Origin of the sequence: Arthrobacter sp. JSM 101049 (assembly GCF_041679245.1) — a bacterium.
Lineage (GTDB): Bacteria > Actinomycetota > Actinomycetes > Actinomycetales > Micrococcaceae > Arthrobacter_H.
Genome location: NZ_JBGFFC010000008.1, coordinates 1 through 101284, shown reverse-complemented (window position 1 = coordinate 101284; position 101284 = coordinate 1). Strand labels below are relative to the sequence as shown.

Sequence of the window (101284 nt, the reverse complement as noted above, 5' to 3'; positions counted from 1 at the left end):
CCAGCTGCTGGCCTCCGGCGTCTCCGTACCCTGGGCCCTGGAAGCCCAGCAGATCCTCGCCGACGAATGGGGCGTCTCCGCCGACGTCTGGTCCGTCACCAGCTGGAACGAACTGCGCCGCGACGGCCTGAAGGCCGAGGAAGAGGCGTTCATGCACCCCGGTGCCGAGCCGCGTGTGCCGTACGTGACCCAGAAGCTGGCCGGGGCCACCGGTCCGGTCGTGGCGGTCACGGACTTCATGAAGGCCGTACCGGACCAGATCCGGCAGTTCGTCCCGAACGACTTCGCGACCCTGGGCGCCGACGGCTTCGGCTTCTCCGACACCCGCGCCGCAGCCCGCCGGTTCTTCAAGATCGACGCCCACTGCGTGGTAGTGCAGGCACTGGAGATGCTCGGCCGCCGTGGCGAGGTCGACCGTTCGGCCGCGTCGAAGGCGTTCGAGAAGTACCGGATCGACGACGTCAATGCCGGCACGTCCGGCAACGCGGGCGGCGATTCCTAGCCAGCTCCGCCCCGGCACCGAGTGCCCCCGGCAGCCTGTCCGCAGGCCACCGGGGGCACTCGTCTTTTGTAGTCTTCCTCCAAAATGGAGCCGTGGGCCACCAGTGCGTAGGCTGGGTCCATGACAGACGAGCGTCCGGGCACCGGATCCACCCGCATCCGCCCCGTGCGCCAGCCCAAGGCCAGCCCCGAAACGCTGAAGCGGCTCAAGTCCCATCTGGGGATCCTCTCCACGGTCGCCCTGAAGCACCTGGACCAGTCCCTGCCCTGGTACCGCGGGCTGCGCCCCCAGGAACGAGCCGCGCTGGGCCTGGTGGCCCAGAAGGGCATCGCCTCCTTCGTGTCCTGGTACGAACGGCCCACGTCCCCGCAGTGGGTGCTCACCGACGTCTTCGGCACCGCTCCCACCGAGTTGACCCGCTCGATCTCCCTGCAGAAGGCCTTGCAGCTGATCCGCACCATCGTCGAGGTCGTGGAGAACCAGGTCCCCGAACTGGCCCCGGACGCCGAGCAGATGCAGTTGCGCGAGGCCGTGCTGCGCTACTCGCGCGAAGTCGCCTTCGCCGCCGCCGACGTGTATGCGCGCGCCGCGGAGTCGCGCGGTGCCTGGGACAGCCGGCTCGAGGCACTGGTCGTGGATGCCGTACTGCGCGGGGAAAGCCCTGACGCGCTGCGTTCGCGCATCGCCGCCGTGGGCTGGACCTCGCAATCCGGCATCCACGTCATCGTCGGCAGTGCCCCCGAGGACGCCGGGGCCACCTTCGTCGGGGACCTGCGCCGGGTGGGCCAGCGCGTGGCCAAGGACTGCCTCGTCGGCATCCAGGGCGACCGCCTGATCCTCATGCTTGGCGGAGTGCGCGAACGCGAGGCAACCTTCGCCCGGCTCGCCGAGTACTTCGGCCCCGGCCCCATCGTCTACGGCCCCGAGGCGCCGAGCCTGCGCGACGCCGCAGCCAGCGCCCATGCCGCCTTCGAGGGCATCGCCGCGGCCCGCGCCTGGCCGCTGGTCCCCCGCCCGGTTGCCGCCGACGACCTCTGGCCCGAACGCGTCATGAACGGGGACGCCGCGGCCCGCACGGCCCTGGTCAACGGGATCCACAAGCCGCTCGAGCGCGCCGGGAACGGCCTCATCGAGACGCTGTCCAGCTACCTGGCCCTGGGCCATTCCCTGGAGGGCACCGCCCGGGAATTGTTCGTCCACGCCAACACGGTCAGGTACCGGCTTAAACGCGTCTGCGACGTCACCGGGTGGGATCCACTGGTCCCCCGCGAGGCGTTCGTCCTGCAGACGGCACTGGTCGTCGGGCGGTTGGACACCGGCGAGTCGTTGTAGGATTCCTCTAAAGCGACCCGTGCAGCTTCGTGCCGCAAGACACCCGCCCATTTCCCGATCTTTGGAAAGCTGGAATAGTGCTAGCTATCGTGTGCCCCGGACAGGGCTCCCAGACCCCCGGATTCCTCGCCCCCTGGTTGGAGGTCCCCGGCGTCGCCGACCACCTCCAGCAGCTCTCCGACCTCACCGGGCGCGACCTGGTGGCCCACGGCACTGTCTCCGATGAGGAGACCATCAAGGACACCGCCGTCGCCCAGCCCCTGATCGTCGCGGCCGGCTTGATTGCCGCACGCGCCCTGTTCGGCGGGGCCGACGGGCAGCTGGACCTGCCGGCTTCCGCCGTACTTGCCGGACATTCGGTGGGCGAGATCACCGCCACCGCGTTGGCTGGCGCCCTGCCCGAAGCCGACGCCATGGCCTTCGTGCGCGAACGCGCCAACGCCATGGCCGACGCCGCAGCAGCGACCCCGACCGGCATGGCCGCAGTGCTCGGCGGCGATCCGGACGAGGTGGCAGCCGCCCTGGCTGCGGCCGGCCTGACCGCCGCCAACGCGAACGGCGGCGGCCAGACCGTAGCGGCTGGGACGCTGGAGCAGATCGAGGCACTGGTGGCCGCACCGCCGGCCAAGGCGCGCGTCATCCCGCTCAAGGTCGCCGGCGCCTTCCATACCGAGCACATGGCCCCGGCCGTGGGAGTGCTCGAGGCCCTCGTGCCGCACCTGCACCCCCACTCCCCTTCCGTGCCGCTGCTGAGCAATTACGACGGCGGGGCCGTCGCCAGTGGCGAAGCGAACGTCTCCAGCCTGGTCGCCCAGGTCTCGCGACCGGTCCGGTGGGACCAGTGCATGGAGACCATGGCCGCCATGGGCGTGACGGGCATCCTCGAACTCCCGCCGGCCGGCACGCTGGTCGGCCTGGCCCGCCGTGGCCTGAAGGGCGTGCCCACCCTGGCGCTGAAGTCCCCCGAGGACCTGGACGCCGCCCGAGACTTCATCAACGAACACGGCCGCCAGGCCACCGGAGAGGACAAGGACTAACGTGAGCGCAGTACTGACCCAGAACACCGCCCGGGAATTCACCCGGATCATGGGCGTCGGCGCGGCACGCGGCGACGTCGTGGTGACCAACGAGGACGTCTGCCAGTGGATCGACTCCTCCGACGAGTGGATCCAGAAGCGCACGGGCATCGTGACCCGGCGCCGCGCCGACGCGGAGACCTCGCTGCTGGACCTGGCTGAGACCGCTGCCCGCGGGGCCCTGGCCAACGCCGGGATCGACGGATCACAGCTCGGTGCCGTCATCATCTCCACCGTGACCTCCCCCTACGCCACGCCCTCTGCGGCCGCGGCCCTCGCCGACCGCCTCGGCGCCACCCCCGCCCCGGCCTTCGACATCTCCGCCGCCTGCGCCGGCTACTGCTACGGCGTGGCCCAGGCAGATGCACTGGTCAAGTCCGGTGCCGCCGACTACGTGCTGGTCGTCGGGGCCGAGAAGCTTTCAGACATCATCGACAACCACGAGCGCACCATCTCGTTCCTCCTCGGTGACGGTGCCGGCGCCGTGGTCATCGGCCCGTCGGAAACCGCGGGCATCGGCCCCTCGGTCTGGGGTTCGGATGGCAGCAAGTGGGACGCGATCGGCATGACCCATTCGATGCTGGACCTGCGCGACGTCGCTGTCCAGGCAGAAGAGGACCCGGAGGGCAACGCCCTCGTCGCCGAGACCGAAGCGAAGCTATGGCCGACCCTGCGCCAAGACGGCCAGACCGTCTTCCGCTGGGCCGTCTGGGGCATGGCCAAGGAAGCCCAGAGGGCCCTGGACGCCGCCGGCATCACGGCCGATGACCTGTCCGTGTTCCTGCCCCACCAGGCGAACATGCGCATCATCGACGAGATGGCCAAGCAGCTCAAGCTGCCCGAGTCGGTGGCCATTGCGCGCGACATCGCCGACACCGGCAACACCTCGGCCGCCTCCATCCCGCTGGCCATGCACCGCATGCTGGAGGAGCGCCCGGAGCTCTCGGGCACCCTGGCCCTGCAAATCGGTTTCGGCGCGGGCCTCGTCTTCGGCGCGCAGGTCATCGTCCTGCCCTAGGCTGTTGACCGGACAACACTAGAGTTCACCGTCCTGCGGGGCGGGAAATAAACGTCGGGAGAGTCCCGGCACAAAAGAAAGGGAGCCTCATGGCTAGCAACGAAGAAATCCTGGCCGGCCTTGCCGAGATCGTCAACGAAGAGACCGGCCTGGCCACCGACGCGGTTCAGCTGGACAAGTCCTTCACGGACGACCTCGACATCGACTCCATCTCCATGATGACCATCGTCGTCAACGCCGAAGAGAAGTTCGATGTGAAGATCCCGGACGAGGAAGTCAAGAACCTCAAGACCGTCGGCGACGCCGTGGACTTCATCGCCAACGCCCAGGCCTGATTCCAGCCTGACCTTTCCCCAGGTGGCTGCGGCTACCGAAACGGGAAGCCATGGTCTTCGGGGTGGCCCGCCGGCATCGGCGGGCCACCCCACCACAACCTCCGGCGGAACGGCTTGTTCCCGCCACCTGTAATCCAAGACAGAGAGTATGTTGATGGCTCGCAAAGTAGTAATCACCGGCCTCGGCGCGACAACGCCGATCGGTGGGGACGTCCCCACCCTCTGGGCCAACGCCCTGAAGGGTGTTTCCGGCGCCCACACCATGACCGATGAATGGGTTGAGCAGTACTCGCTGCCCGTGCACTTTGCCGCCAAGGCCTCGTCACCGGCTGCCGACGTCCTCTCCCGCGTCGAACTCAAGCGCATGGACCCCTCCACCCAGTTCGCCGTCGTGGCGGCACGGGAGGCCTGGAAGGATTCGGGCATCGAGGAGATCGACCACGACCGCCTGGCCGTCGCCTTCGCAACGGGCATCGGAGGCGTCTGGACGCTCCTCAACGCCTGGGACACGCTGAAGGAAAAGGGCCCGCGCCGCGTCCTGCCGATGACCGTGCCCATGCTGATGCCCAACGGACCGGCCGCCGCAGTCAGCCTCGACCTGGGCGCCCGTGCCGGCGCCCACACGCCGGTCTCGGCCTGCGCGTCGGGTACCGAGGCGATGCACCTGGGCCTGGACCTCATTCGCGCCGGGAAGGCCGATGTCGTCATGTGCGGCGGCGCCGAAGCGGCCATCCACCCCATGCCGCTGGCCTCGTTTGCCGCCATGCAGGCGCTGTCCCGGCGCAACGACGATCCGGAACATGCCTCCCGCCCCTACGACGTCGACCGCGATGGCTTTGTCATGGGTGAGGGAGCCGGCGCACTGGTGCTCGAGGCCGAGGAACACGCGCTGGCCCGTGGCGCGCACATCTACGCCGAGCTGGCCGGTACCTCGGTCACGGCGGATGCCTACCACATCACCGCTCCCGATCCCGAGGGCCTGGGCGCCACCCGTGCGCTGAAGGCGGCGATGTTCGACGGGCTGATCCAGCCCGAGGACGTCGTGCACGTCAACGCCCACGCCACCTCCACCCCGGTCGGCGACAAGCCGGAATACACGGCCCTGAAGGCAGCACTCGGCAACCAGCTGGAGAACGTGTCGGTCTCCGCCACCAAGTCCCAGATGGGCCACCTGCTAGGTGCATCCGGTGCCGTCGAATCCGTCCTGACGGTGCTCGCGGTGCAGGAACGCAAGGCGCCGGTAACCATCAACCTGGAGAACCAGGACCCTGAGATCCCGCTCGACGTCGTGACCGGCAGCCCGCGCGAATTGCCGTCGGGGAACATCGTTGCCCTGAACAACTCGTTCGGCTTCGGTGGGCACAACGCCGTGGTGGCGATCCGCAGCGTCTAACGCAGCCCCACTTACAACTGAGGCCCGCACCGGAAACGGTGCGGGCCTCAGTTGTTGGCTGCCATCGAGCTGGTGGCGATTAGTCGACTGGAGGACAACTCATCGGGTGCTAGCTCGACTGTCGGGAGAGGATCGGTGATGGGGCGGTCCGTGATTGACGGTGTGGAGGTCAGCCGACCTGGTGCAACCAGCGCACCGGAGCTCCTTCGCTGGCGTGGCGGAACGGCTCGAGTTCCTCGTCCCACGCCTCGCCCAGCGCGAGCGAGAGCTCGTGGTAGACCGCTGCCGGGTTGCCCGCACCTTGTTCGTAGGCGAAACGGATCCGGTCCTCGCCGACCATGATGTTGCCGGCGGTGTCGGTGGTGGCATGGAAGATGCCCAGCTCCGGGGTGTGCGACCAGCGGCTGCCATCGACTCCCATGCTCGGTTCCTCGGTGACCTCATAGCGCAGGTGCGCCCAGCCGCGCAGCGCGGAGGCAAGTTGGGCACCGGTCCCCTGGGGGCCGGCCCAATGGACCTCGGCGCGGTACATTCCGGGCGCGGCGGATTGCGGCGCCCAGTTCAGATCCGTGCGGTCTTCGACCACGGATCCGATGGCCCACTCGATGTGCGGGCACAACGCCGTCGGGGCTGAGTGTACGAACAGTACGCCCCGGGTCATGGGTACAGGCATGCCATCCTCCAGTTCCTGTTGGTACGTCTTCCCCAACGACCACAGTCACTTCCGAAGGCTTTCACATGCTGCCTGACATCATTGTGCATGATTCCGCGGTGAATCGCCACCTTGACCTGCGGTGTTCCGCCCGTGTCCGGTGTGATCCGACGGTGTCAGGCCCGCGGATGGGCTTGCTGGTAGCTCGTACGCAGCCGATCCACGGAGACATGCGTATAGAGCTGCGTGGTGGCCAGCGAGCTGTGGCCCAGCAGTTCCTGGACCGTCCTCAGGTCGGCGCCGCCATCGAGCAGGTGTGTCGCCGCCGTATGACGCAGCGCGTGGGGGCCCCGGGCGGCCGTGTCCCCCAGGCCGGCCAGGGCACGTTCGACCATGGCCCGCACTTGGCGCTGGCCCAGGCGTGCTCCACGTTCCCCCAGGAACAACGCAGGGCCCGAACGATCGAGAACCAGTTGCGGCCGTCCGCGGGAGAGCCAGTTGCTCAACGCCTGGTGGGCTGGTTGGCCGAAGGGAACTGTACGCTCCTTGTTGCCCTTGCCCAGGACCCGTAGGGTCAACCGATCATGGTCGATGTCATCGATGTCCAGTCCGGTGAGCTCACCCACCCGGATCCCGGTGGCGTAGAGCAGCTCCAGGATGGCGTGGTCCCGCTCGGCGACCGCCCGCTGTCGGGCGGTTGGTTGCGGCGGGTCCGTGGTGGTTGCCGCACCGGGTTCCGGTGCCACAGGCTTCCTGGCGCCGTCCGATTCCGACGGAGCGGGCACCGCCAGCTGGTGGCTGCCTCGCTCCGGGTGGTCCATGTCGAGCAGGCGACCCACCTGTGCGGTCTGCAGGACGTGCGGTAGCCGTTTCGCGTTTTTCGGCGACCGTAGTCGCAGTGACGGATCCGTGGCGATCAGTTCCTCGCGCACGGCCCATCCCATGAACGTCCGGACTGCCGCCGCATGCCGCGCCAGCGTCGATGGTGCCTTCCCCGTGGCCTGCTGTTCACCCAGCCAGAGCCTGAGCGTTGCCAGGTCGATGTCCTCCAGAACGCGGACATCGTGGCGTCCAGCGGCGAACTCGAGCAGGGCGGAAATGTCCCCGACATAGGCCCTGACGGTGTGCTGGCTGCGGGAGCGCTCCAGCGACAGGTACCGCTCGAAGCCGTCCACTGCCGCGTCGAATCCTGCGGGCCATGGTGTCCGGCCGTGGGGTTCGGGCGCCAGTTGGCGTGGGCGCGGCGAAGTGGTCATGGCACCAGCTTCCCGCGTTGGCACCCGGAGGCGAAGCAGCCACGCCGGGGCCCGGCTCCTCAGGTGGGTCGTCGCCGCCGCCAACCGTTCGGCGATTGTTCTGCCAGTCCCCGGGCCTCGAGTCGGCTGAGGCCTCCGAGGACAGCGCCGATGCCCAATCCGGAGACCATGGCCAGCTTGTCGGGGGCCGCCGCCTGGCGTAGTGGCAGTGCATCCATCAACAGCAGGTCCTGGATGTCGAGCCCGTCGTGGGCCCGCGCGTCTGCGTCGCCGCCGTGGGGGCTCCACGTCATGGCAGGATCCGCGTCGCCGGTGATGCCGAGCAGTTCGAGTGCCTCGGCGGCATCGGTCACCGCGACCGCTGATCCTTCGCGGAGCAGCCTGTGGCATCCGGCCGAGTTGGAGGACAGCACCGATCCGGGGACGGCACCGACGTCACGGCCGATTTCGCTGGCGCGGCGTGCCGTGGTCAGCGCCCCTGAGCGCCAGCGTGCCTCGACCACGAGCGTGGCGCCGCACAGGGCGGCGAGGAGCCTGTTGCGCTGGAGGAATCGCCACCTGGTCGGGGCGGTCCCCGGGGGTACTTCGGCCAGGAGCAGGCCGGTGGACTCGACGCGGCGGAGCAGTTCGTCGTTGCCGGCCGGGTAGAAGCGGTCCAGGCCCCCGGCCATGACCGCGATGGTGGCCGGTCGATCCGCTGGGTGCCCTGCCCGGTTGGCCTGCAGTGCTGCTTCGTGGGCACGGGCGTCGATGCCGTAGGCACCGCCGGAGACGATGGTGATCCCGCGTGGGACCAGATCGGCGACGAGTTCATAGGTGACGTGCCGGCCATAGTCGGTGGCATCACGGCTGCCCACCACGGCGAGCAATGCTTCAGGGCCGGGGAGGTGGCCCGGCCCGGCCGTTCCACGCCACCACAGGCAGAGGGGCGCACTGAGGCCGAGGTCGTTCAATTGCAGCGGCCAGGCGTCGTCTTCCGGGACGAGCAGGTCCCCGCCGAAGCGCCGGATGGTGGCCAGGTCCCGCTGCGGCCCGGCTGGGTCCATGCGTGGCCTCCACCGTTCGAGACCGGCGTCGAGGCGATGGGCGCCGCGCTTGCCCGCATCACCACCGAGCAGGTCGGCCACCGCCTGCTGTTCGGTGGCCGGCGCCGTGCCGGTGCTGGCGGTGATCAACCGGTAGGCCTCGACCGGTCCCGCGACGGCCACCAGCGCGGTGCCGGTCAGGTCGTTGGGCTCCATCAGGCGCGCCAGGCCGGCACGGGCCAGCAATATCCCGGGATCGGTGCTCATGCGATGCCTCCTTGCGCATGCTGACGCAGCTGCAGGGCCACGTCGAGGTCTGCGGGGCGAGGGGAATCCTGTCCGGAGAGATCACTGATCGTCCAAGCCAGGCGCAGGACCCGGTGGAGTCCCCGCACGGTCAGGTGGCCTTGCTCGAGTTGCCGGTCCGCGCTGGCGGTGGTGGATTTCGGCAGGGCCAATTCACGGCGCAGGACGGTTCCGGGAAGGTCGGCGTTGCGGGTGAATCCCAGCGGCTGCAGGCGCCGGCGTTGGGCCACCCGTGCAGCGGCCACCCGTCGTCTGACCATCAGGGTCGTCTCTTCTCCCCGACCCGCGCGGAGGTGGGTGGCATTGACGCGCGGCACCTCGATCTGCAGGTCAATGCGGTCCAGGAAGGGACCGGAAAGCCGGTCGAAGTAGCGGCGGCGCTGCATGGGGCTGCAACGACATTCAATGGCCTTGCCACTGGACAGCCCGCAGGGACAGGGATTGGCGGCGAGGATGAGCTGGAAGCGTGCGGGATAGGTCGCCGTCCCGGCGGCGCGGTGCAAGGTGATTTCGCCGGATTCCAGGGGCTGCCGGAGTCCGTCCAGGGCCTTGGCATTGAACTCTGGGGCCTCGTCGAGGAAGAGCACACCCCGGTGGGCCCGCGAAGCGGCACCGGGACGTGGCAGGCCCGCTCCCCCGCCGATGAGCGCCACCATGCTCGCGCTGTGGTGCGGGCTCTCGAACGGTGGTCGACGCAGCAGGCGATCCAAGCGCAGGCTGCCCCGCTGCAGCGAGTGGATCGCCGTGGCTTCCATGGCCTCGGCGTCCTCGAGGTCCGGCAACAAGCCCGGCAGGCGTTCGGCCAGCATGGTCTTGCCGGCGCCCGGAGGTCCAACCATCAGCAAATGGTGACCACCGGCTGCAGCCACTTCCAGAGCGAACCGGGCCAAGGGCTGGCCGATGACCTCGCCCAGGTCCGGAGTCTCGGTCGTGCGGCCCGGGGATGTGGTTCCATCCCCGGCCCCCTCGTCTGACCGGGTCACCGGGACCGTGGACTCGGGTGGCGGCACCACGGCCTCATGGGCGCCGTAGGCGGTCATGACCTCGGCCAGATGGCGGTACGCGGTAATGCGGGCGCCGGGGACCAAACGGGCTTCGGCTTCGTTGCCGGCAGCGACGACGATGTCCGGGCGTCCGGCCCGGACTGCCGCCATCACCGCCGGCAGGACGCCGGGGACCGGGCGCAGGGAGCCGTCCAGCCCCAGCTCGGCGATGTAGACGACGCCCTCGGGATTCTGGATGGTCCCGGCGGCGGCGACGGCTGCAATGACGATGGCCAGGTCGAACGAGGAACCGCGCTTGGGCAGGGACGCGGGGATGAGGTTCACGGTGATGCGGCGCGGGCTCAGCGCCACCCCGGAGTTGCGCGCGGCCGAACGGATCCGGTCCCGCGCCTCGATCAAGGAAGCGTCGGGGAGTCCGAGGAGCAGGAACGAGGGCAGTCCCCCGCCGATGTCGGCCTCGACCTCGATGATGTGTCCGTTCAGCCCCACGAGCGAGACCCCGGAGGCACGTCCCAGGCTCACAGGGTCACCTCCGGGTAGTAGGCGAATTCCGGGTCTTTCCCCGGTGCGGTGAGGACGCTGACGACGTCGACGCGCCGGCGCTGGCGGACGCAGCCGTTCTCCCGGCACCAGGCGCTGGCAAGGCGGTGCAGGCGCAACAGTTTGCGCGCATCGACCGCCTCCGCCGGATGGCCGAAGCCCAGTCCCGAGCGGGTCTTGACCTCCACGGCGACAATGATGCCGCCGTCGACCGCGACGATGTCGAGTTCACCGGTCCGGCATCGCCAATTGCGGGCGAGCACCCGCATGCCACGGTCGGCGAGGAATTGTGCGGCGAGCAGTTCGCCGGTATTGCCCAGCTGCTGGTTGTGGTTCATCTGGCACCTCCACGTCCACTCTCGGTGGTCGTGGCGGGGTCCGGAGGGGGCAGGTGGATGGCTGTGGACAGCCGGGTGCCGGAGGCGCTTGTGGAGGAGCCGAGGAGCCCGGGAGACAGCTGCGGAAGAAGACCAGACTGCGCTCAGCCGGCGGCCAGCCGCCAGAGGGAGGTGGTTTCGGCCGAGCGCGCAGCATGAAATGGATCGCCGGCGTCGTGGGCGCGGCGGTGGCTCGGGCGGGTGTCCAGCCGGTCGATGACGCGCAGGCCTGCGGCGGCGATCCAGCCCAGCAGCTCGTCGCGGCTGCGCAGGCCCAGGTGTTCGGCCAGGTCGGAAATGACCAGCCAGCCTTCGCCGTCGTGCTCGAGGTGTTCTGGCAGTCCGGTGAGGAAGGCGCGGAGCATGCGGGATTTGGGGTCGTAGACGGCCTGGTCGAGCAGGGTGGTGGCGCTGCCGGGCAACCAGGGCGGGTTGCACACGATGAGTCCGGCGCGTCCGGCCGGGAACATTTCGGCGACCTCGAGGCCCACGCGGTCGGCCAGGCCGAGCCGGGCCAGGTTCTCGTGCGCGCAGGCGATGGCCCGGGCGGAGAGGTCGGTGGCGGTCACGTGCCCGAGGCCGCGGCGGGCGAGGATGGCGGCGATGACCCCGGTGCCGGTGCCGATGTCGAACGCGGTGTTGGTGGGCGGCAGGGGGGCCCGGGCGACGAGGTCCAGGTATTCCCCGCGTACGGGGGCGAAGGTGCCGTAGTGCGGGTGGATGGTGGCGTCGAGGGCGGGGACGAAGACGCCGCGTTCGCGCCATTGCTGGGCGCCGAGCACGCCGAGCAGGTCCTGCAGCGGGACCACTGAGGGTTCGTTCACCGGTCCGTGGGCGTTGGCCCAGGCGGTGGAGATGTCGGGGGCACGGCGCAGCGGCACCGTGGGAACTGCCGGGCCCGCGGGGCCGGGGCCGAGCGGGACCAGCAGCGTGGCCAGGAGGCGGGAGCGGTGGGCGCGGGCCTGGCGCAGCCGGTAGAACCGGGCCGCGGTGTCGGCCGGGTCCGTCGGGTCCGTGGGATCACCGCTTTCCGCGGCACGAGGAGCCCGTGGTGCGGGGATGCGGCGGCCGAGCGCGCCGAGCAGCTGGCGGGCGTTGTGGTAGTCGCCGGCCCAGAGCATCGCGGTTCCGCCGGTGGCCAGCCGGTACGCCTCCTGGGCGGTCAGCGAGTCGTCCACCACGATGCAGCGGGCCGGGAGCGTTCCGGAGCCGAGCCAGCAGGCGCTGCGGGCGGCATCGCCGTCGTGCCAAGCCAGGCGAGCGGCCGCGGGGGCGCTGTCGCCCGCGACGCTGGTCCCGGGCGCGCTGTCGGCCGTCATGTCAGGTGCCCAGTCCGGCGTCCTTGGGGAGCGTGAGCTCGTCGGACTTGGCCAGTTCCTCGACGTTGACGTCCTTGAAGGTGATGATGCGGACGTTCTTCACGAACCGGGCCGACCGGTAGACGTCCCACACCCAGGCGTCCTTGAGAGTGACGTCGAAGTAGACCTCGCCGTCGGCCGAGCGAACCTGCAGGTCGACGTCATTGGCCAGGTAGAAGCGCCGCTCGGTCTCCACGACATAGCTGAAGAGGTTCACCACGTCGCGGTACTCGCGGTAGAGCTGCAGCTCCATGTCGGTCTCGTAGTTCTCGAGGTCGTCGGCACTCATCGTTTTTGCCTTATCTCACTGGTCAGGGGGTCTGCCCCCAGCCTAATGGCTCTGCGGGGTCCGCTGGCGTCGTCTGGGGGACGGGGGCCATGTGCGAGTGGTGCGCGCGGTGCGGCGCCCGGCGCCTGCCCGGAACCGCAGATGCCCGACTTCCTGTCGCTTTCGGGCCGGCAAACCCGCTACAACCCGTGCAGCTACCCGGTCTTCCCACCGGTCGGCGCCGGCCGCATCAGCTGGCGCCGGCGGCGTACACCACCGGGTCGACCCCGTCAGCGGTCCCCAGCGGGCCCGGTCAGCCGCCAGCTGCGGCGGTGGTAGCTGCTCGCCCCGCTCTCGACGATGGCCTGGCGGTGGGCCGCGGTGCCGTAGCCCTTGTTCACCGCCCAGCCGTACCCGGGCTCCAGCTCGTCGTAGGTGGCCATGAGTGCATCGCGTTCGACCTTGGCCAGCACGGAGGCCGCGGCGACCGAGAGGCACGTCAGGTCCCCCTTGATCCGGGTGGTCACCCGCGCCCCGGAGGCATCGAAGGGGCAGGACGGGAGGGAGCCGGTGGCGAACAGGTCCTCCTGTTCGGGGGCGGAGAGCCAGTCGAGGTTCCCGTCCAGCAGCACCGCGTGCGGCCGGGCGGTGGCTGCCGCCGCTTCCCACGCCCGGTTGCCGGCCAAGCGCAGGGCGGTGACCAGGCCGTGCTCGTCGATCTCCGCGGCAGAGGCGTGCCCGACGCCCCAGGCGGCGGCCCACTCGCGGATCACAGGGACCAGCTCTTGGCGCACGGCGGCGGAGAGCAGCTTGGAGTCGCGCACGCCCTCGAGCAGCGCGGCGGCGGCCGGGTCGATGACCACCATGCCCACGCTGACCGGGCCGGCCAGGGCGCCGCGGCCGACCTCGTCGCAGCCGGCGACCAGCCAGGGGTCACCGGTGCCGGTGCCCAGCGCGGCGGCCAGGGCCAGCTCGGCCTCGAGCGTTGGCGCGGCGGCGGCCGGACTGGCGGCCCTCGGGCGCGCAGCGCCAGCGGTACGGGCCGGGCGCTTGGCGGTGCGGGTGGTGGCCACGGCTACTGCCCTGCCCCGTCTGTACCCTCTGGGCCGTCGGTCCCGTGGACTCCGTCGGCCCCGTCCGTTCCACCTGTACCGTCGGTACTGCCGTTGCCGGGCGGGACGTCGGCGAAGACCTCGTGGTGGCCGTCGATGGTGCCGAAGCGGTCCAGCGGCCAGGCGCGCAGCACGGCCTTGCCCTCGACGGAGTCGATGTCGATGAATCCGCCCTGTACGTCCCTGTGGAAGCGCGAGTCGGCGGAGGCGTTGCGGTGGTCGCCCATCACCCACAGCTTGCCCTCGGGCACGGTGACCGAGAACGGCTCGTCGGAGGGGGCGGCGCCCGGGTAGAGGTACGGTTCGGTGATCGGGACGCCGTTGACCAGCAGGTGCCCGTCGGCGTCGCAGCACTCCACGGTGTCCCCCGGCAGGCCGATCAGCCGCTTGACCAGGTGCTGGTCGGCCGTATCGGGCACCAGGCCGATGAACACCAGCGCCTCGGTGAGCGGATTGGTGGACGCAGGAGGGGCCGCGCCGAGCCAGCCGAGCTCATCGGAAAAGACCACCACGTCGCCGCGGTGCAGGTCGAAGGGGCCGGGGACCAGCAGGTTCACGAAGATCCGGTCGTTGATCTCCAGGGTCTGCTCCATGGAGCCCGACGGGATGTAGAAGGCGCGGAAGAAGAACGTCTTGATCACGAACGAGAGCACCAGCGCGATGCCGACGACGATGAGGAACTCGCGGATCCAGCCCCAGAGCGGGTTGCGGGGCGCACGGGCCGTGGTTCCGCCGTCGTGCCCTGGGGTGCCAACCGGCTCCTGCTCGCTCACTGCGCTGCCTTTCCCACGATGTCCCGGGCCGCGTCCGCGGGCCAGATGATGCGTTCGACCCGGCCGATGACGCGGTCCACGGGGATCATCCCGCCGCCGGGCGCCCCGAGCAGGGAGCGGGAGTCGGCCGAGACCGACCGGTGGTCGCCCATGACCCAGATCCTGCCCTCGGGTACGACGGCGGTGAACTGCTGTTCGCTGGGGGCATCCCCGTCGTACAGGTAGGGTTCGTCGACCGGTGTGCCGTTGACCAGCAACCGCCCGTCCGCCGCACAACAGCTTATGGTGTCCCCGCCCACGCCCACGGCACGCTTGACGAAGACCGTGTCGTCCCCGGCCAGGCGCAGGGCCCGCAGCAGGTCGTCGAGGACGCTGTCGGACTCGTAGGGCAGCAGGGAGCCGCGGCCATCGAAGACGACGACGTCACCGCGTTCGATCGGATGGCCGCGGTAGGCGGTGCGGTCCACCAGCAGGCCCTCGCCGGGGTTCAGTGTCGGTTCCATCGACCCGGAGCCGATGTAGTAGAAGTCCAGCAGGGTGGCCCGGACGATGATCGCCGCGATGGCAGCCAGCGCCAGGGCGACCACGACAAGGCGCCAGCCCCGAAAACGGGACCGGCGCCTTCCCGGGCCGCTCGGCGGGGCCTGCGGGCCTGGATAACTCGTCACGATCGTGGACGGGGCCGTGTGGCCCCGACGCCCATCGGCTCTACTTGGAGCCGAAGTCGCGCTTTTCCTTGATGCGTGCTGCCTTGCCGTGGCGGTCGCGCATGTAGTACAGCTTCGCGCGGCGGACGTCACCGCGGGAGACGACCTCGATCTTTTCGATGATCGGCGAGTGCACCGGGAAGGTACGCTCCACGCCGACACCGAAGGTCACCTTGCGCACGGTGAACGTCTCGGCAACGCCGTGGCCCTGGCGGCCCATGACGTAGCCCTGGAAGACCTGGACACGGGTGTTCTTGCCTTCGACGATGTTCACGTGCACCTTGAGGGTGTCACCGGTGCGGAACTCGGGGACGTCGCTGCGCAGCGATGCCGCGTTGACGGAATCGAGAATGTGCATTGGATGCTTCTCCTTGGGCGGATGCCACAGGTCACCTGCCTTCGACACGTTCGCGCGGCCGCGGCACGATGGCCGCGGAAACCGCTCGAACGGAGTGTGGTGAACCGGTCGGACGCTGGTGCGCCGGCCGGCTGCCTGACTGTTGGCGCGCTCCCCCTGTGGCAGGGGCGCACCCAGTAGACGCAATCACCCATTTTGCCACATGGACCAGTGACCGGCGTAATTGCGGAAAAGGTAGAATCTGGATTCGGCGCGAGTCAACCGATGCCCCGGGGCGGTAACCACCGCTAGACTCGCCCACAATCACACTCGCATCATTCCACGGAGGCCCACCCATGCCGGAACGCCGTTCGCTTAGACCTCGGATCACTGCCCTTGCCCTGGCCGCTTCCCTAGCCATCCCCTTGGCCGGTGCCGGGGCGGCCGGCGCAACACCGGTCGAGGACGACGCGTCGACGACCGCCAGCCCGGCAGCGCGCGGCACGGTTCCCGAAACCTCTCCAGAGGCAGCGGCCAAGGCCTTGCTGAACTCGGCGTTGGAACCCGCAACGCCAGAAACCTCCCGGCAGAAGAGCGCCAAGCCGAAGGCCGAACCGAAAGTCGATCCGCAAGCAGCCAGCAAGGCGGCCCAGGCGATCGAATCCGAACTGAAGTCCGACCAGGACGTCCACGCCGACGAGCGCGTGGAGCTGTCGGAAAAGGCCTTGGACGCGGTGGGCATTGAGGCCCTGGACGCGCAGCTCGGGCAGGGCCTGCGGAGGATCGAGGAGTCCGGCGACCCGCAAGCGCCCACCGTGGAGGAACTGGAGATGCTCGGCGAGGCTACGGCCGAGCTGGCCGAGACCTCCCCCGAAGCACCCGCTGCGTCCGATGAACCGGCGGCCGCGCCCGCCGGGGCCTTCGCCGCCGATACTGCCATTTACTCCGCCAGCACCCAGGGTGCCTTTTCGGCTACCCCGACTGCCCTCGCCGTCCCTGCGTCGTGGGAGGACCTTCGGACGTGGCGGCCACCGGGCGTGCTCGGCGTCGACGTTTCCCACCACCAGGGGGACGTGAACTGGTCCTACACGCGGAGCCAAGGTGTTCGGTTCGCCTACATGAAGGCCACCCAGTCGTGGCCGTCCGGTGTGTACAAGGACCCGAGGTTCTCCCAGAACTACTCGGACTCCTACAACCGGGGGATGATCCGCGGCGCCTACCACTTCGCCATGCCCGCCCACTCGTCCGGGGCCACGCAGGCCAAGGAGTTCATGGCCAATGGCGGCGGCTGGTCGGCCGACGGCAAGACCCTGCCACCGCTGCTGGACATCGAGTGGAACCCCTATTCGTCCTCCACCTACCCGGCAGGGAAGGGCGATGACTGCTACGGGATGACGCCGCGCCAGATGGTCAGCTGGATCAAGGATTTCGGCGCCACCATCAAGGCCTCCACCGGCCGCTTGCCCATGATCTACACGGCGCGGGCCTGGTGGGACGAATGCACGGGTGATTCGACCGCCTTCAAGTCCTGGCCCCTGCACGTGGCGATGTACCCCAAGTCCGACGTCCCCGAGAACCCCCGGGAACTACCCGAGGGTTGGACCACTTTCAACATGTGGCAATACACCTCCAACGCCAACCTGATCGGATCCGGCCAGAACACCGACGCGAATGTCTGGAACGGCGACCTGACCTCGCTACGCGATTTCGCCCGGAACCGGCGCTCCACCCCATACCGGCTCACTACCGACTACCTCGGCAATGGGGACGTCTGGCCCACGCGGATGGCACCAGTGCGGATCTACGGCTCCACACGCTTCGATACACCGGTGAAAATCTCGCGCCGAACGTTCCCCTCGGGCGCATCGACCGTGGTCATCGCCTCCGGGGAAAACTTCCCGGACGCATTGGCCGGTTCGCCGTTGGCCACCCTGAAGAACGCACCGTTGCTGCTGACCCGGAAGAACTCGCTACCGTCCTCGGTGGCTAGCGAACTGAAGCGGCTGGACCCGGATCGCATCATCGTCTTGGGAGGGCCCATAGCCGTAAGCAACGCGACCGTCTCCGCTCTGAGGGCCTACGGCCCGGTCCAACGAGTCGCCGGCAATAACCTCTACGACACCAGCTCGAAGATCGCCGGCAATTGGAACTCCGCGTCGACGGTCTTCGTGGCAACCGGTGAGCGTTTCGAGGACGCCATGTCATTGGCCGCCGTGGCGGCCGATCGGAAAGCCCCGATGTTGCTGACGCGCAAGTCCGCCGTGCCCTCGACCACACTGAACCAGCTGAAGCGGCTGAAACCGTCCCGCGTCTACCTCGCCGGCGGCACGCTGACCATCTCGGATGCCGCCGTAGCCCAGATACGCCGGGCGCTGCCCAATGCCCGCGTCGTCCGCTACGGTGGTCGAACCCTCTATGACACCAGCGCCCTGATTGCCAAGGCCTTCTGGTCGCGTGGCTCGCAGCGGCAGTTCATCGCAACGGGATCAGACTTTCCCGATGGCCTCACCGGTGCGGTGATGGCCGGATACAACGGGGCGCCGCTCCTGCTCACCCGGAAAACGTGCATGCCGTCCTCGGTCTCCAAGGCGCTGGTATCCATGGAGGGCTGGACCAACGTGCTCCTCGGCGGACCGCTCGTCCTCGATTCGGACGTCGCCTACAAAGACGGCGGCGAACCGAACGTCTGCTGATCCCCGCAGCGCCTCCGCACAGGACTGCTCCCCCAGTATCTGGAACCACGGTGAACCCATCGATTCCAGATACTGGGGGAGCTTTTCTGTTGTGCGCCGCCCGTCGTCGGCCTGCCCAGAGCGCAATCAGCGTGGCCGCTCGGAGCTACTCTCCCGGCTTGTCCACGATGCGGCCATCCTCGATCATGAAGCCTGCATGCCACAGGGTGTCGCGGTCGTGGCGGTTCAACGTTGATGGATCCAGCACACGGATCAGATCCGGACGGCGGGCGGCGGTGCGTTCGAGCTGCCAGGCCCGGCGGGTGCGGGCGATCTTGCCGTGGTTGCCGTTCAGCAGCACCTCGGGGACTTCACGGCCCTCCCAGACGGCGGGTTTGGTGTACACGGGATACTCGAGCAGGCCCTCGGAGTGCGACTCCTCGATCAGGGACTCCGGGTTGCCCACGACACCGGGGACCAGCCGGCCGATGGCCTCGATCATGGCCAGCACGGCGACCTCTCCCCCGTTCAGGACGTAGTCGCCCAAGCTCACGGGACGGACCTCGTAGTGTTCGGCGGCGTATTCATAGACGCGCTCGTCGATGCCCTCGTAGCGGCCGCAAGCGAAGACCAGGTGATCGCGCGTCGACAGCTCCTGGGCCATGGCCTGGGTGAAGACCTCGCCCGCTGGTGAGGGCACCAGCAGCAGTGGGCGCGAGTCGCCATCATCCGCTGCCGGGATTTCCGGGGCCACGCCGGCGATGGCGGATAGGGCCTCGGCCCACGGCTCGGGTTTCATGACCATGCCGGCGCCGCCACCATAGGGGGTGTCGTCCACCGTCCGGTGCCGGTCGTAGGTGTGCTCGCGCAGGTCGTGGATGCGCACGTCCAGCAGACCGTCGCGCCGGGCCTTGCCGATAAGCGAGATGTCCAGCGCCTGGAGGTACTCGGGAAAGATGGAGACGACGTCAATGCGCATGCGTTTAGGCCTTGCCGTCTCCGCCGTTGCCCGCGTCGTCGCGGTTGAGCGTGAAGAGCCCCTCCGGAGGCGTGAGGCGGACATGGCCGGCCTCGGTATCGACTTCCGGGACGATGGCCTCCACGAACGGGACGAGGACCTCTTCCCCCTTGGTGTCCTCGATGATCAGCAGGTCCTGGGCCGCGTTGGTCCGCAGGCCAGTGACCTTGCCGACGACCGCGTCGCCGATCCGGACGGTGAGCCCGACCAGTTCGTGTTCGTACCAGGTATCCTCATCGTCCTCGTCGAGGTCCTCGGTCTCGATGAACAGCCGCGCACCGCGCACGGTTTCCGCGGCGTTGCGGTCGGCGACCTCTTCGAACGCGACCAATAGGATCTCCTTGTTCCATCGTGCGCCCTCGACGGTCAGGGCCTTCACCGGGCCGGCCTCGACGTCGAACACAGTGCCGGGTTCGAAGCGGGCGCCGGGGGCGTCGGTCATGAGCTGGACGGTGACCTCCCCGCGGATGCCGTGGGGCTTGCCGACGCGTGCGACCTGGAGGCGCATGGATACTCCTTGGGACAGGGGGACGTTCTCTAACGATCCTACGATGGGCTTAAAGCGTCCGGCCCCGCACCGGTGACGGTGCGGGGCCGGGGCTGCCGTGCCGGTCGGCGCGGCGGGGACTCTGCGACCTGGCCTAGCGGCGGCGGTCGGTGTCGACGACGTCGACGCGGACCGGTTCGCCGTCCGAGAGGGCGGCGACCACGGTGCGCAGTGCGCGGGCGGTGCGGCCCTGCCGGCCGATGACGCGTCCGAGGTCGTCGGGGTGGACCCGAACCTCGAGCGTGTCGCCTCGGCGATTGGCCTTCAGGGCGACGGCAACGTCCTCCGGGGAGTCGACGATGCCGCGGACCAGGTGGTCGAGAGCCTCAGCGAGCATGGTTACTCGGCCTCGGTGGCTTCTGCCTTCTCGGCGTCGGCTTCCTCGGCGGGGGCCCCTTCGGCCTTGTCGGCCTTCTTGGTGATGGCCTCGGGCAGGATGACCGAACCGCGGTCGGGGGCCACGTAGGCCTCCTTGTCGGCCTTGGTCTTCAAGGTGCCTTCCTGGCCCTCGATGCCCTTGTACTTCTGCCAGTCGCCCGTGATCTTGAGCAGGGCTGCGACCTGCTCGGTCGGCTGGGCACCAACGGACAGCCAGTACTGCGCACGCTCGGACTTGACCTCGATGAACGAGGGCTCCTCGGTGGGGTGGTACTTGCCGATCTCCTCGATGGCACGGCCGTCGCGCTTGGCGCGGGAGTCCATGATGACGATGCGATAGTACGGGGCGCGCGTCTTGCCGAAGCGCTTGAGTCGAATCTTAACGGCCACTGTAGTGGTCACTCCTGTATCTGATACTGGGCGAATCCGCGGTTCTGCACCCGTGGGGCGGGCCATAATGCGCGGCTTCTGAGGACACGATGCACACGCGGAGAGAGGGGCCACGTCGATCGAGTACCGTCTCATTATGCCAGATGGGATCGACGGGCGCGACCTGCGCCGCGCGTGCCGGAGCTAGCCGATCGCGATGCGCAGCCGGTTGCGCCAGGGATCCTCGAAGCGCAGCTCGGATCCATCATGGTGGTTCTCGATGCCGGCGAACCGCAGTCGGTCGGCCACGGCAGCGACGTCGTCCGCACCGGGAACGCGAATGAGCACCTCGCCCAGCCCCAGGGTGTCCTTGCGCGGTCCGGCGCCGCGGCTGTTCCAGACGTTCATGGCCATGTGGTGGTGGTACCCGCCGGCGGAAACGAACAACGCCTGGCCGTGCCATCCGGCGGTCTCGGCGAACCCGAGGGTGTCGACGTAGAAGTCGCGGGCGACGGTCGTGTCGCCGACCTGCAGGTGGACGTGGCCGATCTCGGCGGCTGCCGCAGCGAGGCCGCCGGCGGCCTGCTCGGTCAGGTGGCTGCGGAGATAGTCGTTGGGGCTCAAGGCCAACGAGTCCATCTGCACGGTCGAACCGGTCCAGCTCCACTGCTCCCGCGGGCGGTCCCAGTACAGTTCGATGCCGTTGCCCTCGGGATCGGTGAAGTAGAACGCCTCGGAGACCAGATGGTCGGCGCTGCCCGCAAAGCGGCTCTCCGGGTGCTGCGCCGCTGAGGCGACGACCGCCGCCAGGGACGAACGGTCCCTGAAGAGCAGGGCGGCATGGAACAGGCCGGCCTCGCCGCGCCCGGGCAGGATCAGTCCGTGGCGGTCCTCAAGCCGGAGCAGCGGCTCGTTGATCCGCCCTAGCACGACGCCGGCAGCATCATCGGCAAGGACCGTCAGGCCCAGCGCAGTGCGGTAGTACTCGGTCATCTTGGCGAGGTCGCCGACCTTCAGGGTCAGCGTGCCCATCCCGAGGCCGTCGGGCAGCAAGTCGGCGGTGCGGGGTTCCGGTGCGGCGGAGGTCATGGGGTGCTCCTTCAGGAGGATTGGCAGGTCTTCTTCTGCTTCCATGATCTCATCATTTACTTTAAACTTCAATAAAGGTAGGCAGGCAAGGCTACCGCTTGGCGGCCGTCTGAAGCTGCGGTTTGGCTCGTTCGTCCGGGAGCTGGATGAGGATTGACCGTGATGGGTCGTTGACGATGAACCCGTCGACGCCAAGGGAGAGCAGCTGAGGGTCCTTGAAAACAACGTCGTCTCCCCAGGCCCAGACGACTGTGTCCTGCTCGTGGGCGCGTTCGCATAGTTCATTGGTGATCGCATCCGAAGCGACGCCGAGCGCATACACACCGGGGATGATTTTCGGAGTGCCCTTTCCGGTCAACTGAACGACCTTGAATCCGGCCGCTGTCATGCTCTCTGCCTTACTCCGCTCGAAATCCTGCAGGATCACCTGTGAGCGGAATGGCCGGAGTACGTCCATGAAGGTCCTGAGATCCGTGGCCCCCTTGCGTTCGATCATCAAGACACGTTCCGTGCCTCCGAACCGTTGCAGCACTTCGTCTAGGAATACCGGCGGCTGAGCCGGACCTCCTTGCGGATCGGCGATACGCAGTGCCCGCCACTGCTGCGAGTCCAGATCCGACACCCGGGCCTTGGAGTTTGTGGCCACGCGGCCCACGGACGAGTCGTGGAAGACCACTAGCCGGCCGTCCCGCAATGTCCTCACGTCCATCTCGAGCACGGCATGCGGATAATTCCTCACAATGGATTCAAAGGCCACCATGGTTGATTCGGGGTACAAGGCGAGCCCACCCCGGTGCGCTGCCATGGCGGGGTATTCGATCGACGCCACCGCATTTCCAGGCGCCGCTGCTCCGGCCCCCTTGCCGGCGCATCCCGCGGCGGATGCAACCACCAAGCCTCCAGCCGAGACGATCAGCGATCTGCGCGACAAAGACATGTGCAGTCCCTTCATTGGCTGCTACTGGCCCTGAGAACGACGAATGCGAAGGCCGCTCCCGTCGTGCCGAATGTTTATTGGGCCGGCGCCGAATCGCGATTCTTGAGCCCCGGGACGGGAGCCGTCTGGGGAAGGTCAGGCATAAGGTTCCGCGGCGGCTGCCGGTTGCCGGGCACATGACGCGGGGTCACGTCGCGGCCGGTCTCGAGTTCAGTCACACCCCCGAGTTCCAGGGCCCGCACGGCGGCAGCCGCGCGTTCGGCATCACCCGGTGGCAGCAGGACCGGCAGCTGTTCCAACGGGCAGAACCTGACCTGGAGCAGACCCCCATCGGCGGTGAACCGCTCGACGTCGGTCACCCAGGTGCCGCCGTCGTACACCAGGAATTCGGTGCCGGTATCGCCGTCACCGGCAGCCTGGGTACCAGCGACGGGACGGAAGTCGTGGACCAGGACGCGGCCCATCGTCGGCTCGAGCGCCAACCGGGAGAGCACCGAGGCAGCGGCGCCCCGTGGCCCCATGCCGGATCGCACGGCAGCAGCGGGCAGCACCCAGTCGGGCTCCGAGTCGTCCCCGTAGCTGGCCTCGTTGATCCCGGCCGAGTCCTTGACGGTCAGCACCGCGCCGTCGGAACGCCGGACCAGGATCGAGGCGTAGGCACGGTGCTTCCACCGGGCACTGAGGAACCCATCCAGTCCCTGCACAACAGACATCAGCCGCTCCCGCCGCCGCGCCTATTTGCCCAGGAACTTCTCGAAGCCCTTGGGCAGGTTCAGGTTCGACGGGTCGAAGTCCTGGTTCGCCTGCTGGCCGAAGGCGGCGCCGCTCCGCGCGGAGGGGGTGGCCGACGTGCGGTTCTTGGCCTCCAGTTCGGCCTGGGCGGCCTTGGCCGGGTTGCCGTACTTCTGCTTCTTCTTGCCGCCGCCCTTGCCCTTCTTGGCACCGCCACGGCCGCCGGGCATGCCGGGCATCCCCCCGCCGGCTGCCATCCGCTTCATCATCTTCTGCGCCTCGCCGAAGCGTTCGAGCATCTGGTTCACCTCGGAGACCGAGGTGCCCGAGCCCTTGGCGATGCGGGCGCGGCGGGATCCGTTGATGATCTTGGGGGCGACGCGTTCGTGCATGGTCATCGAGCGCACGATGGCCTCGATGCGGTCGATCTGCCGCTCGTCGAACTGCTCGAGTTGCTGCTTGGAGATCGCTGCCCCGGGCATCATGGAGAGCATCTTCTTCATGGAGCCCATTTTCTTGATCTGCTGCATCTGGGACAGGAAGTCCTCGAGCGTGAAGTCCTCGCGGTCGGCGAACTTCTTCGCCATGCGCTCGGCTTCGCCCTTGTCCCAGTTCTGCTCGGCCTGCTCGATGAGCGTCATGATGTCGCCCATGTCCAGGATGCGGCTGGCCATGCGGTCCGGGTGGAAGACCTCGAAGTCGCCCAGGTTCTCGCCAGTCGAGGCGAACATGATCGGCTTGCCCGTCACCGAGGCGACCGACAGGGCGGCACCGCCGCGGGCATCGCCGTCGAGCTTGGACAGCACGACGCCGGTGACGCCGACGCCGTCGTTGAACGCCTGGGCGGTGTTCACCGCATCCTGGCCGATCATCGCGTCGATGACGAACAGGACCTCGTGCGGGTTGACGGCGGCGCGGATGTCCGCGGCCTGCTGCATCATCTCCGCGTCGACGCCGAGGCGGCCGGCGGTGTCGATGATGACGATGTCGTGCTGCTTCTGCCGGCCTTCGGAGACGCCGTTGCGCGCGACGACCACGGGATCGCCGGTGGCTTCCTCGAACTCGGAGGAGACACCGGGGTGCGGGGCGTAGACGGGCACCCCGGCACGTTCACCGTTGACCTGCAGCTGCTTGACGGCGTTCGGGCGCTGGAGGTCGCACGCCACCAGGAGCGGGGTGTGGCCCTGGGCCTTGAGGTACTTCGCGAGCTTGCCGGCCAGGGTGGTCTTGCCCGCGCCCTGCAGGCCCGCGAGCATGATGACCGTCGGCGGGACCTTGGCCAGGTTCAGCCGGCGGGTCTCCCCGCCGAGGATCCCCACGAGTTCCTCGTTGACGATCTTGACGATCTGCTGCCCCGGGTTCAGTGCGGCACTGACCTCGGCGCCCAGCGCACGCTCCTTGACCTGGGCGGCGAAGGCACGCACCACGGGCACGGCGACATCGGCGTCCAGCAGGGCCCGTCGGATCTCGCGGACGGTGCCATCGACGTCGGCCTCCGTGAGCCTGCCCTTGCCGCGCAGGTTCTTGAACGTCGCTGTCAGCCGGTCGGAGAGTGAATTGAACACGGGAGCTGGACTACTTTCGTGTGGATGGCTACGGGGAAACCCCGCGGGACTCGACTTCCAAGGTTACCAAGCCCCGGCCAGCCCGGCGGCACCGAATCACTCCGGGCAGACAGGGCGCCGCCGGGGATGGCAAGCTAGGGACCGTGAGTGAAGCGAAGAAAGCCCATGTCAAGACACTGCTCATCCTGGGTGCCTCCGGCGACCTGACCGGCCGGCTCCTCTTGCCCGGCCTGGCGCAGCTGATCGCCACCGGCCGCGAGGCTGACTTGGTGCTCGTCGGTGCCGGCTCGACGGACTTCAGCGCGCAGGACTGGAAGGACCGCGTCTCCAGCGTGTTCGCCGAGGCCAAGAAGAAGGCCACCGGAGACGGTGCCTCCTACCTGGACCGCATCGCCGAGGCGACCCGCTATGAAGGGTTGGACGTCACCGCGCCCGGCGAACTGGGCAAGTTGCTCGCCACGCTGGACGGTCCAGTCGCACTCTACTTCGCCTTGCCGCCCACGGTCAGCCAGAAGGCCTGCGAGGTCCTCACGCCCGAGGAGGTCCCCGAAGGCACCACCCTGGTGATGGAGAAGCCCTTCGGCTCGAGCGCCGAGTCGGCCCACGCACTGACCAGGACGCTGACCCGCCTGGTCCCGGAGGAATCGATCCAGCGGGTGGACCACTTCCGGGGCAAGGCCACGGTGTTCAACATCCTGGGCCTGCGCTTCGCGAACCGCTTCCTGGAACCGCTGTTCAGCGCCGACCACGTGGCCAAGATGGAGATCTTCTACGACGAGGACCTGGCCCTGGAATCGCGGGCCGGCTACTACGACCATGCCGGCGCGCTGCGGGACATGATCCAGTCCCACCTGCTCCAGATCCTGGCGCTGCTGACCCTGAATGCCCCCGCCACCCTCGGCGAGCGGGACCTGCGCGACCACATCGGTTCGGTCCTGCGGGCCACGAAGGTCCCCGCCGACTACGCGAAGAGCACCCGCCGGGCCCGGTACACGGCCGGCACCAGCCGCGGCCACGAGGTGCCGGACTACGTCGACGAGGACGGCGTGGACGCGGCCAACAATACGGAGACGCTGGCGGAAATCGAACTGCGGATCAACAACGCCCGGTGGGCCGGGGTGCCGTTCCTGCTGCGCTCCGGCAAGGCCCTGGGGTGTCCCCGCAAGGAAGCGGTCATCACCTTCAAACCCGTCTCCCACCTGCCCGAGGGCTTCACCGGAAACGACTCCCCCACCCGGCTGCGGATCGGGTTCGGTCCCGACACGCTCGAGCTGGAACTGGACGTCAACGGACCCGGCGACATGTACCAGCTGGACCGGATCGGCCTGGCCGCGCAGCTCAACAGCCCGGACCTGCTCCCCTATGGCGAAGTCCTCGCCGGGGTGCTGGCCGGGGACCCCACCCTGTCCGTGCGCGATGACACCGCCGAGCAGTGCTGGCGGATCGTCGAACCGGTCCTTGCCGCCTGGGAGAACAACGAGGTTCCGCTGGAGGAGTATCCCGCCGGGTCCAACGGGCCGGAGAACTGGCTGACCACGCAGGAGGTCCGGCTCGAACGGGCCCCGAAGGCCGGGGAGTACCCGGGGACCGCGTTGGACGAGCAGGCCCCCCCGACCGCCGAAGGCTAGACGGCGGCGTCCCCGCGTTCACCGGTCCGCACGCGGACCGCTTCCCGCACCTCGGTGACCCAGACCTTGCCGTCGCCGGCCCGCCCGGTGTTGGCCGAGGCCACCAGCACGTCCACGACGTCGTCGGCCCGGTCGTCGCCCACCAGGATCTCCACCCGGACCTTGGGCAGCAGGTCGATCGTGTATTCGGCGCCGCGATACACCTCCGTGTGGCCGCGTTGCCGCCCATACCCGCTGGCCTGGCTGACGGTGAGGCCCTGGACGCCGTAGCTTTCCAGTGCGTCGCGGATGATGCCCATCTTCTCCGGGCGGATGATCGCGGTGATCAGTTGCATGGCTAGGCCCTTTCCGTGGTGTTCTGCAGGTGGCTGGAGGTGGCGGGGTGCGGGACGAAGGACCCGGTGGTGCCGAGGCCGCCGAACTCGTAGCCCGTCTCGGCGTGCTCCGCGAGGTCGATGCCGGTCTCCTCGGCCTCGGCGGTGATCCGTAGGCCCACGGTCTTGTGGAGGGCCAGCCCGATGACCGCCGTCATGGCGCCGGTGTAGGCCATGCACACGACGACGGCAACCAGCTGGCTGCCCAGCTGCGCGGGCCCGCCGCCGTAGAACAGGCCCCCTGCGGTGTCCTCGCCGGGCAGGGCCAGGAAACCGAGCGCCAGCGTTCCCACCAGGCCGGCGACCAGGTGCACGCCCACGACGTCCAGGGAGTCGTCGTAGCCCCAGCGGTACTTCAGCCCCACGGCCAGGGCCGCCGCCACCCCGGCCACGAAGCCCAGGGCGATGGCCCCCACCGGGGACACGTTGGCACAGGCTGGGGTGATCGCCACCAGGCCGGCCACGACGCCGGAGGCCGCCCCGAGGGATGTCGGGTGCCCGTCGCGGATCCTCTCGATGGCGATCCAGGCGAGCATCGCGGCGGCCGGGGCCGCCAGCGTGTTCACCCAGATCAGGCCCGCTTCCTCGGCCGTCCCGGCGGCGCCGCCGTTGAAGCCGAACCAGCCGAACCAGAGAAGGGCTGCGCCGATCATGACCAGCGGGATGTTGTGCGGGCGCTGGCTCGGGTCCTTCCCGAAGCCCCGGCGCTTGCCCAGGATCAGCGCAAGCACCAGCCCCGCGACGCCGGCGTTGATGTGCACCACCGTGCCCCCGGCGAAGTCGATGGCCTCGCCGGCCCACGAGCCGATGGCCCCGTCCGGACCGAGCAGGCCCCCGCCCCAGACCCAATAGGCGATGGGCACGTAGACGACCGTCGTCCAGATCGGGGCGAACGCCAGCCAGGCACCGAACTTGGCCCGGTCGGCGACCGCCCCGGAAATCAGGGCGACCGTGATGATGGCGAACGTTGCGCCGTATCCCACGCCGATCAGGGCGTCCGACCCGACCAGGGACGTCAGCCCGAAGGCGGTGAAGGGGTCGGCCACCAGACCGCCCAGCCCCGTTCCGCCGCCACTCATCGAGTAGCCCCACAGCACCCAGACGACGCCGACGGCGCCCGCCGACGCGAAGCTCATCATCATCATGTTCAGGACGGCCTTGGCGCGCGTCATGCCTCCGTAGAAGAAGGCCAGTCCAGGGGTCATCAGCAACACCAGTGCCGCACAGGCCATCATCCAGACGTTACCGGCAGATAATTCCATCGCAGGTCCTCCCGAGGCGATCCCGGCGGGTCCATCCCGCCTGTGCCTCAAGAATTCCGTGTCCGTGTTTCACGACGGGGTGCGCTGCGGTTTCGCCGCCGTTACAAATCCCGCTGCCAGGTAAGGGGCTGGTTCCCGCCCGGTTACGGACATGTTTCGGGCCCCGCACCCAGGAGGGATACGGGGCCCGAAAAAGCGGTCCGGGACCGCTGTGCGCTAGTCCAGCAGGGCGTCGACGAAGTCCGCGGCATCGAAGGGCGCGAGGTCGTCGGGGCCCTCCCCCAGGCCCACGAGCTTGACCGGGACGCCCAGTTGGCGCTGAATGGCCACGACGATGCCGCCCTTGGCGGTCCCGTCGAGCTTGGTCAGGACGATGCCGGTCACGTTGACGACCTCGGAGAACACCTTGGCCTGGTTCAGCCCGTTTTGCCCGGTGGTGGCATCCAGCACGAGCAGGACCTCGTTGACGGCCGCCTGCTTTTCCACGACGCGTTTGATCTTGCCCAGCTCGTCCATCAGGCCCACCTTGTTCTGCAGGCGGCCTGCCGTGTCGATCATGACGACGTCGACTTCCTGCTCGATGCCGGCCTTCACGGCTTCGAAGGCGACGGAGGCGGGGTCCGCCCCGTCGGCGTGGGAGCGCACCGTGGGTACGCCGACCCGGGCACCCCAGGTGGCCAGTTGTTCGGCGGCGGCGGCGCGGAAGGTGTCAGCGGCTCCCAGGATGACGTCCTTGTCCTCGGCCACCAGGACGCGGGCGATCTTGCCGATGGTCGTGGTCTTGCCGACGCCGTTCACCCCGACCACCATGACGATGGACGGGCCGGTCGGCTGGCGGTCGGAGACGATCGAACGATCCATCTCCGGGTCGACGAGCTTGATCAGTTCGGTGCGCAGCATGGTCCTGACCTGGGCGGGATCGCGGTGGCCCTCGACCTTGACGCGCTCGCGCAGCGCGTCGACCAGTTCCTGGGTCGGCTCGCTGCCGAGGTCGGCGAGCAGGAGCGTTTCCTCGATCTCGTCCCACACGTCCTCGTCGATCTTGTCCTGGGACAGCAGTGCCAGCAGCCCCTTGCCCAGGGCGTTGTTCGACTTGACCAGCCGCGCGCGGAGGCGGGCCAGTCGACCGAGCACCGGGGCCGGGACGTCGACGGCGACCTCTTCGCGGCCCAGCGTGTCCTCCGGGGCCGGGAGGGTGTCAACGCCCGTGACGCCGTCCACATCCTGGGCGGGGGCTTCGCCCGGCCGCACCAGCGTGTCGGTCCCGGTTCCGGGAGCCGGATCATTGGGGTCCCGCGTCGACGTATACGTCCCCGGGGGCGTCTTGCGCCCACGCAGGAAGAAGGCCGTCCCGAGACCGATGACAAGGACCACGACGACGACGATGGCAATGATCAGGAGGGTATCTGTAGGCACGGCTCCAGTTTCTCACAGACTAGGCTGGTGGCTTGATGAGCACACCTTCCCGCGCGCCGGAAACGCTGACGATACCCCGCGAGATCAAGGTCCTGATCGCCGCCGCCTTCGTCATCGCCCTCGGCTTCGGCCTGATCGCCCCGATCCTGCCCCAGTTTGCCAAGAGCTTTGACGTCGGAGTGGCGGCCGCGGGATTCATCGTCAGCGTGTTCGCGCTCACGCGCCTGGCCTTCGCGCCGGTGAGCGGACGCCTCACCTCCGCCCTCAGCGAGCCGCCCGTGTACGTCGGCGGCGTCCTGATCGTCGCCGTGTCGACCATCCTGTGCGGTTTCGCGCAGGACTACACGCAACTGCTGGTCTTCCGGGCGGCCGGCGGACTCGGATCGACGATGTTCACCGTCTCGGCCATGTCGCTGATCGCGCGGCTGGCCCCGCCCGAGATCCGCGGCCGCATTTCCGGCTACTACGCCGGCTCGTTCCTCATCGGCAACATCGTGGGACCCGTGGTCGGCGGCTTCCTCGCGGTCTTCGGCTACCGGCTGCCCTTCTTCATCTATGGGGGCGCGCTCATCGTTGCCGCCGCCATCGTCTACCTCTCCCTGTTGGGCGTCCGGTCGTCGGCCAAACGCGGACCACGAGATTCCAGACCCGCCATGCTCTTCACCGAAGCCCTGCGCAGCCGGGTCTACCGCGCGGCCCTGGTCTCCGGCTTCGCCAATGGCTGGTCCAATTTCGGGGTCCGGGTTGCGCTGGTCCCCCTCTTCGCGGCACAGGCCTTCGACGACGGCGCGGCGCTGGCCGGGTTGTCCCTGGGCCTGTTCGCCATCGGCAATGCCGTCGCGCTGACCGTGGCCGGGCGGGTGACCGACCGGCACGGCCGCCGCATGCCGGTCCTCGTCGGCCTGACCATCGGCTCGCTGGCCCTGGCCGGCATTGGACTGGCCGACCATGAGGTCCTGTTCATCGCCTTGTCGATCATCGCCGGGGCGGGCATTGGATTCATGAATCCCGCCCAGCAGGCCGCCGTCGCCGATGTCATCGGGCGCGACCACAACGGGGGCAAGGTGATGGCGGGGTTCCAGATGGCGACGGACTCGGGGGCGATCCTGGGGCCCGTAGTCGCGGGTTTGATCGCCGACAGCTGGGGCTTCGGGTGGGCCTTCGGCATCACCGGGGTGGTTGGACTCGTTGGAGCCGCCGCCTGGTGGACTGTTCCGCGGACACTGCCCGAACACCGCTGAGCAACCCTGCCGGCCGCCCGTCGACCGGCCGCGGGTGCAGCCGGTGAACAGGAGGCAGCAATCAGCCGTCCAGGGCCTCCAATACCTTGGGGGCCAGATACGGCGCCAACGTCGCGGCGTACGTTGCCGAGACATGAGACCCGTCGAAGTACGTGACCACACCGCCGTTGGCCCCATAGCAGCGGTCCTCGCGGCAGAAGTGGTCGTTGAGATCGGCGGTATCGATGCCGTGTCCCAACTTCTTCGCCGCGGCATAGAGCGGGTCCTCGGGCACCCAGGTGCCGCGGCTGCCGGAACAGTCGGCGATGTTCTTGAGGGGATTGGCCAGGCAGTCCGGAATCGACTTGAGGGTGTCCTCCGGGAACGGCGTGTCATGCAACACCAGGAGATTGGTCTTCTCCGCCAGCCATTCCTTCAGCAATCCCTCGTAGCCGTGCTCGAGGCCGGATTGGACGGTCTTCTGGGTCGAGCTGGCGACCCCATGGACGTTGCGCGTCGTTGCGATGACCAGGTCGAACTGGTTCCCGCTGGTGGCTTTCACGGCCCGCTCCCCCCACGCCCGGCAGGCCTTGCTGCGGTCCGGTGTGAAGTCGAGGTTCGCATCGATGGGGCACAGGAAGCGGCGGTGAACGTGGTGATCCGCAGGTCGTGCTTCTTGGCGATCTCCCGCAGTGCCGGAACCCATTGGGCCGCGTGCGAGTTGCCGACGATGGCGACGTCTCGTGAACCGGTGCCGTAGACACAGCGGCTCAGTCCCTCGTAGGGCGAATGCTCCAGGCATCCGTCCGCATAGATGTCCGACTTGTCGTCCCCGGCCACTGCCGGTTCCGGGACCAGCTGATTCCGGGTGACGGGCGGGCAGGCCGATGCTGGCAGGTCAAGGGCGCGGGCTCCCGTGCATGGGTCCGTCGACGTCCGTGCTTCGGCCGCCCGGGCCATGGACGTCTCGGCCTGCTGGACCACCATCGCGATCGGCACCAGGGCAAGTGCGGCAACGAGGCCCATGGATCCCCCGGCCAGGACAAAGCTGCGTGGCGTCTTGCCGAGCAGCCGTGCGTTGCGGAAGCGGTCCTCCACGTACACTTTCGTCAGGGCCGACAGCACCAACGTCGCCACGACGATGACCACCGAATCCACCCAGCCGGTCCGGCCGTTGCCAACGAAGGGGATCAAGGCAACGAAGGGCCAGTGCCACAGGTAGATCGAGTAGGAGGCGTCCCCGAGCCACTGGACGGGACGGAGACACAGCCAGCCCGTGGGCGACCACCGCGACTCGCTGGCGGCCCAGATCACCAGCGCGGCACCCAGCGTCGGCGCCAGGGCAGCCGCGCCCGGGAAGGACGTATCGGGAGTGTAGGCCGTGGCGGACCACAGGATGAGGGCCAGGCCCGCTCATGCCACCAGGATGGCGGTGCTCCTGCCTGGGCGCAGCAGCGGGCCGACGCAGGCCAGGGCTGCGCCGATGCCCAATTCCCAGATCCTCGTCGTCGTCACGAAGTAGGCAGCAGCCGGATCGGCATGCGTGTAGTACAGGCCAATGGCGAAGGAGGCGACGACGACCACGAGGATCGCCCCCGTCACGCTGGCGCGGCGCTTCCATCCGAAGTGCGCGGCGAGAGCCATCACCAGCAGGATCAGCAGGGGCCAGAAGACGTAGAACTGTTCCTCGATGGACAGCGACCAAAAATGCTGCAGTGGCGATGCTGCCTCTTCGGCCCCCAGGTAGTCCGTGGAGCCGGTGGCCAAACGCCAGTTCTGGAAGTAGAAGGCCGAGGCAATGGCATCCCAGGAGATGCTGCGCCACCGGCTTTCCGGGGCCAGCGCCCACGTCATCGCCAGCGTTCCCAGGATGACGACGAACGCCGCCGGCAGCAGACGCCGGATACGGCGGGCCCAGAATTGGCCCAGGAGCCGCAGGTTCGTCGGCGGCTTGGAGAGCAGGTGGCTGGTGATCAGGAACCCGGAGATGACGAAGAAGACATCGACCCCGACGTACCCACCGGTGACCGCTTTCGGCAGCAGGTGGTACACCACGACCAGCGATACGGCGATCGCCCGCAGGCCCTGGATATCGGCCCGGTATCCGGGCTTGGTGGGGTTTTCAGGTTTGTTGCTACGGATTGCAGTCGGCCTCCGTTCGCCCCCTGCTCGAATGTGGACATGTGATTTGGTCGCATTCCAGAATAACGGGGCTGGTCCGCCCCGCCGTTATCGGGGACCGGGTCGGGACGTGGGAAGTTACTGGGAACTGGCCATCCGGCCGTGCTGGTCGCGGGATGCGCAGTCCCCGCGGTTATGCTGGCTTCTGCCCATGACGAGGATCAGTTCGAAGGGACATGCATGAGCTCCGCCACAACCTCCGGCCCCACCACGGTGGGGGTCCGCCAAACATGGATCGACCAGGCCCGGTGGATCGCCATCGTGCTGGTGGTCATGGGCCATGCCGTGGGGCAAATGCGGTCGGAGAGCGGCTTGGCCATCGTCGTGTCGAATTTCGTCTACGTCTTCCACATCCCCGTCTTCGTCATCCTCGCCGGCTGGGGCGCCCGCCGCGCGGAAGCGGGCGGCAAGACGTTGGCCAAGATCTGGTGGCAACTGCTGCTGCCGTATCTCATTTTCCAGGTGGTCGCCTTTGCCCTGGGCTGGTTCCTGGAAGGCGATGACCCCAGCTGGTCCTTCACGAACCAGACCTTCGGGCTGTGGTTCCTCGTCGCCCTGGCCGGCTGGCGCCTCATCGGCCCGTGGTTCCGGGGCATCCGCTGGGCTGTTCCGCTGACCCTGCTCATAGCGCTTCTGGCCGGCCTCAGCCCCCATATCGGCAGCTGGCTCTCGCTGTCCCGCGTCCTCTTCTTCCTGCCCCTCTTCGTCGCCGGGCCCTACCTGGTGGACCTGGTGGCCGCGTGGCGACGCCGTGTCATGCTGCGGGTCGGAGCCGGCATCTATCTGTTCGCGCTGGCCGTGGTCGTCTTCGTGCTGGGCAAGGACTTTTGGCGTAGTCCCTTCCTGGGCAAGTCCTCCTATGAGGACCTGGGGCAGGGGAATCTCGCTGGCATGGCCGTTCGGCTGGGGGTCCTGGTCCTGGCGACCGTCAGCGCGACGGCATTCCTGCTGGTGCTGCCCGGCACGCCGGGTGCCCCGACACGGGCCGGACAGTGGATCGCCGAGGCGGGGCGGCACACCATGTACCCGTACCTGCTCCACCTGCAGGTCCTGACGCTGGTCGGCCTGACCGAGTGGAAGACCTGGGGCCAGCCCTCCGTCACGACGGGGCTGTTCATCCTCGGGGCCCTCGCGGTCTGCGTCCTGTCCGAGACCAGGCTTGTCAGAACCGTCTTCAAGCCCCTGGTCGAACCGAGCGCCCTGCTACCCCACCGCCGGTAACGGCTGGCGAGTTGCCAATCACCGCCCCGCTCACGGGGTGCGGCTGGTGCCGAGCCGCTGGCTGATGACCTTCGTCACCCCGTCGCCGCGCATGGAGACTCCGTAGAGCGCGTCGGCGATCTCCATGGTGCGCTTCTGGTGCGTGATGATGATCAGCTGGCTCGCCTCCTGCAGTTCCCGGAAGATCGTGAGGAGCCGGCCCAGGTTCGTGTCATCCAGGGCCGCCTCGACCTCGTCCATCACGTAGAACGGTGACGGCCGGGCCTTGAAGATCGCCACGAGGAGGGCAACCGCGGTGAGGGACCGTTCCCCACCGGAGAGCAGCGAGAGCCGCTTGATCTTCTTGCCGGCCGGCCGGGCCTGGACCTCGATGCCCGTGTTGAGCATGTCCTCCGGGTCGGTGAGGACCAGCCGACCTTCGCCGCCGGGGAACAGGGTGGCGAACACGGCCTCGAATTGCCTCGCCGTGTCGTGGAAGGCCTCGGTGAAGACGCGTTCGACGCGCTCGTCGACATCGCGGATGATGTCTAGCAGGTCCTTGCGGCTGGAGGTGAGGTCCTGGAGCTGGTCCGCGAGGAACCGGTGCCGTTCTTCCAGGGCGGCGAACTCCTCCAGGGCCAGGGGGTTGACCTTTCCCAGCGAGGCCAGGTCCTTCTCGGCCTTGCGCAGCCGTTTCTGCTGTTCGGCCCGGTCGAATGGCCTGCCCTGCTCGATCGGGACGCCGTCCTCGTCGACGTCCTGGCGAAGGGCGGCCCACTTGTCCGCCTCCTGCTCGGGCTGGGGAACCAGCAGATGCGGCCCGTAGTTCTCGACCAAGTGCTCCGGCGTCATGCCCAATTCCTCCACGGACCGGGCCTCGAGGCCCTCGATGCGCATCCGCTGCTCGGCCCGTGCGAGTTCGTCCCGGTGGACCGTGTCGGTCAGTCCGGCCAGCTCCGTGGACAGCTCGACGCCGCGCGCACGTACGTGGCCCAGGCGGGCTTCCGCCTCATCGCGCTCGACGACGAGGCGGTCGCGCTCGGCGCCGGCCCCGTCCAGGGAGTCCTCGATGCGCTCGAGGGCAGCCTCGACGGCGCTTCCAACCGCCGCGGCGCGCGCTGCCTGGCGGCGCCGTGCGGCGGCCCGCCGTTCGGCCTGTTCGCGGTTGCGGCGCTCCGTGGCCGCAGAACGCAGCAGCGACTCCCGGCGGCTGCCCAGATGGCCCACCTGGTCCTCGCTGCCGCGCAGCGCCAGACGGGCTTCGAGTTCCTCCTGCCGGGCGGCGGCGGCTTCCGCGTCCAGCCGTTCACGGGCGGTGTTGTCGGGTTCCTCGTCGGTCGGTTCCCGGTGCGCCGCAGCGAGGCGTTCCTCCAGCTCGGACAAGGCCAGCTCGGCCGCCTCGCGCGCGTCCGCGGCCGTGGCCATTTGCTGTTCGGCGCGTTCGGCTTCGGTCATCGATTGGCGGATCGTGGAGCCGAAGGTCGCCAGCTGTTCCGCAACCCCGGTGATGCGCGCATCCGATTGGTAGAGCCGTTCCAGGGCTGCTTCAACGGCTTCCGCTGCTGCATGACGGCGGTCCTCGGCCGCTGCCCGTTGGAACCGGAGCTTTTCGTAGGTTGCCGTGGCGGCGTCGAGATCGGCAGTGGTGGCGTCGATGGCCGCCTGCTGCTCGAGCAGGGAGGAGCCGGAGTCCGTGCCTCCCGCTGCACTGGTCGCGGTGTGGACGTCGCCGGAGCGGGTCACCACCCGGAGGTGGGGGGCTCCGGCCAGGATGGCGGCGGCGTCTGCGGCGGAGTCGGCAACGGCCACCCCGGACAAGAGGGCGTGGACCGCATCCTCGAGGCCCTCCGGGGCCGGTTCGTGGACGCCCACGAGCTCGGCAGCCCACCGGGCGCCCGCCGGCAGCTGGCCGGTCGCTTCCTGGTGCCGTCCGCTGCCACCAGCCCTCCCGCCGTGTGGCAACGAATCCTGTGGGAAGACAAGGTGGATGCGGCCGGCTTCCTCTCCGCGGACCGTTTCGAGGATCGTGAGGGCCTGCTCGCCGGATCGGGCGCTCAGTGCTTCCGCATAGGGACCGAGGGCGGCTGCGACGGCCGTTTCATACCCGGGCAGGACGCGGAGGTCGGCGCTGATGCGCCCCCGGATGCCCTCGTGTCCGGCGGCGAGGATCTGCTCGGAGGCGTCCTTGCGGTCCATGCCCGCCTGCAGCGCCTCGGCCCTGGCCTGCAGGGCGGCGCGCTCGCGCTCGGCGGCCCGCTCCCTCCCGGAGACGTCCTCGAGTTCCGCCGCGCAGGTGGCCAACAGGGTTTCGGCGCGTTCGTGGTCGGCGTCGAGGTCCTCCTCGGAGTCCTCGACGCCGCTGGCCTGCTGCTCAAGCTCCGTGTACTGCAGCCGGGCTGCCGCGGCCCGTTCACGGGCCTGCTCTGCCGCCTTGCGCAGCCGGGCCAGTTCGTCCTCGAGTGTTTCAACGCGGCTGCGCGCCGAGCCGACCTTGCCGGCCAGCTTGGCCAGTCCTTCCCGGCGGTCGGCTGCGGCGCGCATCAACGTGGTCACACGTTGCGCCTCGGCTGCGGCCGCCGTTTCGGCGGCCGTGCGGCGGGCGATGGTGTCCTCCAGCCGGGCCGAGAGCATGTCGCGCTCGTGTTCGATCGCCTCCAGCTCGGACTGCAGCCGCCTGGCCTGGTCCTCCATGCGGTCGGGGTCGCGTGATGTGTCATGGACGACGTGTGCCTGGGCGGCCAGGTTCCGTTCCCTTTCACCGGCGAGTGCCCGGAGGGCGCGGAAGCGCTCGCGGCTCGTGTTCAGTGCGTGCCAGGCTTCGCGCGCGGCATTCACCTCGGGGACGATCCGTGCCACGGCGGCCTCAAGGTCTGTTTGTTGTTGCTTGACCTCCTGGACCGTCCGCTCAACCTCGTCGCGGCGCTCCCGCAGGCGGCGCTCGTCCTCGAGTTCGCGGGCCAGCGACTCCCGCAGGGTGACCAACTCGTCGGCCAGGAGCCGTGAACGGGCATCCCGGACCTCGAACTGCACCGATTGGGCGCGGCGGGCGACCTCGGCCTGCTTGCCCAGCGGGGTCAGCTGCCGCCGGACTTCGCCGGTCAGGTCCTGGAGCCGGGAAAGGTTTGCCGCCATCGAATCGAGCTTGCGGACCGTCTTTTCCCGCCGTCTGCGGTGCTTGAGCACACCGGCGGCCTCCTCGATGAAGCCGCGGCGTTCCTCCGAGGTGGCGTGCAGGATGCGGTCCAGTTGTCCCTGCCCGACGATGACGTGCATCTCCCGCCCCATGCCGGTGTCCGAGAGCAGTTCCTGGATATCGAGGAGCCGGCAGGACCGGCCGTTGATGGCGTACTCGGATCCGCCGGCCCGGAAAAGCGTGCGGGTGATGGTGACTTCCGAGTACTCGATCGGCAGCGCGCCGTCGGCATTGTCGATGGTCAGCGACACCTGGGCGCGGCCCAGGGCCGGACGCCCCGAGGTGCCGGCGAAGATGACGTCCTCCATCTTGCCGCCACGCAGGCTCTTGGCGCCCTGCTCCCCCATGACCCATGACAGGGCATCGACCACATTGGACTTGCCCGAGCCGTTGGGCCCGACGACCGCCGTCACGCCGGGTTCGAATTCAAAGGTCGTCGCCGAGGCGAACGACTTGAATCCGCGGACGGTCAGCGTCTTGAGGTGCACGGGTGACTTTCAGCTGGATGGACGGGAGGTCGGATGCCACTAATCTACTGGGTCATGGCTGTCGGCGTGGGTTTGCCACACGATGGGTGGAATGTCACAGGGCCCATTCATGCCGCACGGTGAATGTGCGGGAACCGTGGGGCAGCGTGCATAGTTAACGGTTGGAGAGTCTTCGCATCGGTGGATGCGTCGGCGGCACACGGATCCGATTTGGACGAAGGCTGGATATTGAGCGGCAATGCAACGTTTCGACACACGAACTCGGCGATTCTCGCCGTCAGCAGTGTGGAGGCACCCGTCGTCGTCACGTCCAGTGAGTTCGACAAGCGACTTGAACCCAGCCTGAAGCGCCTGCGCCTGTCCAAGAAGCTCCTCGAGCGCGTTGCCGGCGTCAGCGAACGCCGCTGGTGGCCCGAAGGCACCGGTTTCGACGATGCCGCCGTCGACGCCGGATCCAAGGCCCTGGCCGAAGCAGGTGTCGAACCGCACGAGATCGGCCTGTTGATCAACACCTCGGTCACCCGCACCAACCTGGAACCCTCCGTCGCCGTGAAGGTGCACAACGGGCTGGGGCTTCCGTCCTCGGCGATGAACTTCGACCTGGCCAATGCCTGCCTCGGCTTCGTCAATGGCATCACCCTGGCGGCGAACATGATCGACTCCGGACAGATCTCCTACGCCCTCATCGTCGCCGGCGAGGATTCGCAGATCGCCCAGGAACCGACCTTTGACCGGCTCAACCGCCAGGACTCGACCCGCGAGGACTACCTGCGCGAATTCGCCACCCTGACCCTGGGCTCCGGCGCCGCGGCCGCCGTCATCGGCCGTGCGGACGAGCATCCCGGCAGCCACCGGATCCTCGGCGGGGTCTCGCGGGCCGGAACCGAGCACCACGAACTCTGCGTCGGTGGTCCCCAGGGCATGTACACCGACACCAAGGGGCTGCTGGACAACGGTTTGAAGCTGGTGGTCGATGCCTGGGATGAAGCCCACCAGGACGGCTGGAACTGGGGGTCGATGGACCGCTACGTGACGCACCAGGTCTCGAATTCCTACACGAACGCGATCATCAAGGCCGTCAACCTCGTCCGGGACCGCGTCCCGATCACGTTCCCGAAGTGGGGCAACGTCGGGCCGGCCTCACTGCCCATGACGCTGGCCCAGGAGACCAATTCGCTCAACCCCGGGGACCGTGTCCTGTGCATGGGCGTGGGGTCGGGGCTGAACACGGCGATGCTGGAGCTGGCGTGGTAGGTCGGAGCTGGCCCGGGGTCCGCCCCGAATTCTCCCGATACCTCACCATCCCCTCCACCGCTGGTTGCGACCGCCCGGGCACCACGCACCGCTGGCACGTGCTGGACAACGGGCCGGTCCTGGAATCCCATGGCGCCACCCCCGCCGGCACCATCCTCGCCGTCCATGGAAACCCCACCTGGTCCTACCTCTGGCGCAGCGTCGTCGAGGCCGCCACCGACGCCGCCACCCCATGGCGCGTGGTCGCGGTCGACCAGCTCGACATGGGCTTCTCGGAGCGCACCGCCACCTTCCGGCGCCTCGAGGACCGCGTCACCGACCTCGGCGACCTCACCGACGCGCTCGGTCTCCGCGGTCCCGTGGTCACCCTCGGCCACGACTGGGGCGGCATCATCTCGCTGGGCTGGGCCACCCGGCATCGCGACCTGCTGGCAGCCATCGCCCTGACGAACACGGCGGTCCACCCGGCGGGCTTCTCCCTGCCTCCGGCGCTGCGCCTGGCCTTGCACCCGGCGGTCCACCGGTGGGGAACGCAAACGTCGCCCGCATTCCTGAAGGTCACCCATTCCCTGGCCCATCCCCCGCTGGACCCGGCGGTCCGGGCGGCCTTCAGGGAGCCCTACCGCACGGCAGCCGACCGTGCCGGCGTCGCCCACTTCGTCGCCGACATCCCCTCGCGGCCCGGGCACCCCAGCTGGCCGGCGCTGGACACGATCTCCTCGGGGATCAGGACGCTCGGCGTCCCGGCCCTGCTGATGTGGGGGCCCCGCGATCCCGTGTTCTCCGACCGCTACCTGCGCGACCTGCTGGACCGCCTGCCCCAGGCCGACGTGCACCGTTTCGAAGGGGCCGGGCACCTGCTGCCCGAGGACCGCGACATCGCGACGCCCCTCCTGGCCTGGCTGGGCTCGGCCATCCCCGCCGACGTGGCCGCGGACGCGGGCTCACGGCACGACGGCGGTGCCTCCCCAGGGGATCCCGCACCCGGCCGCCCAGCTTCCGGGGCTGACAGCGGCTTCCGCAGCATGCTGGCCGAACTCGATGCCCGGCGCGATGACCACACGGACGCCGTGGTGGACATGCTCGCCGCCGCCGACGGGCTCCGCCTCTCCCATGCGCTCTCCTGGTCCTCCCTGGCCCGGCGGGTCGACGCCATCGCCCACGGCCTCGCCGGGCTTGGCGTGCGACGCGGGGACCGCGTGAGCCTCCTGGTTCCCCCGGGTGCCGAACTCACCGCCCTGATCTATGCCTGCCTGCGGCTGGGGGCGGTCATCGTGGTCGCCGATGCCGGATTGGGTACCCGTGGCCTCGGCCGGGCCATCCGCGGTGCCGGCCCGGCCTACCTCATCGGGATCGAGCGCGCCCTGATCGGAGCCCGCGCGCTGAACTGGCCGGGCCGGCGCATTGCCGTCGGGGACCTCTCCCCCGCCAAACGGCGGCTGCTCGGTGTCGTCGCCACCGTCCACGAGCTCGAGCAAGCCGGAACCAGCGCGGTCGAACGAGGAGCCGCCGACTTCGAGCCGGTCGATCCCGACGCCGACGCGGCCGTGCTCTTCACCTCCGGATCCACCGGCCCGGCGAAGGGCGTCGTCTACACGCACCGACGTCTCGCGGCGATGCGGGACACCCTGCAGGCGACCTACGGCCTGAAGTCCGGGGACGCCCTGGTGGCCGGATTCGCGCCGTTCGCGCTGCTGGGCCCGGCCCTGGGGGCGGTCTCGGTGACCCCCGACATGGACGTCACGTCGCCGCGGACTTTGAGCGCCTCCGCACTGGCCGATGCCGCCGCGGCGATCGGCGCCACCGTCGTCTTCGCCTCCCCGGCCGCGCTGGTCAATGTCCTGGCCACCGCCGGGAAGCTCAACGCAACGCAGCGCGGGTCCCTGGAGCGCGTGGAACTCCTGCTCTCGGCCGGGGCCCCGCTCGGCACCGGTTTGCTCCGGCAAGTCCAGCAATTGGTTCCCCAGGCCCGGGTCCACACCCCCTATGGCATGACCGAGGCCCTGCCGGTCACCGACATCAGCCTCGAGGGGATCCTCGACGCCGGCGCGGGCGACGGCGTCTGCGTGGGCCGGCCCGTGGCCGGAGCCCGCGTCGGCATTGCCCCGCTGGACGACGACGGCACGGTCGGCCCGAAGTTGACCGAGGCCCCCGGCGTGCTGGGCGAAATCGTCGTTTCCGCCGCGCACGTCAAGGACCGCTACGACCGCCTGTGGATCACCGAGCAAGCCAGCGCCCTGCATCCCGGGTGGCACCACACCGGGGACGTGGGCCACCTCGATGCCGAGGGCCGCCTGTGGGTCCAGGGGCGTCTCGGCCACATCATGACCACCCCCGACGGCGTCCGGACCCCCGTGGCCGCCGAATTGGCCGCCGAGTCCGTCCCGGGCATCCGCCGTGCCGCCGTCGTCGGCATCGGGCCGGCCGGGACCCAGGCGGTCGCCGTCGTCGTCGAAACCGAGCCCGGGGTCCGCCGCCCCGGCCTCCTCGACCCGGTGGCGACCGGGCAGGTGAGGAGCGCCGTCCTCGAGCAGACGGGCCTCCGTGCCTCGGCCGTCCTGGGCATCCCGGACCTACCCACGGACATCCGCCACAACTCGAAAATCGACCGCACTGCGCTTTCCGCCTGGGCGGACGCGTTGTTGTCCGGCCGGAAGGGGATCCGGCCATGACCGGCCCACACACCGGCGGACACGTCCTCGTCACGGGGGCCAGCGGCATGCTCGGCCGGGCAGTTGCCGCCGAACTGCTCTCCCGGGGGCACCGCGTCCGGACCTTCCACCGTGGTTCCGCGATCGTCCCGGGGACGGAACCGGTCCGCGGATCCATCACCGACGCCGCGGCCGTGGGCCGGGCCGTGGAGGGCGTCGACGCCGTCGTGCACCTTGCCGCGAAGGTGTCCTTCACCGGCGAATGGGACGATTTCGTCGCGACGAACATCACGGGGACGCGTCATCTGCTCGACGCTGCCCGCAGCGCCGGCGTGCCCCCGGATTTCGTCTACGTTTCCTCCCCGTCGGTGGCCCACCACGGAGCCTCGATCGTGGGCGAAGCCGCGGGCGCCGCCGATCCCGCCGCCGCACGTGGCCACTATGCCCGGTCCAAGGCTGCTGCCGAATTGCTGGCCCTGGCCGCCGATGGCCCGGGGTTCCGGGTGGCCGCCGTGCGACCGCACATCGTCTGGGGCCCCGGGGATACCCAACTGGTCGAGCGCGTCATCGACCGGGCCCGTTCGGGTCGCCTGCCGCTGCTCGACGGCGGAACCGCGCTGATCGACACGACGTACGTGGACAACGCGGCCGCCGCCATCGTCCAGGCCTTGGAACGCATCGGCGCGGCCCGCGGACGCCCCCTGGTCGTGACCAACGGCGAGCCGCGTCCGGTCGGTGAACTGATCTCCGGCATCTGTGCCGCCGGTGGTGTCCCCGCTCCCCGGTTCAGCGTGCCCGGCTCGGTGGCCCGGATCGCGGGGACGGCCATCGAGCGGGCGTGGGTCCTCGGGCTCCGCCGGGGATGGGTCCACGACGAGCCGCCGATGACCGGGTTCCTGGCCGAACAGCTCTCGACGGCCCACTGGTTCGACCAGCGGGCCACCCGGGACCTGCTGGACTGGAAGCCCGCCATCTCCCTGGATGAGGGCCTGTCACGGCTGGCCGCATACTACGGTGGGGTGGCTCCGAGCATGAAGCGTGCCGCAAGCACGACCAACGCAACCTAGAAAGGCCGTGATGGCTTCCCTGGAACAGATCGATTCGTGGCCGGTGCCGCATGCGGCCGCGGCGGTGCTCGACAGCTCGGGGGCCATCCTGGCCCGGCACGGCGACATGCGGCGGATCTTCCCGTTGGCCTCGGTCACGAAGCTGCTCTCAGCCTATGCCGTGCTTGTTGCCCTGGAGGAAGAGGCCCTGGCGTTGGATGCGGCGGCGGGCCCGGACGGCTCAACGGTCCGACACCTGTTGGCCCATGCCGGCGGTTACGAGTTCTCGTCCGATACCGTCCGCGCAGCCCCGGGCACGCGCCGGATCTACTCCAATACCGGCTTCGATGTCCTGGGCCAAACCCTCCAGCGCGAAGCGGGGATCCCCTTTGCCGAGTACTTGTCCGAGGCGGTCCTGCAACCGCTGGGCATGGAATCCACGAGGTTGGACGGTTCCCCGGCAGCCGATGCCGCGTCGACCGTGGAGGACCTCTGCCGCTTTGCCGCCGAGCTCCAACACCCCACCCTCGTGGCCCCCGCCACGTTGGCCGAGGCGACGTCCGTCCAGTTCGCCGGGCTGGACGGCGTCCTGCCCGGGTACGGACGCCAGAAGCCCAACGACTGGGGCCTGGGGTTCGAGCTGCGCGATACCAAGACCCCGCACTGGACTGGAACCGGGAATTCGCCGAGGACCTTCGGGCATTTCGGGCAATCAGGCACGTTCCTCTGGGTGGACCCGACAGCGGGGCTGGCCTGTGTGGTCCTGACCGATCGCGACTTCGGCCCCTGGGCCACGGAGGCCTGGACGCCCTTCAACGATGCCGTGCTCGAGGCATTCGCCCGTTAGCCGGGTCCACCCGGCCTGGCTGGGGATCCGCCCCTTGAGGCGGACCCCAGGCGGGGCAACTGGACGGCTTCGCCCGGACCCGATTTCGGTCAGCTGTCCGTGCGCAGGCTGAGCGCGCGTTGGGGCGTGGCAAAGGGCACCGAGCTGGCCTCCTCGGGGAAGCCGACGCGGAACATCGCCGCAAAGTCCGGGCCGACGATGCGGCAGAAGACGTCGAGGAATTCCTCGCTGTCACCCACACCGGCCGCCAGGGACGACGCGTCGAGCTTCACGGTGGCCAGCAGCGATCCGGCGGAGGTTTCCACAATCGAGGCGGGAATGCTGGACGCAGGCCCGGCGGAACGTGGAACGACCATCGCCTCGACGGCGACCTGTTGCTCCACCGCCGGCCCGCCTTGTTGTTTCCATCCGGCGCGCACCACCAGTTCCAGGATTCCAGGCCGCCACCAGACGATCTCCTGGACCTGCAGGGAGAGGGCGCGGACGTCGGTCCGCTGGCGGCGCCGGCTCCAGGCAGCGCCTACGGTGTCCAGCCAGCGGTCGACGATGGCACGCTTGCCAAAACGCTCGGCACGTTCCCAGGAACCACGGCTCAAGCGAGCCGCGAGATCGTCGTCCGTGCACAACCGCACGATGCAGGATGCGGCGGCATCGATGTCACCGGGTTCGACAAGGTACCCGCTGACGCCGTCTTCGATGATGTCCCGGGGGCCGTACCGGATGGCGTAGGACACCGGTGGGCACCCACGGCCCTGGCTTTCCATCAAGGCCAGCGGCTGGCCCTCGTTGCGGCTGGTCAACAGGGAGAAGCGGGCGACGTCGAACTGGTCGGCGGCATGCGGGATATGCCCGCGCAGGTACACGGTTTCCTCTAAGCCCAGCTCGGCGATCAAGTCCAGCAGCTCGGCCTCGTCCGGGCCCTTGCCGTAGATGTCCAGGGTGGCGTCCGGGAGCGTTTCGCGGACCTTCGCCATCACACGGATGGCCTGCTGGAGGTTTTTTTGCGGTGCCAACCGCCCCAGGAGCACACCGCGCTGGGCGGGCCTCCCCGCGAAATCGGGCAACGTATCCGCACGTTCCTTCGGGTTGGACACCGTGAACAGGTTCGTGGTGCGGCCGAAGCGCGCCTCGTAGTCGTGGCGCTGCTCATCCGTCAGGAACACGATCCCGTCCCAGTCGTTGACGGAGGAGAGGATCGGCTGCTGTCCGGTCGCGATCTTTCCCCGGACCGGGTCGCCGCCGGCAGCGACGTGGGCATTGTGCAGGACCATCAGCTTGATGATGTTCTCCCGGCGCAGCGGGGCAATCACTTTGCTGGCGAAGGCGCTATCGACGATGACCGTCGTGGGGTGTCCCCCAGCGAGTTCCACCATCCACTCGCGGTAGAAATCCGCTGCCTTCGTCCAGCGCCCGACAACCTCGCCGCGATCGGTGACCAAGGTCAGGAGTCGCCCGCTCTTCTTCCCGTCGGCGTCGGTGGGGTACTCATCGTAGAGGAAGGCGGTGCCGTTTGGCCGCAGGTACTCCCGCCAGGAAACGGTCTTGCCGTCCTCGTGGAAGGTGGTGCGGCAAAACGGGGTTCCGTCGTCGTCGAGGTCGTCGCTGGTCGCGCCGGCGGCCAAGCCCCCGGCCGCCTGGAACCGTTCTGCAGCGCCGGGGGCCTCCAGGGAGGCCTCCCGGTAATAGGCAAAGGGGTTCAGGACAGTGACGTCCGTGGTGGTCTTCCCGTGCGAGCGGAGGGTCTGGAGTTGCCGGTCGTAGCCCGCCCGCGGTTCGAAGGTCAGGATGGGTGCGACAATGCCTGACTCTTCCAGGAAGATGCAGGCGCGGTACAAGGACATCGTGGTCATGCCGCCGAACTCGTCGGCGATGCCCCACAATGCCATGAAGTACCGCATGTCGGCGGGGGGTCGTGGGCCGGTCATTCTGCCCCCTTCTTGAAGCTCAGATTGCCGAACTTGGTCGGGTAGGCGCTCCAGCTCCCGCCGCCTGCGGGAAAGTGGACACGTTGCGCCTCGTCCTCCGGTCCCCCGGCACGCCGGAAGTAGACATCCGAAAACCCCTTCGCCCGGCTGGGGGAAGCATCGTCGATGGTGGCGCTGATCCGGAAGCGGCCACCGCTGCCATCGGTGACCTTCGCCGGGATCCACTCAATGGACTGCTCGTCGCGCCTGCGCAAGCCGATCTCGAATTTCGGACGCAAAAGCCGGGAGATCCTTGACCCGATACCTACTGTCCCGATCACGGCCAACGCCCCACTCTTGTCGAGGGCAACCTTCTCCAGGTTGAAAGAGCCGATCTTGTCCACGAATCCCCTGTCGCATACTGTCCCTTGCCAGCCGTTCTGGCACTTCCCAATAGGCTACCGGGGCCGACGGCCTGGGCACGATCCATTGGGGGTTCCTGCCGGACGGTAGAATCGACAGACACCGATTCCCCACCACGGAGGACAGTTTGCCCCGCCCCGAACTTTCAAAGCACGAGTTGGTCCGCAGCGCCCGAGCCGAGGCCAAGAAACGCCTCCGTCCCGTTGCCCAGACCATGCTTCCGGTCCTGGAACGGCTGGCAGGTCCCAAGCCCGCAGCCCCGGAGCAGGCCAAAACGATCCCGGCCAAGGTGTCCACGACGCCCAGCCAGGACTCCGACGCATTGCGGTCCTCGTTGGCCCTGGGGAAGGCCTACCAGGAACCGCTGTTTGCCGAGGTGCGCCGGGCCATTGCCGACGGCCACGGCCAAGCGGTGCTCTCCAGCGCCCTATCCCCGGCCTCCGGCATGTCCGGGGATGATGTTTCCCTGGCCGTCGAAGGACTCGCCAAGCTCCAGATAAGCGGCTATCCAGCAGCCTGGTCGGCATTCAGGCGGATCAGCGACGACAACGTCATCGATGCCGTGGCCGAGGAATACTTCATGACGGCCTTCCGCGAGGACACGCGGCGCGCCACCGAACTGCTGAAGGCCACCGTGGACCGCGGTGCCCACCGTGCCTGGCCCGCCTCGGCGCTGCTGCACGTCGCCCAGGAGGCATTCGCGGCCGGGGAGCTTGACCTGGCGCGGGATCTCGTGGACGTCGGGCTGGCCCGACCCCGCCGTTCCCTAAGCGGGCAACAACGCCGGGAAATGGAGCGCCTGCTGACCTGGTTCCCGGGCGGGTCGCGCCGGGCGCCGCAGCCGGTGCCCACCGACGGGATCAACTTCGGGTTGCTGGGATACCAGCAGCCCCATGGCTGGTCGCGCAACGTGGGCGACTACATCCAAACGTTGGCCTCGATCGGCCACATCCTGCGGCACGACAACCTCGAGCTTCGCGGAGACGGCGACCTCGTTGATTTCCTCGACAAGCTGCGCAACGACGTGAAGACGGAACGCAAGCTCCCGGGCAACGGCGCCAAGCTCAACCTCGTGGAGGTCTACCGGGACGCCAGCACGCTCCAGGACATTCCCCCGTCCACCTGGGCCCTGGCTTTCGGGTGGTTCATGCACCCCATGTTCGGACAGGGATCCAACTTCCCTTTCCACGAAAACCTCCGGCCCATCTTCGTCTCGTTCCATGTGAACAAGCCCTCGATGCTCACCCCCGAGGCCACAGACTACCTGCGCAATCACGGGCCGATCGGATGCCGCGACTGGCAGACCGTGGCGTTGCTGCGCGCCGCCGGCGTGCCCGCGTTCTTCTCCGGCTGCCTCACCACCACAGTGGATACGGTGTTCCGGCGCGACGGTGCCGACACCCGGACCGAGACGGTCTATGTGGATGCGCCGGTCACCGGCGAGGGAACCGTCCTCAAGCAAACGCAACCGGACATGTTGAAGATGTCCTTTGCCGACAAGCTGGCCACCGCGCACCAATGGGTCCAGCGGTACCACGAGGACTACAAGCACATCGTCACGTCCCGGTTGCATTGCTTCCTGCCTTCGCGCTCGGTGGGCTGCGACGTCGAGTTCCTGCCCAAGAACCGCTCGGACGTCCGTTTCGGCGGCCTGATCGACACGGACGACCAGGCCTTCAACGCCATCCGCGATGGCATCCTGGACAAACTGGCCACCGTCTTGCCCCTGATCTTCGAGGGACGCGATGAGGCCGAGGTGTACGCCGCGTGGGCCGAGGCCTGCGCACCGGCGATGGCAGAGGCGGACGAATTCATGAAGCGCCTCCCCGCGCGGCCCATGGACCGGACGCTCATGGAGCAGGTGGATAGCGCGTCCGGGGAACTGCAGGCAGGCCAGCGCCCCGAGGCCGTCCAGGTGGTCGTCGACCTGGCGCCGGCCGAGTGTCCCCACATCGGGAAGCTGCTTGCCTCGCTCGCGGCGGTCGTCGACGGTCCGGTCGATGTCTGGATCGTTGCCCTGGGCGGCGGCCAGTGGAACCCGCCCGCGGTGGACGACTCGCTCCTGCGCATCCACCTGGTCGGAGCGGACTCGCCCGTGGCCCGGGCGCTGGCGCCCGTCGTTCCAGCGGCATCACTGCAGGCGGCCGTCCTGTCGGCACTGCCCCACGTGCTCCGCCAGGCGCCGCGCGTCTTGCTGCTGAGTGGTTCCGCAATGATCCGCGGGGATATCGCAGAGGTGGTGGCCCGGGATCTGGGCGATGCGCCGGTGGCCGCCTTGGCCGAACACCGCAAGGGCAGGACCAGTGGGTTCCACCTCATGCGCGCCATTTCCCAGCGCCATGGCGATGACAACGCCCGGGCCTTGGAGTTCGTTGCCGTGTCCCACGCGCAGAATGACTTCGAATTCGCCGTGATGGACCCCTCGGTCGCCGTGCTCGATACGGGGAAGTACGGGGAGTTGGACCTGGCCACCCGGATGGTGGAACTGCTGGCCAACTATGCGGTGGACTTCTCGGACGCCGTGAACATCACGATGGGCGGGCGCCACCAGGAGCTGGACGCGTCCGAGGTGTACAGCCCGCTGGCACCGGCCGGGGAGCAGCCGCGTCTGGTCAGCTGGCGCCACACGCAGAAGCCCTGGAACAACGAGCATGTGCCCTTTGCCCCGGAGTGGGCCGCGCTGTAGGCGCCGCCGGACCTACCAGCGGGCGTTTCGCGGCGCCCGCTGGCAGGTCGGGCAGGTGTAGGACGAACGTCCCATGAACGGGTCGCGGCGGATCAACGTCGCCACTCCCCCGTGTTCGCAGCGCCGGCACGGCAGCCCCTCCCGGCCATAGGCGTTCAGGGAACGCGAGAAGTAGCCCGAGGCGCCATTGACATTGACGTAGAGCTTGTCGAAGCTTGTCCCGCCAGCTTCCAGGGCGCGGCCCATGATCACCTGCAGGGCCTGCACAAGGCGCGCGCTCTCGGGCCTGCGCATCGTGTCCGTCGGGCGTGCAAAATGCATGCGGGCTTCCCACAGGGCCTCGTCGGCGTAGATGTTCCCCACGCCGGAGACAAGGTTCTGGTCGAGGATCGCCCTCTTGATGTTGGTGCGGCGCGCCCTGAGCCGCCGATGGAAGGACTCGACGTCGAAGTCCGGGTCCAGGACGTCGCGGGCAATGTGGGCGGCCGCCTGGGGTATGAGCAGGTGGTCCGCCCCGAAGCCGCCCGGGGCGGCATCGGCGGTCGGCACCATGGGCGAGAGGAACATGCCGCCGAAGATGCGCTGGTCGACGAAGCGCAGCTGGCCAGGCCTGCCGGCGGCCCCCTCCAGATCGAGGGTCACCTTGAGGTGCTTTTCGGCGGGGGCATCGGCTTCCTCGACCAGAAGTTGGCCGCTCATGCCCAGATGGGTCACCAGCGCCGTGCCGACGGGCATGCCGTGGAGGGGCATCCAGAGGAATTTGCCGCGCCGTACGGCCGCGGCGATGACGGTTCCGGTGAGGGTGTCGGCGAAATCGCCGGGTCCTCCCCCGTGTCGGCGCACGGAGCGCGGGTCGTGGACCCGTACCTGGGTGATGCGGCGGCCTGCAACCCACGATTCGAGGCCCCGGCGGACGACCTCGACCTCGGGCAGTTCGGGCATCGGCTAGCGGCCTACGGAGGTATCCGAGGGCGCCCCTGACCCCGTGGGCACCAGGGAGCGGTAGGACACCGCAGCTGCTTCCTGTTCGGCTTCCTTTTTGGACGGGCCCGTGCCCGTGCCGTAGGCGGTTTCCCCGATGTTCAGGGTGGCCTCGAAAACGCGGGCGTGGTCCGGGCCCGTGCCGGTGATGACGTATTCGATGGTGCCCAGCTTGCGCGAGGCGGCGATTTCCTGGATGGCGGTCTTCCAGTCGGTGCCGGCACCGAGCTGCTCGACGTCGTCGAGCAGCGGGCCCACCAGCCGCATGACCAGGGCACCGGCGGCGTCCGGCCCTTCGCTGAGGTAGGTGGCGCCGATGAGGGCTTCCATCGTGTCGGCCAGGATGGAGGACTTGTTGGCTCCCTGGGTGAGCCGTTCGCCTTGGCCCAGAAGGATATGCGGGCCGACGTCGAGGCCGCGGGCGATGCCGGCTAGGGCGCGGGTGCTGACCACTGCGGAGCGCCGCTTGGCGAGGTCTCCCTCGGGCAAGTCGGGATACGTGCGGTACAGGTGGTCCGTGACGGCGTAGCCCAGGACCGAATCGCCGAGGAACTCCAGGCGTTCGTTGGTGGGCAGGCCGCCGTGCTCATATGCGTATGAGCGGTGGGTGAGCGCAAGACGAAGCGTCTCGGGGTCGATGGAGACCCCGAGACGCTTCAAAAGCTCTTCTGGTGAAGGCATCAGACGTTGTTAGGCGTCTGCTACCTTGCGCCCCTTGTATTCAAGGAACAGCTCGGTGCCGGCGGAGTCGGTCACGACCTTGGCCTGGTGTGGCAGGCTGTAGGTCACGCGGCCGTTCTCAACGGTCTTGACCAGGTTGGGCGCAGTTGCCTTCCACTGGGACCGACGGGCGCGGGTATTCGAGCGGGACATCTTCCGCTTGGGAACAGCCACGGCTAACTCTCTTCTCTCTCGACTGAATCTGTACTCGATGCCGCATCATCTGCGGCGGTGCCGGCCAGCCCGGAAAGGGCCGCCCAGCGGGGATCTAGGATCTCGTGGTGGTGACCGGGTTCGTCCGCAAGGCGGATACCGCATTCGGCGCAAAGGCCTTGGCAGTCCTCCCGGCACACCGGCTGGAACGGCAGTGCGGTCACCACTGTGTCCCGGAGCACCGGCTCCAGGTCGATGCAGTCATCGACGATCTGGTGCTGGTCCACGTCCTCCTCGTCGGGCAATTCATTGCCCTCGAAGAAGAACAGCTCCTGTATGTCGGACTCGAGGTCGTACGCGATGGGCTCCAGACACCGGCCGCATTCCCCGGAGACTTCCGAGTATGCCGTGCCGGAAACCAAGATTCCCTCGTGTACGGCCTCGAATCGAAGATCCAGATCTATGTTCGATCCCTCTTCGATTCCGATCAGTGCCGCCCCCATTTCAGGTGGAGCGGGCACGGTCCGTTCAAGAGTCTTCATGGAACCGGGGGGACCCCCGAATTCCTTGGCCGAGAAGACCAACGGCGAGCTGCGATCGATTCCGTGTGACGACGGACGATCTGAACGCTTATCGCTAATGAGTACTCCTGTAGAACAAAGACCGACATTACATCATAGCCCGACGATGCGACCCCGCCCAAACCAGCGGCGCGCCCCGGGGGTCGCTGTCGCCCTCTGGAGGTCTAACCTTCGACGCCCAGTACCCGGTCCACGACACGGCGGGCCGCGTAGCCGTCGTCCAGGGGGGCAAATCGCCGCACGAAGTCCTCATACCGCCCGTGGTCCTGCCTGTCGCCGTCCAGCGCCGCCCGCAGGGCGGTGAAGAACTCCTCCTGCGTCTCGACGACCGGGCCGGGGACCTCTTGCAGGTAGTCCAGGTAGAAGCCGCGCAGGGAATCGCGGTATACCTCGAGGTCGTAGGCATAGAACACGATCGGGCGCCGGAGGGTGGCGTAGTCGAAGAAGACCGACGAGTAATCGGTGACGAGTACGTCGCTGACGAGGTAGAGTTCCTGGATTTCCGAGTAGCGGGAGGCATCGATGATGCGCTCACGAAGTTCCTCGGGGATTTCGATGGCGTTGGCGACGAGTACATGCATGCGCAGCACCAAAACCGTGTCCTTGCCGAACCCCCGGTCGAATTCCTCGAGGTCGAACGGAAGCTGGAAGGTGAACCGGCCGCGGCCGTTCGACGCGTTGTCCCGGAAGGTCGGTGCGTAGAGGACGACTTTCGCCGCGGGATCGATTCCCAGTCGTCCGCGGACGGACGACACCCGCTCTTCGAGGCCAGTGCCGAAGAAGACGTCGTTGCGCGGATATCCTTCCTCGACCACTTTGCCGTCGTAGGCAAATGCGCTGCGCATGACCTCCGTGGCGTAGGGGCTGGGTGACAGCAGGTGGGTCCACTGCGAAATCGCGCGGTCGACCCGCGCGAGATAGCCCTCGTCGCGCCCGTGGATCTCTTCCAGATCGTGGAGCATGTGCTTCAACGGTGTCCCATGCCAGGTCTGCAGGTAGGTCGCATTCCGTCGCCGGGTCATGTAGAAGGGGAGGTTCTGATTCGTGATCCAGTAGTTGGCCCGGCCCAGGTACCAGAAGTAGGACGGCGAGAGCCGCTTGACGACCCGGGTCTGCGGATCCGGGAACTCCTGGCGGCCGGAGTAGATCCATACCTTCGGACGGGTGTCTCCGCGACGCAGCAGTTCCTCGTAGAGGTAGCGCGGCGAATCGGCATATTGTTTGCCCAGCCCCGATTCGAAGACCATCAGCCCCCGCTGCATGGGGAATCGTTGGACGAGCCGCTGCATGGCCTTCATCACCGGGAAGTAATAGCGGTTGCGCCGCAGGCGGTTTTCCACGCGGTCCATGAGCTCCGAGGAGGCCACCGTGGAAACGGGCCCCCGGCGGTGCCGCGCGGACTCCACCGCATCGAACACCCGGGCGCAATTGTTCCGGTCCCGGTGGTCGAGGAACTTCTGCGCGCGCCGGCGGGATTCCTCGGTCATACTCAGGTCGCGGTCCAGCGCCTTCCGGAGCTGTTCAAGCAGGCGCGGGACGGTCAAGCTGATTTCCCCGGGCAATTCCCGGTCCAAGTCGAGATGCGAGCCGTTGGCTCCGAGGAACCTGCCCCGGTCGAATTGCAGGTAGAAGACCGGCCGATCAAGGAAGCTGAAGTCGAATCCGACGCTGGAATAGTCGGTGACCAGTGCGGCGCTCTGTTTCATCAGTTCCTGGACGTCGATCTCGCCCTGCGCGACGACGCGCGCCGGCGCGGTCTCGAAATGGGACCGGAAGCGCTGCATGTTGGGGTGTAGGCAGAAGACGACTTCAAGTCCTTCGGCGTCGACCATGGCGGCCAGCTCCGGGCTGTGGAGGAACTCGCTCCAGGTGCGGAGGTACTCCGATTCGGCGAACATCTCGTCGTTTTGCAGCCAATCCCGCCACGTGGGTATGACGAGAAGCTGCCGGGGCCGGAGCTGGACATCACCGGCGAAGAGCGAGTCATACCGCGGCAGCCCGGTGACGGCCGTTTCCTCGATGTCATACCCGAAATCGCGCACGATGTATTGCTGTTCCCGTGCCGATGACACCAGGAAGAGATCGGTGGAGAAGCCGGCGGAACGCTTGCCGTAGTTGGGAACCATCCATTTGGTGCCCATCACCCCGTGTTGCAGGAACACCCGCGTCCCGTGGGCCTTGTGCTTGAAATCAGGATGTCTGGTCGGGAAGAGGTACTCCGCGTGATGGGTGCTGATGAACCTGTCGGCCTGCAAGGCGACGACGAAATGTTCGCGGCTGCCCCACTCCAAGACATGGTCCACCCCGTCCAGGTTCCGGACTTCGGGAGAAGTGTGGTCGATGACATAGTAGGCATCGATTTCCGGGTGTTCCCGGCGCAGGTACCTGAAGAAGTGCAGCCCGTTGTCCTGGGCCTTGTAGGGAAGTTCCCCGACAAGCCAGACGGGACGACGCCGCCCCCGGGCCGCGAGGTCCAGTGCCGGGTTGAATTCCTCCAGGGCGCGGAAGGCGTCCGTGTCGACCACCTCGAGGATGAGGGAAGTAGCCTTGGCCTTGAAGGTGAAGTACGGCGTGACGACCAGTGTCTGCCCGCCCCGGACCACTGTCCCCGAGCGGCTGGTGGTCCGGACCGCATAGGGGGTCCTGTTGACCCGGACGCGTACGGGCTCATCGGATTCGGCGAGTACGAATTCCCACCACAGGTCGTAGTTGTCGGCGTTGGAGACCAGCGACCAGTCCGTTGCACCGAAGTCCAGTTCGGCAGAGAAGTTGTAGTGGCCACGGCCGAAGTCCGCCGACGTTTTCGCCTGGTCGAGGAGGAATTCCGCCCGGCCGGCGACCAGATGCCGGGACCGGCGCCCCTCCACGAGCAGGCGAGCCTGCAGGATGCGGCTGTGGCGCGTCCGTGCGGATCCTTCGATACGGAGCTTTCCCCCGGATGCCGTGATCAGGTGGGTCAGCGTCTGGATACCGGGTTTCAGCGGCCGGTTGATGGCCAGGGCGAGATACCCCTTCCGGTTGATGTAAGGCCGGACAGAACCGTGGACGCTCCGCGTACCGGGAAGTGCCATCGCGGTCGTGTGGGCGAACCGGGCGACGCCGCGGTGGTAGGTCACGGGGGTGGAGGGATCGATGTCCCCCGCGTCGACCAGCTTCCTGAGTTCGCCCTGTGTGAGCAGTCCCCCACGTCCCGGGATGGCAATCCTCGAGGCGCCCGGGACGATGGACCCGGCAGTCCCGGTGAATTTCCAGTACAAGCTCGCCGTCCCGCTGGTCACGACGCGTTCGGTGGCGGACCCCGTGGTCGTGTCCCCGGTGCCGGTCGCGTCTGCTGCCTCGTCTGCCGCGTCGTCCAGCGCGGGCAGGATCTCCGAGGATTCGGCGTCCGGAGCGGCATTGTCGGTGTCCCGGGTCTTGGCCGCCTCGATGTCCTCGCCCTCAGGCCAGGACATGGTGTTCCAACCCAGCAGCACCGTGTCCAGGTTGACGCTCGCCACACAGGCCGCCCCGTTGCCCCCTTGGCCGGTCACATCGAGCTGGCCTTCCGCGACCAGGGCCTGGCCCGCCCAGACGACCAGCCCCTGCGGCCGGAGCCCCCCACCGAAGCGTGCCGCGAGTTCCAGCCGCGTCCCGGCCTGGGCATAGCCGATCGAGTCGTAGTCCGCGGCCGGGGTCGCCCGCTTCCGGCGCGAACGCAGGCGCGCTGCGCGTGCCAGGGCCTTCTGCAGGGAGACCGCTCCCTTGTCCAACGCGTTATTCACTCGGGTCCTCATTTCGCCGTCGTGTCGAATTCTGCCATCTGACTGCGGGGGAAACCCCTGCAGCACTGATTCACTGCTTGGCGGCTGTGTCGAGCTCTCGTCCCAGGGGCGCTGCCAGGGTCCGGGCATAGGTAGCCGTGATATGCGACCCGTCGAAGTAGGCGACGACCCCTCCGATGACCGCAGGGCACGTGCCGTCGATGCAGAAATAGCGTTCCATGTCCACGACGTCCACCATCGGGGAATCCATTTCCTTGCCCGCCCGGGCCAGCGGGTCCATCCACTTCCACTCCTGGGGCGTGCCGGAGCATGCCGCCTGGTTGTCGGGGTTTTCCGCCAGGCAATCGGGGATGTTGGAGATTTCGTTGCCGGGGTACGGGACGTCGCGGATCACCGTGACCGGTGTGCCACCGGCGGTCCATTTCTTCAGGTAGGAGGCGTACCCCTCCGCTGCCGGCTTCTCGGTTTCGGCCCACGACTTGCCCAGCAGCGGCACCGATTGCCGTTCCGAGGTAATGATCCGGTCGAATTGGCCATGCGCTGTCTGGTCCAGGACCCACTGGCCGTACCGGTAGCAGTTCTCCGCCTTGGCGGCGGTATCGAATTGCTGGCGCGCGTCCGAGGGGTTGCATCGCGAGACGAGGTACGTGGTGATGGTCCACCCCTTTTCCTCGGCGATCTTCCGCAACGCGGGCAGCCAGTGCCCGGCATGGGAGTTACCGACGAGTGCCACCTTCGTCGGGCCGTCACCGTAGGTGCAGACCGGGTGGTCCTTGAAGGGCTGGTTGGACCAGCAGCCATCGGCGTAGGCGGCCGACTTGTCATCCTTGGCCAGCGCAGGCTCCGGGATCATGGGTCCGGCATTGTCGGGCGGGCATTCGCTGAATCCCTTGGCGGCCGCGCGGGCTCCGAAGCAGGGGCCTGCGTTGGCCTCGGCGGCGGCAGCGCTTTCTGCGGCCGCATCCGCCCTGAGGTTGCTTTCGAACACGATGGCCCCGCCGATGACCAGGAGAACGACCATCCCCGCGGCGGCAAAGCGGTAGGCGGCCCCAACCTGCTTGATGATGCGCGTGAACCGGAATTTGTCTTCCACGAGGGTCTTGGTCACGCCGGCCAGGACGACGGACAGGACCAGGATGGCTGCCTTGTCCAGCGGACCCAGCGAGCCGCTGGCCAAGGGCAGGAGGGCAATGATCGGCCAGTGCCACAGGTAGACCGAGTAGGAGATGTCACCGAGGTATTGGACCGGCCGCAGCCCCAGGATGGGGGCAGGAGACAGTCCGCTTTCGGGCTTGGCCCAGAGGATCAGCGCGGTCGCCGCGACGGGCAAGAGCGCCTGGTAGCTGGGGAAGGGGGTCGAGCCCGTGTACGACAACCCGGTCCAGACGATGCCCGCGATGCCCAACCACGACAGGACAGCGCGGGTCGTGCGCCTGCCCCAGAAGCCGGTGGGTGCCGCAATGACTGCGGCCAGGCCTCCGAGGGCCAGTTCCCACATCCGGGTAGGCGTCACGAAGTAGGCGGGGCCGGGGTTTGCTGCGGTGAAGTACACCGAAAAGGCCAGAGACAAGACCACGACGCCGAGAATCGCCCAGCGGACCACCTTCGTGAGCTCGGTCGCCCGGCGTGCGGCCATCCACGCCGCGACGCCGATGATGAGGGGCCACAGCAGGTAGAACTGCTCCTCGACGGACAGGGACCAGAAATGCTGCACGGGGGAAGCGGCATCGTCGGCAGCCAGGTAGTCCACGCTGGTGGCCGCCAGCGCCCAGTTCTGGACATAGAAGGCCGCGGAGACGATTTGCCATCCCGCGTCCTTCCATTGCGTCTCCGGGGCCAGGATGCGCACGGCGACAGCGGTTGCGGCCAGGACCACAAAGGCAGCAGGCAGCAGGCGGCGGATCCGCCGCGCCCAGAAGGCCGCGAAGTCGGCTCCGGTCCGTGGGGGTGCCTTCATCAGGTGCGACGTGATGAGGAAACCGGAAATGACGAAGAACACGTCAACCCCGGCGAATCCCCCGGTCAGGCCGTGTGGCCACAGGTGGTAGACCACCACCAGGGTGACCGCGAGAGCACGGAGCCCCTGGATGTCCGGACGGAACCCGCGTATCGCGGCGGGTTTGGCCACCGGCTGCTGCTTTTTCGTGGTTGGCATGGTTGCGGCCACTAGTACTGACCCTCGATTCCGGTCGACTGGCGGGCGGTGGGCGGTCCTGCGGGTGCAAGTTCGTGCACGGACCGTAGCGGAAAAGCCCGGGGCAGGAAGTGCTCCAGCATCCTCGCGGTTTCCCCGGACCGACCTCGGCTGTTCCCGGCTTGGACTTCGTTCAGGCAAAAGGTTTGCGGCAGTCCCCCGCGCAGCATCCGCAGCAGTCTGAGCTGCGAGTCATCGTGCGAAATGTCGGTGTATGCGTAGCCGATCTGCGACTCCACTGCTGATCCCAGGCACAGCCCGTAATAGTGCGCCAAGGACGACGGGATGGACAGGTCGGTCGGGCTGCGGAAGCGCGCCGCGGTCGTCCGGGCGGTCGCTTCCCGGTGCTCTGCGGCGATCAGCTCAAGTGTCGAGCGCCGTTGGGCGTGGGGCGCATGCTTGAATTTCCGCGAAACCGTCCTGCCGAACGTGGCTTCGATGATCTCCCGGTTGTTCTTGGCTGCGACGTCGACGGGGAGCTCCTCCTCCCCCTCGCTGCGGATGCCCTGGCTGGAGAGGAAGAAGCGGGGTTGACCTGCGGGCGTGAAGAAGTCGGTGGGGCTGACGGGCTGGCCGAGGAAGACGTCGTCGTTCATGTAGATGAAGTGTTCAGCCAACCCGGGGATCCTGTGGAGCTGGGCTTCGATGGCATGGGAGTTGAAGGTCGGCAGGTTCGCCGGGTCCTCGAAGATCTCGGAGTGGTCCACCACGTGGATCCTGTCGTCGGCGGCCTCGAGCCAGCTCGGCCGCTGGCCCGCCGTGACGATGAAGATCCTGCGGATCCAGGGGGCGAAGTATTCGACCGAGCGCAGTGAGTACCGCAGTTCGTCGTGGGTGGCGAAACGGCCGTCGTCGTTGGAGGTGCGGATCAGGGAGCCGCCCATCCGGCTTTCCGCGGCCTGTCGTTGACCTTGCCAGTGCGGGTCCGTTCCGTCGACCCAGGTGTAGACGAGGTCGACGTCGAAGCAGGCTTCCAGCGCATCCTCGAACGCCGAGGTCGATTCCGGGGCCGGGAGGGCCAGCCGGGCGGACAGGGAGCGATCGATGGAGTCGTGGCCGGTGGTCCGCATGCTGAGGGAGAACGCCTGTCCCCCGTCCGCCAGTGGGCTGGACTGGATGACCTGCAGCGGCGAGGATTCCACGGCGCGGTGGATGCCGTCGGCCGTGATGGCCTGGGGTTCGAGCACCTGGACCGGCACGCCTTCGTGGACGGCGGCGCGGTGGGCGATCGACGATTCCTCCAGCATCCGGCGGAGGGCCACGACGTTCGCCCGGCGCAGCTCTTCGGCTGCCGGAAGGGGCCCTGCCCCCGGCTGGGTGCGCTTCGGCCCCCGGGTTTTCACCAAGAGGGGTGCGGCCTTGCGCAGCAACCCCGGAGGGATCTTTCCCGCGGCCGCGCTGCGCCAATTCCGCATCTACTTCCTTCCCGAATCACGTTCATCGTGCTCTCCCGCCCCCGGTTCAGCAGTCCAGATTAGCAGGGCAAGCTCCGTAAACACCTAAGCTGGGTGCCATGTCAGCGCTCGAACGACTCCCCCGGCTCGCCCACGCGGCACTCCAACGGCTCAACATGGCCCTCAAGGCACCGCGGGCCAGACGCTCGCTCGCGGGGGGTGCCCCCGAGGCCGGGATGCCGGTACCGTTCGTCGTGTATTTCGCCGATGTCCCCTCGAGCGCCTACCAGCTCCGGCAGTGGTTGCTCCCCCTCGAGGCCTTGGATGCGGACGGCGGGCCCGTGGCCCTGCTGGTTCGGAACCCCGAGGTGGCCCTGGCCTTGCAGCCACAGACCCGCCTCGCAGTGGTATTCGCCCCGGAGGCGGCCGGTGTCGAACGGTTCGTGTCCTCGCATGACGTGCAGGTGGTGTTCTATGTGAACAACAGCCAGAGCAACTTCACGACGCTGCGCATCAATGGTCCGGTCCACGTGCACCTGAGCCATGGCGAAAGCGAGAAGAGCTCGATGTATTCAAACCAGCTCAAGGCCTACGACTATGCATTCGTCGCCGGGGATGCCTCGGCCGAACGCATCCTGGAGAACGTCATCGGCATCGACCCGTCACATCTGGTCCGCATCGGCCGGCCCCAGCTGGCCGTTCCGGCATCGGCAGGCGGCGGCCGGCCCCGGCCCGGTGTCCGGCGTACGGTTCTCTACGCCCCCACGTGGGAGGGCGATGGCCCCAGCATGGCCTATGGATCGCTGGTCACGCATGGCGAGCAACTCGTCACGACCCTGTTGGCGGACCCCCGGGTCCGGCTGGTCTTCCGTGCCCACGCGAAGTCCGGGTCCCAGTCGTTGCACTACCGGCAGGCCCTCGCACGCATCAGGCACCAGCTGGCCACGGACCAGTCCCGTGCCGCCGGACACGCCATCGACCCGTGGGATGACGCCGTGGAGAGCATCGCGCGCGCCGATGTCGTCGTCACCGATGTCTCCGCCATGGCCATGGACGCGCTGGGCCTCGACAAGCCCCTCGTACTGTGCCTCCAGCCCGGGCTGCCGGCAGGCCCACTGAAATCCCACGTGGCCACTTGGGCGGTGCGGGTCCCCGGGGATGCCGCAGAGCAGCTGATCGGGCTCGCCGATTCCCCGGTGCCGCCTGAGCAGGCGGCCTACCGCGGACACGTCTTTGCCACGGACACGCCGGTGGAAGCCGTCGAGCTGTTCGTCCGGGAAGCCCTGAAGGCGGCCGAGCGGCGCGCGGGCACGGCAGCCTGACTGCTGTCGGGGGTGGTCCGCGCTAGCGGACGGCCGCCACCATGTTCTTGTGCGCGGTCCAGGCCAGTTCCCGGCCGGCGTCGGCTGCACGCCGCTTCACACGCGAGGACCGTGCCTGCGCAAACGCCGCGGGGATCTGGTCAAGGGTGACGGCATACGGCATGGCCTGGTCCCAGGTTTCCGCGTAGACCGCGGTCTTTTCCCGAGGGTTGGCCGTTTTCCAGCTCTTGGAGAGGCTGAGGCGGGGTAGGCCATAGGAGCCGGCGATGATCCGGCCGTGGAGTGAGGTGCCGATCCAGCCTTGCGATTGGCGGATGGAGCGGGCCAGGTCCAGCGGATCCCGCGAAGGGGAAATCGTCACCTTTGCCTCCGGGGCCAGCCGGCTGCAGGCGTCGCGGATCGACTCGTACCCCGCCAGCGAATCGTGCCCGGGGGCCAGACCCGCGACGAAGAGGTGGATGTCCCAGCCGGTCCGGGCGCTGATCGCCACGAGTTGGGCGGCGATGGCCTCTGCTCCGGCCGAGCGGACGTAGGTGTCCGCGGCGTGGAAGCAGAAGTACGGTTCGGAGGCGACGTCATCCCCGGGAAGCAGCACGCCGATGCTGTGGACCATGTCCGGCCCGAGGCTATGCTTGATCCCGTGTTCGGCCAGCAATGCGCTGGAGGCGCGGTCCCTGACGGTGATGGTTTCCGCCACGGCGATTTTCCCGATCACCCGGTCGCGTTCCCCGGGCTTGAGCCGGTTCACCGCCGAGACGCCGACGGAATTGAGGACCTGGCGGGCGCCGGCGTTGAGGCTGAAGTCCTGCAGGGTCGGCACGTAGGCCAGGTCGGTGTCGATGTCCGAGCTCAGGGAACGCCGGATGGCGCTGCGCCCCGCGGGGCTGGCTGCCTGGTAGACGGCGAGCATTCCGGGACTCAGGGAGTAGTTGTAGGCCGCGCCGAGGCTGACGCTGCCGATTTCACCGCCGACGGTCCACACCGTGTCGTAGCTGCGGGTCTTGAGCAGGGGGCCGTATGCCGGGATGTACCGGCCGAAGATCGCGCTCATGTCGGCGGCCAAAGGCGCCGCCGCGGTGACGTGGTCGGTGGGCAGGTAGCGTTCGGTCATCAGCAGGAACAGCAGGTCCCCGAAGTTGTCCCGTTCATAGGCCCCCACGAGCAGGACGTCGTGGGGGGTCCGCTGCGCGAGGGCAGGTCCGTTGGGTGCCATGGCCGGTCACCGTCCCTTCCGCAGGCGGCGGGCGGCTCGACCGGCGGCGCGCCGGGCGCGCTGGCCGGAGGGGCTCTCGGCCAGGGTGCGGCCTGCGGCCAGCAGGTCGCGGACCAGCTGGGGGCGGGCGTCGACGGTGGCCGGGAGCGCTACCGCCGGTTCGGGGCCTGGTCCGTCCAGCAGGGGGGCGCTGCGGCGCCCGTTGAAGACCGCCCGGCTCCCCTGGAGCCGGTGGGCGACGCCCTCGACCCGGAGCACCGCCGTCGTTCCGCGGTTTTCCAGGGTGGCGGGGACCTGGCCGGTGGCTGTTTCGAGGTGCCCGGCAATCCGGGTCGGCCCCGCCGCGTGCACCCGGTGCAAGGTGACCTCCGTCGCGGTTGGCCGGCGGACCACGTCCGTTGCACCGGGTTGGGCGGTGCCGACCACGGTGCGCACCGACGAGCCCAGGTCCAGGGCCAGGTAGCCGGGCTTCGTGCGGTAGGCAATGGCCTGGCGTCCATGGTGAAGGGCGGCACCGTGGGGCACGGGTTCGACCTTCAGGCGGTGCGTGGCGGTATAGCCCAGTTCGGGCAGCCGGGCGAAGACGTCCCACACGGCCTCGGGGAGCTTGTCCCCGAAGGCCGCGGTCTGCGGGTCGAGCTGCGCGGTGAATTCGAAGCCGACCACCGTTGCCCCGTCGACCTTCCAGCTCACGACGTCACCGCGGGAGGGGAGGAACCAGTCGACGCTGTCCGTCCGGTCGCGGATGACCAGGTGCGGCACGGCCCGTTCGAGGTCTCCGGTCACGTCGGCCACCGCGTCGGGCAGTGCCTCGAGGAGGTCGGCGGGGAGGTCCCGCCGCAGGCCGCCGTCGGGGGTTTCGACGAAGCGCACGGGCAGCCCGTCCCGGTCCACGAGCGTTCCGTTGCCCCGGATGTCCAGGGTGCCGTTGCGCCAGCGGACGTCGGTGGCCTTCATCTCCAGCCGCATGCCGCGATCCAGGGCCGACAGCGCCAGCAGCGCATCGAAGCGTCCGGCGCGCAGCAGGTGCGAGCGCAGCCGATCGGCGGCGCTGAGCAGGGCGTCGAGCTCGGGCGGGAAGTACGGCAGCAGCTCGGTGAACTTGCGGTCCAGGCGCAGCCGGTGGGTCGCGCCGTAGGTCGAGTAGATCCCGGCCAGGCGTTCGAGGATGCGGCTGCGGTACCACCGCACCAGCAGGTGCTTGCGCTTCTCGCCGCCGGCGGGCAGATCGAGCAGCGGTTGCAGGGAGGCCTCGAAGTCGTTCCAATACGACTCGAAGTCGAAGCCCTTCTTGTGGCTGTTGTCTTCGTAGAGCATCCATCGGTAGCACGGGTAGCTGGCGAAGATCCCGACCGCATCCGTCGTGGCCCAGACCCACGCGTTGAAGCTGAAGTCCTCCAGGCGGACCTTGCCCTCGGGGAAGGCGATGCCGTGTTCGTCCAGGAACGCCCTGCGGTAGAGCTTGTGCGGAGTGATGCACTGGATGACCGTCGGCGTCCACTCCGCCAACCGGTCCACTTCCCGGCGCCAGGCACTCCAGCCCGGCGCGCTCCAGCCCTCGACGACCTCCTTGGGGTGGACCACGTCGAGCCGGTGGGCGCGGGCAAAGGCGGCCATCCGCTCCAGCGCCTCGGGGAACAGGTAGTCGTCGTGGTCGGCGTAGAAGACGTACTCCCCGCGGGCCGCGGCGGTGCCGACGTTGCGTGGCCTGCCCGGCCAGCCCGAGTTGGCGATGGTGTGGACCGACATGTAGCTGCGCTGTTCGGCCAGCCGGCGGAGCCGGTCCAGCGTCCCGTCGCTGGAGCCGTCGTCGACGAAGATCGCCTCGAACTCGTCGTGCGGCAGCGACTGTGCATCCAGCGAGGCGACGAGGCCGTCGAGTTCGGGGGGCGAGTTGTAGGCGGCGACCACGACGCTGACCTTCGGGGCCTGTGCCGGCATCAGGCTCGACCTGCCGGGGCAGGCGCCGCCACGTCGGACCACCGGTGGTGGACCCGGGCACCGGGCAGCGACGCCATGGACTCGTGGTTCTCCGGCTGTGCCCCGATGGCCCGGTAGAACCCGTCCATGGCCATCCTGTTGTAGGACTCGGCGTCGAAGTCCGCGACCGGGACCTGCCCGTCGAGGTAGGCGACCATGCCGGCGGCCAGCTCCTCGTCGCGGAACCCGGTGATGTGGCCGCTGCCGTCCGGCAGGGCACTGTGGACGGACCCGAACGCGGTGCTGACCACGGGCAGACCCAGGATCTTGGCCTCAAGGATCACCATGGGCTGCCCTTCGTAGTCGCTGGACATGACGAAGCAGTCCGCCTCGTGCATGAGCATGTAGGGGTTGCGTTGTTGGCCGGTGAACACGACGGCGTGGCCCAGGCCCATTGATTCGGCCAGGGCACCAAGTTCCTGGCGCAGGGGTCCGCTGCCGATGATCATCAGCCGGGTGTCCGGCCGCTCCGCATGGACGTGGGCGAAGGCCCGGATCATGCGGGCATGGTTTTTCTCCGGCGAGAGGCGCCCGACCGTGACGAATGTCGTGGCGTGGGCGCTGTCGGCCGGGAAATACCGGCGCAGGGTCGCTTGCCGTTCGGCCAGCCGTCCGATGTCCTGCGGGTCGTAGGTCCTGGACAGTTCGAGCAGGGCGTCGTGGAGGTTCGGCGCGGCAAGGGACACCGGCTCGACAGCGCTGGCCGAATAGTCCTCGGGATCGAGGGTCCCCATGCGCCGGACCTTCACGGCGTTGCACGTATTGACGGCCGACGTGAACTTCTCCGGTGCGGCCCGGCTCGCAAGGTGCTCGCGATTGACCAGGTTGAGTTCCGGCGAGACGGACACCAGCCGGTCGAAGTCCTTGTAGGTGGAGAAGACGCCGGTCAGGTGCTTCTTCAGGGCCTTCTGGCCGGCGACTTCCCGCTCCGCGTCCGCCGCAAGGTCGTTGTGCAGCCAGATGGTGTGCTGCTTGGCACGGCCGCGCAGCAGGATGTAGTCCCAAAAGGGCCCGTAGCCGCTGAAGTCCACGATGTAGTCGAATTCGGCGTCGCCGAAGCAGCGGTGCCATTCGCGGTCCCACACCGTGTCCGGCGTCTCCCGGTAGTCGCCCGGCGCCAGCCCCGTTTCCAGCATCTCCCGGTATTTGCGGCGCCCCAGGAAGCCGGTGGTGTGCCCGCCTTGCCGGGGCAGCAGGCGCACGCGGGGGTTGATCGCCTCGGCGTTTGCCTTCTTGTCGGCCTGGCGCGAGTAGGAGTAGAAGGCGCTCACGTCGAAGCGGTCGTGGTCGATGTTGTCCAGGAGGTTCAGCACCGAGGTGGTGATGCCGTTGGAGGCCATGCCCCCGAGGTAGATGAGAATGGACTCCCGGCCATCGCCATGGTCGGTTCGCACCCCGGCAGCGTCGGTGCGTCCACGGAAGACCACGTCGATCAACCGGTCGGTCGCCGAGCCATCCTCGTCGGCGCAGTAGCGGCTGCGGGCGGCCGTGTAGGCCGCGGACAGCACCGGCTGCTCGGTGAAGGCGCCGGTGGCCTCCATGCTGGCGGCCAGCCCGGCGATCGTGGCGGCGGTGGGGCCGGGCAGGTCCTCGGGAGCGGTGTAGCTTCCGCGGTCCCGTTGATAACCCTGCGCGTCCGGGGTGAAGAAGTAGACCGGGCGGCCGGTGGCCAGGAAGTCGACGTAGATGCTGGAGTAGTCGGTCACCAGGATGTCGGTCAGGCCCAGCATGACGTTCGTGGGGATGCCGTTCGGCACCAGGTAGCCGGCGATGCCCGGCAGGTCGCGGGCGGCCCGGTAGACGACCTGGTGGACCTTCAGCAGGACCCGGAACCGGCTCGTGTCGATCCGTGACTCCAGGTCACGCACCTGGTCGAGCAATTGTGCCGCGTCGTTGGCCGGCGAGTAGAACGACGCGCCTTTCCAGGTGGGGGCGAACAGGATGATCCGGCGGTCATCGGGGACGACTCCGGAAGCGTGCAGGTCCCGCTGGGCCTGGCGCCGCGATTCCGCGTCCGGTTGCTGCCGGTCGATCCGGGGGTATCCCCCGGTGATGAGCGTGCCACGGTAGATGTTGCCCATCTTGTAGGCCCGCAGGTACATGTCCGCCATGGCCTCGTTGGCGGCCACCAGGTAATCGGCCTGCAGGAAGTTCCGGACGATGTTGCGGGTGTCCGGGCTGCCGCCTTCCACGTCGTAGCCCATGGTCTTCAGCGGGGTGCCGTGCCAGGTGTTGATGTACTTCTGCCCGGCGCGCTTCACGAACTGCCAGGGGAAGGTCGCGTTGTTGACGAGGTATTCCGAGCTGGCCAAGGCCGCGAAGTAGGCCGCGGACTGGTATTCGACGAATTTGACGTTGCCGTACCGGCGGTAGCGGTCCACCAGCTCGGAGTGGGAGTCGACGGCGGACAGCACCCAGATATGGGTGAGGGATGCGAATTCCGGGAGCTCCAGCAGCCGGTGGAACAGGGCTTCGGGATTGCAGAGCATTCCGTTGCCCGAGAAGGACTCGTAGAGGACGGTCCGACGCTTCAGCGGCTGGTTCAGGGCGGCCGCATGTATTTCGGCCCGGACGGCTTTCCGGGCTCGTTCGGCGAACTTCTTGGTCTGTTCTCCCAGTGCCATATCGGCCTTCCACGGTCACGCCCCCACGCCGTCGGGACTGAAGCTAGCTCAATTCCTTGACGATCTGGCTGAGGCTGTCCAGGGTCTTCTTCAATTCAGCGACATGGCGCTCGTCGAAGGCACTCAGGATGCGCTTCATCTCCGTCGTCGAAATGCCGCTGGTGCGCGGCAGGTACACCACCTCGACCCGGTCTTCGAGGTCGTCGAACTTTCCGCGCCAGTCATCGCCGATCCCGAAGACGTCGACGCCGTACTTGTCGATGTCCAGGCGCTTCTGTTCCCAGTTCTCCTCCGGGATCGCCTCATCGACGTACCGGATCGAACGCACGATTTCGATGCGTTGGTCGAAGGGGACAATCGGCTTCTTGCCCTTGATCGCATTGAAGTCATCGGTGGAGACACCGACGATTAGGTGGTCCCCTTTTTCCTTCAGGCGCTTCAGGATGTTCAGATGCCCGATGTGGAAAAGGTCGAAGGTCCCGTAGGTGAGTACGGTCTTGGTCATGGGTCAACCTGTCATCCGGGTACGGTGGTCCATGATCACTCTAGACGACGGGCCCGCGTCGTTCACCGACCGTTCAGGCCGTGTTCTGCCGCGGTGGACGCTCAGATGACGGGAGGCCGGCCGGCCAGGTCATCCGCAGATGGGTGCGCCACGAGAGCTTGGGACGCGGTTGCTGGTACCAGGGCGAGGTCCGGTAGCCGGAGAGCAGGCCCGCCAGGTGCTGGCGCAGGCCGTTGGGGTCGTTGCGCAGCCGGATGAGGTTGATCAGCGTCCACGATCCGACATACAGCCAGCTGAAGGGCCAGCGCAGGTTCCTGCGGGCCAGCCACACGCGGTTGCGGGCATTGAGCCGGTAGAACTCACCGTGCCGGCGCGGGTCGACCACCGGATGGCAGACCCGCAGGTCGCCCGCATACCAGACGCGGTGGCCGGTATCCCAGACCCGCCAGGCCAGTTCGATGCCTTCGTGGGCGTACCAGAACCCGCCAGCCCACCCGCGGGTGGCCTCGAAGACCGACCGTGGCAACAGCAGGCAGGTTTCCCCCACGTGGAAGATGTTGCTCGACTCCCGGGCCGTGCGTTTGTTCAGTCGGGGAATCCAGCGCCGGGGCGATTCGAGGTCGTCGGGATCGGCGATCCGCGGCATGAGCATGCCCATGTCGGGGTATTTGCTGAACCGCGCGGCGGCTTCGGACAGGAAGTCGGTGTCCGGCAGCCACGAATCGTCGTCGAGGAACAGGATGAACTCCCCGCGCACATGGGGGACCCCGGCATTGCGCCCGGCGGGGATCCCGAGGTTCTCCTCCAAGTACACCGGGGTGAAGCCCGCAGGCAATCCGCCGGGCATGGTCGCCGGGTCCCACCCATTGCCGACCACGGCGACGTCGATGTCGACCCCCTGCTGGAATTCCAGGGAGGCGAACGCTCGCCGGAGCTCCTGGGGGCGGTCCCCCATGGTGAGGATGACTACGCCGATGGTCGGCGGGGTGCTCAGGGTGCCGCGCTGGGCCAAGGCGATCTCCTACGCGCTCAGTCTGGACGAGGCCATGGTGGCGGTGAAATGCCCCAGGTTCACGAACATGGTGACGGGGAGCAGAGCCCACAGCAGCCAGCTTTCGGCCAGTCCCGGCTGTGCCAGGACGGCCGAGATGATCGAGGCGGCGAGCACCAGCAGGCTCAGTTCCACGGCATGCAGCAGCCGGTGGAACGGAAGGAACCGCGCCGCCCGGCGCAGCTTGCCGAGCACGGACGTGGCGGGGATGGCCCGGGCCTCCCCCGTGTCGGGCAATTTCCCCAGCCCCGCCATGCCGCGGGCCGCGTGGACCATGAGGCTGAGCGAGCGGTTGAGGACCAGCAGCAGCGCGACCAGTGCACCGATGAACAGGATGCGGTAGTCCAGGCCGGCGGCGTCCCCCCGGTCCCCGAGGGCGATCCGGAAGGCCAGGGCGATGGGCAGCAGCGCCTCGGTGGTGTGGTGCCCGACCATGTCGATGAAGATGCCCTTGGGCCCCTGCGTCTGGCGCCAGCGGGCGACCTCGCCGTCACAGCAATCGAAGTACAACTGCAGCTGCGAGAGGACGACGGCGAGCAGCGGCCCCCAGATCCCGGGGATGAACAATGCGGCGGACATGGCCCAGCCGGACAGGATCATCAGCCCGGTCACCCCGTTGGCGGTGATCGGGGTCCGGATCAGCAGGGCGGTGAGGTAGATCGAGATGTGGCGCAGGTACAGCTCGGCCGTCCAGTGTTCGGCGTTGCGCCGGGCGCGGACCTCTGGCGGCTGGCACACGGCACGGAGCTGGTCCAGCGTGGGCCGTGGGGGGCGGTCCTCGACGATCACGTGGTCCTCCTGCACCGTCCGCGGCCGGTGTCGACGGTGTTCCCCGAACCCCGCAACCGGCCGCGGATGAAGCCCGCGGCCCAGGGGAAGTGGATCGTGGGCAGCACGCGCGCCAGCAGCAACCGCTGGGTCGGACGCAGGTGGTCCGTCGTGGCTGCGGCGTAGCCGACCAGTCCCGCGTAGACCAGCGGCGCCACGCGGAAGCCCCGCAGGAGCATCCCCTTGACCGGCCCGGCATCGGCCAGCGGGACAAACCAGGCCAGGCCACCCACCGAGGACGCCAACAGGGCCGCCGGCGGGAGCAGATGGCGCAAGGACTTTCCCTCGGGGTGACGGCGTGCCAGTTCCCCACGCCACACGCCGGAGGCATAGCTTTGCGCGGCCAGGGGCCCGAAGTCCTCACGCGGGAAGTAGGCGGTGCTCAACTCGGGGTCGAACCAGATCTTGTGCCCGGCCTTGCGGATGCGCAGGCACAGTTCCCAATCCTGGCCGCGCCACAACGATTCGTCGTAGAAGCCGACCTCGTCGAAGATGGAGCGCCGGAAGATCCCCAGGTAGGCGGATTCGGCTTCACCTTCGGGTGCGCCGGCGTGGTAGGCGGCGCCACCCAGGCCGTAGCGGGAGTTGTAGGCGGCGGCAACGGCACGCTGGAGGTCGTTGCGGCCGCGGGCAGCCATCAGGCCCCCGACGTCGGCGGCCCCCGTGCGCAGCAACGTCGCGACCCCACGGCGTGTGTAGTCGGGCGCGAGGATGCTGTGGGCGTCCACCCGGATGACGACGGGCAGGCGGGTCGCCTTGATCGCCAGGTTCAGCCCGATGGGCGTCCGGGACGCCGGGTTGTGGACGTAGCGGACACGGGAATCCGTCGCCGCCATGGATTCGACGATGCGCGTCGTGTCATCGGTACTGGGTCCCAGGGCGAGGACGATCTCCTGCTCGCCGTCGTACTCCTGTCCGAGGATGCTCTCGACCGCTTGGCGGACGTAATCGGCCTCGTTGAGCACCGGCATCACGTACGAGACGCCGGGGCTCGCCTCGCGCTCCATCACTTGCGCCATTCGCGGTAGGCGGCGATGACCTCTGCGGGTTCGCCGTCCATTTCGAGTTTCCCGTGGTTGATCCACAGCGCGCGGTTGCACGTTTCCTTGATCGATTTCATGGAGTGCGAAACGTGGAAGACGGTACCCGCGTTCTCCCGGATTTCGCGGATCTTCGCCTCGCTGCGGCGGTGGAAGCGGGCGTCGCCCACCGCCAGGGCCTCGTCGACGATGAGGATGTCGTGCTGCTTGGACGCGGCGATGGCGAATTTCAGGCGGGCGGACATCCCAGAGGAATAGGTGCGCATCGGCAGGTCGATGAAGTCCTCGAGTTCGGCGAAGGCGATGATGTCCTCGCGCAGCCGTTCGATCTCATCCCGGGTGAACCCCAAGGCAAGTCCGCCGAGGGTGATGTTCTTGTCGCCCGAGAGGTCCGGCATGAGCGCGGCCCCCACGCCCAGCATGTTGGGACGGGAGGAAGCGTAGACGGCGCCCTGGGAGGGCGGTGTCAGGCCCACGATGGCCCGCATCAACGTCGACTTGCCGGAACCGTTGGGCCCGATGATGCCGATGGACTCGTTCTCGTAGGCCGTGAAGGAGACCCCCCGGAGCGCTTCCACGGAGCGCATGCCGCGCACCTGTGTGGACATGAGCCGGCGGAGGCCGGCCTTCCCGGCCTTCTTGCCGCTGGAAAAGACCTTGTAGGTGACGTGGAGGTCATCGACGACGACGACGGGCTGGCGGCCGTTCTCGTCGGGTTGCAGGAGTTCGGGGCGGGGCTGGTTCAGGCCTCCTGCAGCGTTCACGTGGACCGGCTCGTTCACGTCGATCTGGTCCACGATCTGGGGACGCTGGTCGTGCCGATACCGGCCGCCTGGCCCGGGGGTGTTCAGTCCGGGGGAATCAGTTGTCTCGGCCATAACGCTCCTCTGCGGTCCAAAAGAATACGATGCCGAAAATGGCGACGGCGACGGACCAGACGACCACCACCACCCACGCGTGCAGGCTCGGGAAGGCGACAGAGTCCAGGATGGATCCTCGGGCGATTTGCAGCACCTGGTAGACCGGATGGAAGTCGAAGACCCGGATCATCCAGGGCCATTGGTTCAGGATCCTGTCGACGCTGAACAGCACGCCGGAGGTGTAGAACAGGATGCGGGTGAAGATGGGCAGCAGGTGGGTCAGGTCCCGGATGTGCACGGTCAGCCGCGCGCAAATCAGTGCCACGCCCATGTTGAAGACGCTGAAGATGGCGATCAGCGGAATAATCAGCAACCAGCTGGGTTTCGGATAGGCCCCCAGGATCGTGCAGTAGATGAACATGACCAGCAGCATGGGCATCAGGGAGAGGAACTGCTCGATCACGGTGGAAAAGGGCAGGGTTACCCGGGGGAAGGACAGCGATTGGACCAGCGATTGGTTGCTGGTGATGGCCTTGGCCCCCTGGTTCATCGAGGAGCTGAAGAACTCAAAGAGGAAGACGCCGATGACCACGAAGATGGGGAAGTCGGCAGGCCGGCTCGAGCCTTGCAGCAGGCCGAAGATCAGGCCGTACATCAGGGCGTTCATGGTCGGCTTGAAGATGATCCACAACATGCCGAGGCGGTTGCGCTGGTTGGTCGCCTGGATCCGGCTCTTGGCCATTTCGAAGGCGAAGTCGCGTCGCGCCCAGGCCTGGCGCACGTAGTCGAAGAAGTGCGGACGGGCGCCCACCCGGTGTAGGGTCCGCGGGCCGTCCTGCTGGGCCACAGTCATCTATGCGCTTCCTCAGTGGTTGTTGTTCCCGGTCCGCGGTGGCGGACAGGGGAATTCCGATTCTACGGGACGAGCGGGGCCAAACGGCGGACTTAGGGAGTGCCGGGAGCCACACCCGAGGACGTCGCGCTGCCGGCTTCCGATTCCTCCGACAGGTACGACTTCATGGTGTCGGAGCGCAACGCCCGCCCGACGCGGTCGATGGCTTCCTGGTCCTTGAGCACGATGGATTGCCCGTCCGCCGAGCGCGAGGTTCCCGCGGTAGGCAAAGTGAAGGAATGGACGTCGTTGGGCCGAAGGTCCTTCAGCTGGAGGCCGAGACCGGCGATGGTCTGGGCATCGAACGTCTTGTCCAGGGTGAGATAGGGGGAGACCTTGTCGATGACCTGGTACAGCGTGGCGGGGTTGGTCAACGTCTGCGCGGCGAGCATCTTGTTGATCACCGCGTCGAGGAACTTCTGCTGGTTCTTCACCCGCTGGTAGTCCCCGGAAACGAAGGACTTGCGTTCGCGCACGAACCGCAGTGCCCGGTCGCCCTTGAGGTTCAGTTCGCCCACCGGGTAGAAGTAGTCCGTGTCGTTGGCGGTGAAGGCGATGTCGTTCTGCACGGTGACGCCGCCCAGTGCGGTCGTCAGGTCCCGGAAGCCCTGGAAGTCGATGACCGCCACGTGGTCGATCTTGGTGTCGAAGAGGCCCTCGAAGGTCTGCACCACCAAGGGGACGCCCCCGAAGGCCATGGCCGCGTTGATCTTGTTCATCCCGTGGCCGGGGATCTCCAGCCAGGTATCGCGCATGACCGACATGACGTAGACACCTTCGCGGTTGGCCGGGATGTGGACCAGCATCATCGTGTCGGATCGTTGGCCCGTCCCGCCGGACTCGATGACATTGCTGGTGACCTGGTTGGCGCCGCCGAAATCGGCTCCCATAAGCAGGATGTTCATGGAGGCGTCTCCCGGATCCTTGACCGGCCTTCCCTCCTCGTCCGGGAACGCCGACTGAAGTGTTTCGGTCTTCCCGTCGAAGGTATTAGCGAGCGTGAACACGTATCCGCCGGCGACGACCGCCACCAGGACAACGACGGAAGCAACGGCGATGAGGATCGTTCGTGCCCGGTGTTTCTTCGGTGGCGCCATGCGGCGCGGGACATAGCCCGATCCAGGTTGCGTGCTGTTCAAAAAATTCTCCCTGCGTGCGCTGGAGCCACGCCCATGGGGTGGCTGCCGTTGGCGCGCGGATTCGGTTCCGTCGCTTCGACGCCCGACAGCCTAGCTCCCGAATCTGGGAGCCCGCTGTGGGGACGCCGTGCAAGAAGTCTAGCGGTCCAGGTCCGCGACGAATTCCTTAAGCCAGGGAACCAGCCGATCTCCGATGTCGTGGCGTTCGGATGCGAGGCTGATGACCGCTTGGATGTAGCTGAGCTTGTCGCCGGTATCGTAACGCCGTCCGCGGAACACGACGGCGTGGACGCCGCCTCCAATTTCCTCGGAGCTGGCCAGTTCCTGGAGTGCGTCCGTGAGCTGGACCTCGTCTCCGCGACCGGGTTCGGTGCGTTCGAGGACTTCGAAGACACTGGGGTGCAGGACATATCTGCCGATGACAGCCAAATTCGATGGGGCTTCCTCCGGCTTGGGCTTTTCCACGAGCCGGTTGACCTTGACGTAGTCCTGGCCATCGACCGGGGTCACGTCGGCGCAACCGTAGGAACCCACCTGGGACGGGTCCACTTCCATCAGTGCGATGACCGATCCCCCAGTCTCCTGCTGGACGCGGATCATTTCGCTGAGCAGCTCATCGCGCTCGTCGATCAGGTCGTCACCGAGCAGTACCGCAAATGGATCATCGCCTACATGCCTCTTGGCGCGGAGGACTGCATGGCCAAGACCTCGTGGATCCCCCTGCCGTACGTAATGGATCTCCCCGAGCTCTGTGGCTTCCTGGATCAAGCGGAGTTTCTCGTCGTCGCCCTTGTCGGCCAGGACCTTTTCCAGACTGGGCACGCGGTCGAAGTGGTCCTCCAGTGCGCGCTTGCTGCGTCCGGTGATCATCAACACATCGCTCAGCCCGGCCTTGGCAGCCTCGGCGACGACGTACTGGATCGCCGGCTTGTCAACGACAGGGAGCATTTCCTTCGGCATGGCCTTGGTGGCGGGAAGGAAGCGGGTCCCCAGACCCGCGGCGGGGATCACCGCTTTGGTGATGCGTTGTGTCTCAGTCATGACTTTGACTCTACAAGACTGGCCGCAACGATGGATAGGACGACTACCGGCCGTTGCGGAATCGGTTCACCACCGAACGGGGCAGGTATTCGTCCACGTCACCGCCCAGTCCCTGGACTTCCTTGATGAGCGACGACGAGATGTGCGAGTACCTGTTGTCGGCGGACAGGAAGACGGTCTCGACGCCGGTCAGGTGGCGATTCATCGCGGCCATGGGCATTTCATACTGGTAATCCACCACGGACCGCAGCCCCTTGACGATGGCATCGGCCCCGATCTCGCGGCAGAAGTCCGCGAGCAGTCCGTCGCCCATGGGCTCGACGGTGATCCCGGCCAGTCCCGACAGGGTCTCGCGTGCCATGGCGATCCGCTCGTCCTGGGCGAAGCGGTACTTCTTGGCATAGTTGGTGGATACGGCGACCACGACCTCATCGAACAAGTTGCTGGCTCGGGCGATGATTTCCACGTGGCCCTTGTGGATGGGATCGAAGGATCCGGGGCAGACGGCACGGCGCATACCTGCAATCTACCAACCGTGGCCCCGTTGCCGGTCACTAATCGTCACCTGGGGCGCGTCCTTGTCATACTGGTGCCCATGTCCCCTAGTTATCCATGGCAGCGCACCGCTCACGGCGCGAACCTTCTCGGCTCCGACGGCCGTCTGGCGGCGACGATCTTCGAGGAGATCACCGTCCTGGCAGCAGAACACGGCGCCATCAACCTCGGGCAGGGCTTTCCGGATACCGATGGCCCGGATTTCATGGCAGAGGCAGCCGCAGCCAACATCCGCTCCGGACACAACCAATATGCCCCCGGTGCTGGCATCCCCGAGTTGCGGGAAGCCATTGCGGCCCACCAACAACGCTTCTACGGGCTGGTTCCGGATCCTGCCTCCGGCGTCGTCGTGACTACGGGCGCCACCGAGGCCATTGCCGCTTCCGTGCTGGCCCTGGTCAATCCAGGCGACGAGGTCTTGACCTTCGAGCCGTTCTACGACTCCTACGGGGCAGCCATTGCCCTGGCCGGGGGCGTCCACCGCACAGTTGCGCTGCGGGCGCCGGACTTCCAGCCCGACCCGGACGAGCTCGAGCGCGCGGTGACGGGCAGAACGCGGATGATCCTGCTGAACAACCCCCATAATCCGACGGGTACCGTGTTTGGTCGCGGGGTCCTGGAACAGATCGTGGAGCTGGCCCAGCGCCACGATGTCCTCATCGTGTCCGACGAAGTCTACGAACACCTCACCTTCGGCGTGTCCCATGTCCCCGTTGCCTCCCTTGACGGCGCCTGGGAGCGGACCCTGACGATCTCGTCTGCTGGAAAGACCTTTTCCTTCACCGGGTGGAAAGTGGGCTGGGCCACCGGGCCGGCATACCTGGTGGCGGCGATACGCACCGTCAAGCAGTTCCTGACCTACAGTTCCGGACCTGCGTACCAGCCCGCCGTGGCCGAGGCACTGAAGTTACCGGAGGACTACTTCAGCGGGTTCGCGGAGGATCTCGGGGCTCGGGGACGGCAGCTGGCCGATGGTCTCGAGGCATCGGGCATGGCCGTATACCGGCCACAGGGAACCTATTTCGTGGTGGCGGACGTCGCGCCGCTGGGGTTCGACGACGCCGCGGTCCTGGCCCGGCAAATGCCCGCAACCGTCGGCGTCGCGGGCATTCCACTGTCGGTGTTCTGCCATGAGGAGGGTGCCGAGGCGACGCGCACGCTCCTCCGGTTCGCCTTTTGCAAGCGGCCCGAGGTGCTCCGCGAGGCGACGCAGCGCCTTTCGTCCCTGCCGGAGACCCTCAGCAGATGAGTGGCGGAGGCGACGGGGTCCGCCGGCGGTGGCTGGCCGGGGTGGGCCAGCATGCCAGCCTCTCACCGGATACCTGGGTTCCGGGTGCCTGGGTGCTCTCGATCGGCGGTGCCGAACAATCCCACGTGAACCTGGCCGACCCGACGGACATCTTCTACGAATACCTGCGGCGGCTCGCCAACCATCTGGACCTGATCACCGAGCCCGGGACACCGTTGGATGTGCTGCATCTCGGTGCCGGCGCCCTGACGCTCGCACGCTATGTGGAGGCGACGCGGCCGGGCAGCGGCCAGCTGGCGGTGGACTCGGAACGCGAGTTGTTGGGGTTCGTCACCGAAAACCTGCCGGTCTCGGAGCCGGCCCGGCTGCGGCTGGTCATCGACGATGCCCGGGACGTCCTGGCCTCCCAACTGCTGGAGGAACGCTTCGACGCGATCGTCTTGGACGTTTTCGCCGGGGCCGATGCCCCGGCGCACCTGCGCGAGCCGTCCTTCCACGAGGAGCTCCGGGCGCAGCTGAAACCAGGGGGCATCTCGCTGGTCAATGTGGGCGATGACCCTCCCCTGGCATTCGTGCGGGAACAACTCCGGGTCATGGAGGCCGCCTACCGCCAGGTCACCGTCGCCGCGCCCTCCGACTTGTTCGGCGGCCGGTTCCCCGGAAACTTCATCCTCATGGGCACCGATGCTCCGTGGAACGACGAGCGGATGGACGCCCTGCGCGCTCTCGGCCCACACCCCGGCAGCGTGCTATCCGGCGTCGGCCTCGACGGGTTCCGCAAACCATAGGGTCGTCTCTCCGTACTTCTTCGACGATGTCGCCGCCAATCCGGCCGGCCAGACCGGTTCGGGCGATCGGGTCGACCGCTCCAGCACGACGAGGGAATCGTCGTTCAGGACCGGGACCAGGGACTGCAGTGTCGCGGCCAGGTCGTCCTCGGTCAGCGGGTAGGGCGGATCCATGAACACGAGGTCCCATCCGCGTCCGGAGTCCGACTCGGCGGCCAGGAAGGTGTTCACTGCTCCGCGCCGCACGGTCACGGTCTCGTTGCGCAGGTGCCGGTTGACCACTGCGGCGTTGGCCTGGCATATCGCCAGCGCCTTGGGCGCCTGCTCCACGAGGACGACGGCGCGGGCCCCACGGCTGGCTGCTTCCACTCCGAGGGCACCGGAGCCCGCGTAGAGGTCCAGGACGCGTGCCCCGTCCAGCTCGTCGCGGCTTTCCAGCCGCGAGAAGAGTGCTTCCTTGACCCGGTCGGTGGTGGGGCGGGTGGCGTCCCCCGGTACCGACCTGAGTCCCAGTCCCCCGGCCGTGCCGGCAATGATGCGTCCCATATCCCCTATCCCCGTTCCAGAAATGCCTGCATGTCATCATCCACCCAGTCGTGCACCATCTGCCGCAAATCCGGGTACGCTGCCAGGCCGCCGAGGCTGTCCACGATCTCCTCAGCATCGGTGCGGGCCGCTTCGATGATCTTGCGGTCCCGGACCACCCGGAGGATTTTCAGGGTGTTCTGCCCGCCGGACTGGCGGGACCCAAGGACGTCCCCCTCCCGGCGGTCGGCCAGGTCGAGTTCGGCCAGCGTGAAGCCGTCGGTGGTCGCGGCGACTGCCTGCAGCCGTTTCAACGCCGGGTGTCCGGCCGGGAGCCAGGTGGCCAGCAGGCAGGTTCCGGGCAGGCCGCCGCGTCCCACGCGGCCGCGCAGCTGGTGCAATTGGGACACACCGAATGATTCGGCGTCGAGGATCACCATCGCCGTGGCATTAGCGACGTCCACCCCCACCTCGATGACGGTCGTGGACACCAGGATCTGGGTCTCCCCCGATTCGAAGCCGGACATGGCCTCGGCCTTCTCCTCGCCGGACATGCGTCCGTGCAGCATGCCGATCCTGACGCCGGCGAACAGGTCCAGGCCGGTGATGTGCCGGTACATCTGCTCCACGGTTGCCTTCGACGGACCGGATGCGCCCCCCGCGCCGGAGGGCTCGCCCCAGGCACCTGGCAGGGTGGAGCCGTCGTCCTCCGGCCAGGCCGGGTCCATGTCCTCTTCGGCCGCCTGCTCGGTGATGCGCGGGCAGACCAGGTAGACCTGGTGGCCCTTGTCGGCTTCCTCGCGCATCATGGCGAAGAGCCGGTTGCGGTACCGCTCGTCATTCAGGTTCGCGACGTAGGTGCTGATCGGGGCCCGGCCGGCGGGAAGTTCCGCCAGGCTGCTGATTTCCAGGTCCCCGAAGGCCGTGATGGCCACCGTCCGGGGGATGGGGGTGGCTGTCATGACCAGCATATGGGGCTGCAGCTTGCCCTTGGCCCGCAGCGTGTCGCGCTGCTCGACGCCGAAGCGGTGCTGCTCGTCGACGACGACCAGCCCGAGCTCGGCGAAGATGACGTTCTCCGACAGCAATGCGTGGGTGCCGATGACGATGCCGGTTTGGCCGGAGGCCACCCGCAGGAGGACCTCCTTGCGGCGCGCTGCGGGCATGGATCCGGTGAGAAGGTCCACGCGGGTGCCGTCGGGGTCCCCGTCCAGCTGCCCGCCCCGGCCCAGGGCACCCAGCATGCGCGAGATCGAGGCATAGTGTTGTTGCGCGAGGACCTCGGTCGGCGCCATGAGCGCGGTCTGCGCGCCGGAATCGATCACCTGGAGCATGGCACGCAGGGCAACGACGGTCTTGCCGGAGCCGACTTCACCTTGCAGCAGCCGGTTCATCGGCCGATCGCGGGCGAGGTCGGCGGAGATCTCCAAGCCGGCGGTCACCTGTCCTTCGGTCAGCGTGAAGGGCAAGGATTCCTCGAACCGGTTGAGGATGCCGTCCACACCGCCGACGCGCGCCATGGCAGGCTGCCGGAAGCGGTGGGCCCGTCGTTCGGCCAGGGCCAATTGCAGCACGAGGGCCTCGTCGTAGCGGAAGCGCCTTTTGGCAGCTTCACCGTGGGCCACGGTCTCGGGCGCATGGACGGCGTGGAGCGCGCGGGCCATGCCCGGCAGCTGATGGCGCGAACGCAGGGAGCCGGGCAGCGGATCGGGGTAGGCCTCGGCGGTGACGCCGGCCAGGACGAGGTCCATCATGGCTCGGATGGCCTGGCTGGGTACGACCGCCGTGGCGGGATAGATGGGGATGGGCCGTGGTTCGGCCTCGTCCGCGGTGTCGAGCAGCGCATATTCTGGTTGCGCCAGCTGGAGGGACTGTCGGTATACGCCGACCTTGCCGCTGAACATGGCCACGGTCCCGGGAGCGAGGTCCTTGGCTGCCTTGTAGCCGTTGAAGAACGTCATGGTCAACCGGCCGTGGGCGTCACCGAGTTCGTCCTCGACGGAGACCTGCAACAGCATTCCCTTGCGGCGTTGCATCCTGCGCTGCTCGGAGGAGACCACCCGGGCGACGATGGTGACGGCCTCCCCGAACGGGAGTTCGTCGATACGGGTCAGTTCCCCGACGTCCAGGTACCTGCGGGGGAAATGGTGCAGCAGGTCCCCGCAGGTCGCATAGGAAAATGCCTTCGCCAAGGCAGCCGCCGGCTTGTCCCCGACGGCGTTCCGCAGCGGCGTGTCGGGTCCGAACGAGGTCGAATCAGGCATCGCGGGTGCACAGGTCTGTGATCGAGACGTTCACCGGGTTTCCTGCCTCGCGGATCGCCTGCAGGGCATCCTCGGCTTCCGGGACGTGGACGTGGACTCGCCACCGGTAGCCCTCGGCACCGTCGTTGACGGCACTCATGACCACCGAGGTCCCGATCGAATCAAGCTTCGCCCGAAGGGTGGCGGCATTCAGCGCGTCCAGCGCGATGGTGCACATCACCTCGACCCCGTCTTCGGCCGGCGAGTCTGCGTGGATGTGCGGGTCCTGGATCCCATAACCGTGCAACGGCGTGTACCGCGATTCGTCGATCGCTTCCCCGGTGACCGCGGCGACGAGTGCGTCGAGCACCAACATCATCCCCACGGCCCCGGCGTCGACGACCCGGGCGTTCGCCAACGCGCCGAGCTGGTTCTCGGTGCTGACCACCGAGGCACGGGTGGCAGTCTGCATCGCGTCGAGGACTTCGCGCAATTGGGCACGGCTGGACGCGTCGGCCGTTGACTCGGCGACCGCCGCGGCTGCGGCCTGCGCGGCCGCGGCGACGACGGAGAGCATGGTCCCCGGGACCGGGTCGCTCAGCGCGGACCAGGCCCGGACCCTGCCGCTCTCGAGCCCCGCCGCGACCAGCGGCCCGGTCAGTCTCGGATGGCCCCGCAGCGGTTCCGAGAAGCCGAGCAGGAACACGGCCAGCAGCGTTCCCGAGTTTCCCCGCGCCGATTCCATGCCGGCTCGTCCGGCGGTGGCCAGGTACTCCCCCAGGTCATCGGTCTGCAGGACGGAGACGGCGTCGTGTGCCGTGCGGGCAGTGAGGTAAAGGTTCGAACCGGTATCTCCGTCGGCCACCGGGAAGATGTTGATGGCGTCGAGGCGGTCACTGTGGTTTGCCAGCGAGCCCACCATGGATTCCAGCCAGGCTACCGCCCCGGGAACCCCGGTGGTGATCTTGGCAGTCATGTTCGTTCCCCTCACGGGATGGTCAGAGTCCGTGCGTGCGCACGAATTCGTCGACGGTGTCATCCTGCAGCGCCGCGGCCAGCTCGTCGATGGCGTCGTTGTCGGGAAGGACGATGGATTGGCCGTCGTTGGAACGTCCGACGCCGAGGTTGGGCAGCGTGAAGAAGTGCAGGTCGTTGCCCCGCACTCCAGCCAGGGAGAGACCGAGTTGCCCCAGTTCCGCGGCGTCGAGGGAGTCGTCGACGGAGACATACGGCGAGAGCTCGTTGACGATGTTGGAGATCTTGACCGGGTTGGTCAGGGTGTCCCGGGCCAGCAGCTTGTTCACGACGGCCTTGAGGAAGATCTGCTGGTCCTTCACCCGCTGGTAGTCGCCGTCCTTGAACGACTTGCGCTCACGCACGAACGCCAGCGCCTCTTCCCCGTCCATGTGCTGCATTCCGGCGGAGAAGGAGAAGTCGCGGTGCCCGTTGTTGGTCGTGAACCCGATCGGCACGTTGATGTCGACGCCGCCCAAGGCGTCGGTCAGTCCCTTAAAGCCCTCCATGTCGATGGAGGCAACGTGGTCGATGCGCGTGTCCAACAGCGTTTCGATGGTCTGCACTGCCTTGGGGACGCCTCCGTAGGAGAAGGCTGCATTGATCTTGTGCGTTCCCTTGCCGGGAATCGGCACCCAGGTGTCGCGCATGATCGAGGTGACGAAGACGTCCTTGCGGTCTGCGGGAATGTGCACCAGCATGATCGTGTCCGAGCGGCCGGCGTTGGGCACTCCGGCGAGGTTCTCGGTTTCCCCGGATCCGCCGCGCGAGTCGCTGCCGAGCAGCAGGATGTTCTTCGCTCCGGTGTCCGATTTCTCGGGACGGGCGGATTCCGCGGGGAAGGCCGATTCGATGGTCTGGCTCTTGGTGTCGAAGCTCTTGGCCAGGGAGAAGAGATATCCTCCCGCGACGACCGCTGCGATCACGACCAATGCCAGCAGGGTGATGATGGTCGCCCGGACCGGGTGCTTCTTCTTGCGCTCCGATTGCCCGTAGTCATAACCCATGTTGTCGTCTGACATGTCAGCCTTTCCTCGCCATACTTGCCGTCCCATCCTAGCGGTGACCAGAAGCGATACAGTGGATGGGTGCGTTTGCTTGTTGATTCCCGTGCCCGCCGCCGAGCGGTTGCCGCCCTCGCCGTGCTTTTGTCGGGGTTGGCCTTGTCGGCCTGTTCGGCGCCAGCCAATGTCGAGCCCGCTGCGGATGCCTCCAACCCGCGGTGTGCCGACATGATGGTGACGATGCCGGACGAGTTGGCCGGCTATAAGCTACGCGACACTACCAGCCAGGCGACCGCCGTTTGGGGGGATCCGTCCAAGGTGATCCTCCGGTGCGGGGTGAATGTCCCGGGCCCCACTACGGATCCGTGCGTGTCGGTGAACGGCGTCGATTGGGTGGCCAAGGAAGGCGACGTGGCGTGGACCCTGACCACGTACGGGCGGGACCCGGCCACCGAGGTCCTCTTCAATCCCGACGAGGTCCCGTCCAGTTCCGTCCTCGCCGAGCTCGCGAGCGCCGCGCAACGGATTCCCGCGGACGGACAGTGCAGCACGCTCGACAAGTCCGAAGACCTGCCGTAGCGCCACCCCGCGAACGCGGTCGGGTCAGCGCAGCCCGGTGCGCCGGTTCAGCGCCAGCCAGATGAGTTCGTCCACCAGTTCCGCGTAGCCGAGCCCGGTCTCGTTCCAGATCCTCGGGTACATGCTCACCGGAGTGAACCCCGGCATGGTGTTGATCTCGTTGATGACCCACCGGCCGTCGTCTGTGTAGAAGAAGTCGACCCGCGCCAGCCCCTCTCCGCCGATGGCGTCGAAGGCGGTGGACGCGAGTGCACGGATCGCCTCCACCTGCTCCGCCGGAAGGTCCGCGGGGCAGCTGAGTTCGGCTGCTCCCCCGTCGACGTATTTGGCGTTGAAATCGTAGAAGGTGTCCGCTCCGGCCGTCACGGCAATCTCCCCCGGCAGCGAAGTGCGGGGCGCTGCGGATCCGCGGCCTTCCAGGACGCCGCATTCGATCTCGCGGCCGGCGATCCCCTGCTCGATAATGACCTTCGGGTCGTGCTCGCGCGCGGCGTCGATGGCCTCGATAAGTCCGGCCTCGTCGGCGACGCGGCTGACCCCGACGGAGGAGCCGGCGCGGGCCGGTTTGACGAACAGCGGGTACTCCAACCGGGCCAGGCGTGCCAGGCAGGCACCGCCGTCACGCTGCCATTCCTTGTCGGTCATGACCTCGTAGGGCCCGACCTCCAACCCGGCGGCCGCGAAGGCCAGCTTGGCGAAGTGCTTGTCCATGCCGATGGCGCTGGCCGCGACTCCTGAGCCCACATAGGGGATGTCGGCCAGCTCGAGCAGTCCCTGGACGGTCCCGTCTTCGCCGAATGATCCATGGAGCACCGGGAAGACGACGTCGACGGATCCCAGGCTGCGGAAGGCGCCGGAGGCGCTGTGCCCGATCAGTTCGCTGCCGCCGTCGGTGCGGGAGAGCTGGAGCGATTCGGAGCGCGGTTCGATCTCCGGGGCCGTACCCGAGCTCAGCGACCAGGACTCGGGATCGGCTTCGGTGATCGTCCATTGGCCCTGGCGGGTGATGCCGATGGGCACGACGTCGTACTTCGCCGGATCGAGCACCCGCAGGATGCCTGCGGCGGTCACACAGCTCACGGCGTGCTCCGGGGAGCGGCCACCGAAGAGCAGCGCGACCCGTGTTTTGGCGGCGTTGTCCTGGCTCATGAGGCCTCTCCTTCGGATTTCAGTTCGCGGCCCAGCAGCCGCTCGGCCATGTCGGAAACGGTGAGCTTGCCTTCCAGGACCATGACGACGGCTTCGGTGATCGGCATCTCGACCTCGGCGCTCCGGGCCCGGTCCAGCACGGCGCGCGCGGATTTGATGCCCTCGGCGGTCTGGGTCATAGCCTCGTTCACTTCCTCCAGGCTCAGCCCGTTGCCCAGGTGCCTCCCGGCAGTGCGGTTGCGCGAGAGCGGCGAGGAACAGGTGGCCACCAGGTCGCCGAGACCGGCCAGCCCGGACATCGTCTCGAGCTTCCCACCCACGGCCAGGGCCAGGCGCGTGGTCTCGGCGAGGCCGCGGGTGATGACCGATGCCTTGGTGTTGTCTCCCATGCCGCGGCCGTCGCAGATGCCCACGGCCAGGGCGATGACGTTCTTGACGATGCCGCCGATCTCCACGCCGACCAGGTCAGTGTTCGTGTAGGGGCGGAAGTATTCGGGCGAGCACGCGTTGGCGATCCACGCTGCGGTGTCCTCGTTCGGGCAGGCCACGACGGAGGCCGTGGGCTCTTCCCGGGCGATCTCCATGGCCAGGTTGGGTCCGGAGACCACGGCGATGGCGTCCCGGGGCCAGGCCAGTTCCTCGGCGATCACCTCGGTCATGCGGGCGTCGGTGTCCCGTTCCAGGCCCTTCATGAGCGAAACGATGACGGCCCCGGCCGGCATCAGGTGCCGGATGTCGCGCAACTGCCGCCGGGCCTGCTGCGCCGGGACGGCCAGGACGACCAGGTCGGCGTCTGCCAGGACGGCGGCGGCATCGGAGGAGGCCGTGATGTTCTCCGGGAGCCGGGTGTCCTTCAGGTACGTGGTGTTGGTGTGTCGGGTGGTGATTTCCTCGGCCACCTCGGGCCGACGGGCCCACACCTGGACGGCGGTTCCCGCCTCGGTGCAGGAATCCGCCAGGACCTTGGCGAAGGTGGTCCCCCAGCTTCCGGCGCCCAGGACGGCGATCTTGCGTGGTGCTGGCCTCATCGCGTGCTGCCTCCCGCTGTGTCGTCGTCGTCGGCCGGTTTCTCGTCGATGGACAACCTCCCGGTGGAGGATTGACCGTGTTCGCTGGGGTCCCAGCGGGTGGGCGGCGGGGTCTCGCCCCGGAGGGAGGCCACCTGCGCGGTCAGGGCGTTCATGATCCGGGTGGTGGCCTCGTCCAGCACGGAACGGGTCAGCGGGAGATCCCGCAAGTCGGACAGGTCGACGGGTTCCCCCACTAGGACGCGGACGCGCTTGCGCGGCAGGATCTTCAGGGACTTGCCGTAGCGCGGCAGGACCTGCTGGGCGCCCCAGTGCGCGATCGGCACCACGGGGGCGCCGGTCTGGAGGGCCAGCCGGGCCGCACCGGTGCGTCCGCGCATGGGCCATTCGTGCGGATCACGGGTGAGGGTGCCCTCGGGGTAGATGATGATGACGTCCCCGGCATCGAGCACTTCCCGGGCCACGGCGAGGGAGCCGTTGGCGCTGGAGGAGGACCGGGTGACGGGGATCTGGCGGGAGGCGCGCAGTGCATTCCCGAGCACCGGAACCTTGAACAGCGATTCCTTCGCCAGATACCGCGGCAACCGGCCGTGGTTGTAGAACGCGTGGCCCACCACCACCGGATCGATCTCGGTGACGTGGTTCGGGCAGGCGATGAAGCCGCCTTCCGGCAACTTCTCGAACCCCGTCCATGTCTTGGCCATCAGCAGGTTCATCAATGGCCTGGCGATGCCCGCCATCACCCCGAAGACCAGGCGCTGCCCGGGTTGTCCCTTCATCGGCGCCCTAGGCGGTTTCGCTCAGTACGGTTTCGCCGATTTCGACGCGCGCGCCGAGCCCCTGGAGCTTGTCCAGGAACTTCTCGTAGCCGCGGCTGATCAGCTCGATGCCGGTGACATGGCTGGTGCCCTCGGCCGCCAGGGCGGCGATCAGGTGGGAGAACCCGCCACGCAGGTCGGGGATGTCGATGTCCCGGCCGACCAGTTGGGCCGGCCCGGTGATGACGGCCGAGTGCTGGAAGTTGCGCTGGCCGAAGCGGCATGGGACGGCTCCGAGGCATTCGCGGTGCAGCTGGATCGTGGCGCCCATGCGCACCAGCGCATCGGTGAAGCCGAAGCGGTTCTCGTAGACGGTCTCGTGCACGATGGACACTCCGGCTGCCTGGGTCAGGGCCACGACGAGGGGCTGCTGCCAGTCGGTCATGAACCCGGGGTGCACGTCGGTCTCCAGGACCAGCGGCTTTAGTTCCCCACCGGGGTGGAAGAAGCGGATGCCGTCATCGTGGACCTCGAAGTCGCCGCCGACCTTGCGGTAGGTGTTCAGGAACGAGGTCAGGTCCTGCTGGTCGGCGCCCTCGACGTAGATGTCTCCCCGGGTGACCAGCGCAGCGGAGGCCCAGGAGGCGCCCTCGTTGCGATCCGGGATGGCGCGGTGGTTGTAGCCGTGCAGCTCGGCGACCCCTTCGATCCGGATCACGCGGTCGGTCTGCACCGTGATGATGGCGCCCATCTTCTGGAGCAGGGCGATGAGGTCCATGATCTCGGGCTCGACGGCCGCTCCGGCGAGTTCGGTGATGCCCTCGGCGCGGACGGCGGTCAGCAGGACCTGCTCGGTGGCGCCGACGCTCGGGTAGGGCAGGGTGACCTTGGCGCCCTTGAGTCCGCGCGGGGCGCTGATGGCGATACCGTTCGGGCGCTTGTCCACGACGGCGCCGAAGTTGCGCAGGACGTCCAGGTGGAAGTCGATGGGGCGGTCGCCGATGCGGCAGCCGCCCAGGTCGGGGATGAATGCCTCACCGATGCTGTGGATCAGCGGGCCGCAGAAGAGGATCGGAATCCGCGAGTCGCCAGCGTGCGCGTCGATCTCGTTCGACGGGGCGGTCTTCGCACCCTGCGGATCCAGGGCGAGGTCACCGGACTCCGGGTCCTTGGTGACAGTGACGCCGTGGATCTGCAGCAGGCTCGTGACGACCTCGACGTCCTTGATTTCCGGTACGTTGCGCAGCACCGATGGCGTGTTCCCGAGCAGCGAGGCGACCATCGCCTTCGGCACCAGGTTCTTGGCCCCCCTGACCTTTACTCTCCCCTTCAGCGGCACTCCGCCGTGGATAGTCAGGACCTTGCCCATGTATCAAAACCTCACACTTGTCTGGTTCTTCGAAATCTCCGAAGGTTCCCGGTAAGCATACAGCCACGACCGGCTGCGCCCCCGGAACGAGGGGCCGTTCCAGGGGCGCGATTCGCGGCCAGCGGAAGGCCTCGCCGGCACCGTTCAGGAGCGCCGGGCCGGCAGGGTCGTGGGCTTCCAGCTGGGCCGTGTGGCCTCGAAGTCGGTGATGTCCTGTTCCTGTTGCAAGGTCAGGCCGATATCGTCCAGGCCCTCCATGAGGCGCCACCGCGTGTAGTCGTCGATCTCGAACGGCGCGGTGATCGATCCGCAGCTCACGGTCCGCGATTCGAGGTCGACCGTGACCGTGGTGCCGGGGTGGTTGTCCAGCTCCTTCCAGATGAGCTCAATGTCACCCTGGGCGACCTGGGCGGCGACCAGTCCCTGCTTGCCGGAGTTGCCGCGGAAGATGTCGCCGAAGCGGGAGGACAGCACGGCACGGAAGCCGTAGTCCTTCAGGGCCCAGACGGCGTGTTCTCGGGAAGAACCGGTTCCGAAGTCGGGGCCGGCGACCAGGACGGAACCTGCGGCATAGGCCTCCTGGTTCAGCACGAACTGCGGGTCCTTGCGCCACCGGGCGAAGAGGGCGTCGTCGAACCCGGTGCGCGTGATGCGCTTGAGGTAGACGGCGGGGATGATCTGGTCGGTGTCGACGTCGGATTGGCGCAGCGGGACGCCGATGCCGGTGTGGGTGGTGATCTTTTCCATGTCTGTTGTCCTTACGCTGCCGCGGCGGCTGCGCCGTCGATCGGGTCCAGGTCGGAGGGCGAGCTCAGGGTGCCGCGGACCGCCGTGGCAGCGGCAACCAGGGGCGAGACCAGGTGGGTCCGGCCGCCCTTGCCCTGGCGTCCCTCGAAGTTGCGGTTGGAGGTCGAGGCGCACCGTTCGCCCTCTGCCAGCTGGTCGGGGTTCATGCCCAGGCACATCGAGCAGCCGGCGAAGCGCCATTCCGCGCCGAAGTCCTTGAACACCTGGTCCAGCCCCTCGGCTTCGGCCTCCAAGCGCACCCGGGCGGATCCGGGGACGACGATCATGCGGATGTCCGGGTCCTTCTCGCGGCCGCGGATGATATCGGCCGCGGTGCGCAGGTCCTCCATGCGGGAGTTGGTGCAGGACCCCAGGAAGACGGTGTCGACCCGGATGTCCTTCATGGGCGTGCCGGCGGTCAACCCCATGTAGTCCAGCGCCCGTTCGCAGGCGGCGCGGGCGTTCTCGTCCTCGAAGTCCTCGGGGGCGGGAACCGGCTGCGAGAGGGAGACGCCCTGGCCGGGGTTGGTCCCCCAGGTGACGAAGGGCTCGAGGTCGTCGGCGTTGATGTTCACCTCGGCGTCGAAGGAGGCATCGTCGTCCGTGCGCAGCGTCTTCCAGTACTCGACGGCGGCGTCCCAGTCCGCGCCCTGCGGGGCGTGGGGGCGGCCCTCGAGGTAGTCGAAGGTGGTCTGGTCGGGGGCGACCAAGCCGGCGCGGGCCCCGGCTTCGATCGACATGTTGCAGATGGTCATGCGGGCTTCCATCGACAGGGACCGGATTGCCGAGCCGCGGTATTCCAGCACGTATCCCTGTCCCCCGCCGGTGCCAATCTTGGCGATGACGGCCAGGATGATGTCCTTGGACGTGACGCCGGGGCGCAGTGTGCCCTCGACGTTGATCGCCATGGTCTTGAACGGCTTCAGCGACAGCGTCTGGGTGGCCATGACATGTTCCACCTCGGAAGTGCCGATGCCGAAGGCCAGCGCACCGAAGGCGCCGTGGGTGGAGGTGTGGGAATCACCGCAGACCACGGTGACACCGGGCTGGGTCAGTCCGAGCTGGGGGCCAACCACGTGGACGATGCCCTGCTCCTTGTCGCCCAGGGAGTGGAGGCGCACGCCGAACTCGGCGCAGTTGGCGCGCAGCGTCTCGATCTGCGTCCGGGACGTCACGTCGGCGATGGGCTTGTCGATCTCCAGCGTCGGGGTGTTGTGGTCCTCGGTGGCGATCGTGAGGTCAGGGCGGCGCAGGGGCCGGTTCGCCAGGCGGAGTCCCTCGAAGGCCTGCGGGGATGTCACCTCGTGGATCAGGTGCAGGTCGATGTAGATGAGGTCGGGACGCTGGGCATCGCCCTCGCCGCCGCCCTTGTGCACCACGTGGTCGTTCCAGACCTTTTCGGCCAGCGTCTGCGGCTCGCGGGCCGGCTGTTCCGTTGACGACATGTCGGTTTCCTCCTGAAGTAATGCCTCGATACAAGGAAACCACCGGCTCCGTGCGGGGTGCCAGCACTTGCCCGTGCATCTCAAATGTTGAGACGGTAGTATCAGAACATGGACACACCCAGTGGAGTCGGAGTCATCGACAAGGCAGCCCTCGTGCTCGACTCGCTCGAGGCAGGACCCATCAGCCTGGCCCAATTGGTGGCGGCGACCGGCCTCTCCCGACCGACCGTGCACCGGCTCGCCCAGGCATTGGTCCACCACCGGTTGGCGGCCAAGGACATCCACGGCCGCTTCATGCTCGGCAGCCGTCTCGTCGAGCTCGCCTCCGCAGCCGGGGAGGACCGGCTGATCGCCGCCGCCGGCCCCCTGTTGATCCAGCTGCGCGATGCCACCGGCGAGAGTTCGCAGGTCTTCCGCCGGCAGGGCGACCACCGTGTCTGCGTGGCCTCGGCCGAGCGGCCCGTCGGCCTGCGCGACACCATCCCCGTGGGGACGCAGCTGTCCATGAAAGCCGGATCCGCCGCCCAGGTGCTCCTCGCCTGGGAGGACCACGAGCGCCTGCTCCACGGGCTCAACCACGCGCGCTTCTCCCCCACCATCCTGGCCGGGGTACGACGGCGGGGCTGGGCCCAATCCCTCGGCGAACGCGAGCAGGGCGTGGCGTCGGTCTCCGCCCCGGTGCGTGGGCCGTCCGGCCGGGTCATCGCCGCGGTGTCGATCTCCGGCCCCATCGAGCGCCTGACACGTCAACCGGGCAAGGAGCATTCGGAGATCGTGTGCAGGATCGCGGCCCAACTGAGCGAGGCGCTGAAGAAGCCTGCCTCGTAGCCGTCCCCGAATTCGCGGGGATCAGTACGGCCAACTCCATCCACCGTTGCTGTTGGGGTCGTAGACAACCGTTCCGCTGTCGTACGGGACATCGAGCACGATCTTGCCGGTGACCTTCTGTCCCGGGTTCACCAGCGCCGGTGCCAATTCGTCCTCGCCGAGGCACCCCCAAGCCGATTCGGAGGCGACCTCCCGGTCAATCACGCCGGTGGGTCCCGTGACCGAGAAGGCCTGGGACACGAGCGGCATGAACATCTCGTCCTCGGTGCCGGCAACCTCATGCGCGACATCACGATCCAACGACGCCTCGACATCGAGGATGAGGAAGGTCCCGTTCTCGGGAGTCAGCCGGAAGCTGCCGACCCGTGCGGGGCAGTCCTTGGCGGCCGTGATCTTGGTGATCGCCAGGGAAAAGAGCCGATCGCCCTCGTCGTTGGCCAGGACGGCCGCTTCGCCGACGTTCTTCTCGACGTTGTCCATGGTGTCCGTGGTGACCGTGGCGCCGCTGGTGGGATCCACCTCCATGGCCTCTGGTCCCTGCTGCTCGAGCCCCGGCCCCTTGTCCGACTGGGCGGCCACAGTTCCGAGTACCACCGATCCCGCCAGGACGACGGCGCCACCGGCAACAAAGAGGGTGCGCTTGATGTTCATGGTCTCAGTACCTCTTCAGGTAGTCGCCGGAAGCCACGGGGATCCCCGACTTCTTCATGTAGCTGGCCATCTTCTTGGAGGCAACGTAGGCCCACACCCTGGCACCGGAGGCGTCGGTGACGAGCTTGCGGTTGTAGTTCTGGTTGTCCAGCGGGTTCGACGGATCGAACCGCTCCCAGCTGTCCATGTTCCTCAGCGTCGAGGTATGCAGCGACGGCTTGAACCTCATCCGTTCGACGACGACCCGTCCCTTTGTTGTCCCGGGGACCATGTAGGACCACCAGGTCTTGTCCCGGCGCAGGTAGAGGTTGTGGCCGACGACGGTGGTCCTCTTCTCGGACGAGGTCTTGCCCCTGATCAGGAAGTAGGCCGACTGCCCATGCCGCAACGTCCCGTAGACGGCAACGTCGTGTCGATCGTGGGAGGAGAGATAGGTGTTCTTGATCCATCCGGTGCCTTTGGAGGTCTTGACGTTGGACCATCCGGATCGGGTCGCGAGAAATTGCACGCGCTCCCAGGCCGGAACGACGCCCAGGGAACGATGCCGGGTACCGACGCCGGTACGCACGTTGACCTTGCTGGTGGCCCACCGGTAGACTTTCGGTTTGGGGGTGCTCACCGCCTTTTTGGTTAAACCCGCTGATCTGACCCAGCCGGCGCCGGCGGACGACTTGACGTAATCCCAGCCAGTCGTGGAGCGGAACCATTCGACCTTGGTGTTCTTGCCGAACGTCGCCGTCTTCCGGCCACCCTTGCGGGTCGAGGCGTACGCCGGGACGGTTTTCTTGGCCCATCGGTACGATACGGCGGGCTGTTTGGTCGACAAGGACGAGGCGGGGACGTATCCCGTCTTCGTCGAGTGTTTGACCTTGCGCCACGCCCCAGTTCCTCCGAGGTACACGACCCGGGTCCGTCGCTGCAGGCCGGCCAGCGCGCTGGAGGCGGTGGACTTCGACCTGTACAGGGGCGTAAAGGCGCCGATATAACGGTATGCGACCTTCACAGACGACTTGGCCGTGGTGGACTTCAGGAACTTCGAGCTGACCCAACCGATCTTGCCCGCTGCCTTGACCTGCCACCATGTCCCGGATTTCCGGCCCGTGGGGACGACGTGGGTCCCCTTTTTCAGGACCTTCAGGCTCCGGTGTTTGGTGGCGGCCCCGGCACGCAGGTTCAGGTTGGCCGTCGTGCGGACAGTTTTCACCGCAGTGGCCCGAGCAACACTCAGCCCTGCGGCGACCGGGGAAGTCGCGGGCCTCTGCGGCGCCACGGACATCGTCGGGGCTCCCTGTTGCGACGCTGCAACCACGGCCGTTCCCGAAGCGTGCGCCGGGATGACGGGTGCACCCAGGAGAACCAGACTCAGGACGACGCCGATTCCCTGCCTGAAGCGGCGCCTTCGCCGCTCACCGACGCTGGCGCCGTCGATCACGCGACTGCGCGGAAACCAGTACCCCCATGCCCCATAACAGGACCTCTCCCCCATATATCCAGCTGTACGAGCAAACCTGGAAAGCAGATTAGCCCACAAATGGGCGAATGCGAATTCTATCCACCGAAGTGGTCGAAGCCTGGTCCACGGAAGGCTTCACGCGCCTCATGGAGTGGCAGGGAATCCAGGAACAAGAGCGGGGCGGCCATGTCTGCGTCTTCTGTAGGCTCCCCGGTTTCGACAACGGTGCCGACAGTGTGGAAGCCTGCCGGAATCGTTGCGGTTCCCGGGAAGCACGCCAGCAGGCCATGGTCTTCTCCCCCGGCCAGCATCCAATCCAGGGGATCGCCACCTAGCCGCTCTGCTGCAGCCGCAACGTCGATTCCCCGGGACGACATGTCGGCTCGCAGTCGAAGGAGCGCTGCCGAGTCCAGGTCGATGGAGACCGAACTGGCACGGGCCATGCGTCCGCCGTCCCTGACGAGTCCATCGGAGATGTCCATCATGGCCGTGGCTCCGGCCGCGGCCGCGGCCGGACCCGCCCACAGCGGCGGGCGTGGGCGACTGTGCAGCGAGACAAGGTTCCGCGCGATATCGTCGAGCGCGGCGTGGGGCAGGTCGGCTTCCAGCAGGGACAGGCCGGCGGCTGCTGCTCCGAGGACGCCGCACACGGCCACGACGTCGCCTGGACGCGCGCCGCTGCGCAGAACGGCAGGCCCTGTTAGGGACCCGGTGAGGGCAGCCGTGATCGACAGCTCCCCGCCCGAGCTCAAGTCCCCGCCGGCCAGGGCACAGCGCGAGGCTCCCAGCTCATGTAGGGCCGCGGTGAAACCGTCGGCAATGCCTTCGGCCCATGTCACCGGGGTGGCCGGAGGCAGCGTGAGGCTGATGACCGCTGCGGTGGCCACGGCGCCCATGGCGTTGACGTCGGACAGGTTTTGGGCCGCCGACTTCCAGCCGACGTCGTACCCCGTGCTGTGGTAGCCGCTGCGCCAGAGGAGCCGGAAGTCCTGGTCCTGGACGAGGGTGTCGACGGTGAAAACGAAACGGCCGCCGGGTGCCGCGATCACGGCGGCGTCGTCGCCGGGACCAAGCAACATGTCGGCACCCCGGAGCCGGGGCAGGATGCGGGCCAGGAGCCCTGCCTCCCCGATTCCCGCGACCGTAGGATCGGTGTCGTTCTGGGGTTTTTCAGCCACGGGCCCTCCGTACGGCGTCGGCAAAGTCGTTGAAGCGTTGGATCTCGGCGGCCACCGGTTCGGCAACCGCGCGGTGGGCAGCCTCGGCGATAGCTGCTGTCAGCCTCTTGCAGCGCTTTCTCGAAGCCGACCGCCCCGGTACGTTGGAGCGACTGTGTGAACGGATCATCCGCTACAGGCAGCACTACAACCACCGCCAGCCGCATAAGTCCCTGAACCACTCGACCCCACACACTGCTGCCCTAGTCCGCCTCTACAAGTTCATCTAAGTCGCGAATCCGGCGGGCCGGGACGCCAGCGTAAAGCGTGTTCGGCGGGACGTTCGATGTGACTACAGCTCCGGCGGCGATTACAGAGTTGTGACCAATACGGACGCCGCCGAGGATGGTCGACGACCCGCCGATCCAGCATCCGTCACCGATTACAATTTCGTCAACTCTATTCTTGCCAGCGCGTTTACGAGTTGACCCGGGGTCGTGGGAATCAGTTAGGAAACGACAAAACGGCCCAATATTAACATTCTTCCCAATTGTGGTATGGCTTCGTATATATGCATCGCGGTTTATGAATGTACCCTCCCCGATGCTAACGGGCCCAAAAATCTCGCTTCCTCGGTATATCTTTGTATACGGTTCGATGAGTACCTCGCTGCCAGGGCCGGCGAAAACGCTTGCCCTTGGGTCAATGACGCAGCCTTTACCGATTCGAGCGAATTCTGTACTACGCTCAGGCGTTCCTACCAGAGTTCGCAATGCCTCGAGCTCTCGCTTCATCGATGCAATCTCCGTCCGCAGAGACCGGACCACCTCTGGGTCGTCCATGCCTATCTCGGATCCGTTGCCACTCATACAGTCTCCACTAGAAATCATATGAAGAACCTGTCACTGGACATACGACCATTGCTTCGGCCTTCATAGCCGCCAGACTTCCAAATCAAAATGCTTTCGGCCGCGTAACCCAAATTCTGGGTCATTCCGCATGGCGTCACATCGAAAGAGCGCTGAAGAGCAACGCGTCCGACACGTCTTGGCTTCTTTCCGATTCAACCACGGTTCTTCCCGCGTGCTGAACAGAGCGATAGTTATCCTCGTTCAGGAGAAAGTCAAAGTCGTCTTCGAGGCTTCGAATTGGCGCCTTACCGAATGGATAATCTCCGAAGTTTGACCACAAACCAATGCGAAGATTGCGCCCGAATTGGAAACCGACAATGCCATGTTTTCCGGCTCCGAGGCACGGTGTTCCAACAGCGAGACTTTGCAGGGCACCGCGCCCCGCACCCACAGTAAAGACCGCTTCTTGCATCAACAACGGAACTTCGTCGCTGTCTTTCCACCCGGTGAATTCTACAGAAATGTTATCTGTCTCTGTCACAGCAGTGTTCAAAGATACTTCTGCAAGTGTGCGTTCAGGCCCATCCCCAACAACTACTATTCGCCAGCGCAGCGGGCTCTCGACTTCTTTGATCCGTTCAATTAGTCGGAGCAACGCTTCGATTTGACTTCGCTTATCGGCATCAATTCGCGACGCGACCACAATCGTTGCCGTTCCGTCTTTGATTTTTTGAGCCAACGGTATCGGCAGTAGAGCGAAGCGATCAGAGGTAATGCCGTTGGGAACAACGTGAACTCGCCACGGTTCCACTTTGCAAAAATTTATAAGAAAGTCAGCAAGCGACGTGGTGACGGCAAGAAACGCCTCCACCTTATCCCGCCACTCATACGCCCCGTCCGAATAGTATCCGTGGAACATCACAAAGACAGGCTTTTCACGGTGCGAATTCACGAATAAGGCGAGTTCCCTTGATTTCTGGGGCTGGGCGAGAATCAGATCATACTCAACATGCTCGCGAATCAACGATGCTGTCGGCATCCAGTCTTCCCAGTCCACCTCTATTACTGCCAAGCCTCGATCGCGAGCGCGCTCTGAAATAGTACCTGGTCGCAAAACTAAGGTAACTTCGTGGCCAGCCAGTTTTAGTGCCTGTGCACCGGCTAGCACGTTCTCGTGCAAGCCTCCCCACTCGGCCACGGTAAATGCTGGAAGAAGTATCGACTTTCCCAACGAAATCATGCCTCCTTGATCGAGTCGAACGAGCCAACATGTTCATGCTGATCCGGACAATTCAAACGAAGACCGGTACTGGCCAAGAGTCGATCAATTTTCGGTCGATTGCGTAGACTCCCACAGAATCTGCTTGGCAGCTCGATTGAATTTGCTACTAGGTCTTCAGCGAACAGAACTCCAGCTGCCAAATACGCCGCTCCGGGGTGCCCACTTAATTCACTGAGGAGAAACGCATTGCTAGCAACCACAAAGCGCCCTAGAGAGGATAGGCTTCCCGCGAAAGAATCACTGCCTAGAACCGTCATACGAACTTCAGTCCCGTTTCCGGGGGCAAATGCTGCGGGGGACGTTCCAAGATCGCATGATAGATCGATTGCGATCCTTCCGAGGCCGTCTGGAATAGGCTTCGGACCGTAGTCAATAGGTGCTGGCACAACCCAGGTCGGCTCACAATAGGCAATTATCGAAGTGGCTGTCTCAGCTCCCACCTGTTTCGGAAATTGGAATTCGCCAGCGACCCAGGGCGCCCATACAAGTGTTGAGGCAACGGCTAGCCGATCTTGCGAAAGGCTCAAAGGGGCTGCATCCATCCAAAATTCTGTAATCGGAGGATGGCCATCGTACCGATGCACCTCAGCCACGCGCAATCCGGAGCGTCCGGATTGCTCTGCTACCCATTCGATTTTCATGCTGTAGCCTCAACTCGCGGCAATAGGGTGTCCTTGAGACTCTCGTACGCGTCCTTTTGCGATGTAACCAATTTTAAATCTTGGCACGGATACAACTTCGAGAGCTTTCGATACGCGTCGATGCCCGATGCAATTTCGGAGAACGTCAGAATTACGACCTTCATCTGGTGCTGAGCGTCTGTCACCGAGTGAATCAGCCTACTCTTTGCGACGCCGCGAACGGAAACTGGCAGCACGAACGGCTCCTCACCTGTCGGTATCAGCAGCGAAACGCCTTGCGAAGTCGGCAACGTAGCGTCCAAAAGTCGCTGAATACTTTGCAAAATTGCTCTCGACGTTTCGAGCATAGGATGCAGGGGCCGCACCTGACCTTCGACTTTTCGCGTAGCAGTGACGGAAACATTTAGGCCTAAGCCTCGCAACTGGACAAGGTCATCAAGAGAGACGTCTGAGAATTTAGCGTAATGCGAGATGATCGAGCCGGTGACCTCCATCTCCGTCAAAATGTAGTCGACATTCCGGACCTTACCAAGACGGATAGCGAAATCTTCAATGTCACCACGCACTTCCAATTGCCGGTTCACCAGATGATCGGGGAGATATCGAAGTAACGCCGCATCCAAATTGTCCTTTTCAGCTATTTTGGGCCACGGTTCCTTCTTCGCTGCTTCATGCAATTCCTTCCGTCCTTCGACGGACGCGGGAGTGTGGATCATGAATCTACTCAGCTTGGCGGCAACCTTCTGATTGGAACCATCAGTTTCTGTCACCTGTCCGGCGTGGACCCTTCGCAGGAAGAGGATCTTTCCGGTATGTACCCATCTGACGCCAGCACGCATCATTCGAAGCGCGAGGTTGTTATCTATCGCGCTAGTGATTGACTCGTTGTACCGGAAACTCCTTATTAGTTCTGTCTCAACTAGCCACGTAGAATGACCTGGCGCTTGGCCAGTTAGAAACGAAGTCGTTGGAGCGAACGCTTTCTTCGATACGTGCAAGAAGAATTCCCCCGTCACATCGTCGAAGTTGGCCCAAGACCCAAACGTGGCTTGAACACCCTGTCTCATAGCGGACAGGCTGATTTGCAGTCGTTCGGGAATCATCAAATCGTCATCATCATGTACTGCTGTGTAGAAGCCCCGAGATTCATCGGCAGCGCGGTTTCGCGCTGCGGAAATTCCTGCGTTTTCTTGATAGAAATACCTAATGCGGGGGTCATTGAAGGATGCCACAACGGCCCGTGTTTGGTCCGTAGACCCGTCGTCCACAACGACGATTTCAAAGTCCTGCATGGTCTGGAGTAAGACAGAATTGATGCTTGTCCGCAGGAACTCAGCGCGATTGTAAGTAGCAATTGCTACTGAAACTAGCGGACCCGCGGAGCCAGGGTATTCCCAATTCAGGACATTGCGAAGAGTCGTTGGGTCGGTATCCACGATCTTTCTATTGAAGTCGACCGCGGCTTTTCCCTGAACGCTTCCATCAGCGACATTACGTGAAGACGGATGCCACATGTGGTACATGCGGACCGAATCATCCTCAATCCAGATAAGGCGATAACCTGCACGCTGAATTCTCTTGGCGAAGTCCATGTCTTCCCCACCATAAGTGTGCATTCTTTCGTCAAGACCACGCACACGATCGAACGCTGCACGAGAAACAGCCATCATTCCCCCCATTCCCCAGCGCGGCCGGAGACGGGCGCTAGAGGCAAACGCGCTCCAGTCGAACCCCAATTCGCTGATCCGAGAGGCGTCATATCCGGTTGGAAGATCTCTGCACTGAAGGACTACCGACGTCCACGGATCATCCAAAACGCGCTGGGCGATGATTTCCATTGACCGAGGGCTGAAGAGCATATCGGCATCAGTAGAAACCAGCACCTGACCAGAAGCGAGTCCGAAGCCTGCATTCAACGCGCGCGCACGCGACCAGGTCCCGTCAGTCTGTGTATACCGGTAACGTGCACCGGCCCCCCTTGCAGCCATCTCATTTGTTTCGGGGTCGGAGGAGCCGAAGTCTGAAACAATGACTTCCCCTTTAAGGTCACCAAAGGAGGAGATAATCGACTCGATGGAGAGCCTGAGCCGATCTACCCCCCAGTCCTTAAAGCCGATTACAACAGAGACGTCAACGCGTTGTGAATCCACTTACTTTTGCACTTCCTTTAGTACCCGTCCAGTAATTTGCAGACTGGGTTGATCAAAATGAATGGCGGCGTACGAGTACCAGATTTCAGAGAACTCAACGTACGAAGCTTCTGCTAGCTTCCACGGCGAAATGCTGAGCTTCACCCTGCTCACCGCACGGCGCGACCTAATTGTCTTCAATTTGATAGCGCCTGATTGAGATGTTTGGGGAAGATAGACAAAGGCGGCACCGAGTGTTTTGGATACCGACCAGTCTAGTTCTTTTGGTCCTATTTCATTTCCGGACACATCGAAGCACTCCGCTGTTACGACGTACCACCGATCGGAATTGATGATCCCATCTACTGTCACGAAGAGATCAATGGTGTGAGTCGGCAGCTCCGTGTTGAGCTCATAGAGCGCCTGAGGTAAGTTCTTCACGTTTTCCTTTACAACTTGTAGTTCATTCCCCGCAACAATTACTAGGAGGTCTTTTCGAACCTAAAGGCGGTCGACCTTCCGAGTCGTTCGTGAAGAACAAGTTTGCCGTGCTCATAGTCTTCGCGCAGCCAGGACTGTGCAATGGAATACTCAACTTCGCGGTCTACGTCATCCAACACGATGTATGCGCCGTTAGAAAGCAGGGGTGCGAAGTAGTGCATGGCGGGATAACGAGATCGTGGCGCAACTCCGCCGGGCGGTCCGTCCACAAACAGCAAGTCAATGCCCGCTCGAAAGCGCGGAGGCCGCTCCAAGTCATACCAATGGCCCGTCGCGTATTCTGTCGTCTGCTCATTCAACGGGGCAAACTTAAGTTCCACACACTCGTTCAATCCGTGCACACTAAGGCGTTTCTCTGTTAGAGACAGAAACTTTATATCGTGTTCAACGCTTACTAATCGGCCGCTCCGACGCTTTTGCAACGCGTACGCCATCCATAGTGTCGCAATACCACTACCAAGCTCTACGACCTCAGGACCTTCGGGGTACTCGAGTATCTGCTCAACGAGCCACGCTATAGTCTCGTATGTCGCCGCCCACCCACCCGCTGGCCTAATCCGTGCCGTCGGCTCCAAGATCGAATATAGATAATTCATCGAATCAACTTCGCGGGGAATGTCCTGAGCAACGGTACGCAGTTGCCTGCTCAAAGCTGACACTTGATTGTCAAGTTGGCTAAGATCCCGGGCTAAACTTGACTCAATTTCTTCCACAGGTCCAATCCAACTCTCTAGAGGCTAGCCATCATTTGTGAGTTTCTTCCGTCTAGTGCGGGACGTCCCATGCCTCTGTACTTCCACCCGGCGTCGCACCAAGAAGCACTATCCAGGACGTTCCGGCCATCGATTATGATTCGGGCTGCAGTCTTCGTGGCTACCGTAACCGGATCAAGGTTCACGTATTCAGCCCATTCAGTGACCAGCACTACTAGCTCGGCACCTTCCAGAGCTTCTTGGGTACTTTCCAAATAGTGGAGCTCGGGGAAACGCTTCCTAGCATTATTAATTGCAAACGGATCAGTAACTGTCACCGCAGCTCCCTGAAGCTGTAGTTGAGCCGCGACCGACAGAGCGGGGGAATCGCGCACATCATCGGAGTCTGGCTTAAAGGAAGCCCCGAGCATCGTAATGCGCTTGCCAATAAGAGAGCCGCCGAGGACTTCTCTAGCTAGCTCAACAAGCCGGCTCCTTCTACGCATATTGATGTTGTCGACTTCTCGGAGGAACGTGAGCGCCTCATCCGCCCCAAGTTGTCCTGCCCGAGCCATGAATCCGCGGATATCCTTCGGCAAGCACCCGCCGCCAAAGCCCACGCCTGCATTGAGGAACTTTCGTCCGATTCGCTCGTCTAGTCCAATAGCGTCGGCGAGAACCTTAACGTCCGCTCCGGCGACTTCGCAAACCTCTGCCATTGCATTAATAAAAGAGATCTTAGTCGCCAAAAAAGAATTCGCGGATACCTTCACCAGCTCGGCCGTCGCGTAATCCGTCACAATTCGTGGAACGGAGCGAAGCAGTGCGTCTGCATACACCTCGTCCAATCGCGCAACTGCTTCATTTTCCTCGTCAGAGGTAACAGCGCCATATACTAACCGATCCGGCTGCAGCGTATCGTTTACTGCGTGGCCTTCTCGTAAGAATTCGGGATTCCAAATAAGTTCGGCTTCCGGTGCTAGCGACCTCAGTGATTCTGCAAGGCGACCAGCTGTACCTACCGGGACAGTCGATTTTCCAACTACAACATCGGCGGGGTTTAAGTATTTCGCGAGTTTAAAAAAGGCATCTTCTACGTAGCTGAGATCTGCGGCGTACTCGCCTTTGGCTTGAGGGGTACCTACGCAAATAAAGTGCACTTGACTGCCCTCTACGTGAGAGATATCAGTGGAGAAAGTCAAACTTCCAGCGGCTTGGGCTTCGTGAAGGAGCTCTGGCAGTCCCGGCTCGAAGAACGGCGCCTCTGAGTTTTGTAGCTGGCGAACCTTATTCTCGTCCACATCTATGCCAACAACATCGTGTCCTAGCTTCGCCATGGCAGCCGCATGCACGGCGCCCAGATAGCCACACCCAATTACGGAAATGCGCACAGTTCCCCCCTCGTCAAAGTCGATTGTGTAAATAACACACGAGCCTGAGAATATCACCCGCCCTTCCTGACAGCCAAAATACTCAGGCGGCCGAGGGGGCCACCCATTTTCTATGACTCCTCGTCTTCGAAGAGCTGGTGACGATCCGAATGCAGTTGAATTCAAGACCGTGGCTATGGGCCCAGCCCCGTCTACAAACAGGTCGCCAGCCAGGAAGCCGGCCTCTGTGGCAAGGTCCGCCCGTGACGACGCTGGCCAGACTTCTGGTTCGACCCGTCAAATGCATGCAACGAATGGTCCCGATTCTTCAGACCGCCGCCGTTCCCGCGTCGACGGTGGCCCGCTAGCTACATGCCTCGAGTACCAGGCGGCCGTTGGACGCACGGTGTCGATGTCGCGTGCTCGACGACGCGGCCTCAATAACTCGGGCGTATCAGCGAAGAAATTCACTGCGAGTGTCCAGAGCGTTCGTGCCGCGGACTTCGACGCTCTGGGGCCCAACAGCATTGAGTGATATCTCGCTATTATTGCAGGAACTTGCTAAACCCGTTCGGATCCGGGGTCACAGAGACTCTTTATCGTGGACGTCCTTACCGCTGCAGGCCTCCGTCCCGAACATCCCGGTTGCGATTCCTATACCTTCCAAAAAGCGTTCGCTAGTCGGCGGCTCGTGCGTGGCTCCTGCATCATAGGTGATCACCTTTAGGCGATCGAGGGTTCCGTACTTCTCCAAGGCATTCCGGAAGGGGACGAAATGCTGTTGATGGTGAAAATCGTGCACGTTCGTGAAGTAGATGATCCTAGTATCAACGTCTTGCTCATAACGCTTTATGGCGGACAGGCGATCGCCCAAATGAACCGTCCAGTCAGTGCGGCCAACTTCAATAGTTGGCCGCTGCTCAAGAACCTCGGGCAACACCGTCTTCAGAAAATGTTCCTGGGCATACGTGCTGCCATTAGGCAGGACATACTTAGCTACCTCCGTCTGGGGGTTAAACACGAGTGCTATGGCTTCCGGTAGAAGTGCAGCAATCTGAAGCGCAGCGAATCCTCCGCCTGACGAGCCGGATAAGATTATCCGTTTGGCTCCAATTCTTTTAGAGATGTCCGAAATAACTGCCGCAAGGACGGGATAAAGATCAATGTCGCGCGTGCCTGCAAACCATGCCAACTGAAGCTTCGGATCCAACGCTAGAAACGGATCCGCGAAATATAGGGCGCTGTGTGCTGTGGCCTGGAGCGTGCGAAGGCGTTCGAATCTCGGCAATGTGAACTTATTGCGGTTTAGCGCGCCGTGAAAAGAGACGATTAGGACATCGGATTGTTTATTCTCCAACAATAGCTCGAGGTCTAGGCCCTTGTCTAAAGGTCGCCGATATAGATGAATGCCCGCAGCGGGTGAGACCTCCATGCCCGAGGAAATGTACTCATAGTGAAGTTCCCTGGTGGCTTCCCCAACCACCGAAATGGTATCCAGGCTGCGTATTGGTCTTGCTGGAACTCCCCCGACGACGACATTAGCTGGCACATCACTCGTTACAACTGACCCAGCGGCCACAATCGCACCCGCGCCGATTCGTACTCCTCCAAGAATCGTGCTGGATGCTCCAATCCAGCAGCCATCCTCTACGTCGATGCCTTTGAATGTTGGTTTGCCAGCCCTCTTTCCCGGACCACCAATCTCATGGCCGTCAGTGATAAATCGAACAAAGGGTCCAACGAACACTCGATTCCCTATGGTCGTATTGGCTCGAACATAGGCGTCTCTGTTGAGAAGACAACCTTCACCGATTGAAACGGGCCCGTTAATCTCCGCATTTCGAAAAATGTTGGTGTTCGCTCCAATATGGATCGGGGATTCTTCCGTAGACCACAAAGTAGCGCCGGCTGCCACCTTTGCACCGGGCCCAATACGCGTCGAGGTCTTTTCAAATTGATCTCGGCGCTCCAAGCGCTTAACAGTCTCCGACAACCTCTTTACTTCAGCTTTAAGAATCGCGATATCGCTCTCCAAATTTGATGTCATCGCACAAACTTACCAGCGGATTTCTCGCGCCTTCGGCCACCGATGTGCCACGCTCATGACCCGGGCCCGACCATCGTGATCTGTTCACCCATCTTCCCAGCGGATCGCCCGGGCCGTGATCCCCTTGGCGGTCTAGGAATTGCGCCGGCCCGGTTGGACGGAGGCAGCATCTGCGCTGCCCTCACGGTCTTGGTTTCTGCCGGCGATGCCATGACGGCTGAACGCACGCGGGACGTAAACGCCCGTCCCCAAGGCCTTGAGCCCAGTGCAGATTACCGGGGGCCTTGATAGAGGGAACGCGACGAGGAACTGGCGCGCTCCGTGGCCCAGGCCGTGTTAGGCGTCTTGTTGTTTGACCGCGGGGACGTCATCATCGGCGGCGAGCGGTCTTTTTTCGGGGAAGTCTTGATCTAGTGCCGTCGGCGGCGTCAGGCTGACGATGACTGGTAAAGACGAACGG

At 66.5% G+C, this 101284-nt stretch carries 85 protein-coding genes and 2 pseudogenes; 20 read left to right on the top strand and 67 right to left on the bottom strand.

The window, feature by feature from the left end; translation table 11 throughout:
• The 6 genes and pseudogenes from AB8M85_RS16020 to fabF all read left to right on the top strand — a co-directional run.
• Positions 1-502: pseudogene (locus AB8M85_RS16020) on the top strand (pyruvate dehydrogenase (acetyl-transferring), homodimeric type); the annotation flags it as partial.
• Positions 503-622: 120 nt separating this feature from the next.
• On the top strand, positions 623-1834 hold the full coding sequence (locus tag AB8M85_RS16015) for a PucR family transcriptional regulator (protein ID WP_372699833.1): 1212 nt from the start codon (positions 623-625) through the stop codon (positions 1832-1834).
• 77 nt (positions 1835-1911) lie between these two features.
• Entirely contained in the window at positions 1912-2871 is a 960-nt protein-coding gene (locus AB8M85_RS16010; RefSeq protein ID WP_372699832.1) for an ACP S-malonyltransferase, read from the top strand.
• A 49-nt stretch (positions 2872-2920) separates the two neighbouring features.
• Positions 2921-3928 (top strand): beta-ketoacyl-ACP synthase III, encoded by a 1008-nt coding sequence (locus AB8M85_RS16005; RefSeq protein WP_372699841.1) that lies wholly within the window; start codon positions 2921-2923, stop codon positions 3926-3928.
• Positions 3929-4017: 89 nt separating this feature from the next.
• Positions 4018-4263: an acyl carrier protein gene (locus AB8M85_RS16000; protein ID WP_372699831.1), complete on the top strand. Its 246-nt coding sequence runs from the start codon at positions 4018-4020 to the stop codon at positions 4261-4263.
• Positions 4264-4417: 154 nt separating this feature from the next.
• Entirely contained in the window at positions 4418-5656 is a 1239-nt protein-coding gene (gene fabF / locus AB8M85_RS15995; RefSeq protein ID WP_372699830.1) for a beta-ketoacyl-ACP synthase II, read from the top strand.
• Positions 5657-5825: 169 nt separating this feature from the next.
• On the opposite strand, the gene AB8M85_RS15990 is transcribed toward fabF, so the two are convergent.
• From AB8M85_RS15990 to rplS, 11 genes are all read right to left on the bottom strand, one after another.
• Positions 5826-6329 (bottom strand): DUF3145 domain-containing protein, encoded by a 504-nt coding sequence (locus tag AB8M85_RS15990; RefSeq protein WP_372699829.1) that lies wholly within the window; start codon positions 6327-6329, stop codon positions 5826-5828.
• A 155-nt stretch (positions 6330-6484) separates the two neighbouring features.
• Positions 6485-7564: a tyrosine recombinase XerC gene (locus AB8M85_RS15985; protein WP_372699828.1), complete on the bottom strand. Its 1080-nt coding sequence runs from the start codon at positions 7562-7564 to the stop codon at positions 6485-6487.
• 59 nt (positions 7565-7623) lie between these two features.
• Positions 7624-8856: a DNA-processing protein DprA gene (gene dprA, locus AB8M85_RS15980; protein ID WP_372699827.1), complete on the bottom strand. Its 1233-nt coding sequence runs from the start codon at positions 8854-8856 to the stop codon at positions 7624-7626.
• Positions 8853-10421 carry a YifB family Mg chelatase-like AAA ATPase gene (locus AB8M85_RS15975; RefSeq protein WP_372699826.1) on the bottom strand — a complete coding sequence of 523 codons (1569 nt, stop codon included), beginning with the start codon at positions 10419-10421 and terminating at the stop codon, positions 8853-8855. The genes dprA and AB8M85_RS15975 overlap by 4 nt, the downstream gene beginning before the upstream one ends.
• Positions 10418-10777, bottom strand: a complete 360-nt coding sequence (locus AB8M85_RS15970; protein WP_372699825.1) for a YraN family protein — start codon at positions 10775-10777, stop codon at positions 10418-10420. The genes AB8M85_RS15975 and AB8M85_RS15970 overlap by 4 nt, the downstream gene beginning before the upstream one ends.
• A 143-nt stretch (positions 10778-10920) precedes the next feature.
• Positions 10921-12135, bottom strand: coding sequence for a methyltransferase (locus tag AB8M85_RS15965; protein WP_372699824.1), 1215 nt, complete (start codon positions 12133-12135; stop codon positions 10921-10923).
• 1 nt (position 12136) lies between these two features.
• On the bottom strand, positions 12137-12463 hold the full coding sequence (locus tag AB8M85_RS15960) for a DUF2469 domain-containing protein (RefSeq protein WP_372699823.1): 327 nt from the start codon (positions 12461-12463) through the stop codon (positions 12137-12139).
• Positions 12464-12732: 269 nt separating this feature from the next.
• Positions 12733-13515 carry a ribonuclease HII gene (locus tag AB8M85_RS15955; protein WP_372699822.1) on the bottom strand — a complete coding sequence of 261 codons (783 nt, stop codon included), beginning with the start codon at positions 13513-13515 and terminating at the stop codon, positions 12733-12735.
• A 2-nt stretch (positions 13516-13517) separates the two neighbouring features.
• Entirely contained in the window at positions 13518-14327 is an 810-nt protein-coding gene (gene lepB / locus AB8M85_RS15950) for a signal peptidase I (RefSeq protein WP_372699821.1), read from the bottom strand.
• Positions 14324-14914, bottom strand: a complete 591-nt coding sequence (lepB, locus tag AB8M85_RS15945; protein ID WP_372699820.1) for a signal peptidase I — start codon at positions 14912-14914, stop codon at positions 14324-14326. The genes lepB (AB8M85_RS15950) and lepB (AB8M85_RS15945) overlap by 4 nt, the downstream gene beginning before the upstream one ends.
• 121 nt (positions 14915-15035) lie before the next feature.
• Positions 15036-15392, bottom strand: coding sequence for a 50S ribosomal protein L19 (gene rplS, locus AB8M85_RS15940; RefSeq protein ID WP_372699819.1), 357 nt, complete (start codon positions 15390-15392; stop codon positions 15036-15038).
• A gap of 335 nt (positions 15393-15727) precedes the next feature.
• On the opposite strand from rplS, the gene AB8M85_RS15935 reads away from it, so the two are divergent.
• Positions 15728-18064: a cell wall-binding repeat-containing protein gene (locus AB8M85_RS15935; protein WP_372699818.1), complete on the top strand. Its 2337-nt coding sequence runs from the start codon at positions 15728-15730 to the stop codon at positions 18062-18064.
• A gap of 145 nt (positions 18065-18209) precedes the next feature.
• On the opposite strand, the gene trmD is transcribed toward AB8M85_RS15935, so the two are convergent.
• The 8 genes from trmD to ffh form a co-directional block, all read right to left on the bottom strand.
• On the bottom strand, positions 18210-19022 hold the full coding sequence (gene trmD, locus AB8M85_RS15930; protein ID WP_372699817.1) for a tRNA (guanosine(37)-N1)-methyltransferase TrmD: 813 nt from the start codon (positions 19020-19022) through the stop codon (positions 18210-18212).
• Between the two features lie 4 nt (positions 19023-19026).
• On the bottom strand, positions 19027-19569 hold the full coding sequence (gene rimM, locus AB8M85_RS15925; RefSeq protein WP_372699816.1) for a ribosome maturation factor RimM: 543 nt from the start codon (positions 19567-19569) through the stop codon (positions 19027-19029).
• A gap of 133 nt (positions 19570-19702) precedes the next feature.
• Positions 19703-19945 carry an RNA-binding protein gene (locus AB8M85_RS15920; protein WP_372699815.1) on the bottom strand — a complete coding sequence of 81 codons (243 nt, stop codon included), beginning with the start codon at positions 19943-19945 and terminating at the stop codon, positions 19703-19705.
• A 2-nt stretch (positions 19946-19947) separates the two neighbouring features.
• Positions 19948-20376, bottom strand: coding sequence for a 30S ribosomal protein S16 (rpsP, locus tag AB8M85_RS15915; RefSeq protein WP_372699814.1), 429 nt, complete (start codon positions 20374-20376; stop codon positions 19948-19950).
• Positions 20377-20559: 183 nt separating this feature from the next.
• Positions 20560-21444, bottom strand: coding sequence for a VOC family protein (locus AB8M85_RS15910; RefSeq protein WP_372699840.1), 885 nt, complete (start codon positions 21442-21444; stop codon positions 20560-20562).
• A 91-nt stretch (positions 21445-21535) separates the two neighbouring features.
• On the bottom strand, positions 21536-22381 hold the full coding sequence (locus tag AB8M85_RS15905) for a glycerophosphodiester phosphodiesterase (protein WP_372699813.1): 846 nt from the start codon (positions 22379-22381) through the stop codon (positions 21536-21538).
• Between the two features lie 74 nt (positions 22382-22455).
• Positions 22456-23094 carry a hypothetical protein gene (locus AB8M85_RS15900; RefSeq protein WP_372699812.1) on the bottom strand — a complete coding sequence of 213 codons (639 nt, stop codon included), beginning with the start codon at positions 23092-23094 and terminating at the stop codon, positions 22456-22458.
• Between the two features lie 21 nt (positions 23095-23115).
• Positions 23116-24678: a signal recognition particle protein gene (ffh, locus tag AB8M85_RS15895; RefSeq protein WP_372699811.1), complete on the bottom strand. Its 1563-nt coding sequence runs from the start codon at positions 24676-24678 to the stop codon at positions 23116-23118.
• Between the two features lie 143 nt (positions 24679-24821).
• On the opposite strand from ffh, the gene AB8M85_RS15890 reads away from it, so the two are divergent.
• Positions 24822-26306 carry a glucose-6-phosphate dehydrogenase gene (locus AB8M85_RS15890; protein WP_372699810.1) on the top strand — a complete coding sequence of 495 codons (1485 nt, stop codon included), beginning with the start codon at positions 24822-24824 and terminating at the stop codon, positions 26304-26306.
• Here AB8M85_RS15890 and AB8M85_RS15885 read toward each other — a convergent pair.
• The 3 genes from AB8M85_RS15885 to ftsY all read right to left on the bottom strand — a co-directional run bounded on the left by AB8M85_RS15885 (position 26303) and on the right by ftsY (position 29358).
• Positions 26303-26641: a P-II family nitrogen regulator gene (locus tag AB8M85_RS15885; RefSeq protein ID WP_372699809.1), complete on the bottom strand. Its 339-nt coding sequence runs from the start codon at positions 26639-26641 to the stop codon at positions 26303-26305. The genes AB8M85_RS15890 and AB8M85_RS15885 overlap by 4 nt on opposite strands.
• A gap of 2 nt (positions 26642-26643) precedes the next feature.
• Positions 26644-27942: an ammonium transporter gene (locus AB8M85_RS15880; protein ID WP_372699808.1), complete on the bottom strand. Its 1299-nt coding sequence runs from the start codon at positions 27940-27942 to the stop codon at positions 26644-26646.
• Between the two features lie 216 nt (positions 27943-28158).
• Positions 28159-29358, bottom strand: coding sequence for a signal recognition particle-docking protein FtsY (gene ftsY / locus AB8M85_RS15875; protein WP_372699807.1), 1200 nt, complete (start codon positions 29356-29358; stop codon positions 28159-28161).
• A gap of 35 nt (positions 29359-29393) precedes the next feature.
• Between ftsY and AB8M85_RS15870 the strand changes: the two genes are divergently transcribed.
• A complete protein-coding gene (locus tag AB8M85_RS15870) occupies positions 29394-30599 on the top strand; it encodes an MFS transporter (protein ID WP_372699806.1) in 1206 nt (401 codons plus the stop codon).
• Between the two features lie 61 nt (positions 30600-30660).
• Here AB8M85_RS15870 and AB8M85_RS15865 read toward each other — a convergent pair whose 3' ends face one another.
• The 3 genes and pseudogenes from AB8M85_RS15865 to AB8M85_RS15855 all read right to left on the bottom strand — a co-directional run.
• Entirely contained in the window at positions 30661-31206 is a 546-nt protein-coding gene (locus tag AB8M85_RS15865; protein WP_372699839.1) for an SGNH hydrolase domain-containing protein, read from the bottom strand.
• A complete protein-coding gene (locus AB8M85_RS15860; RefSeq protein ID WP_372699838.1) occupies positions 31137-31538 on the bottom strand; it encodes an SGNH hydrolase domain-containing protein in 402 nt (133 codons plus the stop codon). The genes AB8M85_RS15865 and AB8M85_RS15860 overlap by 70 nt, the downstream gene beginning before the upstream one ends.
• A gap of 159 nt (positions 31539-31697) precedes the next feature.
• Positions 31698-32669, bottom strand: a pseudogene (locus tag AB8M85_RS15855) (acyltransferase family protein); the annotation flags it as partial.
• Between the two features lie 270 nt (positions 32670-32939).
• Here AB8M85_RS15855 and AB8M85_RS15850 point away from each other — a divergent pair.
• The gene (locus AB8M85_RS15850) at positions 32940-33980 is read left to right on the top strand and encodes an acyltransferase family protein (protein WP_372699805.1); all 1041 of its coding nucleotides are present in this window, start codon (positions 32940-32942) and stop codon (positions 33978-33980) included.
• Positions 33981-34010: 30 nt separating this feature from the next.
• Here the strand turns inward: AB8M85_RS15850 and smc are convergent, their stop codons facing one another.
• The gene (smc, locus tag AB8M85_RS15845) at positions 34011-37640 is read right to left on the bottom strand and encodes a chromosome segregation protein SMC (RefSeq protein ID WP_372699804.1); all 3630 of its coding nucleotides are present in this window, start codon (positions 37638-37640) and stop codon (positions 34011-34013) included.
• 228 nt (positions 37641-37868) lie between these two features.
• Here smc and AB8M85_RS15840 point away from each other — a divergent pair, with 228 nt between their 5' ends.
• The 4 genes from AB8M85_RS15840 to AB8M85_RS15825 are packed head-to-tail and all read left to right on the top strand — an operon-like array spanning position 37869 to position 43438.
• Complete coding sequence (locus AB8M85_RS15840; RefSeq protein ID WP_372699803.1) at positions 37869-38894, top strand: 3-oxoacyl-ACP synthase III; 1026 nt, start codon at positions 37869-37871, stop codon at positions 38892-38894.
• Positions 38888-41566, top strand: coding sequence for an alpha/beta fold hydrolase (locus tag AB8M85_RS15835; RefSeq protein WP_372699802.1), 2679 nt, complete (start codon positions 38888-38890; stop codon positions 41564-41566). Before AB8M85_RS15840 ends, AB8M85_RS15835 begins: the two co-directional genes overlap by 7 nt.
• Positions 41563-42612 carry an NAD-dependent epimerase/dehydratase family protein gene (locus tag AB8M85_RS15830; protein ID WP_372699801.1) on the top strand — a complete coding sequence of 350 codons (1050 nt, stop codon included), beginning with the start codon at positions 41563-41565 and terminating at the stop codon, positions 42610-42612. Before AB8M85_RS15835 ends, AB8M85_RS15830 begins: the two co-directional genes overlap by 4 nt.
• A 10-nt stretch (positions 42613-42622) precedes the next feature.
• Entirely contained in the window at positions 42623-43438 is an 816-nt protein-coding gene (locus tag AB8M85_RS15825) for a serine hydrolase domain-containing protein (RefSeq protein WP_372699800.1), read from the top strand.
• Between the two features lie 89 nt (positions 43439-43527).
• On the opposite strand, the gene AB8M85_RS15820 is transcribed toward AB8M85_RS15825, so the two are convergent.
• Both AB8M85_RS15820 and AB8M85_RS15815 read right to left on the bottom strand, forming a co-directional pair.
• Positions 43528-45363, bottom strand: a complete 1836-nt coding sequence (locus tag AB8M85_RS15820; protein WP_372699799.1) for a glycosyltransferase — start codon at positions 45361-45363, stop codon at positions 43528-43530.
• Entirely contained in the window at positions 45360-45746 is a 387-nt protein-coding gene (locus tag AB8M85_RS15815; protein ID WP_372699798.1) for a hypothetical protein, read from the bottom strand. The genes AB8M85_RS15820 and AB8M85_RS15815 overlap by 4 nt, the downstream gene beginning before the upstream one ends.
• Before the next feature lie 146 nt (positions 45747-45892).
• On the opposite strand from AB8M85_RS15815, the gene AB8M85_RS15810 reads away from it, so the two are divergent.
• A complete protein-coding gene (locus tag AB8M85_RS15810; protein WP_372699797.1) occupies positions 45893-48451 on the top strand; it encodes a hypothetical protein in 2559 nt (852 codons plus the stop codon).
• A 12-nt stretch (positions 48452-48463) separates the two neighbouring features.
• Here the strand turns inward: AB8M85_RS15810 and mutM are convergent, their stop codons facing one another.
• The 7 genes from mutM to AB8M85_RS15775 form a co-directional block, all read right to left on the bottom strand.
• On the bottom strand, positions 48464-49393 hold the full coding sequence (gene mutM, locus AB8M85_RS15805; RefSeq protein WP_372699796.1) for a bifunctional DNA-formamidopyrimidine glycosylase/DNA-(apurinic or apyrimidinic site) lyase: 930 nt from the start codon (positions 49391-49393) through the stop codon (positions 48464-48466).
• A 3-nt stretch (positions 49394-49396) separates the two neighbouring features.
• Positions 49397-50113 (bottom strand): ribonuclease III, encoded by a 717-nt coding sequence (gene rnc / locus AB8M85_RS15800; protein WP_372699795.1) that lies wholly within the window; start codon positions 50111-50113, stop codon positions 49397-49399.
• Positions 50114-50122: 9 nt separating this feature from the next.
• The gene (rpmF, locus tag AB8M85_RS15795) at positions 50123-50326 is read right to left on the bottom strand and encodes a 50S ribosomal protein L32 (protein WP_343900611.1); all 204 of its coding nucleotides are present in this window, start codon (positions 50324-50326) and stop codon (positions 50123-50125) included.
• A gap of 2 nt (positions 50327-50328) precedes the next feature.
• A complete protein-coding gene (locus AB8M85_RS15790; RefSeq protein ID WP_372699794.1) occupies positions 50329-50847 on the bottom strand; it encodes a DUF177 domain-containing protein in 519 nt (172 codons plus the stop codon).
• A gap of 203 nt (positions 50848-51050) precedes the next feature.
• Positions 51051-54647, bottom strand: coding sequence for a CDP-glycerol glycerophosphotransferase family protein (locus tag AB8M85_RS15785; protein ID WP_372699793.1), 3597 nt, complete (start codon positions 54645-54647; stop codon positions 51051-51053).
• A 70-nt stretch (positions 54648-54717) separates the two neighbouring features.
• The gene (locus AB8M85_RS15780; protein WP_372699792.1) at positions 54718-56802 is read right to left on the bottom strand and encodes an acyltransferase family protein; all 2085 of its coding nucleotides are present in this window, start codon (positions 56800-56802) and stop codon (positions 54718-54720) included.
• 11 nt (positions 56803-56813) lie between these two features.
• On the bottom strand, positions 56814-58256 hold the full coding sequence (locus AB8M85_RS15775; protein WP_372699791.1) for a stealth conserved region 3 domain-containing protein: 1443 nt from the start codon (positions 58254-58256) through the stop codon (positions 56814-56816).
• A gap of 98 nt (positions 58257-58354) precedes the next feature.
• Between AB8M85_RS15775 and AB8M85_RS15770 the strand changes: the two genes are divergently transcribed.
• On the top strand, positions 58355-59557 hold the full coding sequence (locus AB8M85_RS15770; protein WP_372699790.1) for a CDP-glycerol glycerophosphotransferase family protein: 1203 nt from the start codon (positions 58355-58357) through the stop codon (positions 59555-59557).
• A 22-nt stretch (positions 59558-59579) separates the two neighbouring features.
• On the opposite strand, the gene AB8M85_RS15765 is transcribed toward AB8M85_RS15770, so the two are convergent.
• From AB8M85_RS15765 to coaD, 12 genes are all read right to left on the bottom strand, one after another.
• Positions 59580-60770: a polysaccharide pyruvyl transferase family protein gene (locus AB8M85_RS15765; protein ID WP_372699789.1), complete on the bottom strand. Its 1191-nt coding sequence runs from the start codon at positions 60768-60770 to the stop codon at positions 59580-59582.
• 6 nt (positions 60771-60776) lie between these two features.
• Positions 60777-62711: a glycosyltransferase family 2 protein gene (locus tag AB8M85_RS15760; protein ID WP_372699788.1), complete on the bottom strand. Its 1935-nt coding sequence runs from the start codon at positions 62709-62711 to the stop codon at positions 60777-60779.
• Positions 62711-65374, bottom strand: coding sequence for a CDP-glycerol glycerophosphotransferase family protein (locus AB8M85_RS15755; protein ID WP_372699787.1), 2664 nt, complete (start codon positions 65372-65374; stop codon positions 62711-62713). Before AB8M85_RS15755 ends, AB8M85_RS15760 begins: the two co-directional genes overlap by 1 nt.
• Positions 65375-65417: 43 nt before the next feature.
• Positions 65418-65879, bottom strand: a complete 462-nt coding sequence (locus tag AB8M85_RS15750) for an adenylyltransferase/cytidyltransferase family protein (RefSeq protein ID WP_372699786.1) — start codon at positions 65877-65879, stop codon at positions 65418-65420.
• Positions 65880-65952: 73 nt separating this feature from the next.
• Positions 65953-66891: a glycosyltransferase family 2 protein gene (locus tag AB8M85_RS15745; RefSeq protein ID WP_372699785.1), complete on the bottom strand. Its 939-nt coding sequence runs from the start codon at positions 66889-66891 to the stop codon at positions 65953-65955.
• A 9-nt stretch (positions 66892-66900) separates the two neighbouring features.
• A complete protein-coding gene (locus tag AB8M85_RS15740; RefSeq protein WP_372699784.1) occupies positions 66901-67719 on the bottom strand; it encodes a CDP-alcohol phosphatidyltransferase family protein in 819 nt (272 codons plus the stop codon).
• The gene (locus tag AB8M85_RS15735) at positions 67716-68777 is read right to left on the bottom strand and encodes a glycosyltransferase family 2 protein (RefSeq protein WP_372699783.1); all 1062 of its coding nucleotides are present in this window, start codon (positions 68775-68777) and stop codon (positions 67716-67718) included. The genes AB8M85_RS15740 and AB8M85_RS15735 overlap by 4 nt, the downstream gene beginning before the upstream one ends.
• A complete protein-coding gene (locus AB8M85_RS15730; protein ID WP_372699782.1) occupies positions 68765-69676 on the bottom strand; it encodes an ABC transporter ATP-binding protein in 912 nt (303 codons plus the stop codon). The genes AB8M85_RS15735 and AB8M85_RS15730 overlap by 13 nt, the downstream gene beginning before the upstream one ends.
• Positions 69660-70511: an ABC transporter permease gene (locus tag AB8M85_RS15725; protein ID WP_372699781.1), complete on the bottom strand. Its 852-nt coding sequence runs from the start codon at positions 70509-70511 to the stop codon at positions 69660-69662. Before AB8M85_RS15725 ends, AB8M85_RS15730 begins: the two co-directional genes overlap by 17 nt.
• Positions 70512-70603: 92 nt before the next feature.
• Positions 70604-71647 carry an LCP family protein gene (locus tag AB8M85_RS15720; RefSeq protein WP_372699780.1) on the bottom strand — a complete coding sequence of 348 codons (1044 nt, stop codon included), beginning with the start codon at positions 71645-71647 and terminating at the stop codon, positions 70604-70606.
• A gap of 180 nt (positions 71648-71827) precedes the next feature.
• Positions 71828-72730, bottom strand: a complete 903-nt coding sequence (galU, locus tag AB8M85_RS15715) for a UTP--glucose-1-phosphate uridylyltransferase GalU (protein ID WP_372699779.1) — start codon at positions 72728-72730, stop codon at positions 71828-71830.
• Positions 72731-72773: 43 nt separating this feature from the next.
• Complete coding sequence (coaD, locus tag AB8M85_RS15710; protein ID WP_372699778.1) at positions 72774-73247, bottom strand: pantetheine-phosphate adenylyltransferase; 474 nt, start codon at positions 73245-73247, stop codon at positions 72774-72776.
• A gap of 78 nt (positions 73248-73325) precedes the next feature.
• Here coaD and AB8M85_RS15705 point away from each other — a divergent pair, with 78 nt between their 5' ends.
• Both AB8M85_RS15705 and AB8M85_RS15700 read left to right on the top strand, forming a co-directional pair.
• Positions 73326-74534 (top strand): aminotransferase class I/II-fold pyridoxal phosphate-dependent enzyme, encoded by a 1209-nt coding sequence (locus AB8M85_RS15705; protein WP_372699777.1) that lies wholly within the window; start codon positions 73326-73328, stop codon positions 74532-74534.
• A complete protein-coding gene (locus AB8M85_RS15700) occupies positions 74531-75322 on the top strand; it encodes a spermidine synthase (RefSeq protein WP_372699776.1) in 792 nt (263 codons plus the stop codon). Before AB8M85_RS15705 ends, AB8M85_RS15700 begins: the two co-directional genes overlap by 4 nt.
• Here the strand turns inward: AB8M85_RS15700 and rsmD are convergent.
• From rsmD to AB8M85_RS15680, 4 genes are read right to left on the bottom strand one after another with little or no spacing between them, the layout of a single operon-like run.
• Positions 75284-75868 carry a 16S rRNA (guanine(966)-N(2))-methyltransferase RsmD gene (rsmD, locus tag AB8M85_RS15695; RefSeq protein ID WP_372699775.1) on the bottom strand — a complete coding sequence of 195 codons (585 nt, stop codon included), beginning with the start codon at positions 75866-75868 and terminating at the stop codon, positions 75284-75286. The two genes, AB8M85_RS15700 and rsmD, sit on opposite strands and share 39 nt — an antisense overlap.
• Positions 75869-75873: 5 nt before the next feature.
• Positions 75874-78111 (bottom strand): ATP-dependent DNA helicase RecG, encoded by a 2238-nt coding sequence (locus AB8M85_RS15690; protein ID WP_372699774.1) that lies wholly within the window; start codon positions 78109-78111, stop codon positions 75874-75876.
• The gene (locus tag AB8M85_RS15685) at positions 78104-79066 is read right to left on the bottom strand and encodes a DAK2 domain-containing protein (protein ID WP_372699773.1); all 963 of its coding nucleotides are present in this window, start codon (positions 79064-79066) and stop codon (positions 78104-78106) included. Before AB8M85_RS15685 ends, AB8M85_RS15690 begins: the two co-directional genes overlap by 8 nt.
• A gap of 22 nt (positions 79067-79088) precedes the next feature.
• Positions 79089-80126, bottom strand: coding sequence for an LCP family protein (locus tag AB8M85_RS15680; RefSeq protein ID WP_372699772.1), 1038 nt, complete (start codon positions 80124-80126; stop codon positions 79089-79091).
• Positions 80127-80192: 66 nt separating this feature from the next.
• On the opposite strand from AB8M85_RS15680, the gene AB8M85_RS15675 reads away from it, so the two are divergent.
• The gene (locus tag AB8M85_RS15675) at positions 80193-80687 is read left to right on the top strand and encodes a DUF3515 domain-containing protein (RefSeq protein ID WP_372699771.1); all 495 of its coding nucleotides are present in this window, start codon (positions 80193-80195) and stop codon (positions 80685-80687) included.
• Positions 80688-80711: 24 nt separating this feature from the next.
• Here AB8M85_RS15675 and AB8M85_RS15670 read toward each other — a convergent pair whose 3' ends face one another.
• The 6 genes from AB8M85_RS15670 to leuC form a co-directional block, all read right to left on the bottom strand.
• Positions 80712-81854 carry a D-alanine--D-alanine ligase family protein gene (locus AB8M85_RS15670; RefSeq protein ID WP_372699837.1) on the bottom strand — a complete coding sequence of 381 codons (1143 nt, stop codon included), beginning with the start codon at positions 81852-81854 and terminating at the stop codon, positions 80712-80714.
• Positions 81833-82864, bottom strand: a complete 1032-nt coding sequence (locus tag AB8M85_RS15665; protein ID WP_372699770.1) for an NAD(P)H-dependent glycerol-3-phosphate dehydrogenase — start codon at positions 82862-82864, stop codon at positions 81833-81835. The genes AB8M85_RS15670 and AB8M85_RS15665 overlap by 22 nt, the downstream gene beginning before the upstream one ends.
• Positions 82861-83643, bottom strand: a complete 783-nt coding sequence (locus AB8M85_RS15660) for a lysophospholipid acyltransferase family protein (RefSeq protein WP_372699769.1) — start codon at positions 83641-83643, stop codon at positions 82861-82863. Before AB8M85_RS15660 ends, AB8M85_RS15665 begins: the two co-directional genes overlap by 4 nt.
• Before the next feature lie 7 nt (positions 83644-83650).
• Entirely contained in the window at positions 83651-84991 is a 1341-nt protein-coding gene (gene murA, locus AB8M85_RS15655) for a UDP-N-acetylglucosamine 1-carboxyvinyltransferase (RefSeq protein WP_372699768.1), read from the bottom strand.
• 144 nt (positions 84992-85135) lie between these two features.
• Complete coding sequence (gene leuD, locus AB8M85_RS15650; protein ID WP_372699767.1) at positions 85136-85738, bottom strand: 3-isopropylmalate dehydratase small subunit; 603 nt, start codon at positions 85736-85738, stop codon at positions 85136-85138.
• Between the two features lie 11 nt (positions 85739-85749).
• Positions 85750-87222, bottom strand: coding sequence for a 3-isopropylmalate dehydratase large subunit (gene leuC / locus AB8M85_RS15645; RefSeq protein ID WP_372699766.1), 1473 nt, complete (start codon positions 87220-87222; stop codon positions 85750-85752).
• 108 nt (positions 87223-87330) lie between these two features.
• Between leuC and AB8M85_RS15640 the strand changes: the two genes are divergently transcribed.
• Entirely contained in the window at positions 87331-88050 is a 720-nt protein-coding gene (locus tag AB8M85_RS15640; protein WP_372699765.1) for an IclR family transcriptional regulator, read from the top strand.
• Between the two features lie 21 nt (positions 88051-88071).
• On the opposite strand, the gene AB8M85_RS15635 is transcribed toward AB8M85_RS15640, so the two are convergent.
• From AB8M85_RS15635 to AB8M85_RS15590, 10 genes are all read right to left on the bottom strand, one after another.
• Positions 88072-88701: a hypothetical protein gene (locus AB8M85_RS15635; RefSeq protein ID WP_372699764.1), complete on the bottom strand. Its 630-nt coding sequence runs from the start codon at positions 88699-88701 to the stop codon at positions 88072-88074.
• A 4-nt stretch (positions 88702-88705) separates the two neighbouring features.
• A complete protein-coding gene (locus tag AB8M85_RS15630) occupies positions 88706-89905 on the bottom strand; it encodes an SH3 domain-containing protein (RefSeq protein ID WP_372699763.1) in 1200 nt (399 codons plus the stop codon).
• Positions 89906-90249: 344 nt separating this feature from the next.
• Complete coding sequence (gene thiL / locus AB8M85_RS15625) at positions 90250-91332, bottom strand: thiamine-phosphate kinase (protein WP_372699762.1); 1083 nt, start codon at positions 91330-91332, stop codon at positions 90250-90252.
• A 242-nt stretch (positions 91333-91574) separates the two neighbouring features.
• Positions 91575-92105 carry a DapH/DapD/GlmU-related protein gene (locus tag AB8M85_RS15620; protein WP_372699836.1) on the bottom strand — a complete coding sequence of 177 codons (531 nt, stop codon included), beginning with the start codon at positions 92103-92105 and terminating at the stop codon, positions 91575-91577.
• A 211-nt stretch (positions 92106-92316) separates the two neighbouring features.
• Positions 92317-93402 carry a glycosyltransferase family 4 protein gene (locus AB8M85_RS15615; RefSeq protein WP_372699761.1) on the bottom strand — a complete coding sequence of 362 codons (1086 nt, stop codon included), beginning with the start codon at positions 93400-93402 and terminating at the stop codon, positions 92317-92319.
• A gap of 679 nt (positions 93403-94081) precedes the next feature.
• A complete protein-coding gene (locus tag AB8M85_RS15610) occupies positions 94082-96235 on the bottom strand; it encodes a glycosyltransferase (RefSeq protein ID WP_372699760.1) in 2154 nt (717 codons plus the stop codon).
• Positions 96236-96655, bottom strand: coding sequence for a hypothetical protein (locus AB8M85_RS15605; RefSeq protein WP_372699759.1), 420 nt, complete (start codon positions 96653-96655; stop codon positions 96236-96238).
• Positions 96656-96696: 41 nt separating this feature from the next.
• Complete coding sequence (locus AB8M85_RS15600; RefSeq protein ID WP_372699835.1) at positions 96697-97311, bottom strand: class I SAM-dependent methyltransferase; 615 nt, start codon at positions 97309-97311, stop codon at positions 96697-96699.
• 134 nt (positions 97312-97445) lie between these two features.
• Entirely contained in the window at positions 97446-98798 is a 1353-nt protein-coding gene (locus AB8M85_RS15595; protein ID WP_372699834.1) for a UDP-glucose/GDP-mannose dehydrogenase family protein, read from the bottom strand.
• A 562-nt stretch (positions 98799-99360) separates the two neighbouring features.
• Positions 99361-100824 carry a DapH/DapD/GlmU-related protein gene (locus AB8M85_RS15590; RefSeq protein ID WP_372699758.1) on the bottom strand — a complete coding sequence of 488 codons (1464 nt, stop codon included), beginning with the start codon at positions 100822-100824 and terminating at the stop codon, positions 99361-99363.
• Between the last annotated feature and the right edge of the window lie 460 nt (positions 100825-101284).

Excerpts from the sequence above, each read along its gene's own strand:
- AB8M85_RS16015 (WP_372699833.1), top strand. The coding sequence starts at position 623 with ATGACAGACGAGCGTCCGGGCACCGGATCCACCCGCATCCGCCCCGTG.
- AB8M85_RS16005 (WP_372699841.1), top strand. The coding sequence starts at position 2,921 with ATGGGCGTCGGCGCGGCACGCGGCGACGTCGTGGTGACCAACGAGGAC.
- AB8M85_RS16000 (WP_372699831.1), top strand. The coding sequence starts at position 4,018 with ATGGCTAGCAACGAAGAAATCCTGGCCGGCCTTGCCGAGATCGTCAAC.
- fabF (WP_372699830.1), top strand. The coding sequence starts at position 4,418 with ATGGCTCGCAAAGTAGTAATCACCGGCCTCGGCGCGACAACGCCGATC.
- AB8M85_RS15990 (WP_372699829.1), bottom strand. The coding sequence starts at position 6,329 with ATGCCTGTACCCATGACCCGGGGCGTACTGTTCGTACACTCAGCCCCG.
- AB8M85_RS15985 (WP_372699828.1), bottom strand. The coding sequence starts at position 7,564 with ATGACCACTTCGCCGCGCCCACGCCAACTGGCGCCCGAACCCCACGGC.
- dprA (WP_372699827.1), bottom strand. The coding sequence starts at position 8,856 with ATGAGCACCGATCCCGGGATATTGCTGGCCCGTGCCGGCCTGGCGCGC.
- AB8M85_RS15970 (WP_372699825.1), bottom strand. The coding sequence starts at position 10,777 with ATGAACCACAACCAGCAGCTGGGCAATACCGGCGAACTGCTCGCCGCA.
- AB8M85_RS15965 (WP_372699824.1), bottom strand. The coding sequence starts at position 12,135 with ATGACGGCCGACAGCGCGCCCGGGACCAGCGTCGCGGGCGACAGCGCC.
- AB8M85_RS15960 (WP_372699823.1), bottom strand. The coding sequence starts at position 12,463 with ATGAGTGCCGACGACCTCGAGAACTACGAGACCGACATGGAGCTGCAG.
- rplS (WP_372699819.1), bottom strand. The coding sequence starts at position 15,392 with ATGCACATTCTCGATTCCGTCAACGCGGCATCGCTGCGCAGCGACGTC.
- AB8M85_RS15935 (WP_372699818.1), top strand. The coding sequence starts at position 15,728 with ATGCCGGAACGCCGTTCGCTTAGACCTCGGATCACTGCCCTTGCCCTG.
- trmD (WP_372699817.1), bottom strand. The coding sequence starts at position 19,022 with ATGCGCATTGACGTCGTCTCCATCTTTCCCGAGTACCTCCAGGCGCTG.
- rimM (WP_372699816.1), bottom strand. The coding sequence starts at position 19,569 with ATGCGCCTCCAGGTCGCACGCGTCGGCAAGCCCCACGGCATCCGCGGG.
- AB8M85_RS15920 (WP_372699815.1), bottom strand. The coding sequence starts at position 19,945 with ATGCTCGCTGAGGCTCTCGACCACCTGGTCCGCGGCATCGTCGACTCC.
- AB8M85_RS15910 (WP_372699840.1), bottom strand. The coding sequence starts at position 21,444 with ATGACCTCCGCCGCACCGGAACCCCGCACCGCCGACTTGCTGCCCGAC.
- AB8M85_RS15905 (WP_372699813.1), bottom strand. The coding sequence starts at position 22,381 with ATGTCTTTGTCGCGCAGATCGCTGATCGTCTCGGCTGGAGGCTTGGTG.
- AB8M85_RS15900 (WP_372699812.1), bottom strand. The coding sequence starts at position 23,094 with ATGTCTGTTGTGCAGGGACTGGATGGGTTCCTCAGTGCCCGGTGGAAG.
- AB8M85_RS15885 (WP_372699809.1), bottom strand. The coding sequence starts at position 26,641 with ATGCAACTGATCACCGCGATCATCCGCCCGGAGAAGATGGGCATCATC.
- AB8M85_RS15880 (WP_372699808.1), bottom strand. The coding sequence starts at position 27,942 with ATGGAATTATCTGCCGGTAACGTCTGGATGATGGCCTGTGCGGCACTG.
- AB8M85_RS15870 (WP_372699806.1), top strand. The coding sequence starts at position 29,394 with ATGAGCACACCTTCCCGCGCGCCGGAAACGCTGACGATACCCCGCGAG.
- AB8M85_RS15860 (WP_372699838.1), bottom strand. The coding sequence starts at position 31,538 with ATGGCCCGGGCGGCCGAAGCACGGACGTCGACGGACCCATGCACGGGA.
- AB8M85_RS15850 (WP_372699805.1), top strand. The coding sequence starts at position 32,940 with ATGAGCTCCGCCACAACCTCCGGCCCCACCACGGTGGGGGTCCGCCAA.
- AB8M85_RS15830 (WP_372699801.1), top strand. The coding sequence starts at position 41,563 with ATGACCGGCCCACACACCGGCGGACACGTCCTCGTCACGGGGGCCAGC.
- AB8M85_RS15825 (WP_372699800.1), top strand. The coding sequence starts at position 42,623 with ATGGCTTCCCTGGAACAGATCGATTCGTGGCCGGTGCCGCATGCGGCC.
- AB8M85_RS15820 (WP_372699799.1), bottom strand. The coding sequence starts at position 45,363 with ATGACCGGCCCACGACCCCCCGCCGACATGCGGTACTTCATGGCATTG.
- mutM (WP_372699796.1), bottom strand. The coding sequence starts at position 49,393 with ATGCCCGAACTGCCCGAGGTCGAGGTCGTCCGCCGGGGCCTCGAATCG.
- rnc (WP_372699795.1), bottom strand. The coding sequence starts at position 50,113 with ATGCCTTCACCAGAAGAGCTTTTGAAGCGTCTCGGGGTCTCCATCGAC.
- AB8M85_RS15790 (WP_372699794.1), bottom strand. The coding sequence starts at position 50,847 with ATGAAGACTCTTGAACGGACCGTGCCCGCTCCACCTGAAATGGGGGCG.
- AB8M85_RS15780 (WP_372699792.1), bottom strand. The coding sequence starts at position 56,802 with ATGCCAACCACGAAAAAGCAGCAGCCGGTGGCCAAACCCGCCGCGATA.
- AB8M85_RS15775 (WP_372699791.1), bottom strand. The coding sequence starts at position 58,256 with ATGCGGAATTGGCGCAGCGCGGCCGCGGGAAAGATCCCTCCGGGGTTG.
- AB8M85_RS15770 (WP_372699790.1), top strand. The coding sequence starts at position 58,355 with ATGTCAGCGCTCGAACGACTCCCCCGGCTCGCCCACGCGGCACTCCAA.
- AB8M85_RS15765 (WP_372699789.1), bottom strand. The coding sequence starts at position 60,770 with ATGGCACCCAACGGACCTGCCCTCGCGCAGCGGACCCCCCACGACGTC.
- AB8M85_RS15760 (WP_372699788.1), bottom strand. The coding sequence starts at position 62,711 with ATGCCGGCACAGGCCCCGAAGGTCAGCGTCGTGGTCGCCGCCTACAAC.
- AB8M85_RS15755 (WP_372699787.1), bottom strand. The coding sequence starts at position 65,374 with ATGGCACTGGGAGAACAGACCAAGAAGTTCGCCGAACGAGCCCGGAAA.
- AB8M85_RS15750 (WP_372699786.1), bottom strand. The coding sequence starts at position 65,879 with ATGACCAAGACCGTACTCACCTACGGGACCTTCGACCTTTTCCACATC.
- AB8M85_RS15735 (WP_372699783.1), bottom strand. The coding sequence starts at position 68,777 with ATGGCGCAAGTGATGGAGCGCGAGGCGAGCCCCGGCGTCTCGTACGTG.
- AB8M85_RS15730 (WP_372699782.1), bottom strand. The coding sequence starts at position 69,676 with ATGGCCGAGACAACTGATTCCCCCGGACTGAACACCCCCGGGCCAGGC.
- AB8M85_RS15725 (WP_372699781.1), bottom strand. The coding sequence starts at position 70,511 with ATGACTGTGGCCCAGCAGGACGGCCCGCGGACCCTACACCGGGTGGGC.
- AB8M85_RS15720 (WP_372699780.1), bottom strand. The coding sequence starts at position 71,647 with ATGGCGCCACCGAAGAAACACCGGGCACGAACGATCCTCATCGCCGTT.
- galU (WP_372699779.1), bottom strand. The coding sequence starts at position 72,730 with ATGACTGAGACACAACGCATCACCAAAGCGGTGATCCCCGCCGCGGGT.
- coaD (WP_372699778.1), bottom strand. The coding sequence starts at position 73,247 with ATGCGCCGTGCCGTCTGCCCCGGATCCTTCGATCCCATCCACAAGGGC.
- AB8M85_RS15705 (WP_372699777.1), top strand. The coding sequence starts at position 73,326 with ATGTCCCCTAGTTATCCATGGCAGCGCACCGCTCACGGCGCGAACCTT.
- AB8M85_RS15700 (WP_372699776.1), top strand. The coding sequence starts at position 74,531 with ATGAGTGGCGGAGGCGACGGGGTCCGCCGGCGGTGGCTGGCCGGGGTG.
- rsmD (WP_372699775.1), bottom strand. The coding sequence starts at position 75,868 with ATGGGACGCATCATTGCCGGCACGGCCGGGGGACTGGGACTCAGGTCG.
- AB8M85_RS15690 (WP_372699774.1), bottom strand. The coding sequence starts at position 78,111 with ATGCCTGATTCGACCTCGTTCGGACCCGACACGCCGCTGCGGAACGCC.
- AB8M85_RS15685 (WP_372699773.1), bottom strand. The coding sequence starts at position 79,066 with ATGACTGCCAAGATCACCACCGGGGTTCCCGGGGCGGTAGCCTGGCTG.
- AB8M85_RS15680 (WP_372699772.1), bottom strand. The coding sequence starts at position 80,126 with ATGTCAGACGACAACATGGGTTATGACTACGGGCAATCGGAGCGCAAG.
- AB8M85_RS15665 (WP_372699770.1), bottom strand. The coding sequence starts at position 82,864 with ATGAGGCCAGCACCACGCAAGATCGCCGTCCTGGGCGCCGGAAGCTGG.
- AB8M85_RS15660 (WP_372699769.1), bottom strand. The coding sequence starts at position 83,643 with ATGAAGGGACAACCCGGGCAGCGCCTGGTCTTCGGGGTGATGGCGGGC.
- murA (WP_372699768.1), bottom strand. The coding sequence starts at position 84,991 with ATGGGCAAGGTCCTGACTATCCACGGCGGAGTGCCGCTGAAGGGGAGA.
- leuD (WP_372699767.1), bottom strand. The coding sequence starts at position 85,738 with ATGGAAAAGATCACCACCCACACCGGCATCGGCGTCCCGCTGCGCCAA.
- leuC (WP_372699766.1), bottom strand. The coding sequence starts at position 87,222 with ATGTCGTCAACGGAACAGCCGGCCCGCGAGCCGCAGACGCTGGCCGAA.
- AB8M85_RS15640 (WP_372699765.1), top strand. The coding sequence starts at position 87,331 with ATGGACACACCCAGTGGAGTCGGAGTCATCGACAAGGCAGCCCTCGTG.
- AB8M85_RS15635 (WP_372699764.1), bottom strand. The coding sequence starts at position 88,701 with ATGAACATCAAGCGCACCCTCTTTGTTGCCGGTGGCGCCGTCGTCCTG.
- AB8M85_RS15620 (WP_372699836.1), bottom strand. The coding sequence starts at position 92,105 with ATGAAGCGAGAGCTCGAGGCATTGCGAACTCTGGTAGGAACGCCTGAG.
- AB8M85_RS15615 (WP_372699761.1), bottom strand. The coding sequence starts at position 93,402 with ATGATTTCGTTGGGAAAGTCGATACTTCTTCCAGCATTTACCGTGGCC.
- AB8M85_RS15600 (WP_372699835.1), bottom strand. The coding sequence starts at position 97,311 with ATGAATTATCTATATTCGATCTTGGAGCCGACGGCACGGATTAGGCCA.
- AB8M85_RS15590 (WP_372699758.1), bottom strand. The coding sequence starts at position 100,824 with ATGACATCAAATTTGGAGAGCGATATCGCGATTCTTAAAGCTGAAGTA.